At 56.0% G+C, this 115343-nt stretch carries 97 protein-coding genes, 3 tRNA genes, 2 pseudogenes and 1 riboswitch (1 of these 103 cut by a window edge); of the genes and pseudogenes, 55 read left to right on the top strand and 47 right to left on the bottom strand.

Annotation, left to right across the window (positions count from 1 at the left end; translation table 11 throughout):
• Nucleotides 1–58: 58 nt before the first annotated feature.
• Nucleotides 59–949, top strand: a complete 891-nt coding sequence (locus tag PY793_RS06685; protein WP_275177306.1) for a DUF2272 domain-containing protein — start codon at nucleotides 59–61, stop codon at nucleotides 947–949.
• Nucleotides 950–1021: 72 nt separating this feature from the next.
• The gene (locus PY793_RS06680; protein ID WP_275177305.1) at nucleotides 1022–2065 is read left to right on the top strand and encodes a cysteine synthase A; all 1044 of its coding nucleotides are present in this window, start codon (nucleotides 1022–1024) and stop codon (nucleotides 2063–2065) included.
• Nucleotides 2066–2704: 639 nt separating this feature from the next.
• Here the strand turns inward: PY793_RS06680 and guaA are convergent.
• Nucleotides 2705–4303 (bottom strand): glutamine-hydrolyzing GMP synthase, encoded by a 1599-nt coding sequence (guaA, locus tag PY793_RS06675; protein ID WP_275177304.1) that lies wholly within the window; start codon nucleotides 4301–4303, stop codon nucleotides 2705–2707.
• A 227-nt stretch (nucleotides 4304–4530) separates the two neighbouring features.
• Here guaA and PY793_RS06670 point away from each other — a divergent pair, with 227 nt between their 5' ends.
• Nucleotides 4531–4968: a hypothetical protein gene (locus tag PY793_RS06670; protein ID WP_275177303.1), complete on the top strand. Its 438-nt coding sequence runs from the start codon at nucleotides 4531–4533 to the stop codon at nucleotides 4966–4968.
• A 70-nt stretch (nucleotides 4969–5038) separates the two neighbouring features.
• A tRNA-Arg gene (locus tag PY793_RS06665) sits at nucleotides 5039–5115 on the top strand.
• Nucleotides 5116–5349: 234 nt separating this feature from the next.
• On the opposite strand, the gene PY793_RS06660 is transcribed toward PY793_RS06665, so the two are convergent.
• The gene (locus PY793_RS06660) at nucleotides 5350–6534 is read right to left on the bottom strand and encodes an alpha/beta hydrolase (protein WP_275177302.1); all 1185 of its coding nucleotides are present in this window, start codon (nucleotides 6532–6534) and stop codon (nucleotides 5350–5352) included.
• A 150-nt stretch (nucleotides 6535–6684) separates the two neighbouring features.
• Nucleotides 6685–8022 carry a PQQ-dependent sugar dehydrogenase gene (locus tag PY793_RS06655; RefSeq protein ID WP_275177356.1) on the bottom strand — a complete coding sequence of 446 codons (1338 nt, stop codon included), beginning with the start codon at nucleotides 8020–8022 and terminating at the stop codon, nucleotides 6685–6687.
• 221 nt (nucleotides 8023–8243) lie between these two features.
• On the opposite strand from PY793_RS06655, the gene PY793_RS06650 reads away from it, so the two are divergent.
• A complete protein-coding gene (locus PY793_RS06650; RefSeq protein WP_275177301.1) occupies nucleotides 8244–9839 on the top strand; it encodes an L-lactate permease in 1596 nt (531 codons plus the stop codon).
• Between the two features lie 51 nt (nucleotides 9840–9890).
• On the opposite strand, the gene PY793_RS06645 is transcribed toward PY793_RS06650, so the two are convergent.
• Nucleotides 9891–10187 carry a putative quinol monooxygenase gene (locus PY793_RS06645; protein WP_275177300.1) on the bottom strand — a complete coding sequence of 99 codons (297 nt, stop codon included), beginning with the start codon at nucleotides 10185–10187 and terminating at the stop codon, nucleotides 9891–9893.
• Nucleotides 10188–10444: 257 nt separating this feature from the next.
• Between PY793_RS06645 and lgt the strand changes: the two genes are divergently transcribed.
• From lgt to PY793_RS06625, 4 genes are read left to right on the top strand one after another with little or no spacing between them, the layout of a single operon-like run.
• Entirely contained in the window at nucleotides 10445–11293 is an 849-nt protein-coding gene (gene lgt, locus PY793_RS06640) for a prolipoprotein diacylglyceryl transferase (protein ID WP_275177299.1), read from the top strand.
• 8 nt (nucleotides 11294–11301) lie between these two features.
• Entirely contained in the window at nucleotides 11302–12330 is a 1029-nt protein-coding gene (locus PY793_RS06635; protein ID WP_275177298.1) for a class I SAM-dependent methyltransferase, read from the top strand.
• Nucleotides 12327–13130 (top strand): peptidoglycan editing factor PgeF, encoded by an 804-nt coding sequence (gene pgeF, locus PY793_RS06630; RefSeq protein ID WP_275177297.1) that lies wholly within the window; start codon nucleotides 12327–12329, stop codon nucleotides 13128–13130. Before PY793_RS06635 ends, pgeF begins: the two co-directional genes overlap by 4 nt.
• A complete protein-coding gene (locus PY793_RS06625; protein ID WP_275177296.1) occupies nucleotides 13127–14131 on the top strand; it encodes a hypothetical protein in 1005 nt (334 codons plus the stop codon). The genes pgeF and PY793_RS06625 overlap by 4 nt, the downstream gene beginning before the upstream one ends.
• Here the strand turns inward: PY793_RS06625 and PY793_RS06620 are convergent.
• The 5 genes from PY793_RS06620 to PY793_RS06600 form a co-directional block, all read right to left on the bottom strand.
• Complete coding sequence (locus PY793_RS06620; protein WP_408744679.1) at nucleotides 14128–15552, bottom strand: transglycosylase SLT domain-containing protein; 1425 nt, start codon at nucleotides 15550–15552, stop codon at nucleotides 14128–14130. The two genes, PY793_RS06625 and PY793_RS06620, sit on opposite strands and share 4 nt — an antisense overlap.
• A 336-nt stretch (nucleotides 15553–15888) precedes the next feature.
• Nucleotides 15889–16923 carry a transporter gene (locus PY793_RS06615; RefSeq protein ID WP_275177354.1) on the bottom strand — a complete coding sequence of 345 codons (1035 nt, stop codon included), beginning with the start codon at nucleotides 16921–16923 and terminating at the stop codon, nucleotides 15889–15891.
• Nucleotides 16924–17108: 185 nt separating this feature from the next.
• On the bottom strand, nucleotides 17109–17384 hold the full coding sequence (locus tag PY793_RS06610) for a hypothetical protein (protein WP_275177295.1): 276 nt from the start codon (nucleotides 17382–17384) through the stop codon (nucleotides 17109–17111).
• Nucleotides 17385–17545: 161 nt separating this feature from the next.
• A complete protein-coding gene (hisC, locus tag PY793_RS06605) occupies nucleotides 17546–18613 on the bottom strand; it encodes a histidinol-phosphate transaminase (protein WP_275177294.1) in 1068 nt (355 codons plus the stop codon).
• A gap of 118 nt (nucleotides 18614–18731) precedes the next feature.
• Nucleotides 18732–19304 carry an ankyrin repeat domain-containing protein gene (locus PY793_RS06600; protein ID WP_275177293.1) on the bottom strand — a complete coding sequence of 191 codons (573 nt, stop codon included), beginning with the start codon at nucleotides 19302–19304 and terminating at the stop codon, nucleotides 18732–18734.
• A 349-nt stretch (nucleotides 19305–19653) separates the two neighbouring features.
• On the opposite strand from PY793_RS06600, the gene tkt reads away from it, so the two are divergent.
• The 8 genes from tkt (at nucleotide 19654) to PY793_RS06560 (ending at nucleotide 29008) form a co-directional block, all read left to right on the top strand.
• Nucleotides 19654–21756 (top strand): transketolase, encoded by a 2103-nt coding sequence (gene tkt, locus PY793_RS06595; RefSeq protein ID WP_275177292.1) that lies wholly within the window; start codon nucleotides 19654–19656, stop codon nucleotides 21754–21756.
• A gap of 87 nt (nucleotides 21757–21843) precedes the next feature.
• Nucleotides 21844–24702: a bifunctional transaldolase/phosoglucose isomerase gene (locus tag PY793_RS06590; RefSeq protein ID WP_275177291.1), complete on the top strand. Its 2859-nt coding sequence runs from the start codon at nucleotides 21844–21846 to the stop codon at nucleotides 24700–24702.
• Between the two features lie 23 nt (nucleotides 24703–24725).
• Nucleotides 24726–25724, top strand: coding sequence for a phosphogluconate dehydrogenase (NAD(+)-dependent, decarboxylating) (gene gnd, locus PY793_RS06585; RefSeq protein WP_275177290.1), 999 nt, complete (start codon nucleotides 24726–24728; stop codon nucleotides 25722–25724).
• Nucleotides 25725–25780: 56 nt separating this feature from the next.
• Nucleotides 25781–26689: an HAD family hydrolase gene (locus tag PY793_RS06580; RefSeq protein ID WP_275177289.1), complete on the top strand. Its 909-nt coding sequence runs from the start codon at nucleotides 25781–25783 to the stop codon at nucleotides 26687–26689.
• A 16-nt stretch (nucleotides 26690–26705) separates the two neighbouring features.
• Entirely contained in the window at nucleotides 26706–27455 is a 750-nt protein-coding gene (gene pgl / locus PY793_RS06575; RefSeq protein ID WP_275177353.1) for a 6-phosphogluconolactonase, read from the top strand.
• Between the two features lie 17 nt (nucleotides 27456–27472).
• Nucleotides 27473–28198, top strand: a complete 726-nt coding sequence (gene rpiA / locus PY793_RS06570) for a ribose 5-phosphate isomerase A (RefSeq protein WP_275177288.1) — start codon at nucleotides 27473–27475, stop codon at nucleotides 28196–28198.
• The gene (locus tag PY793_RS06565) at nucleotides 28189–28767 is read left to right on the top strand and encodes a gluconokinase (RefSeq protein ID WP_275177287.1); all 579 of its coding nucleotides are present in this window, start codon (nucleotides 28189–28191) and stop codon (nucleotides 28765–28767) included. Before rpiA ends, PY793_RS06565 begins: the two co-directional genes overlap by 10 nt.
• Nucleotides 28768–28780: 13 nt before the next feature.
• On the top strand, nucleotides 28781–29008 hold the full coding sequence (locus PY793_RS06560; protein WP_275177286.1) for a hypothetical protein: 228 nt from the start codon (nucleotides 28781–28783) through the stop codon (nucleotides 29006–29008).
• A gap of 54 nt (nucleotides 29009–29062) precedes the next feature.
• Here the strand turns inward: PY793_RS06560 and PY793_RS06555 are convergent, their stop codons facing one another.
• Complete coding sequence (locus tag PY793_RS06555) at nucleotides 29063–29281, bottom strand: hypothetical protein (protein WP_275177285.1); 219 nt, start codon at nucleotides 29279–29281, stop codon at nucleotides 29063–29065.
• Between the two features lie 109 nt (nucleotides 29282–29390).
• On the opposite strand from PY793_RS06555, the gene PY793_RS06550 reads away from it, so the two are divergent.
• The 8 genes from PY793_RS06550 (at nucleotide 29391) to PY793_RS06515 (ending at nucleotide 38161) form a co-directional block, all read left to right on the top strand.
• Nucleotides 29391–30425: an ABC transporter substrate-binding protein gene (locus PY793_RS06550; RefSeq protein WP_275177284.1), complete on the top strand. Its 1035-nt coding sequence runs from the start codon at nucleotides 29391–29393 to the stop codon at nucleotides 30423–30425.
• 89 nt (nucleotides 30426–30514) lie between these two features.
• Entirely contained in the window at nucleotides 30515–32284 is a 1770-nt protein-coding gene (locus tag PY793_RS06545) for a chloride channel protein (RefSeq protein WP_275177283.1), read from the top strand.
• 123 nt (nucleotides 32285–32407) lie between these two features.
• Complete coding sequence (locus PY793_RS06540; protein WP_275177282.1) at nucleotides 32408–33433, top strand: NAD(P)H-quinone oxidoreductase; 1026 nt, start codon at nucleotides 32408–32410, stop codon at nucleotides 33431–33433.
• Nucleotides 33434–33496: 63 nt separating this feature from the next.
• Nucleotides 33497–34186: a YggS family pyridoxal phosphate-dependent enzyme gene (locus tag PY793_RS06535; RefSeq protein ID WP_275177281.1), complete on the top strand. Its 690-nt coding sequence runs from the start codon at nucleotides 33497–33499 to the stop codon at nucleotides 34184–34186.
• Nucleotides 34187–34306: 120 nt separating this feature from the next.
• Nucleotides 34307–36298, top strand: coding sequence for a potassium transporter Kup (locus PY793_RS06530; protein WP_408744678.1), 1992 nt, complete (start codon nucleotides 34307–34309; stop codon nucleotides 36296–36298).
• A 4-nt stretch (nucleotides 36299–36302) separates the two neighbouring features.
• On the top strand, nucleotides 36303–37457 hold the full coding sequence (hemW, locus tag PY793_RS06525) for a radical SAM family heme chaperone HemW (protein WP_275177280.1): 1155 nt from the start codon (nucleotides 36303–36305) through the stop codon (nucleotides 37455–37457).
• Between the two features lie 48 nt (nucleotides 37458–37505).
• Nucleotides 37506–37937, top strand: a complete 432-nt coding sequence (locus PY793_RS06520; protein WP_275177351.1) for a DUF1489 family protein — start codon at nucleotides 37506–37508, stop codon at nucleotides 37935–37937.
• Nucleotides 37938–38085: 148 nt separating this feature from the next.
• Nucleotides 38086–38161 (top strand) — tRNA-Glu (locus tag PY793_RS06515).
• A gap of 587 nt (nucleotides 38162–38748) precedes the next feature.
• Here the strand turns inward: PY793_RS06515 and PY793_RS06510 are convergent.
• The 4 genes from PY793_RS06510 to PY793_RS06495 all read right to left on the bottom strand — a co-directional run bounded on the left by PY793_RS06510 (nucleotide 38749) and on the right by PY793_RS06495 (nucleotide 44446).
• The gene (locus tag PY793_RS06510; RefSeq protein WP_275177279.1) at nucleotides 38749–41622 is read right to left on the bottom strand and encodes a TonB-dependent receptor domain-containing protein; all 2874 of its coding nucleotides are present in this window, start codon (nucleotides 41620–41622) and stop codon (nucleotides 38749–38751) included.
• 677 nt (nucleotides 41623–42299) lie between these two features.
• A complete protein-coding gene (locus PY793_RS06505) occupies nucleotides 42300–42944 on the bottom strand; it encodes a LysE family translocator (RefSeq protein ID WP_275177278.1) in 645 nt (214 codons plus the stop codon).
• Between the two features lie 151 nt (nucleotides 42945–43095).
• The gene (locus PY793_RS06500; RefSeq protein ID WP_275177277.1) at nucleotides 43096–43536 is read right to left on the bottom strand and encodes a hypothetical protein; all 441 of its coding nucleotides are present in this window, start codon (nucleotides 43534–43536) and stop codon (nucleotides 43096–43098) included.
• A 37-nt stretch (nucleotides 43537–43573) separates the two neighbouring features.
• A riboswitch (cobalamin riboswitch) is annotated at nucleotides 43574–43782 on the bottom strand.
• Between the two features lie 52 nt (nucleotides 43783–43834).
• On the bottom strand, nucleotides 43835–44446 hold the full coding sequence (locus PY793_RS06495; protein ID WP_275177276.1) for a histidine phosphatase family protein: 612 nt from the start codon (nucleotides 44444–44446) through the stop codon (nucleotides 43835–43837).
• 59 nt (nucleotides 44447–44505) lie between these two features.
• Between PY793_RS06495 and PY793_RS06490 the strand changes: the two genes are divergently transcribed.
• The 3 genes from PY793_RS06490 to bfr all read left to right on the top strand — a co-directional run bounded on the left by PY793_RS06490 (nucleotide 44506) and on the right by bfr (nucleotide 48114).
• Nucleotides 44506–46461 carry an esterase/lipase family protein gene (locus PY793_RS06490; protein WP_408744677.1) on the top strand — a complete coding sequence of 652 codons (1956 nt, stop codon included), beginning with the start codon at nucleotides 44506–44508 and terminating at the stop codon, nucleotides 46459–46461.
• 2 nt (nucleotides 46462–46463) lie between these two features.
• Entirely contained in the window at nucleotides 46464–47462 is a 999-nt protein-coding gene (locus PY793_RS06485) for an Lnb N-terminal periplasmic domain-containing protein (protein WP_275177275.1), read from the top strand.
• 166 nt (nucleotides 47463–47628) lie between these two features.
• Nucleotides 47629–48114, top strand: a complete 486-nt coding sequence (gene bfr, locus PY793_RS06480) for a bacterioferritin (RefSeq protein WP_166113213.1) — start codon at nucleotides 47629–47631, stop codon at nucleotides 48112–48114.
• A gap of 62 nt (nucleotides 48115–48176) precedes the next feature.
• Here bfr and PY793_RS06475 read toward each other — a convergent pair whose 3' ends face one another.
• Together PY793_RS06475 and PY793_RS14140 are read right to left on the bottom strand one after the other, a co-directional pair.
• The gene (locus PY793_RS06475; protein ID WP_275177349.1) at nucleotides 48177–48578 is read right to left on the bottom strand and encodes an ArsC family reductase; all 402 of its coding nucleotides are present in this window, start codon (nucleotides 48576–48578) and stop codon (nucleotides 48177–48179) included.
• A pseudogene (locus PY793_RS14140) lies at nucleotides 48552–48995 on the bottom strand (HIT family protein); the annotation flags it as partial. The pseudogene PY793_RS14140 and the gene PY793_RS06475, both read right to left, overlap by 27 nt.
• A 137-nt stretch (nucleotides 48996–49132) precedes the next feature.
• On the opposite strand from PY793_RS14140, the gene PY793_RS06470 reads away from it, so the two are divergent.
• Genes PY793_RS06470 through PY793_RS06455 form a run of 4 tightly spaced genes read left to right on the top strand, consistent with a single transcriptional unit; the run spans nucleotide 49133 to nucleotide 53842 of the window.
• Entirely contained in the window at nucleotides 49133–49405 is a 273-nt protein-coding gene (locus PY793_RS06470) for a YtcA family lipoprotein (protein WP_275177274.1), read from the top strand.
• Nucleotides 49406–49408: 3 nt separating this feature from the next.
• The gene (gene mdtN, locus PY793_RS06465) at nucleotides 49409–50458 is read left to right on the top strand and encodes a multidrug transporter subunit MdtN (RefSeq protein ID WP_275177273.1); all 1050 of its coding nucleotides are present in this window, start codon (nucleotides 49409–49411) and stop codon (nucleotides 50456–50458) included.
• Nucleotides 50439–52235: an FUSC family protein gene (locus PY793_RS06460; RefSeq protein WP_275177272.1), complete on the top strand. Its 1797-nt coding sequence runs from the start codon at nucleotides 50439–50441 to the stop codon at nucleotides 52233–52235. The genes mdtN and PY793_RS06460 overlap by 20 nt, the downstream gene beginning before the upstream one ends.
• Nucleotides 52232–53842: a TolC family protein gene (locus PY793_RS06455; RefSeq protein ID WP_275177271.1), complete on the top strand. Its 1611-nt coding sequence runs from the start codon at nucleotides 52232–52234 to the stop codon at nucleotides 53840–53842. Before PY793_RS06460 ends, PY793_RS06455 begins: the two co-directional genes overlap by 4 nt.
• Here PY793_RS06455 and PY793_RS06450 read toward each other — a convergent pair.
• The 3 genes from PY793_RS06450 to PY793_RS06440 are packed head-to-tail and all read right to left on the bottom strand — an operon-like array spanning nucleotide 53815 to nucleotide 55487.
• Nucleotides 53815–54393 carry a DNA-3-methyladenine glycosylase I gene (locus PY793_RS06450; RefSeq protein WP_275177270.1) on the bottom strand — a complete coding sequence of 193 codons (579 nt, stop codon included), beginning with the start codon at nucleotides 54391–54393 and terminating at the stop codon, nucleotides 53815–53817. The genes PY793_RS06455 and PY793_RS06450 overlap by 28 nt on opposite strands.
• A 12-nt stretch (nucleotides 54394–54405) precedes the next feature.
• Nucleotides 54406–54831, bottom strand: coding sequence for an ArsR/SmtB family transcription factor (locus PY793_RS06445; RefSeq protein ID WP_275177269.1), 426 nt, complete (start codon nucleotides 54829–54831; stop codon nucleotides 54406–54408).
• A complete protein-coding gene (locus tag PY793_RS06440) occupies nucleotides 54828–55487 on the bottom strand; it encodes a peroxiredoxin (RefSeq protein ID WP_275177268.1) in 660 nt (219 codons plus the stop codon). The genes PY793_RS06445 and PY793_RS06440 overlap by 4 nt, the downstream gene beginning before the upstream one ends.
• A gap of 106 nt (nucleotides 55488–55593) precedes the next feature.
• On the opposite strand from PY793_RS06440, the gene PY793_RS06435 reads away from it, so the two are divergent.
• The gene (locus PY793_RS06435) at nucleotides 55594–56520 is read left to right on the top strand and encodes an MBL fold metallo-hydrolase (protein ID WP_275177267.1); all 927 of its coding nucleotides are present in this window, start codon (nucleotides 55594–55596) and stop codon (nucleotides 56518–56520) included.
• A 57-nt stretch (nucleotides 56521–56577) separates the two neighbouring features.
• Complete coding sequence (locus PY793_RS06430) at nucleotides 56578–57345, top strand: sulfite exporter TauE/SafE family protein (protein ID WP_275177348.1); 768 nt, start codon at nucleotides 56578–56580, stop codon at nucleotides 57343–57345.
• A 53-nt stretch (nucleotides 57346–57398) separates the two neighbouring features.
• On the opposite strand, the gene PY793_RS06425 is transcribed toward PY793_RS06430, so the two are convergent.
• Nucleotides 57399–59024 carry a SulP family inorganic anion transporter gene (locus PY793_RS06425; RefSeq protein ID WP_275177347.1) on the bottom strand — a complete coding sequence of 542 codons (1626 nt, stop codon included), beginning with the start codon at nucleotides 59022–59024 and terminating at the stop codon, nucleotides 57399–57401.
• Between the two features lie 164 nt (nucleotides 59025–59188).
• Between PY793_RS06425 and arsC the strand changes: the two genes are divergently transcribed.
• The gene (gene arsC, locus PY793_RS06420) at nucleotides 59189–59539 is read left to right on the top strand and encodes an arsenate reductase (glutaredoxin) (protein WP_275177266.1); all 351 of its coding nucleotides are present in this window, start codon (nucleotides 59189–59191) and stop codon (nucleotides 59537–59539) included.
• A gap of 95 nt (nucleotides 59540–59634) precedes the next feature.
• Here arsC and PY793_RS06415 read toward each other — a convergent pair whose 3' ends face one another.
• A complete protein-coding gene (locus tag PY793_RS06415; protein ID WP_275177265.1) occupies nucleotides 59635–62079 on the bottom strand; it encodes a membrane-bound PQQ-dependent dehydrogenase, glucose/quinate/shikimate family in 2445 nt (814 codons plus the stop codon).
• Nucleotides 62080–62588: 509 nt separating this feature from the next.
• On the opposite strand from PY793_RS06415, the gene PY793_RS06410 reads away from it, so the two are divergent.
• Both PY793_RS06410 and PY793_RS06405 read left to right on the top strand, forming a co-directional pair.
• A complete protein-coding gene (locus PY793_RS06410; RefSeq protein WP_275177264.1) occupies nucleotides 62589–64265 on the top strand; it encodes an alpha-keto acid decarboxylase family protein in 1677 nt (558 codons plus the stop codon).
• 290 nt (nucleotides 64266–64555) lie between these two features.
• Entirely contained in the window at nucleotides 64556–66193 is a 1638-nt protein-coding gene (locus tag PY793_RS06405) for a carbohydrate porin (protein ID WP_275177263.1), read from the top strand.
• Between the two features lie 27 nt (nucleotides 66194–66220).
• Here the strand turns inward: PY793_RS06405 and PY793_RS06400 are convergent, their stop codons facing one another.
• The gene (locus PY793_RS06400; protein ID WP_408744676.1) at nucleotides 66221–66655 is read right to left on the bottom strand and encodes an acyl-CoA thioesterase; all 435 of its coding nucleotides are present in this window, start codon (nucleotides 66653–66655) and stop codon (nucleotides 66221–66223) included.
• Nucleotides 66656–66948: 293 nt separating this feature from the next.
• On the opposite strand from PY793_RS06400, the gene PY793_RS06395 reads away from it, so the two are divergent.
• Nucleotides 66949–67182, top strand: coding sequence for a hypothetical protein (locus tag PY793_RS06395; RefSeq protein WP_275177262.1), 234 nt, complete (start codon nucleotides 66949–66951; stop codon nucleotides 67180–67182).
• A 471-nt stretch (nucleotides 67183–67653) separates the two neighbouring features.
• Here PY793_RS06395 and PY793_RS06390 read toward each other — a convergent pair whose 3' ends face one another.
• Nucleotides 67654–67938, bottom strand: coding sequence for a hypothetical protein (locus PY793_RS06390; RefSeq protein WP_275177261.1), 285 nt, complete (start codon nucleotides 67936–67938; stop codon nucleotides 67654–67656).
• A gap of 216 nt (nucleotides 67939–68154) precedes the next feature.
• Here PY793_RS06390 and PY793_RS06385 point away from each other — a divergent pair, with 216 nt between their 5' ends.
• Complete coding sequence (locus tag PY793_RS06385) at nucleotides 68155–69516, top strand: MFS transporter (RefSeq protein ID WP_275177260.1); 1362 nt, start codon at nucleotides 68155–68157, stop codon at nucleotides 69514–69516.
• A gap of 72 nt (nucleotides 69517–69588) precedes the next feature.
• On the opposite strand, the gene PY793_RS06380 is transcribed toward PY793_RS06385, so the two are convergent.
• Nucleotides 69589–70788: a PepSY-associated TM helix domain-containing protein gene (locus PY793_RS06380; protein WP_275177259.1), complete on the bottom strand. Its 1200-nt coding sequence runs from the start codon at nucleotides 70786–70788 to the stop codon at nucleotides 69589–69591.
• Between the two features lie 217 nt (nucleotides 70789–71005).
• Between PY793_RS06380 and PY793_RS06375 the strand changes: the two genes are divergently transcribed.
• Nucleotides 71006–71785, top strand: coding sequence for an AraC family transcriptional regulator (locus PY793_RS06375; RefSeq protein ID WP_275177258.1), 780 nt, complete (start codon nucleotides 71006–71008; stop codon nucleotides 71783–71785).
• A gap of 281 nt (nucleotides 71786–72066) precedes the next feature.
• A complete protein-coding gene (locus PY793_RS06370) occupies nucleotides 72067–74319 on the top strand; it encodes a TonB-dependent siderophore receptor (RefSeq protein WP_275177257.1) in 2253 nt (750 codons plus the stop codon).
• Between the two features lie 128 nt (nucleotides 74320–74447).
• Here PY793_RS06370 and PY793_RS06365 read toward each other — a convergent pair whose 3' ends face one another.
• Nucleotides 74448–74948, bottom strand: coding sequence for a hypothetical protein (locus PY793_RS06365; protein ID WP_275177256.1), 501 nt, complete (start codon nucleotides 74946–74948; stop codon nucleotides 74448–74450).
• A 372-nt stretch (nucleotides 74949–75320) separates the two neighbouring features.
• On the opposite strand from PY793_RS06365, the gene PY793_RS06360 reads away from it, so the two are divergent.
• The 4 genes from PY793_RS06360 to PY793_RS06345 all read left to right on the top strand — a co-directional run bounded on the left by PY793_RS06360 (nucleotide 75321) and on the right by PY793_RS06345 (nucleotide 78741).
• The gene (locus PY793_RS06360; RefSeq protein WP_173957033.1) at nucleotides 75321–76034 is read left to right on the top strand and encodes a hypothetical protein; all 714 of its coding nucleotides are present in this window, start codon (nucleotides 75321–75323) and stop codon (nucleotides 76032–76034) included.
• 131 nt (nucleotides 76035–76165) lie between these two features.
• Nucleotides 76166–76390 (top strand): type II toxin-antitoxin system VapB family antitoxin, encoded by a 225-nt coding sequence (vapB, locus tag PY793_RS06355; RefSeq protein WP_173957034.1) that lies wholly within the window; start codon nucleotides 76166–76168, stop codon nucleotides 76388–76390.
• Nucleotides 76390–76794, top strand: coding sequence for a type II toxin-antitoxin system tRNA(fMet)-specific endonuclease VapC (vapC, locus tag PY793_RS06350; RefSeq protein WP_275177255.1), 405 nt, complete (start codon nucleotides 76390–76392; stop codon nucleotides 76792–76794). Before vapB ends, vapC begins: the two co-directional genes overlap by 1 nt.
• A gap of 735 nt (nucleotides 76795–77529) precedes the next feature.
• Nucleotides 77530–78741: a phospholipase D family protein gene (locus tag PY793_RS06345; RefSeq protein ID WP_275177254.1), complete on the top strand. Its 1212-nt coding sequence runs from the start codon at nucleotides 77530–77532 to the stop codon at nucleotides 78739–78741.
• A 171-nt stretch (nucleotides 78742–78912) separates the two neighbouring features.
• Here the strand turns inward: PY793_RS06345 and PY793_RS06340 are convergent, their stop codons facing one another.
• From PY793_RS06340 to PY793_RS06325, 4 genes are all read right to left on the bottom strand, one after another.
• Nucleotides 78913–79794: a restriction endonuclease gene (locus tag PY793_RS06340; RefSeq protein ID WP_275177253.1), complete on the bottom strand. Its 882-nt coding sequence runs from the start codon at nucleotides 79792–79794 to the stop codon at nucleotides 78913–78915.
• 357 nt (nucleotides 79795–80151) lie between these two features.
• Complete coding sequence (locus PY793_RS06335) at nucleotides 80152–80535, bottom strand: hypothetical protein (RefSeq protein ID WP_275177252.1); 384 nt, start codon at nucleotides 80533–80535, stop codon at nucleotides 80152–80154.
• Nucleotides 80507–81532, bottom strand: a complete 1026-nt coding sequence (locus tag PY793_RS06330; protein WP_275177251.1) for an RNase A-like domain-containing protein — start codon at nucleotides 81530–81532, stop codon at nucleotides 80507–80509. Before PY793_RS06330 ends, PY793_RS06335 begins: the two co-directional genes overlap by 29 nt.
• Before the next feature lie 341 nt (nucleotides 81533–81873).
• Nucleotides 81874–82425, bottom strand: coding sequence for a hypothetical protein (locus PY793_RS06325; RefSeq protein WP_275177250.1), 552 nt, complete (start codon nucleotides 82423–82425; stop codon nucleotides 81874–81876).
• A gap of 825 nt (nucleotides 82426–83250) precedes the next feature.
• Between PY793_RS06325 and PY793_RS06320 the strand changes: the two genes are divergently transcribed.
• The 3 genes and pseudogenes from PY793_RS06320 (at nucleotide 83251) to PY793_RS06315 (ending at nucleotide 85517) form a co-directional block, all read left to right on the top strand.
• A complete protein-coding gene (locus PY793_RS06320; protein WP_173957039.1) occupies nucleotides 83251–83559 on the top strand; it encodes a HigA family addiction module antitoxin in 309 nt (102 codons plus the stop codon).
• Nucleotides 83560–84183: 624 nt separating this feature from the next.
• A pseudogene (locus PY793_RS14195) lies at nucleotides 84184–84333 on the top strand (helix-turn-helix domain-containing protein); the annotation flags it as partial.
• A 17-nt stretch (nucleotides 84334–84350) separates the two neighbouring features.
• Nucleotides 84351–85517, top strand: a complete 1167-nt coding sequence (locus tag PY793_RS06315) for a tyrosine-type recombinase/integrase (protein ID WP_275177249.1) — start codon at nucleotides 84351–84353, stop codon at nucleotides 85515–85517.
• A 3-nt stretch (nucleotides 85518–85520) separates the two neighbouring features.
• Here the strand turns inward: PY793_RS06315 and PY793_RS06310 are convergent.
• A tRNA-Val gene (locus tag PY793_RS06310) sits at nucleotides 85521–85595 on the bottom strand.
• A gap of 66 nt (nucleotides 85596–85661) precedes the next feature.
• Here PY793_RS06310 and PY793_RS06305 point away from each other — a divergent pair.
• Together PY793_RS06305 and htpG are read left to right on the top strand one after the other, a co-directional pair.
• Nucleotides 85662–86606 carry an N-formylglutamate amidohydrolase gene (locus PY793_RS06305; protein WP_408744675.1) on the top strand — a complete coding sequence of 315 codons (945 nt, stop codon included), beginning with the start codon at nucleotides 85662–85664 and terminating at the stop codon, nucleotides 86604–86606.
• Nucleotides 86607–86744: 138 nt separating this feature from the next.
• On the top strand, nucleotides 86745–88640 hold the full coding sequence (gene htpG, locus PY793_RS06300) for a molecular chaperone HtpG (RefSeq protein WP_275177247.1): 1896 nt from the start codon (nucleotides 86745–86747) through the stop codon (nucleotides 88638–88640).
• A gap of 72 nt (nucleotides 88641–88712) precedes the next feature.
• On the opposite strand, the gene mazG is transcribed toward htpG, so the two are convergent.
• A complete protein-coding gene (gene mazG, locus PY793_RS06295; RefSeq protein ID WP_408744674.1) occupies nucleotides 88713–89696 on the bottom strand; it encodes a nucleoside triphosphate pyrophosphohydrolase in 984 nt (327 codons plus the stop codon).
• Between the two features lie 70 nt (nucleotides 89697–89766).
• Between mazG and argC the strand changes: the two genes are divergently transcribed.
• Both argC and PY793_RS06285 read left to right on the top strand, forming a co-directional pair.
• Nucleotides 89767–90687 carry an N-acetyl-gamma-glutamyl-phosphate reductase gene (gene argC, locus PY793_RS06290; protein WP_275177245.1) on the top strand — a complete coding sequence of 307 codons (921 nt, stop codon included), beginning with the start codon at nucleotides 89767–89769 and terminating at the stop codon, nucleotides 90685–90687.
• Nucleotides 90688–90721: 34 nt separating this feature from the next.
• Entirely contained in the window at nucleotides 90722–91453 is a 732-nt protein-coding gene (locus PY793_RS06285; RefSeq protein WP_275177244.1) for an SDR family NAD(P)-dependent oxidoreductase, read from the top strand.
• Nucleotides 91454–91724: 271 nt separating this feature from the next.
• Here PY793_RS06285 and PY793_RS06280 read toward each other — a convergent pair whose 3' ends face one another.
• From PY793_RS06280 to acuI, 6 genes are all read right to left on the bottom strand, one after another.
• Nucleotides 91725–91922, bottom strand: a complete 198-nt coding sequence (locus tag PY793_RS06280) for a hypothetical protein (protein ID WP_165925530.1) — start codon at nucleotides 91920–91922, stop codon at nucleotides 91725–91727.
• A gap of 14 nt (nucleotides 91923–91936) precedes the next feature.
• Nucleotides 91937–93073: a cytochrome d ubiquinol oxidase subunit II gene (cydB, locus tag PY793_RS06275; RefSeq protein ID WP_275177243.1), complete on the bottom strand. Its 1137-nt coding sequence runs from the start codon at nucleotides 93071–93073 to the stop codon at nucleotides 91937–91939.
• A 15-nt stretch (nucleotides 93074–93088) separates the two neighbouring features.
• Nucleotides 93089–94681 carry a cytochrome ubiquinol oxidase subunit I gene (locus PY793_RS06270; protein ID WP_275177242.1) on the bottom strand — a complete coding sequence of 531 codons (1593 nt, stop codon included), beginning with the start codon at nucleotides 94679–94681 and terminating at the stop codon, nucleotides 93089–93091.
• A 39-nt stretch (nucleotides 94682–94720) separates the two neighbouring features.
• Nucleotides 94721–96442 (bottom strand): thiol reductant ABC exporter subunit CydC, encoded by a 1722-nt coding sequence (gene cydC, locus PY793_RS06265; RefSeq protein WP_275177241.1) that lies wholly within the window; start codon nucleotides 96440–96442, stop codon nucleotides 94721–94723.
• Nucleotides 96439–98136, bottom strand: coding sequence for a thiol reductant ABC exporter subunit CydD (gene cydD / locus PY793_RS06260; protein ID WP_275177240.1), 1698 nt, complete (start codon nucleotides 98134–98136; stop codon nucleotides 96439–96441). The genes cydC and cydD overlap by 4 nt, the downstream gene beginning before the upstream one ends.
• Nucleotides 98137–98543: 407 nt before the next feature.
• The gene (gene acuI, locus PY793_RS06255; RefSeq protein ID WP_275177239.1) at nucleotides 98544–99518 is read right to left on the bottom strand and encodes an acrylyl-CoA reductase (NADPH); all 975 of its coding nucleotides are present in this window, start codon (nucleotides 99516–99518) and stop codon (nucleotides 98544–98546) included.
• A 202-nt stretch (nucleotides 99519–99720) separates the two neighbouring features.
• Here acuI and PY793_RS06250 point away from each other — a divergent pair, with 202 nt between their 5' ends.
• Nucleotides 99721–101043, top strand: coding sequence for a hemolysin family protein (locus PY793_RS06250; protein WP_275177238.1), 1323 nt, complete (start codon nucleotides 99721–99723; stop codon nucleotides 101041–101043).
• A 136-nt stretch (nucleotides 101044–101179) separates the two neighbouring features.
• Complete coding sequence (locus tag PY793_RS06245) at nucleotides 101180–101629, top strand: glycine zipper family protein (RefSeq protein ID WP_275177237.1); 450 nt, start codon at nucleotides 101180–101182, stop codon at nucleotides 101627–101629.
• Nucleotides 101630–101876: 247 nt separating this feature from the next.
• Here PY793_RS06245 and PY793_RS06240 read toward each other — a convergent pair whose 3' ends face one another.
• The 10 genes from PY793_RS06240 to trpB all read right to left on the bottom strand — a co-directional run bounded on the left by PY793_RS06240 (nucleotide 101877) and on the right by trpB (nucleotide 114575).
• Complete coding sequence (locus PY793_RS06240) at nucleotides 101877–103586, bottom strand: OprO/OprP family phosphate-selective porin (RefSeq protein WP_275177236.1); 1710 nt, start codon at nucleotides 103584–103586, stop codon at nucleotides 101877–101879.
• Nucleotides 103587–103742: 156 nt separating this feature from the next.
• Entirely contained in the window at nucleotides 103743–104729 is a 987-nt protein-coding gene (gene pstS, locus PY793_RS06235; RefSeq protein ID WP_275177235.1) for a phosphate ABC transporter substrate-binding protein PstS, read from the bottom strand.
• A 177-nt stretch (nucleotides 104730–104906) separates the two neighbouring features.
• The gene (locus tag PY793_RS06230; protein ID WP_275177234.1) at nucleotides 104907–106070 is read right to left on the bottom strand and encodes a sensor histidine kinase; all 1164 of its coding nucleotides are present in this window, start codon (nucleotides 106068–106070) and stop codon (nucleotides 104907–104909) included.
• A 127-nt stretch (nucleotides 106071–106197) separates the two neighbouring features.
• The gene (gene phoB / locus PY793_RS06225; protein WP_275177233.1) at nucleotides 106198–106893 is read right to left on the bottom strand and encodes a phosphate regulon transcriptional regulator PhoB; all 696 of its coding nucleotides are present in this window, start codon (nucleotides 106891–106893) and stop codon (nucleotides 106198–106200) included.
• Between the two features lie 251 nt (nucleotides 106894–107144).
• Nucleotides 107145–108434 (bottom strand): adenylosuccinate synthase, encoded by a 1290-nt coding sequence (locus PY793_RS06220; RefSeq protein WP_275177232.1) that lies wholly within the window; start codon nucleotides 108432–108434, stop codon nucleotides 107145–107147.
• A gap of 69 nt (nucleotides 108435–108503) precedes the next feature.
• Entirely contained in the window at nucleotides 108504–109688 is a 1185-nt protein-coding gene (locus tag PY793_RS06215) for an ATP phosphoribosyltransferase regulatory subunit (RefSeq protein ID WP_275177345.1), read from the bottom strand.
• A gap of 52 nt (nucleotides 109689–109740) precedes the next feature.
• Nucleotides 109741–111225 carry an ATP-binding protein gene (locus tag PY793_RS06210; RefSeq protein WP_275177344.1) on the bottom strand — a complete coding sequence of 495 codons (1485 nt, stop codon included), beginning with the start codon at nucleotides 111223–111225 and terminating at the stop codon, nucleotides 109741–109743.
• Complete coding sequence (locus PY793_RS06205) at nucleotides 111222–112481, bottom strand: TIGR03862 family flavoprotein (protein WP_275177231.1); 1260 nt, start codon at nucleotides 112479–112481, stop codon at nucleotides 111222–111224. Before PY793_RS06205 ends, PY793_RS06210 begins: the two co-directional genes overlap by 4 nt.
• A 19-nt stretch (nucleotides 112482–112500) precedes the next feature.
• Complete coding sequence (trpA, locus tag PY793_RS06200) at nucleotides 112501–113334, bottom strand: tryptophan synthase subunit alpha (protein WP_275177230.1); 834 nt, start codon at nucleotides 113332–113334, stop codon at nucleotides 112501–112503.
• The gene (gene trpB, locus PY793_RS06195; protein ID WP_275177343.1) at nucleotides 113331–114575 is read right to left on the bottom strand and encodes a tryptophan synthase subunit beta; all 1245 of its coding nucleotides are present in this window, start codon (nucleotides 114573–114575) and stop codon (nucleotides 113331–113333) included. The genes trpA and trpB overlap by 4 nt, the downstream gene beginning before the upstream one ends.
• Before the next feature lie 268 nt (nucleotides 114576–114843).
• Between trpB and PY793_RS06190 the strand changes: the two genes are divergently transcribed.
• Nucleotides 114844–115343, top strand: the beginning of a protein-coding gene (locus tag PY793_RS06190; protein ID WP_408744681.1) for a magnesium transporter CorA family protein. 646 nt of this gene lie beyond the right edge of the window; the window shows 500 of its 1146 coding nt (coding positions 1–500); its start codon is at nucleotides 114844–114846; its stop codon lies off the right edge, out of view.

The raw sequence follows: 115343 nt of genomic DNA, 5'->3' as shown, positions 1-115343 counted from the left end.
CCAGAAAGGACGCCTATTCCTTACAACGCCCAAAGCCCCGTTCTGGTATGGAGACAAGATGCCACGCAAGCTGACTGTGGCCCTTCTGGCACCTTTGTGTCTGGCGGCCTGCACCCCCCAGCCCTCTTCGGGGGGCGGTTCATCCCCCCATGGCGGCAGCGTATCGGGCGGCTATGGCCTGAACAGCCATGTGCCGGACTTTGCCACGCGCAATTTTGAACCTTTCAATCCGCAGGATGTTGTCGCCATTGCCATGCGCGAATGGCGCCTGTTTGGCAGCCCGGTCAATGATGATGACCCCGAACAGCGCCCCGAACCACAGGTGGCCGCAATCAAGCCCGAACGGGCACCCGGCCTGTGGCAGCGCGTAGGCGAATACTGGTGGATCGGCATGGACCCCAACATGACCGAGGCCTCATGGAGCGGCAAACACAATGCTGATGGCCAGTTGACGGACTTTGTGCATGACGGTTTTTTTGCATGGTCGGCTGCTTTCATTTCCTACGTCATGCGCATTGCCGGAGCAAATGACCGCTTCCCCTACTCGCCCAACCATTCCACCTATATCAACGCCGCTGCATCGGGGTTATCCCCCATCCTGCGCGCGCGCGACCCCGCAGCCTATACCCCCAAAGCGGGGGATCTGATCTGCGTGGCCCGTGGACGTGGCAGGCAGAGCATCCGTTTTGCAAGCCTGCCAACCTCCTACGGTTTTCCGGCACATTGCGGCTATGTGGTGGCCACAGGCCAGAATGGACCACCCTTTGGCCGCCAGATCAGCATTATTGGCGGCAATATTGACGATGCCGTGGCCCTGACCCACGTCCCCACGGATGAGCAGGGGCGTCTGGCAAGCCCGACCGGGCAGAGCTACGACCCACGCTATCCTTGGTGTGCAGTTTTAGAGGTGCTATATGATGCGCAAGAAGAACCGGACGCAGGCAGGTAAGCCACAGGAGTTTATCTCCTGCGCAGACCAGCCCCGATCACCCGACCTGACCATAGCAAGCAGGGTATACAGATGACCAAAAGCGCAGCACCCTCCACCACCTATCCTGGCTGGACCTCACTCTCCCCCGACATGCCCGGTGCGGTAGGTGGAACCCCTCTCATTCTTCTGCGCAAGGCTTCTGAGGCAACGGGTTGCCAGATATACGGCAAGGCGGAGTTCATGAACCCCGGCGGCTCCGTAAAGGACCGTGCGGCTCTTGCCATTATTGATGACGCGGAACGCCGTGGTGTGCTCAAACCCGGCGGCACCCTTGTAGAAGGCACAGCGGGCAATACCGGCATTGGCCTGACTCTGGTTGCCAATGCCCGTGGCTATAAATGCGTGATCGTCATGCCCGAAACGCAGAGCCGTGAGAAAATCGGCTTTTTACGCATGATCGGCGCCGACCTGCGCCTTGTGCCAGCCAAGCCTTACCGCGACCCGGGCAACTACGTACATGTCTCCCGCCGTCTGGCGGAAGAAAACGGATGGGTCTGGGCGAACCAGTTTGACAATACCGCCAACCGTGAAGGCCACCGCGCCACTACGGCGCAGGAAATCTGGCAGCAGATGGAGGGGCAGATAGATGCCTTTACCTGCGCATGCGGCACTGGCGGCACACTGGCAGGCATAGCCCTTGGCCTGCATGATGCAGCCCGGCGTGATGGCGTAAAAGCCCCGCAGATCGTACTGGCAGACCCCGAAGGCTCCGGCCTGTATGGCTGGGTCAGGAATAACGACCTGTCCGTAGCGGGGTCTTCCATTACCGAAGGCATTGGCCAGTCCCGCGTGACCGGCAACCTTGAGGGCGCTCCCATTGATGATGCAGAGCGTATTCCCGACCCCGAAGCACTGGACGTCATTTACAGCCTGCTGGGGGAAGAGGGCCTGTCTGTCGGGGGGTCTTCAGGCATTAATGTCGCCGCTGCCATACGCATCGCCCGCAGACTTGGACCGGGCCATAAAATTGTGACCATTCTGGCAGATGGCGGCGCGCGGTATGAATCCAAACTGTTCAATCCGACCTTCCTGCGCGAGAAAAATCTGCCAGTCGCTCCCTGGCTGGATCAGTAAGGTTATGTCCCTGCCCGGAGAAACCCTGTTATGGTCAGTTCTTTGGGCAGGCATTACCAGAACTCCGGGCCATACCTGTTTTATGGACCCTATCAAGGAGCACGCCCCGATTTTTGGCGTGAGGTGTTAATGACAAAACTCGGTCTTCCCGAAAGCTGGCCTGTTGCGGTATTCTGCTGCCTTGTCACCCTGACCATTTCCATTGCCGCATTTTGCATCGGCATTGTTGTCATTCAGGATTTTAATATTTTTCCTGGTCTTCTCTGGCTTTTTATTTCAGCACTGACGCTATGGCTGTCAGATGTCTGCATAGATTGGCATAACCGCCCGCCGTCGAATAACAGATAGATTGTTATGACGCAGCCCACTTCCCCCACGTCATCCCGCACCTTACGGGTGGTGGATATAGGCTGCGCACATGCCAAAGCATCCGTATCTTCAATAGCCGCTTCAATATCACTTATCCCGACATAGATCAGGATGAGACGTTAAATGACATTGTGCGCAAGACCGACCTCACCCCCATTTTTGGGGCAAAAAAACAGGGAGCACTCATCTGAATGCTCCCTGTTTGCAATTTACAAAACCCGACCCCGGTAGCTTACAACAAAGCCACCTTTCACAGTGGTACTGTAACGCTCATTCCCACTCGATCGTGCCCGGGGGCTTGGAGGTAATGTCATATGTCACGCGGTTAATGCCGCGGACCTCGTTCACAATCCGCCCGGCTACTTTGGTCAGGAAGCTCATGTCAAACGGGTAAACATCTGCGGTCATGCCATCCGTGCTGGTAACGGCACGCAGGGCACAGGCCTGATCATACGTACGGCCATCCCCCATAACGCCCACAGTACGCACGGGCAGAAGCACAGCAAAAGCCTGCCAGATGGCATCGTACAGACCAGCCGCACGGATTTCTTCCAGAAAAACGGTATCCACCTTGCGCAGCAGATCCAGCTTTTCACGCGTAATATTCCCAGGAATACGAATGGCAAGCCCCGGACCGGGGAAAGGATGCCGCCCGACAATAACTTCAGGAATACCCAGTTCGCGCCCCAGATCGCGCACTTCGTCCTTGAACAGTTCACGCAGCGGTTCCACCAGTTGCATGTTCATGCGTTCGGGCAGGCCACCAACGTTATGGTGGGACTTGATGGTAACAGACGGCCCCCCCGTAAAGCTCACACTCTCAATCACATCGGGGTAGAGTGTACCCTGAGCAAGGAACTGCGCACCACCGAGTTTGGTGGCCTCTTCCTCAAACACTTCCACAAACAGGCGGCCAATGGTCTTGCGCTTGATTTCCGGGTCTGTCACGCCATCGAGCGCGGTCAGGAAGATGTCAGACGCATCCCGGTGGATAAGCTGGATATTGAACTGGCCCCGGAAGGTTTTGATAACATCATCAGCCTCCCCTGCACGCAGCATGCCGTGATCGACAAAAATACAGGTGAGCTGGTCGCCAATGGCCTCGTGGATCAGCACAGCAGCAACGGAGGAATCCACACCGCCGGACAGGCCGCAGATAACCTTGCCGCTCCCTACCTGAGTGCGAATACGGGCAATTTCCATTTCGCGGAAACCAGCCATGGTCCATGAACCTGAACACCCGGCCACGTTATGCGTAAAGTTTTCCAGCAGGGCCGCACCATGCGGCGTGTGCACGACCTCGGGGTGGAACTGCACCCCATAAAGGCGACGCCCTTCATCCGCGATAACCGCAAACGGTGCCCCCTGACTGACAGCCACCGTGCGGAACCCCGGCGGCAACGCCACCACCCGGTCACCATGACTCATCCAGACCTGTTCACGGCCACCACGCGCCCATGCCCCACGGAACAGGGCGCAGTCTTCTACAATATCCACAAAGGCACGGCCGAATTCGCGGTGTTCCCCGCTTTCCACTTCCCCGCCAAGCTGCCTGCACATGGCCTGCTGACCATAGCAGATACCCAGAACAGGCACAGCCATCTCGAACACCACATCCGGAATTCTGGGAGCGTCTGGCGCGTTCACGCTTGCCGGACCACCAGACAGAATAATACCACGCGGAGCAAAAGAGCGTATTTTTTCAGCGTCTGTCGTAAAAGGCCAGATTTCGCAATACACGCCGCTTTCACGCACGCGGCGGGCAATCAGCTGCGTAACCTGACTACCAAAATCCAGAATCAGAATACGGTCATGGTGCAAGGCTTCATCCAGCACAACAGGTGAAACGGGCTGAGCGGCATCGGACATGGGTCATGGTTCTTTCTGGTCTGCGTCAGGGTTGGCTTTCTTGTGCAGTGGGGACAGACACGCTCAAGGCCTACCACTAAGTAAGTATGACAGCGGATATAAAGCCATGCGGCGGCCCCGTCACCCTATAAAAGCCAGAATAACGAGCAAATCTGTTTTCCACCCGGACTTGCCACAACCTGCTTATCACCCCAGATTCAGGCTGACAGCACAGGAGAGCACCGAACATGAACGCCAGACACTTGCAGTTATGCGGATACGCCATCCTGCTGGGCATGGGGTGGTCAGCCGTTACCCCCGCACAGGCCGCGACCTCCGCCGCCAATGACCCGTATGGAGACTGGACAGGCATGCTGGTGACAGACAAAGGCCGCGACTGCCCGACCGAAGGGCTGTCCTATATGCAGATCCAGCCCACACACATGATCTTTGTGCCCCAGATGGGCAATCTGGTCCTGCGTGGCGTCCCCAACAAGGAGCGTCAGCACTACCATGCCCAGCTCATTCTGACCGATGCCCGCAAGCAGCCTTTGCCCATCGTTTTTGAAGCCCATCCGATAGACGACACATTTGAGGGCATTTACGGAACACCGACCTGCCGCGCGCACATTACGCTGCGCCGCCCCGAGAACCATCCGCTGGATAACTTTTTGAACCGAAATTAAAAAAAAATCAAAAATATCATTTTTAGGGGTTGCCGAGGTCAGGATGCTCGGCTAAACACCCCCTCACGGCGCACCCGTAGCTCAACTGGATAGAGCACCAGACTACGAATCTGGGGGTTAGAGGTTCGAGTCCTCTCGGGTGCACCACATTTTTCCAAAAATAAAAATGCCTGAAACAGCCAACAGTTTTGTTGTTTTATACCTGTTCCAGAGCAGCACAACCAATCTGAACTGGCTCCCTTACCTTCATGGTAGCATGACGGGCTCCAGAACGTAACAGTGTGCAAAGCATATGCGCAGCCTAAAACAGGCACAGCAGTCTGCAAAAAAAAACCGGAACACTGCATAATGCTCCGGTTTTCACCAGTTTTTTACAAAACCTTATTGCGCAACCGGCCTGCACACCGCCTGAACAGGCTGACCATTCATGACTGCTACGGTAAAAGCTGCGGAATCCGCCATGGATGCCAGAACAGCCTGAGAGTGGTCCTGCCCCTTATACAGATGCGCCTGCACAACAGTACCTGCCTTGCAGGCGTCCTTGACCAGCATAAGCTGCCCTTGGGGGGCTACGTCCCTATCTGTCATGCCAATACCGACAAACAGCGGCACATCCAGCTTGAGCGTGGGGAACTGCATGCCTTTGAACGCCGGTGCCATCGCCTGTAACAGAGTAGGTTCAAACGCATTGGCGCGCGTCAGCCCTTCGGTTTTTATGCGCTCCATCAACGGGCGGGCGCATATTTCCGATGCGGCATGGAACGCGGGCATGGCGCGCGGCGTAAAGGCCTGTTCCGGGTTGAACGCGGGGTTAAGCCCGGCCTCGGATGCGCCCATCAGCAGGCCATAAGCCACAAGCGGATCTATGCCGCTTGCACTGTTCTGTGGTTTGGCATGCAGGACGGCCTTGATCACCTCAGGCGACATATAGGGAATACCCGTGGCCACCACCCCACGCACATGCAATGCCGGAGCGTAGACCGGGGCATAAGCTGCGGAAGCAAACGCCGCCCCCGCTCCCTGAGACTGCCCCACGATCATGATGTTGTTGCTCAGATCGGGCAGACCAGCCAGTGCAGCCCTTACCCCATCCAGCACACTGTAGGCTTCTGCCCGGGCGTTCAGATACGGATGTGTGCCATCGCTCCCCAAGCCCTGATAATCGGTAGCGACAATGGCAAACCCACGGCGCAGCCATTCGCCCAGATATGTCTGGTCCCGCGTGGAACGGGGATTAAGAGATGGGGCGCAACTCCTGGCGACCCCCACCGTCCCGTGTGCCCAGGCCACAATCGGCCAGCCGCCCTGTGGGGCTGGTCCTGCAGGGTAAATCACAACTCCTGTAACCGGCACCAACCCAATACCCGACACCCCATTGGTGGACAGATACTTAATGCCAAAAGCCGGACCACTCCCCGCAACCCCAAGCTCGGGTGCAAGCGGCTGGTGCTGCGTCAACGCGCCACAAACCGGCACAGGTGGAGCCGGCACCTGTGGTGCTGGCGTCTGGCACGCCGCCAGTGCCAGCAGGGAAACAGCAGCAACAAGACGTGGTATGGACTTCATGAAATACCCCTTGTACGGGGCTTATGCGCCCCACATTACAAAAAAGCGGCGGAAATACAGACATTCAGCCAGTTTTATGCCCGCAGAGTTTCATCATCCCGCCCCGGATGCAAGGACACAAAAAAACCAACACGTCCGTTACAGACCAGCTCAGGGAGCTTTGGTCACGCGCCAGATGGTATTCCCCACATCATCAGCGACAAGGAGCGCACCATTGCTGTCAATGGTAACGCCCACTGGTCGCCCATGCACATGCTCCTGATCAGGGGTCAGGAAGCCTGTCAGCACCTCCTGTGCCGCGCCATCGGGTTTGCCTGCGTTAAAAGGAATATAAATGACCCTGTAACCACTTTTGGGCCGCCGGTTCCAAGACCCGTGCTGCCCGACCATAACACCCTGACGCATGGCTTCAGGCAACAGCTGCGCGGCATCTGTAAATGTCAGGCCGAGGGATGCGGTATGCGGGCCAAGCGCATAATCGGGCACCAGCGCGGTGGCGACCAGATCGGGGCGTGGCGGGCGCACCCGCACATCCACATGCTGGCCATAATAGCTATAGGGCCAGCCGTAAAACCCTCCCTCCTGCACCGATGTCATGTAATCCGGCACAAGATCACTGCCAATTTCGTCACGTTCATTCACCGCAACCCATAAAGCGCCGGTTTTTGGCTCCCACCCCATTCCATTCGGGTTACGTAAACCTGTTGCATATGGCTCCAGCTTTCCGGTTTTCAGGTCCAGCCTGTCAATCCGTGCGCGACCTTCCTCCACCACCATGCCATGTTCGGCCACGTTACTGTTGGAACCGATGGTCACGTATAAAAACCGCCCGTCCGGACTGGCCAGAATGTTTTTGGTCCAGTGGTGGTTATACCCTGCGGGCAGATCAGCCACTTTTACAGGCTCGGCCGTAATGTGCGTATCCCCCGGATGATAGGGGAATTTTACAATGGCATTGGCATTTGCCACGTAAAGATCATTCCCGACCAGCGCCATGCCAAAAGGGGAGTAAAGCTGGTCCAGCAGAACCGTTTGCAGTGTGGCCGTCCCCTGCCCCTTTTCATCACGCAGCAGCATGATCCTGTTGGAGCTGGCCTCGCCTGCGCCAACAGCCCCCATAACAAAACTGGCAATACGGTTCTTGACTGTTTGTATATCCGTGCCCGGAGAATTGCTCTGGGCGACCAGCACATCCCCATTGGGCAAGACATAGAGCCAGCGTGGGTGGTCCAGCCCCGAGGCAAAAGCCGTAACACCAAGCCCGGGGGCGGGAACGGGGTGTTCTCCATTCCTCCAGCCTATGGGATTGGCAATGTTGACCGTAGGCAGGAGTCGTGGCGCGGGGGCAGGCAGCACAGGGGTTAGTCCCATACCCTGTTCAACAGTAAGCCCTGCGTGCTCCGTACGGGCATACTGAACAACGCCACCAACCACGGCAGCCAACGTAACCAGAGCACTCCCCGCCACCCATATGCTTCGAGACCCCATCAATCCGCCCTCCATACAATGCGCAACACACAGACCATGATACCCCGAACGCAGCATGCGGGCGCGGGTTTGCACGGCAAAAACCGTGGTGGCAGGCGGCTCACAGGAACGGCCTGCATGATATAACACGAAATTTTATTGCATCTTCGCACAGGAGCACGCGTTACTTCAAACGCTCTCTCCATCACGAGAGAGGTACAACGCCTTGTTTGAGAACAATCATGTTCATACAGCCTCTTGCTCCTGTGGGTCACAGCCTGCTGCTTTCCTTTATTGTTGCAGCCTGCCCCATTCTTGTTACCCTGTTCCTTATGGGTGTTTTGCGCCGCCCTGCCTGGCAGTCCTCTCTTGGAGGGCTGACCGTGGGGCTGGTTATTGCCATCGGCCTGTGGGGCCTGCCTCCCGCACTGGCTGTGGCCAGCATAACCAACGGTATGGTTTTTTCGCTCCTGCCCGTCATGTGGATCGCGTTATGCGCTCTGCTGCTGTTCAACGTGGCCGTGCATAACGGACGGTTTGACGCGTTCAGGGGCTGGATCATCCGGCATGTTCCCAATGACCGGCGCATTATCCTGATCGTGCTTGGCTTCTGCTTCAGCGCAGCGCTGGAAGGTGTTGCCGGGTTTGGCACGCCTGTTGCCATTACAAGCGCTTTGCTGATCATGCTGGGCTTTCCCGCACTGGACGCGCTGACCTATGTGCTCATCTTCAATTCCGCACCTGTGGCTTTTGGGGGTTTGGGAATTCCCGTAACCGTGCTGGGCTCCATTACCGGACTGCCGCCAGATGTGCTTGGGGCCACCATTGGCCGCCAGCTGACCCCCTTTGCCTGCCTTATTCCGTTTTATGTTATGGCGCTTTACGGTGGGTGGCGCTCCATACGGCAGACATGGCCCATTCTGCTCGTAGCCGGTGGCAGCTTTGCCGTGACCCTGCTCGTCATTTCTGGCGCGGGGCTGTACAGCCTGAGCAACGTGCTGTCTTCCAGCGTGTCTCTGGTCGCCAGCATTGTGTTCCTGCGCTTCTGGCAGCCTGCGCCGGACCCGGCATACGCCATAGACCTCAGCCAGATCAATGCGGAAAAACCTGCCAGCGCAGCCCCCGTACCACTCTGGCAGGGCTGGATTCCGTGGGTTACGGTTATTGCCGTGGTCATTGCATGGGACGCGCTGCACGTTGCCCGTATTGGCGCGCTGCCCATACACTGGCCGGGGCTGGACAATGCCGTTTTCATATCACTGTACAAATCCGTTTATGCCGCGGTCTGGAAGTTTGAACCCCTTGGCACGGGCACGGCCATTCTGGTTTCCGCCATTCTGAGCGCCCTGTTCACCCGCACCACGCTACACCAGTTTGGCGCGGCCATCGCCACAACCTTACGGCAGGCGTGGCTGGCCGTTGTGACCGTAGCCTTGACCATTGGCCTGGCGTTTTTGATGAACTATTCGGGCATGACCTACACACTGGGGTATGCGGTGTCTTCCACTGGCATGTTCTTCCCGCTTGTGTCGGTCTTTCTGGGCTGGGTGGCCGTTTTCCTGACTGGAAGCGACACATCGGGCAATGCGCTCTTTGGCAACCTTCAGGTTGCTGCCGCACACCAGCTCTCGCTTGATCCTGTTCTATTTGCCTCGGCCAATTCCTCTGGCGGAGTTATGGGCAAGATGATCTCGCCCCAGAACATTACCACCGGCGTATCCGTAACCTCGCTCAAAGGACAAGAGGGTGTTGTGCTGGCCCGCACATTCAAGCACAGCCTGTTCCTGACCTTCTGTATAGGTGTGCTGGTGGTTATCCAGCAGTTTGTCCTGCGCTAGCACCACCACGCCAGCGCATCCCTGCCAAGGGAAGCGCTGGCCCATCCAGCTTCAGGCTACTGGTTGCAGGATATGCACCTGGAAGGGCGCTTCAAGCAGCCCTTCCAGCGCGGCGGCCAGTTGTTTGAAGTGCGGTGTTTCCATATGGTCGGCCAGAGCCTGCCGGCTTGCCCAGCGTTCAATAAAAATCAGTGTCTGCGGATTATCCAGATCACGGTTGGGCACATACTGGCGGTTTGTCGCCTCCGCGCGGGACGCGGGCACACAGGCCGCCATGGCTTTTGCAACCGCATCCTCGCAGCCCATTTTGGTCTTGAGAATGGCAACAACCGTAATTTCATCGCTCATGGGTAAAACCTTATGTCTTCTCAAAAAGGGATAATACCGGGCATGATAGAAAACTGACACCACCCTGACTACCAGCTTATTGCCCTGTTTTTGCACGTTCATGTGCACTGCCGCGCATTTGCTGGCTTGGAGGGAGCAGGTACGCCCTTTATAGTCCTGCCAAGCCCCACCCCATGGTGGGCCGGTTTTCTGCCCTGCTCCACCAGGGCGCAGACCGCCCTGATCTCTGGCCCCTCACGCACCGGATTGACTTTTCCATGCTTCCTGTTCTGATGTTCCCACAGTTCGACCCGGTGCTGGTGCATTTCGGGCCATTGGCCATTCGCTGGTATGCGTTATCCTATATTCTAGGCATTGTGCTGGGCATCATGCTGCTCCGTAAACTGCTGGCCCTACGCCCGCGCGCTGGCACAGCCGAACTGGCGGACGACTTTTTAACATGGGTGACCATTGGCGTGCTTGTGGGGGGGCGGCTTGGTTACGTGTTGTTCTATCAGCCCAGCTATTACCTCAGCCATCCGCTCTCCATACTGGAAGTGTGGCACGGAGGCATGTCCTTTCATGGGGGAGCTCTCGGGGTCATTACCGCCATGGTGCTGTTTACGTGGCGGTATAAACTCAACTTTCTGGCTTTTGCAGACCGCGTGACCGTGGCTGTCCCCATCGGACTGGGGCTGGGGCGTCTGGCCAACTTCATTAACGGAGAACTCTGGGGCCGCGAGGCTCCGGCAAACCTGCCCTGGGCCATGATTTTTCCCACAGGGGGGCCAATTCCACGCCATCCTTCCCAGCTTTATGAATCCCTGACCGAAGGGCTTTTGCTGTTTTTAATCCTGTTTACCGTCTCCCGTCGTCAGTCGGTGCGGGAACATCCTGGTTTTCTGGCTGGCATGTTCTTGACAGGATACGGCTGCGCACGATCTTTTTGCGAGTTTTTTCGCGAGCCGGATTCCTTTCTCGGCTACCTGCCCGGCGGCATTACCATGGGGCAGTTACTCTGCCTGCCCATGCTGGTCACGGGCATCGGCCTGATGCTGTATGCCCGCCGCCAGCCCATTTATGCAGGTCTGCCCGACCCGCACGATCAACCCGCTGAAAAAAACTGAACGGACCTATGGCACCACACATCTACCACGCAGAGCGGCTGGACCACTTTATGGCGCGGGTAAACGCCCAGTATTACGCCGAAACACCGTTCCTGTCGGACTTTATTACCGCACCAGAAATTTCTCAGGTTTTTGGTGAACTGCTCGGTGCGTGGGCCATTACGGTATGGCAGGGCATGGGTAGCCCCGCCAGAATCATTCTGGCCGAGGCAGGTCCGGGGCGGGGCACGCTCATGGCCGATGCGCTGCGTGTCATCATCCGTCAGGCTCCTGCCATGGCGCAGGCGCTCAATGTGCATCTGGTCGAAACATCCCCCCGCCTGCGGCAGGTGCAGGCGGAAATACTGCACCCCTACACGCAGCCTGTGTGGCACAAACATGTTGATGATATACCCGCAAGCCCCATGATCCTGCTGGCCAACGAGTTCCTGGACGCCCTGCCCGTGCGGCAGTTCATCCAGACCAGCACGGGCTGGCATGAGCATTATGTGGCCAACAAAACTCTGGAGCTGATCTCCTGCGCGCCCCCCACCCTGCCAGACAGCCGCGTGCTCGAGCCCAATACGGTTGTGGAAGTATGCGAACAGGCCCAGCATATTGTGCGCGACCTTGCCCACAGATTTACCCATTCCCCCGGTGTGGCGCTGTTTATTGATTATGGGCACGACACAAGTTCAACCGGGGATTCACTCCAGGCCCTGCGCCATGCTCGCCCGACCCACCCGCTTCAGGCGGAGGAAGGTGAGGCAGACCTGACCACCCATGTGGATTTTACAGCCCTGCTTGCCGTAGCCCGCAAAGCCGAGGCCGCCACTTACGGGACCGAAAACCAAGGGGATTTCCTGCAGCATCTGGGTATTATGGAACGCACCGAGCAACTGGCGCGCAACGCAGCGCCGCAGGATGCAGCCATGCTGCGCTCGGCCGCAAACCGGCTGGTCGCACCAGATAAAATGGGGCATCTGTTCAAGGTCATGGCTCTGGCCAGTCCCTCCCTGCCTACTCCTCCTGGCTTTACGAAAGGTCCGGTTGCATGAGCTGCTCCTCCACCGTCCCCACCGGTCTGGCCCCCCTGACCAGCCCCCTGCTGGGGCCGGCCCGGCATGGTTTTTTTACGCGTGAAGGCGGTGTTTCCAGCGGCCCATATGCCAGCCTGAACTGCTCCACCCGCTCGGGAGACAGTGCAGAAAATCTGGCTCATAACCGCCAGCTTGTTGCCAGCCATCTGGGTGTGCAGGCAGGCTGTCTGCTGGGCGTCACTCAGGTACATGGCCCGGTCGTTATAACCGCCACCAGCCCGTGGCCCGCAGGCACCGGCGCTGCGGCAGATGCGCTGGTAACCAGCAACCCCGAACTGGCCATAGGTGTGATTACGGCAGACTGTGCTCCGGTGCTGTTCAGCACCGCGCAGGGCAACGTTGTTGGTGCGGCCCACGCAGGCTGGCGCGGCGCGTTAAGTGGTGTGCTGGAAGCGACAATAGAGGCCATGCTGCCCCTTGGCGCCGTGCGCGAGGATATCCGCGCCGTGGTTGGCCCCTGCATTGCACAGGAAAGCTACGAAACCGCCGAAGACATGCACACCGCCATTACCAGCACCGACAAGCAGGCTGCCCGTTTTTTTGCCCCTGGCAAACAGGCAGGCCATTACCAGTTTGATCTGGCCGGGTGGTGCGTCTTTCGTCTGCAACGCGCAGGACTCAAACATGTCGCCGCTCTGGGAGTGGATACACTGAGTGACGAGACACGTTTTTTCAGCCACCGGCGGCGCACGCTGGCTGGAGGCGGCCCCATTGGACACCAGATTTCTGGTATCGCCACAGGACCCCGCAACGGATGAAACGCCGCCAGCAGCCCTTACGTCTTGCTCTCTCCTGTTCTGCTCTGCTTTTACTGAGCGGCTGCCTTGATGTGCCCCACCCCTTTGCACATTCAGGCAAAAACGGACCAGGACTAGCCGCCAATGCCCCACCTGCACGGCTGGATGTACCCACACCTCCCAATGTTCTGCTCTCAGACGCCAATGCCAGTTTATGGGCCAAGAGTGTCGCTCAGGCACTTCTCCAGCAGACCATTCCCGCCATAGCCCAACCCACACGCAAAGGGGACTGGTGGCTAAGCATGAAGGCCGAACTGCGCAATGGGCAGGTTGTGCCCATTTATACGGTCATGACCCCCAAGAACACGGTCCGGGCCACGCAGGAGGGCCAGCCGATCCCTGTAGAACAATGGTCTGCGGGAGATGGGTCATTCTTCACACTGGTCGCACAGGATGCAGCCAACCGCGTTACCGCAGTCCTGACGGGTATTCAGGCTGATGATATGGACAAAGACCCGCACAGCCTTAAGCACCGCGCGGCACGAGTGTATTTTACAGGTGTCAGCGGCGCTCCGGGCGATGGCAATACATCACTCGCACAAGCCTTTATCGCATCGTTCAGGGATAGTGAGGATACAATCCAGAACTCGGCCAAAAATGCTGACTTTATTGTAACCACGACCGTAAAACTCACGCCCGGTCCGGCTGGCACTACGGGCCACCCTCAGGATCACATCGAAATTGTCTGGCATGTTGTGGACGCAAACGGCAAGGAAGCCGGGGCAGCCACACAACTGCATGACATAGACGCCCATTCGCTCGACCAGTATTGGGGAGATGTAGCCGTAGCGGCAGCGCAGGAAGCCGCTGCGGCGACAAAACAGATTATTGACCGCTATTCCGGCCGGGACAATATCCCTCTTGCCGCGCCCGGCACGCCCAAGCCTGCTACTGCGGTCCCTTCTTCCGCGCCTCCCCCACGCAGACCAGCGCAGGCAGGAAGCCAGCAACCACCAGCCTAGAGGCGGGATTCTGGTGAGATCACGACACATCCGCTCAGTTTGCGGCATGCCCCCACTGCATCAGTATGCGACAGGTTGGTGAGGCGGGCACGGTACAAGCGCCCTGTTTTTGCCTGCACCACAGCAATTTGCACTCGCGCGCCTGAAAGAGACGTATTCTGGTGCTGTGCCCGCCCCGATGCCTGCTGCGCCAGTGCAGCGGAGCCAAAAGCACCAACCTGAATGGCCCAGTTTCTGGCATCCACACTCCGCACCTTCCTACCCAGCAAGGGAGCAGGTTCCGCATGCGCACTGGAGAACAGGCGTAAACTCCCCCCTTTCCGCCCACCCGCCACGGCTACCCGGGCAGGTTCGGAGTCAGACACCCCCGATTCGGTCAGAGGTGCGGGGATATATCCGGCATCATCCGCTTCCGTTTCCTCCGCCTGAGCAACCTGTACCGGTGTGCCAGAGAGGGGCTGCGCGCCTGCTCCCAGCCGTTTGGCCCATATGGCACGCACATCTGACGAGCTTTCAGTCAACCCATCCACCCTTGTTTTACGTGAAACAGGGTGCCAGTCCTGCCCATAGGAAGCCGGGGACGCGCCGGTATTATCGGCAGCATCATCCCCAATGGCGTCCGCCACCTGTACGGGCTGCATACCTCCTTGCTGCCTGCCCGACCACGCGGCCTGCACAGCGCTTATGCCACCTGCATTCCGCCCGGCTCCGCTGCCGATCGCCCTTTGCGTAAACGAATCATGGCTCGCCACCTGCATATCGGCCTGAGAACGATTAACTGGCGAAATGCCGACAATACGCCGCCCGATGGAGGCCACATAATTCCGCGTCTCACGCGGGAGGGTACGGTTACGGGTTATAAAATCTTCCAGACGTCCGGGCCCGGCATTATATGCCGCCAAAAAGCCGGGAGAGCCGTAGACATCGTATAACTGCCGCAAATAGGCAGTCCCTGCCATAATGTTATCGTGCGGTTCGTAAGCATCTCCGCCCAGATTATACGCGGCGCGCATTTCATCATAGGTTGGAGGCATCAGCTGCATCAGGCCCATGGCACCGGGGCCGGATGTAACCAGCTGGCCATCATGGAAGAGCCTGCCGCCGGATTCCTGCTGGATAACGGCGCGCACCCATTCTTCAGGCACATCAAAACGTTTGGAAGCTTCGCGGATATATGGTCCCCACGGATCTTCTGTCGGACCGGGAGGCGCATAGTAGGAGCGTGCATGGGCACGGTAGAACTCGGCCTCCTGCGCGATGGGAACATCCGTATCGCTCCCACCGGGCTGGCCGGCGCATGCCGCCAGCACGGCCAGAAGCCCCAGTGCGAGTACACCCCTGACACCACGCCCAAACCTGCCGGAAGCGCTCCGGACGGCACAACAGTCCTGCATCCTGAAAAGGGGCCGTCTGCCTGTCATGCTGTTTTATCCATCCTTGCCGTGGCACAGGAAATCTGGCCTGCGCCATGCCTATTCCCACATGACCGGACCAGAAAATACGACCATGTGTTTATACGGGCCATACCCCACATGCAAGAAAACGCTCCACCACCACCCAGGCGCCCTGTGGCGACACCGGACTGACTGCAAGCAAACAACACGAACATGCCTATTTTATCCATGGGCTGGCCAGACAATACCAAAATTCCCAGCCGATGACTGTGCCCTTCAACTTGGCTTATTTTATGGCACGCGCTCCCACATGCAACAATTCTGATTATTGTGGCCCCGGCCACCACATGCCACAGGCGGCTTTTACAAAAAGCGGATGAACTTGAGCAGAAACCACGTTCCCATCATGATCAGAAAACACAATCCACCCGCATCCACCGTGCCCCACCGACCATCGGTCAGGAACATGCCGCCCGTATTCATGCCAAAAAAGCCGGTTACCAGCGTTGCAGGGAGCATCAGGATGGTACCCACGGTCAAAATATACAACCGGCGGTTGGTTTCTTCTGCCTGATTGGATGTCAGCTCATCCTGCAGGGAACGGGCCCGGTCCTGAAGGGCCAGAAGGTCATCGAGCGCAGCATGAACCTGCCGGTGCGAGCGGTCCTTCAGATCATCCTCAGCCCATTCGGGCAATTCAAGTTCTTCATCGCGAAAAATCCGGTCAACGGGAGCCAGCACCCGCCGTAATTCCGTAGAGCGGCGGCGCACCATACCCAGCAGGCCGCTCATACGGCCCAGATCCGTATCCCGGTCCAGCATCAGCAGCACATCCTCCGCCCGGTCAAGCTGGTCATCCAGACGGGCAAAGTCACGCCGCAGCGTATCGGCAAATTCCAGCAGGGCACGGTCCACCACCTTGGCGGGGGAGCGTGGCACCAGCCCGCGCTTGAGTTCGTGGAATACAACCCCAAGAGCGGGAATGGGGTGACGACGGGTGGTCAGCAGCAGATCGGGCTCAAGGGTGAACCGCCATGTGCTGACGTTACGATCGTCATCGGTGGACGTATCATCAAACGCGGGGAGTGCGCCAAAAACAATATCCCCCTCGTTTTCCAGCCGGGTGCTGCGTTCCAGATTGGTCAGAACCTGCCGCACTTCCTCGGGCAGGGAGGGAATGGTCTCGATCTGATGGCGTGACATGGTGTGGACAATATCGAAATGAAACCACGCCCATCCTGCGCCCTCGGCAAACTCGGGGGGGAAGTTCCCGGTTGTCAGGCGGTGAACCACCACATCGCGCTCAAGTTCCTGCGGCTCCTGACCGGGGCGGCAGTAAATGGCCCAGACCAGACCATCGCGCAGCAGGGTTCCCCCCTCAGAAAGCAGATCTGTCAGTTGAGACAAGGTGGTTCCAGCCAATTCCGATCTCCCTGCTCTGCCAGTCTGTTATGGGGGTGTTTTTCCAATGCACCGCAATCATCTGATTCTGCGGCAATGAAGGCGCCAAAAAACGCTACAACACGCACAAGCCACACAAAAAGGGGAGAGGTCAACCACCTCTCCCCTGTCTGGCGCGTTATTTAAAGAGAACGTATTGTTGGTCGGCGCGGCACATTCCCCCGCTCCTGCCGGGGCCGGGCGGCACCACTGGGGCGGTTGGACTTAAGAACAGGAGCCGCCGTTAGTTCAGCCTCAAGCTGGGCGATACGCTTGCGGACACTCTCCTTCAGTGCTGGAGAGGTGTGGGACTTCATGGCAGCCAGCGTTTCCTTCAGGTCACGCAGTTGCTTCTGTTTTTCCGGCAGAGAGCGCCGGATTGGCTGGTTATCAGACATCTGGCCGCGAAAAGCGCGCATGAACAGACCCTCCATCAAATCAAGACCGTGCGGCGGGGTGTGCGGCACGGTTTATGTCTTAAAAATTTAATACCTGACCGGCCTTGTCACACCTGCCGCGCACAGTGCACGGCACTGGCCCGACCAGGATCGTAACGGCTGGACAAATGACCAGACAGTTTTTACGAATTACGAAGAACACTGTCGCGCAACACATCAAGCAAGGCCTGACACTGCTCTTGCGTTCCAACCGTAATGCGCAACCACGCCATTGTGCGTTCACCCTTGAGGTGGCGGACAAGAATGGCCCGGGCTCTCAACTGTGCTGCGAGTTCTCCTGCATCACGATCAGGATGGCGAGTGTAAACAAAGTTTGCCATGGAGGGCAAGACTTCAAAACCAAGTTCACGCAGTCCATCGCTCAGCATCGTGCGGCTGCCCATGACCCGCTCCACACTTTTGGCGAACCACTCCTCATCCTCCACAGAGGCCAGAGCACCGGCCTGCGCCAGACGGTCCAGCGGGTAGGAATTAAAGCTGTCCTTGACCCGCACCAGAGCTTCAACCAGATCAGGCTGCCCAAAGGCAAAGCCCACCCGCGCCCCCGCCAGCGCGCGGGATTTGGAGAAAGTCTGCACAACCAGCAGATTAGGATAATCGCGGACCAGTTCCACCGCACTTTGCGCACCAAAATCCACATAGGCTTCATCTACCAGCACCACCCGCTCGGGGTGCATGTCCAGCAGTTGGCGTATGGCATCCAGCCCCAGTGCAATACCCGTTGGCGCATTGGGGTTGGCAATCACCACACCGCTGCACGGGCCTGCGTAGTCCTCCACCGCAATGCCCATATCCGCACGCAATGGCACCATGCGGTAAGGCAGTTTGTACAGCCCGCAGTAAACCTTGTAAAAACTGTAACTGACATCGGGGAAGAGCAGCGGCTCCCCGTGTGCGAACAGGGCCTGGAACGCGTGAGCCAGCACCTCGTCCGAACCATTGCCAACAAACACATGGTCCGCACCCAGCCCCACGCGCTGGCCCAGTGCCGTGCGCAGTGCCAGCGCCTCCGGGTCAGGGTACAGGCGCATGCTGTCATTGGTGGCCACCTTTATGGCCTCCAGCGCACGGGGGGACGGGCCATAGGGTGATTCATTGGTGTTCAACTTGATCAGATTGGCAATTTTTGGCTGCTCACCCGGCACATAAGGCGTCAGGGTGTGAACAAGAGGACTCCAGAAACGGCTCATTCCGATCATTCCATGCACAAAAGTTGAACGGCCTGCGCTGGCAGGCCGTTGCTCAAAAAAAACTCAGTCAAAAAATTCAGGAACGGCACAGCCATGCAGCCATACCCCTGCGTCAGGCTCAGGCGGAAACGCCTATCGCCTTTTTCATATCCTGCAACAATGCGCCATTACCCTGCCGCTGGGCCAGATCCAGAGCGTTCAGCCCCTCCCCATCACGCAGCAGCACATTGGCCTGTGCCTCCAGCAGCACACGGGCCACATCATCCCGCCCGAACATGACTGCAAACATAAGCGGCGTGCGCCCTACGGCATTGGCGGCATCCACCTCTGCACCCGCACCAAGCAGCATGCTCACCAAGGCGACATCCCCTTTAAACGCCACACCAGAAAGGGCGGTTGAGCCTTTTTCATCTTGCAGGTTCGGGTCTGCTCCACGGTCCAGCAGCACACGCACTGCATCCCTGTGCCCATTATAGGCGGCCAGAATAAGGGGGGTGTAGCCCTTTTCCACCCTGAGGTTCGGGTCCATGCCCGCTTCCAGAAAACGGACCAGAAGATCCGCATCTCCTTCTCTGGCTGCATTGATGAACAGGGCTTCCACCTGCTCCCGCGTAAAAGCCTGCCCGCCTTCTCCGGCAGCCGGATTGGCGGGGGCCTGCCCGGACTGCGTCCGTGTAGACTCTTCTGTCATGGCTGACCTCCGGAAAAAACGGTTTATCCTGATCAGGGCAGCATCCTGCCCCGCGCGATCGTACGCCTGATTGCGTGAGCGTTCCATTTTGCCACACTCCCCACCCACCGCAAAGCAACTTGTTGGCATATGGCAGGCAGGGAACATGGCAGAACAACAACTCTTTTGATATAATGGGTTGAACTGGATAACTCCGCAAGGGTTCCGCTCCCGGCAAGCTCATCTCTTGCCGAAAAATGCAGAACCGTGGAATTGTGCAAAAACGTCTTTTAATGGGGTCTCATGCACAGGCCCCGACCCTATATTTGCGGGCTTTGGCACTAAAGCCCAGCTGGAGGACAGGCCCGCTATGCGCGTTTCTTTTTCTACCCCCCTGCGTGCACCTGCCGGGGCAGAAGCCGGTAAAGTGAACAGCCCCGATACGCTGTGCATCAACACCATTCGCACCCTGGTGATGGATGCCGTGCAGAACGCCAACTCCGGACACCCCGGCGCAGCCATGTCCATGGCACCCATTGCCTACACCCTGTGGCAGAACACCCTGAACTACGACCCGACAGCGCCGCTCTGGCCCAACCGTGATCGCTTTGTGCTGTCCATCGGCCATGCCTCCATGCTGCTTTACGCGCTCATCCATGTTGCAGGCATCCGGCAGGTCACAAACGGCAGGGTCACGGACGAACCTGCGCTGAGCGTGGAAGACCTTCGCCAGTTCCGCCAGTTCGGCTCCAGAACACCCGGCCACCCCGAATATGGCCACACAACGGGGGTGGAAACCACAACAGGGCCACTGGGCGCAGGCTGCGGCAACTCCGTAGGCATGGCCATTGCCGAAAAATGGCTGGCCGCACGCTACAACATGCCCGGCTTTACGCTGTTCGACCACCACGTGTACACCCTGTGCGGGGATGGAGACATGATGGAAGGCGTGTCCAGCGAGGCCGCCTCCCTTGCTGCGCATCTGGAGCTGGGCAACCTGACATGGATTTATGATTCCAACCGGATTTCCATCGAAGGCTCGACCGATGTTGCGTTTACCGAAAACGTAGCCGAACGCTTTGCCGCCTACGGCTGGCAGGTGCTTGAGCTCAAGGATGCCAACGACACAGCCGCATTTCTGGAGCTACTGGCCCAGTCCAGAGCGCAGACCAGCAAACCAACCCTGATTATTGCGCACTCGGTTATCGCATGGGGCGCTCCGCACAAGGCTGGCAAGGCATCCGCCCACGGTGAACCGCTGGGCGCGGAAGAAGTGCGCGAAACCAAAAAATTCCTGAACTGGCCCGAAGACAGCAGCTTTGCCGTACCCGACGCCGTTCTGCCGCATATGCGCGCAGGACTTGGCGCACGCGGCCTGGCCGCACGCACGGCATGGGAAAAACTGTTTGCGGACTACCGCAACGCCCACCCGGAAAAAGCGGACGAACTGAACGCCATTTTCAGCGGTACCCTGCCCGAAGGCTGGGATACGGATATTCCGCTTTACCCCGCAGACGCCAAGGGCATTGCTTCGCGCGCCAGTTCGGGCGAGGTCCTGAACGCCGTTGCAGGCCGCCTGCCGTGGCTGCTGGGCGGGTCGGCCGATCTGGCCCCCTCCACTAAAACGCTGCTCAAGGGGCAGGACAGTTTTCAGCCCGCCAGATGGGGTGGCAGCTATGCTGGCCGCAACTTCCATTTTGGTGTGCGTGAACACGCCATGGGCGCCATTGTCAATGGCATGGCCCTGTATGGCCTGCGCCCATATGGGGCAGGGTTCCTGATCTTTTCGGATTACATGAAGGCGCCCATCCGCCTGTCCGCCCTTATGGGGCTGCCAGTGACCTATATTTTCACTCACGATTCCATTGGTGTCGGCGAGGATGGGCCAACCCACCAGCCCATTGAACAACTGGTGCAACTGCGCGCAACCCCCGGCCTGATCACCCTGCGCCCGGCAGATGCCAATGAAGTGGCCGAAGCGTGGCGCTATCTTATTACCAACCGCTCTGGCCCTGCGGCACTGGCCCTGAGCCGCCAGGACCTGCCTACCCTGGACCGCACACGCTATGCTCCGGCTTCTGGTCTGGCAAAAGGCGCCTACGTGCTGGCCAGCAGCGCACAGACCCCAAAGGTCATCCTGATTGCAACAGGCAGCGAACTGTCGCTGGCAGTAGAAGCATATGAAACCCTGAGTGCTCAGGGTGTGCCCGCCCGCGTGGTATCCATGCCAAGCTGGGAGCTGTTTGAAGCGCAGCCACAATCTTACCGCGAAAGCGTTCTACCTTCCGCCGTTACGGGGCGCGTGGTGGTAGAAGCGGGCTCCCCCATTGGCTGGGACCGTTACGCTGGCCCCACCGGCACCATTCTTGCCATGAACGGTTTTGGCGCGTCCGGCCCGGCCAGCCAGCTGCTCAGGCACTTCGGCTTTACGGTGGATGCTGTTGTCAACGCCGCCCGCAAACAGGCAGGCTGAACCAGACAGCCCCTCTGGCGTAACGCTTACAGGACTAAAGCCCGGCGTCTGCCAGACAGCAGCCGGGCAGGATAAGGATATGCACGTATGACCGCCTCTGTGCCAACAGGCAGCAACCCATTACAGGCCCTGGCCACGGTCCATCAGTCCCCTTGGCTGGACTTTATCCGCCGCTCCTTCGTGGAGGACGGCTCACTGGCCAGGCTGGTACACAGTGGCGACATACGCGGCGTAACCTCCAACCCGGCCATCTTCCAGAAAGCCATGGGAGAAGGCACGGAATATGACCCGCAGATATGCGATATTCTGACGCATGAAACACTCTCCCCCGGTGCTCTGTATGAACGGCTTGCCGTGGCCGACATTCAGGCTGCCGCCCATGTTCTGGCCTCCGTTTACGACCAGACCAAAGGCCGGGACGGATTTGTAAGTCTTGAGGTCTCTCCCTATCTGGCGCGGGACGAAGCCGGGACGGCGCATGAGGCAAAACGGCTGTGGGCCGATGTAAACGCCCCCAACCTGATGATCAAAATCCCTGCGACGCCGCAGAGCATTCCGGCCATCCGCCAGAGCATTGCGGCGGGGATTAACGTTAACGTCACGCTCATTTTCTCACTCGCAGCCTATGCGGATGTGGTGGAAGCATGGCTGAGCGGGCTGGAAGACCTCAAGGCCCAGGGGGGCGACCTGTCACGCGTGGCTTCTGTGGCCTCGTTCTTTGTCAGCCGGATTGATGGCAAGATTGATGCCGCCATAGACCAGCGGATCCAGGCAGGGGACAAGGATGCAGGGCACCTCCAAAACCTGCGCGGCAAGGTAGCCATTGCCAACGCCAAAATGGCCTATGCCTACTGGCAGAACATCATGCAGACCCCGCGCTGGAAAGCACTGGAAGAAGCCGGGGCACAGACCCAGCGCCTGCTATGGGCCTCCACCGGCACCAAAGACAAAGCCTATAGCGATGTGCTGTACGTGGACACGCTGATCGGCTCGCAGACAGTCAACACCCTGCCCCCCGCCACCATGGACGCCTTCCGCGATCATGGCACGGTCAGCGAAAGCCTGACACAAGGCGTTGCTGAAGCCCGCAGGGTGATGGAAGAGGCAGAACGCCTCGGCCTTGATCTGGATGGCGTAACCGCCGCGCTGCTCAACGAAGGTGTGAGCGCGTTTGAAGATGCGTTTGATGCTCTCCTTGGTTCCGTTGCCGCCAAACAGATTGCCCTGATGGGTAACAGGCTGAGCACTTCCAGAACCAGCCTGCCAGCCGACCTGCAAACGGCGCTGGACGCAGGGCTGGAGGCATGGCGCCAGAATGGCACCATCCGCCGTCTGTGGCGCAAGGATGCTTCCGTATGGACCGGCAACTCCGAATCCGACTGGCTGAACTGGCTGGATGTGGTGGACGAACGGCTGGCCCATGTGGGCGAGCTGGAGGCGTTTCAGGCCGAGGTCAAGGCGCGCGGCTTCAAACAGGTGCTGCTGATGGGCATGGGCGGCTCCAGCATGGGGCCCGAAGTGCTGGCCATGACCTTTGGCAAGCACGAAGGCTTTGGCCACCTGTATGTGCTGGACAGCACGGACCCGCAGCAGGTTGCAGCCTTTGAGCGCAAGATAGACCCCGAGCACACGCTGTTTATTGTTGCCTCCAAATCTGGCAGCACGCTTGAGCCCAATATCATGCTGGCCTATTTTCAGGACCTGGCCAAACGCGCCCTCAAGGATAAAGCGGGCTCGCATTTTGTAGCCATTACGGACCCCGGCTCCAAGCTGGAGGTACTGGCCCGGCAGGAAGGGTTCTGGAAAGTTTTTGCAGGCGACTCCAGAATTGGCGGACGCTATTCCATTCTCTCCAACTTCGGGCTTGTGCCAGCCGCCGCCGCTGGCGTGCCCATCCGCCTGTTTTTGGAAGATGCGCTGCGTGGCGTACGTCTGTGCGATGCCAGCGTGCCGCCAGCGCTCAACCCCGGTGTACAGCTTGGCACGCTTATGGGAGTTGCCGCGCAGGCACTGGGGCGTGACAAGCTCAGCATTATCGCCACCCCCCAGATCGCAAGTTTTGGCGCATGGCTGGAGCAGTTGGTGGCGGAATCCACGGGCAAGCACGGCAAGGGCATTATTCCGGTTGATAACGAAACTCTGGGTGGCCCCAGCCGCTACGGCCACGACCGCCTGTTCGTCTACCTGCGTCTGGCCCCCGAACACCGGCATGAGCAGGATGAGGCCATTGCAACCCTGATCGAAGCCGGGCAGCCGGTTCTGACCATCACTTTGCACAACAAGCGCCAGATTGCGCAGGAGTTTTTCCGCTGGGAGGTCGCAACTGCTGTTGCTGGCGCTTTTCTGGGCATTGACCCGTTTGACCAGCCCGATGTGGAATCCACAAAAATCGAAACCCGCAAGCTGACCGCAGCGTACGAACAGACCGGCGCGCTGCCTGCACAGGCTCCGTTTGCCGAATTCGGACCTCTTGCCTTTTATACGGACCTCACCAATGCCGCCGCTGTAAAGGCCGAGAGCGCCTCTGGCATTCTCAAAGCGCATTTTAACCGTGTAAAACCGGGTGACTACGTGGCCCTGCTCGCCTTTATCGAGCGCAACCGCGAAACGGCGGAATGGCTCCAGCATATCCGCCTGCATGTACGCGACGCCAAAACAATTGCTACCTCAACAGGTTTTGGGCCACGCTTCCTCCACTCCACAGGGCAGGCCTATAAAGGTGGCCCCAATACAGGTGTATTCCTCCAGATTACGGCGGACAATGCGCGTGACCTGCCCGTGCCGGGCACCAGCTACACGTTTGGCGTGGTCAAAACTGCGCAGGCCCGTGGTGATTTTGACGTGCTGAGCGAGCGTAACCGCCGCGCTCTGCGCGTGCATATCCGTGGCAATCTGAAGGAAGGGCTTGCGACACTGGCCGCCGCCCTGCATGACGCCCTGTCATAAAGACTGAAAGCAGGAGAAAGATCATGCAGATAGGCATTGTTGGTCTGGGCAGGATGGGGGGCAATATTGCCGTCCGCCTGACACGCTTTGGGCACGACGTTATTGTATACGATCAGGACCCCGCAGCGGTGGAAAAAACACTTGCACGGGCAGAACCCGGCCGCGCAGCAGGGGCAGACAGTCTGGCCGATGTTGTTGCACAGTTACACGGCCCCAGAAAAACTGTTTGGTCCATGCTTCCTGCTGGCGACATTACGGAAGAAACCGTTATGTCCCTTGCCGGGTTAATGGGCCGGGGCGACATCGTGATTGATGGCGGCAACACCTACTACAAGGACGACATTCGCCGCGCGAAGGTGCTGGCCGAAAAAGGGATTGATTACCTGGATATCGGCACATCCGGTGGCGTGTGGGGGCTGGATCGGGGCTACTGCATGATGTACGGCGGTGCCAAAGAAGCCGCTGACCATATTGACCCCATTCTGGCAGCCCTTGCTCCGGGCATGGGCGACATTCCCCGCACCCCCGAGCGCGACCGCGATGGGCTGGACCCTCGGGCCGAGCAGGGGTACCTGTATTGCGGTCCGGCGGGTTCTGGCCATTTTGTCAAAATGGTCCATAACGGCATTGAATACGGTATGATGCAGGCTTTTGCAGAAGGCTTTGACGTCATGTACCGCAAAGACTCTCCGCTTCTGGCCGAGGACGAACGCTTTTCACTGAACATGGCCGATATTGCCGAAGTCTGGCGCCGGGGTAGCGTGGTTTCCTCCTGGCTGCTGGACCTGACGGCACAGGCTCTTGCCAATAACGGCGAACTTTCCAGATTCAGTGGAGAAGTCAGCGATTCGGGCGAAGGCCGCTGGACCATTGAAGCCGCTATTGAAGAAGCCGTGCCCGTGCCGGTCATGACAGCAGCACTGTTTACGCGCTTTCGTTCACGCAGTGACAATACATTTGCAGAAAAAATCCTGTCCGCCATGCGCTTCGGCTTTGGCGGCCACGTAGAAAGCAAAGGCTGAACGCCTTATTACCCCCGGCCATTATACGGGCCGGGGCATTGAGAAGGGAAAACACAATGGCAGGCTTTGGGCAGAACAGGCATGGCCCCGAACGCCCCCCTGCCCGCCACATCCGCCTTGTTGTTTCCGACATGGATGGCACACTGCTCACCCCGAACAAGCAGATTACCCCCCAAAGCATAGCCGCAGCGCAGGCATTGCGGCATGCGGGTATTCCCCTCTGCCTTGTCAGCAGTCGCCCTCCGGGTGGGATGGAAATGTATTTTGAGCAGTTAGGAATAAACACGCCCTACGGTGCGCTTGATGGGGGCACCCTGTTCAACCCCGACCGGACCATCCGCTCCAGCCTCTCACTCGCTCCGCAAACCGTGCAGGAAGCCCTTGACCTGCTGGCGGCCCGGCAGGTGGACCCATGGCTGTTCCGTGGGCATGAATGGCTTGTGCGCAATGCGCGGAACCCTCTTGTACTGGCAGAAAGCCGGACCGTGCAGAGCATACCAACACAAGTCGGCGATCTGCACACCTGCGTGCATGATATTGGCAAGGTTACCGGCTCCACCGCAGACCATGCCATGCTGCAGGAGCAGGAAGTCCATATAGGCCGCGAGCTGGCAGGGCGTGCCAGTGTTGCCCTCTCCAGCAAATGGTTTTTGGACATTACCCCCCTGCACGCCAACAAAGGGTATGCCGTGCGCCAACTGGCCGCTGACTACGGCGTAAGCGTGAACGAGGTTGCCTGCATTGGTGATATGAACAACGATATTCCCATGCTGGCCATTGCCGGGCTGGCCATTGCCATGGGCCAGTCCACGCCGGATGTGCAGACCTACGCACATTGCGTAACCAGCCCCAACACGCAGGAGGGCTGGGCCCGTGCCATTACGGACCTTGTGCTGCCCCGTTGCCACACGGCCTCCGTCTTGCACTATGCTCCCACCTCTGTAACCACTGCGCCCCCTCCATAAGCAAGAAAGACCCATGATGCCCGGACAGACCACCGCCACAGGAACCATGCATGTTTTTCCCCAACGGGAGGCACTGATAACCGGACTGGCGGACTGGCTGCTGGAACGCAGTCTTGCCAAAACTGGCAATGCACCTTTCCGGCTGGCGCTCAGCGGGGGAAGCACTCCGCAGCACCTGTACGCCCTTATGGCCAGCGCACCCTATGTTGCGCGCTTTCCTTGGCAAAACATGCAGTTTTTTATCGGGGATGACCGCTTTGTACCCCATGACCATGCAGACAGTAATTTTGGCATGATGCAGCGGCTGCTTTTTTCAAAAGCCCCTATTCCTCCCTCCAACATTTTTCCCATGCCCGACTATGGACAGGCGGAGGATGCCGCCAGAACGTATGAACAAACCCTGAAAAACCTTTACGGCGCAAAGGATTTTTCCCCAGACCGACCTTTTTTTGACGTACAGCTTCTGGGCATAGGCACGGATGGACATACGGCCTCGCTTTTTCCCGGCCTGCCCGTACTCGACAACCGTACGGCATGGGTCGCAAGCTGCGTGCCCCCCGTAGCTCCCCATACCCGCCTGACGCTGACCTACCCTGCCATTCATTCCAGCCAGCATGTGGTTTTTTTGGTGGAAGGAGCCACAAAACGGGATATTCTAGCCCATATTCGTGCACAGGACCCCGCCTGTCCGGCCAGCGCGGTGACGGCGCAAGGCGAACTGCTATGGTTTACAGACCAGGCAGCAGCCTCATCGGACCAAGAATAACAAGGACAAACAGACTGATGACCCTCCCCACCCCCGATCCCGCCGCAGCCTTTAAACAGCAATCCGCCGTAAAAGCAGCATCTTTGGTGCAAAACGGCATGGCCGTGGGCCTTGGCACCGGCTCTACCGCCAAATTTGTAGTGGCCGAACTTGGCCGCCGTATTCGTGAAGAAGGGCTGCGGATTACCGCCATTCCCACATCCATCGTGACCGAAAGACAGGCGCGCGAAGAGGGTATCCCCCTGACCACCTTTGGCCAGCAGCCCGAGCTTGATCTGGCGATAGATGGCGCGGATGAAATCGAACCGGCAACCCTGAACCTGATCAAGGGACTGGGCGGTGCGCTCTTGTGGGAAAAAATTGTGGCTGCCGCAGCAGCCCGGTTTGTAGTGGTGGCTGATGCCAGCAAATACGTGGACCATCTGGGCATGCGCTGCCCCCTCCCTGTAGAGGTCATTCCCTTTGGATGGGAAAATGCCGCACGCAAGCTTGGACTTTTGGGTGCACAGGTTACACCGCGCCGCATGCGCGATGGGTCTTTTTTTCTCACAGATGAAAAAAACCTGATTATGGATTGTGTTTTTCCAGCCATTATGGAGCCTGAAAAACTGAGCCACGCCCTGTATGGCGTTGTTGGCGTAGTAGAGCACGGGTTGTTCCTGCACATGGCTACCCAGACCATTACCGCAGGCCCCGAAGGTATTCAGGTCATAACACCACAAGGGAGCCAGACATGCCTTTGAACAGTTCAGCTTTTCCGCCAGGACACACTCTACCCGCCCAGCCCGCAGCACATGGCATTGGTAAACATCTGATTGTTGTTATGGGAGTTTGCGGGTCTGGCAAAACCACTATTGCCGAAGGCCTGCACAACGAACTGGGCTGGCCATGGCTGGACGCGGACACCATGCATGATGCGGCCAGCATTGCCAAAATGCGCGATGGCATTCCCCTGACCGACACAGACCGCAAAGCATGGCTGGAGCGATGCCACGCATGGCTCAAATCCTGCGCGGAGCATAATACTGGCGGTATTCTGGCCTGCTCGGCACTCAAACGTGTGTATCGCACTATGCTGCACGCGCAGGGATTGGCTGTGCAGTTTGTTTATCTGCATGCAGATGAAGGCACTTTGCACACGCGCTTAAGCGCGCGCACAGGCCATTTTATGCCACCCGGCCAACTGCCCAACCAGTTGGAAACGCTCGAACCTCCACACCCTGACGAGGCCGCATGGTCCCTGCTGACCCTGCACCAGCCAGCAGAAACCATTGCCGAGATCATGGGGCGGCTCAAAGCCAGCAAACACTGAAAGACCACCAGTTATGGGGCATAACTACGCCAAACCACTCACCTCGGGCCAAAAAATGGAACGTCTGCTAGAGCGCATTCCCCCATCGTGGCATGTCGTGGTAGAACGGCTGGCGGGGGAAGCCCAGTGGCGCGCACTGACCCATGCCCCCGGCCAGAATGGCACGTGGAGTGATCCTCACCCCGACCCGGCCGATGCGCTGGAAGATAGCTGGCGCCGTAACCGCACGGTTATGGTCTGATATTAAAACCCATAGACCTCCAATACGCAAAATATAAACCATGAGAATCAGGCTTTATCGTTTTACCATGTGTCTGCCGGTCTGGGGTTTGTTGTAAGGCTTGCCGGTCAGCGGGTTTATGCGTGCCGTGCGGGTACGCCGGGGCATTGGGTCGGGCACAACATAGGCCTGTATGCCCTCCGCCTGCCGGGCACGGGCAAAACGCTGCGCATGCGATAGCTGCGCTGCGTAATACAGAACCCTGCCCCCTACCATAACACTATGTCTGCGCACGATCCGCCGTCTCCTGCTGCTATGGACCGTAGGATTTCTGCCTCTCCTGCCGATGTGGCTTGCAAGCTGTCTGTCCATATTTTAACATATCTGAAATTAGGATAACCGCATGACCTTCCACCGCCCCATATCTTTTAGCCTGTCGCGCATAACGGCAGCCATGGTTGCAACCCTTGCTTTTTATGCTCCCATGTCTGCACAGGCGCGCCTTGTTACAGATATGAGTGGCGCAACTGTCGAGATCAAGGATGGCGCTCCCCCCATTGCGGATCTGTGGTTTGCCCATAACGAAATAAGCGTGATGCTGGGGGCTGCACCACGCATACGGGTTACAGCTGAAAATCCTGGTGATAATCCATGGCTTTTTAAAATTTCCCCCGTGCTGCACATGGCGCATATGGGCGTCAGACCCGATACGGCCAGCGCGGAATACCTGCTGGCCAACAGGATCGGCCTGACATTCGTGCCCACCAAGGCCAAGGCGGAAGAACTCAGGCGCGCAGGCATTGCAGCCCTTGCCGCCGAATACATGACCATGCCGGACCTTCTGAATTCTCTGGACATGAGTGCTGAGGCCATTGGCACGCAGGAGGCCCATAACACCGCCAAGCGCTATCGTCAGGAAATGGAGCGTGTGCTGGAACTGCTCAAGTTCCGCACGGCACAGGTTCCGGCCACCGAGCGCCCGCGCGTGCTCCACATCGCCCGTTTTTCTCCCCTTCAGATTGATGGGCAGAACACCCTGATTGACGCATGGATCCAGGCCGCAGGAGGTACCAATGCCGCAAAAGTTGCAGGCAATCACCGCCCTGTCAGCTTTGAGCAGATAGCCGTCTGGAACCCCGATGTGGTGATTGTGGACCCTTCCGCCGGTGAACTGCCCGAATCCTCCCCCCTGCGTACGCTCAACGCATTCCAGCAGCAAAAATGGTGGACCAACCCCAAAGGGGTTTTTGCATGGGACCGCTACGGCTGCGAAGTGCTGCTACAGGTGCAGTGGGTGGCAAAAAAACTCCATCCCACCTTGTTCGCAGACCTGGATATCCGGACTGCACTGCGCAATTTTTATAATATCTTCTTCCGCTACCATCTGAGCGAGAATGATATTTCGCGCATTCTGGCAGCGCAGCCACCCGCCCCCTAAACCCGTGCATAAGCTGGCTACCCCATAAGGGGTATGACATACATACATCTTATTGGACGCCTTACTCCCATGCTGTTATGCCATGCACCATGACAGCGTTGCTGGAACACCTGCGCTCCCATAAGACGCCAGACCGGTGGTTTGCAGCCCTGCGGGCACTGGTACGCACTGATTCGCTCTGGCTGCTTGTTCTGGCCGCCATAACCGGCGTGCTGGCAGGGCTGGCTGTAAGCCTGATCACCTTTGCCACCCTGCTTGCCCACAATCTGCTGGCCCCCGGTTACAAGCGCCTGTCCGGGCTGGAGCATGTAGCGCCCTGGCGTGCCCTGCTGGTACCGGTTATTGGTGGCCTGTTGCTGGGCCTTTGGCATTACACCCTGCAGCGCCATAACCGCCACAGACCTGTTGACCCGATTGAAGCCAATGCCCTGCATGGGGGACGCATGTCCCTGTGGGACAGCCTGATTGTAACGGGGCAGACCATTCTTTCCAACGGTTGCGGCATTTCCCTTGGATTGGAAGCCGGGTTTACCCAGATTGGTGCGGCTTTTGGCTCCCGCATCGGGCGTAACCTGCGCATGCACCGGGCTGATGTGCGCCTGCTTGTAGGGTGTGGCGCGGCCGGAGCCATTGGCAGCGCCTTTGACGCACCACTAGCGGGAGCGTTTTATGCGTTTGAACTGATCATAGGTTCCTACGCCTTTCCCCTGCTTGCCCCGGTTGCCTGTGCTTCCCTGTGCGCATTGGCAGTTGTGCACCTGACGGGGGAGACCCTACCCGCCATTACCATGACCATTCCGCAGGACATCCCTCCATTGGCCTACCTCTTTCTGGGGGTGCTGGGGGGCGTTTCCGCCTTAATCGGTGTGGCACTCATGAAAAGTTCAGCCTACGCGGAACAGATTTTTGCAGCATGCATCAAACCCCTGTGGCTACGGCCTATGGTCGGCGGGCTTCTGGTAGGCGGGCTGGCCATTATATCCCCCACTGTTCTCTCCTCCGGCCATATTGCCATGCGGGCAGGGCTTATCAGCCCGCCCGTGCTCTGGGCGGCATTGGGGCTTTTGCTGCTCAAGGCGGCGGCATCCACCCTGTCAATCGGGTCGGGGTTCAGGGGGGGGCTGTTTTTTGCATCGCTCTATCTGGGGGTGCTGACCGGGGCCGCTTTTGCCAGTGTGGTCGCCCCTGTTATGGACCTTCCCCTGGAGTTATGTACGGTTGCAGGCATGTGTGCGCTGGCTACCGCCGTTATTGGCGGCCCGCTCACCATGATCCTGCTCACGCTGGAAACCACCCACTGCGCCAACCTGACCGCAGCCGTAGCCCTTGCCGCCCTTGTTGCCTCCTTTACGGTCAAACGCATTTTTGGCTACTCCTTTGCTACATGGCGCTTCCACCTGCGAGGAGAAAACATCCGCTCCGGCGTGGATGTAGGATGGATGCGCACCTTAACCGTGAGCCGCATGATGCGCACGGAACTGGACATGCTGGCCGCAGACACAACCGTTGCCACGGCCCGCACAAGCTTTGCCGGACGCATGCCCCGCTACATCGTGCTGCACAATAGCCAGAACCATTACGCCGGACTGCTGGAGAGCAACCTGATCCAGTCCATTACCATTGCCCCAGACCAGCCGCTTTCTGCCTTGGTGGACCATGATGGGGAAGTACTTTCCCCCGAATTTTCAATCGGTCATGCCGTGGCCGCCTTTGAACGCACGGCCCGCCCGGCACTGGCCGTAACAGACAGGGATGGCCATGTACTGGGAATTCTCAGCGAGCGTTACGTCCTGCGCCGCTACGCAGAAGAACTCGAACGCACCCGCCGCGAACTGGCGGGGGAAAAACACGGCAAATAACCCCGCAGTCACACATCGCCATGCCTCGTAGCACGGACGTGATCACCCGCCCCCTTTTACCACGCATGCCCACGCACCATAATGGACGGAGCCTGAATTTTCATCAAAAACCGGCGGTGTCCCATGCCTGCTGCACCTGTTGTTCCGTCTTCCATGCAAGCAATCTGCTTTACCGAACCCGGTGAGCCAGACGTTTTGCACCTTGAAACCTTGCAGGTTCCCCAACCCGGCCGGGGGGAGGTGCTGGTACGCGTAATGGCCGCAGGCGTGAACCGCCCCGACCTTATGCAGCGCAAGGGACTCTACCCCCCTCCACCCGGAGCCTGCCCCCGGCTTGGGCTGGAAGTAGCGGGGGAAGTAGTGGTCTGTGGTCTACCACAGGATGGCACCCCCATGCCCGCCCCAGGCAGCCGTGTATGCGCCTTAACCAATGGTGGCGGCTACGCGCAGTACTGTCTTGTGCCCGCAGGTCAGTGCCTGCCATGGCCCAAGGGCTACAACGCCGAGCAGGCCGCAGCATTGCCAGAAACCTATTTTACCGTCTGGTCCAACCTGTTCATGCCCATTATGCCCGAACCCGGCGCACGGGTACTGATCCATGGCGGCACCAGCGGTATTGGCACAACAGCCATTCAGCTTGTCAAAGCCTTTGGCGGGCAGGCTTTTGCAACTGCTGGTACAGATGAAAAATGCGCCCTGTGTACAGAGCTTGGGGCCACGGCCATTCATTACCGCACGGAAGATTTTTTAACCCGTATTCGTGAACTGACCCACGATCAGGGCGTCAACATTATTCTGGACATGATCGGCGGTGCTTACTTTAACCGCAATCTCAAATCCCTCACGCTTGATGGCAGGCTGGTCATTATTGCCCTTCAGGGAGGTGCCAAGGCGGAACAGGCCGATCTGGCCCGGATTATGACCCGTCGCCTGACCGTAACAGGCAGCAGCCTGCGCCCCAGAGACAGCGCCAACAAAGCGCGCATTGCCCGCGAACTGCATGAGCAGGTATGGCCCCTTCTGGACAGGGGAAGCATAAAACCGCTTATCCATGCCACCTTCCCACTCGCTCAGGCCAATCAGGCACATAAGGCGCTGGAGGAAGGCAACCACATTGGCAAAATTGTCTTAACTGTCTCCCCGGCCTAAAAGGAAAGATATAAAAGCAGGAGCAACCCTGCCTTTCTGTTTTACAAGTAACTCCGGGGCCCCATGGATACGTCTCTACCCTCCAGCATTGCGGATCGGCTTTGCGCCGTGCGCCGCAGTATGCACGCCGCAGCCCTTGCCGCCGGGCGCGACCCGGCTGAGGTGTCTCTGGTGGCCGTCTCCAAATTCCATCCCCTGCAAAGCGTGCAGGAAGCTCTGGCCGCCGGGCAGTATGTGTTTGGTGAAAACAGAGTGCAGGAAGCCACAGCCAAGTTCCCCCCCCTACGTCCAGCCAGCCCTGATCTGCGCCTGCACCTGATTGGGGGACTACAGACCAACAAGGTGCGGGAAGCAGTCCGCATTGCCGATATGATCGAAAGCCTTGACCGCCCCGCACTGGTAGACGCCATTGCCCGCGCAGCAGATGCACAGGGTCGGCTGCCCGAATTGCTGGTGGAGGTCAACACGGGCGACGAACCCCAGAAATTTGGCGTGCCCAAAGAAGAAGCCGATGCATTTATCCGCCTCTGCCAGAAACGTTTTGGTCCATCCTTGCGGGGGTTGATGTGCATTCCCCCCGCAGAGCAGAATCCAGTGCCGCATTTTCAGCTCCTGCGCAGTATGGCCCAGACCCATGGTCTGCCTGTGCTGTCTATGGGAATGTCGGCCGATTTTGAGCAGGCCATTGCACACGGCGCTACCCTTGTACGGGTTGGTAGCGCCATATTTGGCCCACGCCCGGCACTAGCCTGAACGGCTCATTCTCAATAATGGTAGCCGGTATGCCTTGCCTCTGACACTCTGTGCACTTTATGCAGGGCATCCTAGAATCTTTTTTTCTTCTTCTGCCCCTGACGCGGAGCCAGAAATGCCATGACCGACGCCGACAGTACAACGCCCACAGGTTCCGCCCCAGCTCCGGGCGAGACGCACCAGACCACCGGAGCACCAGAACCACGGCGGATTGCCGAGTTCGACGCGGATCAACCGCAACATGCCATGGCTCCCGTGGGCTTTGCTGCCCTGTTGAGCGTGCTTGGCGTTGTTTATGGTGATATTGGCACAAGTCCGCTTTACGCCTTCCGGTCCACGGTGGAGGTCATTTCCGCCCACCACAAAGTGGAACCGTGGGAAATCATGGGGGTGGCCAGCCTTATCTTCTGGACCCTGATCCTGATCGTGACCGTTAAATATGTGCTGCTCATCATGCGGGCAGACCATAATGGCGAAGGCGGTATTCTGGCGATCATGTCCCTGGCCCAGCGTGTTACCACCAGTGCGCGAACGCGGCTGGTGCTTGGCATGGTCGGTATTATTGGCACCTGCCTGTTTTTTGGGGATGGCATTATTACCCCCGCCATCTCCGTGCTGTCCGCCATCGAAGGGGTGGAGGTCAGTATTCCCGCTGCGCACGAAGTGGTCATTCCAGTAGCCATACTGGTCATTATCAGCCTGTTTAGCGTGCAATGGGTAGGTACGGGCCGGGTGGGCTCCATATTCGGCCCGGTCATGCTGCTCTGGTTTGGCACGCTGGGTACGCTCGGCATTATCGAGATTATCCACCACCCGCATATCCTGCTCTCCCTCTCCCCCTCCTATGCGCTGGAATTCGTGTTTTACCACGGCAAGCTCTCCTTTCTTGCCCTTGGGGCAGTCGTGCTGTGCGTAACCGGGGCAGAGGCGCTCTATGCGGATATGGGGCATTTTGGCCGCGCTCCCATCCGCTACGCATGGCTGTTTTTTGTACTCCCCATGCTGGTGCTGAACTATTTCGGGCAGGCCGCACTGGTTATTGCTGACCCCAAGGCTCTGGCTAACCCGTTCTTCCTGCTTTGCCCGCACTGGATGCAGGGGCCAATGGTGGTGCTGTCCACACTGGCAACGGTTATTGCCAGCCAGGCCGGGATTTCTGGCGGATTCTCGCTCTGCCGCCAACTGATTCAACTCGGTTACATGCCGCGCCTGCGCATTACCCACACCAATGCGGAAGAAGAAGGCCAGATCTACCTGCCCGACTTCAACCGCTTCCTTGCTGTAGGTGCTGTGCTGCTGGTGGTGGCCTTCCGTAGTTCGGATGCTCTGGCCTCGGCTTACGGTATTGCAGTTACAGGCACGTTTATCTGCACCTCCATTCTGGCCATTGCGGTCTTTCGCAAACACTTCAACTGGCCAGCATGGCAGGTGGGTATGGTGTTTGGCGGCTTTTTGCTGCTGGATGGCACCTTCTTTACCGCCAATGCGCTCAAAATCCCCGATGGCGGGTGGGTACCCGTGATGCTCGGCTGTGTGCTGACGCTGATGATGACCACATGGAAAAAAGGCCGCGGCCTTATTATTGCCCGCCAGCGGCAGGACAGCCTGCCCATGGGCTCCTTTATTGCCCGCCTGCCCCAGTCGCGCACCATTATCCGCGTGCCGGGCATGGCCGTGTTCATGACCAGCACACCCGACTTTGTGCCACCCTGCCTGCTGCATAACATGCGCCACAACAAGGTTCTGCATGACCACGTGCTATTTGTAACCGTGCAGAACCTTGACCAGCCAGAAGCCGAGCGCGGCCACCGCGTCACGGTGGAAGAACTGGCACCAGATGTGTACCGGGTCATCTTGCGATACGGCTTTATGGAAATGCCCAACATCCCCCGTGCGCTGGAAGAACTCAAAGCCAATGGTGTGGATTTTGACGCCCTTCAGGCCTCGTATTTCACATCGCGCGAACTGGTGACACGTTCTTCGGTGCCACGCATGTCGCGGTGGCGGATGTCCATCTTCCTATTCATGCTGCGTAACTCGACTTCGAGCATGGAGTTCTTCCGCATTCCGCCAGACCGCGTGGTGGAACTGGGCGTAAAGGTAGCCATCTGAGCGCGTGCAGCACGAACCACTCGCCCTTTACATCCACTGGCCATTCTGTCTGGCCAAATGCCCGTATTGTGACTTCAACTCCCACGTACGCGAGCATATTCCGCAGGCCCGGTTTGCCAAGGCACTCCGGGCCGAACTGGCGTATGATGCCGCACGGCTGGGTCGGCGGAGGCTGACATCCATCTTCTTTGGCGGTGGTACGCCCTCGCTCATGGCGCCAGAAACCGTGGCCGCCCTGATAGAAGATGCCCGGACCCTGTTTGATGCGGCTCCAGACATGGAAATCACGCTGGAGGCCAACCCGACCAGCGTGGAGGCCAAACGCCTGCACCAGTTCCGTCAGGCAGGTGTCAACCGCGTATCTCTTGGTATTCAGGCGCTGGAGGACCGTGCTCTCGCCTTTCTGGGCCGTGAACATTCCGCAGCACAGGCCCGCGCGGCGCTGGAAACGGCACGCGGCCTGTTCCCCCGCCTGACATTTGACCTGATCTATGCCCGGCCAGAGCAAAGCATAACCGCATGGCGGCAGGAACTGGCCACGGCCCTGCAACTGGCAGATGACCACCTCTCCCTTTACCAGCTGACAATCGAGCCGGGCACGCGGTTTGAAGCCCTCTACCGTCAGGGTACATTCACCCTGCCTGATAGCGACACAGCCGCCGCCCTGTACAACACCACGGCTGAACTCACGCAGGCTCACGGTATGGCGGCGTATGAAGTTTCCAACTACGCGCGCCCCGGCAGCGAGAGCCAGCACAACCTGACCTACTGGCGCTATGGCGATTATCTGGGCATCGGGCCGGGAGCGCATGGTCGCCTGAGCTTTGGCAATACGCTCAAGGCCACGCGCCGCCACCGCGCACCCGAACCCTGGATCGAACGGGTGGAACACACAGGCACCGGCCAGACGTCGGCAGAAGACCTGACACCCCATGACCGCGCGCAGGAGATGCTGCTGATGGGCCTGCGTGTGCATGAAGGCATTCATCTAGCCCGTTTTGCAGCACGCACCGGCATGGCGCTGGACAACGCGGTAGATCAGAACATTCTGGCCCAGGCGCTGCACGAAGGCTACCTGATCCGCAACGACCGGACACTCCGCGCCACAGCAGAGGGCAGGCTGCGGCTTGAAGCCCTTCTGGCAGCCCTTGTGCTCTAAATCCGGCAGGATTGATCCCCCATACCTGACCACCACCCTGTGACGAACATGATAAACCTGATCAAACTTGTCGTTGGTGTTTCCTCTGTGGATGAACTGGCTGAACGCCAGCGTTTATCCATCAACCAGCGTCTCCACCCCGGAAGCGGCACAATGCTGCCTGTTGTGCATACACGGACCTTTCCCAAGCAGGCCACAGCACTGCTCCATGGCGGTTCACTTTACCGGGTTATCGCCGGACTTATTCTATGCCGCCAACGCCTTGTAGACATTCAGCCCGAAACACGGGCTGATGGCACAAACGGCACATTACTTTTTATCGACCCAACCATCATCCGGGTAGGAGCCCGCGCCCTGCGCCCTTTTCAGGGCTGGCGGTATCTGAGCCCCGCTGACGCACCACCAGACCTGAGTGGCAACGTGCCACATGACGACCTTCCCCCTGCCTTGCAAAAAGAACTGACCTTGCTGGGGCTGTAAAACAGACCCAAGCAGGGCAGGACGCAGTGCTCCAGCATGAGGAAATTCAGTGCTGTTTGCCCCTCATGTAAAAAAAATGCACAAATATCATTTAGCTGCTTGACGCTCCCTTCTTTCCACTCTAAACAGCGGCTCAACAACGCCTCTTGTCCCGTTCGTCTAGAGGCCTAGGACACTGCCCTTTCACGGCGGCAACACGGGTTCGAATCCCGTACGGGATACCATAAGTTTATAAAGCGTTGATTTTTTAGAAAAATCAAAAACTGCCTTTCCTCACTATGTAACATGTTCGTGTTACATAAGGGATGCCAGTTTTATCTGCCTCCCCCCATACACATCGGCGCTGCCGCACCTGGTATCCGAGAAGGCATGTTCCTGCCGCCTGTCCCCTTGACTGGCTAAACGCTGTCACGCAGGCACGCGCTCTTTGCGTAACTTCCCGCTAAGAGCCGATGCCAGCGCCGGTTGGACCGCAAAGGCCTCTTCATCGGGAACGCAGACCTGCTGCATACGCTCAGAGCTCAATGTTTCCGCCTTTCGGAAGAGACAGGGCGCGGTCGATAAAAGCCTAGCCCCGTTCAGAAACATAGGTAGAAAATGTGTGTAGCTTATTACCAATCAGAACATCAAGAAAGGCATACACAGAAGCCGTAACGTGCTTCTGTGCAAACATGGGAAGAATCCGCTCCCGGGTGCCTGAAGCATTCATGCTCCCAGTTCGCGCCTCTTCAACTGATGCGCTACCAACCATCATATCCTGAATCATGATGGCTGGTAGAGTCAGCACGCACCATAAAATGCGACTAGAGCGCTAGTTATAAACCAACTCGAAATAGATGCTACGGCCATAGCTTTCTTTTGCTTCAAGGCGGTTGAGGTTCTCCCCATAATACATGCGTGTATGTGAGCCTGCCAGATTGTAAACCTCGTATTTAATACGCAGACTATCTGTAATGTCGTGCCACGCACCAATATCCAAACTTGGCTGGGAACCGTAGCCATAGATTTGCGTCGGATCATCATTCAGTCCTTCAAGATATTTGGCTGAATAAGAAAACGATGCTTTTACAGCGCCACGGACTTGTGGGATGTGCCAGGTCACACTTCCATTAAAGATGTATTTGGGCTGCTCGACCAACTGGTGAAGTTTGTAGGACACACCTGAGCCTTGATATGTCATGCGGCCCTGCATCCATGTTCCGCTGGCATTAATATCAAAAGACTGTCTCCATGGGCCTTTAATGTTGCGGTTAACAAAAGAAACCTCAACCCCCATGAGTGTCGAGTTGTTAGCGTTACGTGGCTGCTTAACGTATGTGAGCTGATCATTGATAAGTTCTGTTGCTCTTGTCGTATAAATATCATGTTTGATTATTTTGTTAAAATACGCGACGCTTACAACACCATTCCCACGATTGAAAAACTTATCGATTGACACGTCAAAATTCTGAGCCTGACGAGGCTTTAGATTAGGGTTACCCTGCGTTAGCGAACAATTCACCTGCCCTTGCGTATCATCCGAATTGCCACAGCTAAATTGTGCGGCCTGCGCAAGATCAGTCGGTTGTGGGCGACCGACTGACTGGCTGTAAACAGCATGAAGTATCAGATTTTCTGGGAATTCATGCACAAACGTCAAAGACGGCAGAGGATTAATATACCCGCCATTCTTTTTATTAATATTACCTGTTGGAGCAGTCCCGTTTGTTTCAGGAATAAAGGCATTGAAGTTGACAGAATCCGCACGCACGCCAGCAATAAGCTGTGAATGCCGCCACTTATAATGAAGCGAGGCATATCCATCAAAAAGCTGTTCCTGATACCGGAAGTAAGCCAGTTGGGTGTAACTTCTGGATTTTGCCACGTCTGGCGTTTGCTGATCCCATGGGAAATGCTGCACGTCTACAAAAGGTCCGTTAGGATTCCTCATATCTGGGATAAACATGCTCGAAGTTGCATTGCCGCCAGGTTTATACCAGAGCTGGTCTGACGAATTGGTCGCGTTAAGGCTACGCCATTCAAACCCGCTCGCAAAACCAAAGCCGTGTGAATTAGGATTGAGATTGCGCGTATAATCCAGGCGGACGTTCGTCATGCCTTCATGATCTCGGTCAAATTCCTGCTGTACGTACTGATATTGATAGCCACTATTCAGTAATTTTTTCATGTCGCTAATATCTGTAAGCGTTGCGACATTGTCTTTATCTATATAGTAATCAGCAAAGACTGCGTTACTTCCTTTTTCGCTCGGATAGGCTCTGGCTGTAATATACGGCTCATGGTCATAGTAGTCTTCCCACGTATAACCGGCACGCAATTTAAGAGTGGAAATATCGTCGTGCCATCCCAAATTACCCAGCACGCCATTCGTGTTCATTTTCCAGTTGTCTTTACGCGCAATAGTCCGTGCACGGTAAATATATTCACGACCTGTCGTAGGTGTCTGGTTCCATATCCCTGCATCATCAAGAAGGTATTCATTGTGCTCCATAAAGGAGTTTTCCCACCTTTGGTATGCATACCCCATAACGGAAGCTTCGAGCCCGCTATCTTTGGGATGCCATTCCAGACGGGCAGCACCCCCTAATGTATTCAGATCATTGGAATATGTTCCGCTATCCACATAACGTGGCGCTGTCATGCCATTCCAGCCGGGAGTGGTAGGCGCATTCGGCTTAAGAATTTTTCCAGACTTATCGTAATAGTTGTAACTATCTTCCTGCCAGGTCTTGCTCGTATTACGTGTACGCATCTGGTAACGGAAAGAGGTCATAAAACCAAATTCCTTATCTTTACCAAACCTGTCTGAAAGAACGACTTTAGCTCCACGCCCCAAATGAGGGGACATACCGGGTATTCTGTTCGCGCCAGCGGACCCTTTTTCGGTTCCATAAATACCATAGATATCAATATACCTATACAATCCTTTATGGTCGAAAGCACTACGTGGGTTCATATCAATAACCGCACCAATGGCCCCGCCATCCTGCTCTGCAGTGAAGGTCTTATAGATACTGTCTTCTCCGGTCATTTCAGCCGGTATGTTCTGTAGATTGACGCGGCGTCTGATGCTGCCACCATCGCTGATACTTGCAAGCGTTATGCCATCAAGCGTTGTCTGGTTAAGGTCTGAGGACACACCACGCACACTGATGTAACGGGGTTCATCACCGTTACGGATACCGGTCACGCCGGGCAACTGTGTCAGCAACTGCGCGATGGACGTTGCGCCGCCAAGGTTGGAAAGATCGTTATACGTTACGGTGTCCACAACACCTGCAAAATTACGTTTAGTCCGGAGTTCGTGCCTATGCCCCTGTACGGTCAGGTTATCCTCTCTGTTTGTTTCTAAATTATGCTTTTGTTTGGAGGCTTTTGTACGAAGTGTAATGACACCCGGGTTTGACGCGTCAATTTTAAAAGCAGGGTTGCCAATAAGCTTATGGAGCGCCTTCAAGTTATCCATTTTGCCATAAAGCGGAACAGAACGCAGATTATCCGCGACCTTACCATCAAATGCGATGTGCAGCCCGGTCTGGCGGCTGAATGCCATTAAAGCAGATGTCAGCTTTTGTGCCGGAATTGCAAAAACACTCTGTGGATCCTGAGCAACAGCAACTGCTGGAGCAAAGCATACGACGGAGGACGACAGGGCGAACAGGCGAGATCGGCTTAGGAAAGACATTCTTGCAACCTTGATTGAGACAGACCATCTACCTTCAAAGAGTCCTGCACACGCGTTTTTCCGCCGTCTTTTTTTGTGACGATTTTAAGACGAAGGCTGCCCCGGAATATCCGGAGAACAACACATCTATTGAAACCCACAATGGCTGAGTCCTCTGGATGGGGAGGATATCCGTCGTTTTTCAGGCAAACAGAATGCGCATGAGCGGCAGGAAACATGATGGCCGCCAACTGGCGCAGAAACCCGCATCATTCAGAATTACGCCTGATTTTCAGGCTGGTAGCTGGGCTATAGCAACCTGAGATAAGGACAGGTTTCATGAGCAGGACGGAAAGTTCTAAAAAACTCTCCATCTTATTTTTACCTGAAGTTTTTGAGAAAAAAACAACGATATAGTGTATAAAAATTATGATGAATTATTTTATCAATAGATAATATCTAAAAACATCGTAATATTTTTGAGTTTTAATGACAGTTTGATTTAACAACAAAAAACAGCACGGATGCTCCCTTCAGAACCCAGAGCGTAAAAGAGGCGAGTTCCCCGTCGACGATAGGCCTGCATCTCCGCAGGCCATACATCCATAGCCCGGCATCGAGGCAGTCAAACCCTGCCGATCAAGATCGGCAAGCGGAAGATACAGCTGTGGACCACCTGATTTTTCTGGCATCGTTACTCAGGACGGAATACCGCTCATAACCAGCCTGAACGCAAAAAAGAGGAACACTCCCCCCGTAAGCATATCCAGCACACGCACCACTCTGGGGCTAGACAGGACACGGCCGAGCGAAAACGCCAGACAGGCCAGAACCGTATACCAGGCAACAGCCATAACCACCTGCACCCCTGCCAGCAGAAGGGAATAGCTGACCCGGTGCACACCTGCAGGAATAAACTGGGCAAAGGCAGTCAGATCAAACACACCAACCAATGGGTTAAGGCATGTGGTCAACAATCCACGCTGGAAACCAGCCCCCATACCACCAACAGAGCGCGCCTGAGCTTCCGCCTGCGCCTGATCGTGCTCTCCAGCAGATGGCATCAGCAGGCGGACACCCAGATATGCCAGATAAAATGCCCCAGCCCATTCAAGCGCCAAATATAATGTGGGAGAAGCTGCAATCAGCGCGCTCACGCCAAACGCCGTACCCATTCCCCATATGGCAAGCCCCGTACCGGTGCCCAGCGCGCCCCCCAGAGCTGCCTTGCGGCTCACATTCATGCCCAGACGAATAACAAGGGCGGTTTCTGTTCCTGGTGTCAGCACCAGAACTCCCCATGCGGCGGCAAAAGTCAGTAAAGGCAAAAAAACATGAGTCATGGCCAGGTCCTGAGTATAGTACATCGAGCAACATGCACCGCCACAGGAGCCAGGTCAGCCCATAAGGTGGCGCACGCTGGACGCTAAAAAGAACAAAAATCAGAAAAAGTCCAAGCCAACGGGCAAAAAAATACCTGTGATCACTCCAACGCTATCTGTCGTTATACAAATCCATGGCCATACGGCGTGCACCAACAACCTGCTGTACGGCAACATAGGCCACAAGCATGGCATGGGCTGCGGGTTTTCCGGCCTCTTCTTCCTGCCCCAGTGCGCAACGGGCGTTTATGGCCAGACTTAACGCATGCTCCAGCATCCTGCGAAAGAGTGCCTCAAGCCTCTGCCCTCTTGCACGATAAGGTAAAGGCTGGTCTGGCATAAACATCCCGAGCATCTGCCCTCCTGCCTGCTGCAAGGCGGCCTCTTCGGCCAGTTGCGGAACCTCTCCGAACAGGGCCAGAACCTCGGCCCTGTCTGGCGCAACACGCAGCAGATGCCGTAGCAGAGGATGCAGACCTTCCACCTCACCCGTAATATGGGCGGAGCATGTGGAAACATACGGGGAAGACCCCGGCAGAAAATAGCGTGGCATCAGATATCTCAGCCCCCGGTCAGTCCCGCCCGGTGGCATGGTTTGCAAGACGAAGGCAGGTCTCCTGACTTGCAGATACGCCCCACATCCTGCCTTCCCGGTTATGCACCAGTGACCACCCCTGCCGGGGCAACGGATGTAAGCTACTGCCTACAGTTGCGGGCGCAGTCTCCGACTGACTTCTGACGAAGCTGACGGAGTTCCCTTTTCATCCACTCGCGCGGAACCTTCGACTAACAGGGGCAGGCTATAGCGGCATGCGTTCCCTACCGCGAGCAAAAAAACAGAGGCATCCCCCCTATGCCGGAGCCCCCAGCATACCCAGGCGCCATTTGCCCGCATGGTAGCTGATCAGGCTGTAACTCAGGGGGGGCACGTCCAGCCGCGCGGCATGGGCCAGACCCACGACGTTCTCCTCTTGGTACAAGACCTTCAACAACAGGTTGCGCACCACAGCAGGCCGCGCCAGCACGACTGCTGCGGGCAGGTGCTGGCTTATGCCATCCAGCCAAAGAGCCGCTCTGTGGTAAGCTGCGGCAAAGCTCTCCCCCTCTGGCGGGGCAAAAGTCGTATCCGTTAAAAAGGCGTGTTGCAGCGCTGGGTCCAGAGCTTGCAGGCCTGCGCCCGCCCACGCACCGTAATCCCTGTCCCGCAGGAGGTTCTGTGGCCGCAGGGTATGCTCCGGCCCATCCGGCACGGCCACATCCGGGGCACAAAATACCGTCAACTGACGCATGAAAGGCATGTACTCTGCGGCTTTTGGGACAGTATAGCCATGCGTAACCGGCTCGGCCCCATCGGGCAGAACGCCCCTGCGTACAGCAAGGGGCAATGCAGACGCACAGCAAAGCAGCTTCAACCCACCAACCTTTCCCGCATTGGGCCATAGCTGTACAGGATTTGCCAGCATGGCGCAGACACCCTACACCATCGGACATTATTTTACCGCGATTTAAAACCGAGAATCGGATGCCCGCTTTTTCCAGTACTTTAACCAGCGCTCTGTGTTCCCGTTTTTCGTGGATGGCGGTCTGTCTGACCGTTTCAGGCTGCGCCGCCCCCGTGACCGTGCAGCGCCTGAGCCTGACGGATAGCTACAAGGAACGCAGCCAGAGCACGCTTAGCGGGCAGAAATTAAGCAACACCACCCGCATTGTGCTTGAACGCCAGAACCTTTTGGCCAAATGGAAAAAAAATCCGATACAGGCGCTTGCTATCCTGCGCGCCAGCACACAGGCGCAGTTTTACACACCCGATCTACAGGACCAGCTTTTTGCCCTTGCGGAGCTGAACTATCTGCTGGCCCGCCAGAACACGGACCGTGCGACCTTTATGGCCACCGCCCTGTACGCCTACGCCTACCTGAACCCTAATGGACCAGATAACGCCAAACCCAGCCCGTATGACGTGCATTTCCGTCAGGCATGTGACCTTTACATGTTTAGCCTGACCGAAGCTCTGGGCAGCCCTGTTGAGGTCACACCGCAACGCTGGACGCTGCCCTTTGGCACACTGGACCTGTCCACCACTCCCGCGCAGAAGGAATGGTATGGCTATACACTGACCGACTTCCGCCCCACAGCGCGCCTCTCGGTCCGCGGGATAAAAAATATCTATCGCAGGGCAGGACTGGGAATGCCTCTGGCAGCGGTACCCCTCCCTCCAGCCGATAGCCAGATTTCTTTTTCCATTACCGACAAGCTACGTATTCCTGTTAATCTTCTTCTGGAAATTCCCAACCCACGCCAGCAGATTTTTACAGACCATATTGCCGCACGCCTGACACTGGCAACCATTGACACAACAGGCAACCTGCCAACCACAAACGGCGTTATTCCCCTGCAATATGACCAGACCGCCTCCCGCGCGATCAGCCTGAGCAATGCAGTTGACTGGTCAGTGGAATACAAGGGTTTTCTGGATGGCAATCTCTTTAACAAACGCGCGCAGCTTATTGCCATAGAACCCCACCAGTATGGCCATATGCCGGTTGTTCTGGTGCATGGTACGGCCTCCAGCCCCGGACGATGGGCAGATATGGTCAATGATCTGCTCGAAGACCCGCAGATACGCGCCCATTATGAATTCTGGTTTTTCTCCTACGCCACGGGCAACCCCATTCCCTATTCCGCCCTGCAACTCCGCGATGCGCTGAACCGCACCAGCCACGACCTTGGAGGCACGCAGGCAGACCCCGCACTGGGCCAGATTACCCTGATCGGGCACAGCCAGGGCGGACTTTTGGCAAAAATGCTGGCCATTGACCCACATGATGTCCTGTGGAACGGCTTGACCCACCGGGCGCTCTCCAGCCTTCACCTTTCATCCGATGTCCGGCAGTTTCTGGAACAGGCTCTTTTTCCCACCCCCATGCCCGAAGTCAGAAGTGTTGTGTTTATTTCCACCCCACAACATGGCAGTTATCTGGCGGACTTTTCGGTTGCCCACCTTATCGGGCGCATGGTCACCTTTCCCGCAACCATTACAGAGGTGACCCAGCAGGTTCTGAAGGGGAATGCCGGCGCGCTCAAGGTGGATATGAGCCCAAGCCGCTTTGGCAGTGTTTATGGCATGTCCCCCCGTAGTGCGTTCATACAGGCTCTGGCCACTGTTCCTGTTGCCCCTGATGTACAGAGCCACTCCATTATTCCCGTTCTGGGGGATGGCCCACTGGATCATGCGGATGATGGTGTGGTGGCTTACGCCAGCGCGCATGACCCACGCGTGCAGAGCGAACTCGTTGTGCGCAATTCGGGCCACTCCACACAGGCCAACCCTATTACCATTGCCGAAGTGCGCCGTATTCTGCTGCAACAATTAGCTGCCACAATACCTGATCTGCACGTTAAGGGAGATATGAACCACATCAACATCATGCGTATTGGCGGGGATTATGTCATCCCCACCACATGGGCAGAACCATGATCATGCACAAACACTGCAGCCGCAACAAAAGACAATGGAAACTAACCGCCATAACCCTGCTTTTTTCGGTTTACGCCTGCGCTGCCTTTTACTATTCCACGCTTGAGCCTGATCTGCTGCGCCTTGGAGCAACCGTTTTTTGTGGCCTGCTTTTTGCCGCCACGTCCTGCATCCGCCCGCCCCTGCGCCGCATTGCAGCCCTATGCGGGCTTTGTGCGTGTTTTACCATATGGTTCTGCACCAACCACCCCAGCAATAACCGTGACTGGGCCGGAGAATATGCCTTACTGGCTGATGCCATACAGGATGGCCGCGTAGTCCATGTGCGTAACATCCGCGATTTTACCTATAAAACCGAAACCACTTATACTGCGCACTATTACAACGCGGATTTTGATCTGGACCATCTTGCCACCATAGACATGATCACATCTTACTGGGCGGGGGACAGTATTGCCCATGTGTTCCTGTCCTTCGGATTTGATGATGGCCGACACCTTGCTGTTTCCATTGAAACACGCCGCCAGAAAAAATTTTCCTATTCCACCATCGCCGGCTTTTTCCATCACTATGAACTGACTTACGTTACCGCCGACGAACGCGACCTGATCGGCGTACGCACGGATATACGCAAGGAGCGTGTGTATCTTTACCGGCTGGAACTCTCTGCCCAGACCCGGGAAACCGTTTTTAAAAACTACCTGACGGAAATCCACACACTCACCACCACCCCCCGATGGTACAACACGCTTATGGACAACTGCACGACCGAAATTCTGGCCCGTGCCAACGCCCGCACCCGTTACAGACTGGACTGGCGGGTGCTGCTGAGTGGGTACACAGCTTCCCTCGCCTACGATCTAGGACTGCTGAACACACATTATGATTTTGCAACCCTCCATAAACTCAGCCGAATAAAGCGCCCAGAAAATTCCACGCCAGATGCGAATTACTCTAATGAAATAAGGGAATCTCTCCCACTCGCACTTGAGAATAAATAAAAACAACTTCAATACATGCATATCACTCGCATTTAGAGGTGAGTTTATTGCAAGTGATAATTATTTTTTTTAAAACCACTTGATTTTTCACATTTTCTTGTTTGCGAACAATCGTGTTTTATATTACACTCGCTTCAGTTCCTTTTGTAATCGAGAGTAAGCCACCATGGTTAAAGACCCCAAAGTTATTGAACACCTGAACATCCAGCTCACCAACGAGCTGACCGCCATCAACCAGTATTTTCTGCACGCCCGCACCCTGCGCCACTGGGGCGTAACCCTGCTGGGCAAAAAAGAATACGAAGAATCCATTGAGGAAATGCGTCACGCCGACTGGCTGATCGAGCGCATTCTGTACCTGGGCGGGCTGCCCAACGTGCAGCGCCTGAACACGATTCTGATCGGTCAGGACGTCAAGGAAATCCTTGAATGCGACATGAAGCTGGAAGAAAAAGCCATGAGCGATCTGCGCGAAGGCATTGCATACTGCGAAAGCGTGCGTGACTTCGTATCACGCGATCTGCTGCTGAAGATCCTGTCCAATGAAGAAGAACACGAAGACTTCATTGACCGTCAGTTCGACCTGATCAAGCAGATCGGTATTGAGCGTTACATCCAGCTCAACTCCGCCTCCGCTCCTGAGCAGGAATAAAACATATTCTGCCGTCTTGCCCATGATGGGCGGGACGGCAGCGTATTAAAATTGTACCCAGTTTAGTTTTTACCCAGTGCCGCAGCATAAAGTTCCGGCTTAAAACCCACCAGCAAACCCTGCGGCATTTGAAGCACCGGGCGTCTGATGAGTGTGGGGTGTGCGACCATAAGGGCTATAGCCCGTTTTTCCGTCAGGTCAGCCTTATCCGCGTCTGGCAGCTTTCTAAACGTTGTACCTGTCTTGTTCAGAAGTTTTTCCCACCCTACCTGAACAGCCCATGCCTCCAGCTGCTGCGTGCTCACACCAGCCAGCTTGTAGTCATGGAAGACATACGCAACATCATGCTCTTCCAGCCAGTCGCGAGCCTTGCGCACTGTATCGCAATTTTTAATGCCATATACTGTCAATCCGCCAGATTCTGCGTTCTCCTCTACAGGAGCAATCCCCAGAATGGTGCGCATTTTTTGCATGAATACCCCATCTGCCGCCAGATCGAACGCCCGCGCCTGTGCAATGTCATACGCCACACATATCGGTAGCAACCGCTGGGCCTGCGGTTCCGTTGCATAACGCGGCACAATATGCGTGTGCAGCGATGGTGCCTGATTACACCATGTTTCGTAATTGATCCGCGCAGCCCCCGTAACCTCAAGCAACGCATCGCCCACCCGCACAACATCCAGCAGATAGTCCAACCGCTGCTGGCCGTGCAGGTCATTCATACTCGGCACGGCTGGGTCTGCCAGCAAAATGCAGTATCCTGCCACCGGTTGTGTGTCAGCCACCACAAGCCAGCCCGATGCCATACGACCAATAACCTTGGGGTAGGCTCCCTTGCGTGCAAGTTCCACACGCTGCTGTATGACATTCTGCGTCATTACTTTACCTCTACGGCGTTGGGGTGAGTTAGTGTAATGTTAACATTTATATCTTGGCCGAAAAATGGCACATAAATACCGATAATAACTGCATTTTCTTGACAGTAAAAGCATGTTCGCGTCCTAATGCCACAATCATGCGCTACCGTTCCCTTCAGCGCGCCATACCTGTTCTGCTTCTGCCTCTGGCAGGATGCAAGATTGCGGGCGCCCCGTCTTTCCCACTGGCTGGAGCCTACTTCCCCAGCTGGATGCTCTGCGGCCTGCTGGGCGTTCTTGTGGCGGTGGGGCTGCGCGTGCTGTTCCTTGCCACGGCTATTGACGCCCTGCTCCGCCTGCGGCTGTTCACCTATGTCTCGCTTGGCACCATAACGGGCTTACTGTTCTGGCTTTTGGCATTTGGGCCGTAACGCATGAAAAAAATATCCCTTTCCAACCGCAACCCCATTGGCCTTGCCGTAGCTGTACTCTGTATTGCTGGAGCCACGGCACTTGGCTACTACGTTCTGGGGCAGGATGAATCCTACCCCTCCTCCGATAGCGGAACAGTTGATGCCGAACTGGTGCATATTGCCTCCACAGTAGGCGGGCGGTTGCAGGCTTTGAATGTGCACGTCAACCAGTCGGTCAAAAAGGGGGATATACTTTATCAACTCGACCCCGAACCCTATAATCTGGCTGTGCAGCAGGCCACAGCGGGGCTGGCGCTAACGCAGGCAGGGGTAGAGCAGCAGCAGCGTCTGGTTGCGGTGGAAGCCGCCAATGCCGATATTGCCAAAAATCAGGCAGTCCGGGCCAAGACCAACCACGACCTTGCAGCCCGTACTGTCGAGCGCCTGCGCCCACTTGCCAGCAAATCCTATATTCCGTGGCAGCAGTATGATCAGGCTCAGGTTGCCCTGCATGATTCTGGCATCACACTGGACCAGAGCCACCTGCAGGCTACAGCGGCACAGGTTGCTGTGGGGAACCTGAACAGCTCCATTGCAGCCCGGCAAGTGGCCGAAGCCACTCTGGCGCAGGCCCGTTACGCCCTCCGCCAGACCACCGTTACGGCCCCCGCAGATGGTTATGTGACCAGCCTGCGGGTTATTCCGGGGGAAGTTCTTATACCCTCACAAGTTCTGTTTACGCTCATCGCCAATGACGGCTGGTTTGTTACCGCCAACATGCGCGAAGGCACGCTCCATGCCATTCATCCGGGCGACTGCGCCACGGTTTACTCCATGATTAACAGGAGCACCCCCATCCGTGGTCATGTGGAAAGCATTGGCTGGGGCGTGTTTTCCGCTGATTCCGCCGGTTTGAGCCGCACTCTGCCTTTTGTCCCGCGGGAGATGGACTGGGTGCATGTGGCCCAGCGCTTTCCTGTCCGGATCAGGCTGGAACAGGCCAACCCGCAACTGCTGCGGCTCGGGGCCACAGCTACAGTAGAAATACGCCATGGCGCAGCCTGCGACTGACACAGGCAAAAGCACTCTGGCCCGGATATGGTGGCTGATCCGCGCGCCCCTGCCGGGCCGCGGGGGCCACAGTCTGCGCATGGCCGCTGCCTGCACCATGGTTGTACTGATCGGTGAGATATGGCAGGTCCCCGATGTAGCCGTACCCGCCCTGTGCACCATGGCTGTCTGGCAAAGAGACCGCACAACCAACATGTTGGCAGGTATTGCGATCAACCTCCTGATCGTAGCCATTCTGGCGCTGCTTTTTGTGCTGATCCACCTGACACTGGACCACCCGTTCGGTCAGGTCGTGGCGATCATGCTGCTGTCATTCTGCTTCTTTTTTCTGGGCTCGGCGAGCAAGCTCAAGCCTGTTGCCTATCTTCTGGGGCTGATTGTCGTGTTTGCCCTGGTCATTGCCGATCAGGTGCCGATTGGTGAAATCGCAACCCGCGCCCTGCTGTATGCAGACCTGTTTATTCTGGTGCCCGGTGCGGTGATGATTGTGTGCGGCCCGCTGATCTGCCCTTCCCCCGCAACGCTGATGATGCGCGAGATTGCCGCACGCCTGCGCCTGTGCGCCATATTGCTCGAACAGCCCGACCGCGACCAGCTGGACTACGCCTGTACCACATTGCGCGCAGGGGCTGGCGACATGCTCAAATTTCTGAAAATGGCAAAGCTGGAAAAGATTCTGCACAAAAAACCTCTTGCCCATCTGGCGCAGTCTGCCTACTCCAGCGTTGCGGCCCTCGCACTGGCCCATACGGCCTTCAGAGATGGAGAAAAGCAACCTGAAAATCTTGAATTTTCACAAACCCTGCGCAATATGGCGGAAATTTTTTCGCATAATGGTTACCCGCAGGATATTCCCCGTCTGAGCGCGCCAGACCATGCGCCCGCTCTGGCCCAACTAGCCAATGTGCTGCATGGCTTTACCGACCCGCCGACCCCCTCCGCGCAGACTGTACCGCCCTCCAAGCCAAAATCGGGCTTTTTTACCCCAGATGCCTTCAGCAACCCCGAACATGTACGCTTTGCGGTCAAGGGTACAGCAGCTGTGATGATCAGCTATTTTATCTTTACCATCCTCAACTGGCCGGGCATTCACACCTGTATCATTACCTGTTTTATTGTCGCCCTGCCAACAGTGGGAGAAATGACAACAAAGCTGCGGCTCCGTATTAGCGGAGCACTGGCAGGAGGAGCCGTTGGCATTGCCTCCATTATTTTTGTCATGCCCCATCTTTACAATATTGCGGCTTTTTTACTCCTGATTTTTATTGTATCTCTTTTTGCTTCGTGGATCAAAAATGGAGATGAGCGCATAGCCTATGCAGGCTTCCAGATTGGCCTTGCCTTTTTTCTGAGCGACCTTAAAGGTTATGGCCCCACAACAGACATGACCACCGCCCGCGACCGTATTATTGGTATTCTGCTTGGCAATTTTATAACCTATGCCGTTTTTGTCACCTTCTGGCCTTCCAGCGCATATGGCCCCATTGCCCAGCATGTTCGCAATTTTCTTGATGTTTTAAAAAAACAGATCAGCACAACCGATCGCGCCGAACATATCCGGCTGACCGCCACAGTTCAGGAAGACCTGTCGAATGTGGAGCGTGCTCTGGAACTGGCCGAAGCCGAGCCTCAGCACATGCGCGCGCATATGCCGCTCCTGCCCACTTATGCCATTTTAACACGGCAAGCCGCCATTTTGGCCGAAGACGGGCTCCTCCCCTCCCGGCGACAGGCCGTTCAGCAACACATCCAGGACATGGAACAGGCCCTGACATGACACACCACGCCACGCCCCCGGTCCTGCTTGGTCTGCCCTGCCTTCTGCTTGGCCTTGCAGGCTGCGCCACGCAAGCCCTTGAGAGCGCCCCCGCCCGGCCAGATATGCCCTGGCAGCCCAATATCGCCGCCAATGGCGAACTCCTGCCCGGCAAGGCTGGCCACCGTGGGCTTATGCTGCCCCCCGGCTATGTACTCCCCGCAAACCACGCCCTTGCACCCCGGCCTGCAGATAGCAGTATCAACACCACACACATCTATACGCTGCCCGAACTCATTGATATTGCCCAATCCAACAACCCCAGCACGCGCCGGGCATGGAATGCCGCGCGGGACGCAGCTCTGGCAGTGGGTATTGCCCGCACCACCTATGTGCCACACCTTACGGCCTCCATTGTTGGCGGGTATGGCACCCGGCACAACGACAATTCCTTTAATCTGGAAAATAGTGGATTTGCAGGCAACATTGTCAATAACACCAATGCTCCCCGCAGCCAGAGTAACGGACATGGCGAGGTGCAGACGCTGAACATGGAATGGCTTCTGTTTGACTTTGGCAAGCGCGAAGCCATGATTGACGCAGCATCCCAACTGCAACTCGCCAGCAATGTGCTGTTTACCGCAGCACACCAGAAGGTCATTTATGGTGTTACGCTGGCTTTTTACACACATGCCGCAGCCGTAGACCGTACAAGACTGGTGGAGCAGGCACTCTACAATGCCCGCAGCGTGCAGGCCGCGGCAGAAGCACGCCTGCGTCAGAGTCAGGGGACCATTGTGGATGTCGCCCAGACCCAGCAGATGACCGCACAGGCCGAACTCCGTCTGGTTCAGGCCCAGAACGGGATTGAAAACACGTATCTGGAACTCATGACATCCATGGGCATTGCCCCCTCCACCCAACTCCGCACGCAGGAGGTGGCGGGGAGAGCACTCAACATTGACGACATGCGCATGACGGATGACATGATCCGCACCGCCGTTTCCCAGCGTCCGGATGTGCTGGCGGCCTACGCGGCAGCCAAAGCCGCGCGCAGCAACGTAACAGCGGCAAAAGCCGAATTCCTGCCAAAAGTTTTTGTTACCGGCAACGTGGCCTATACAACCGGGCATCTGGCACTTTCTTCCGTGCCGGGTGCTGGGGCGGATTCATCACCAACCCTTAACCTGTCGTCCAATAACTTCAGCAGTCTTGTACTGGGAGGTATTTCGGTCCCCATTTTTGATGGCGGGATGCGGGCTGCCGTAATGAAGCAGGCCCAGAACCGGGCAGACAGCACACAGGTTACCCTGGAGCAGACTCTGGACGACTCTGCCAAACAGATTGTCGCGGCACAAAATGGCCTGCACACCGCGCTGAGCGCTTACCGGGCCGCCACCAAGCTGGAAGCCGCAGCCCAGACCAGTTTTAGTGCAGCGTTTGCGGCCTACCGCAATGGCGTTGGGTCCATAACACCCGCAACCCTTGCCCAGAGCGGATTGCTGGATGCTCAGTTAGCCCAGTCGGATGCGTATTATGCCGCCCTTATTGCGGCTGCCAGCCTTGGCTTTGCAACCGGGGCCATAGGCAACGTGCCAGATCAGAAGGCGGGTGAACCTGCCCGGTAACAAAAACACGCGGCCTCATGCCCATCCAGCATACCAACCGCCTGCATCCACGCCTGCGCTGTTGTGGGACCAACAAAACGGAACCCCTTGTGTTTAAGGGTTTCTGCTACTGTTACAGACAAAGGAGAGCGCGGTTCCAGCCCGCTCCCCCGCTCATGGGCCTGCGCCATGCGCACCATGCTCCATGCAAACGTGGCAAAATCTTCCCCTCGTTCATGCATGGCAAGCCAGGCCCGCGCATTGGCCAGAGCAGCGGCAATTTTGGCACGGGAGCGAATAATGCCCGCGTCTTCCATAAGCCGGACCTGATCATCCTGTGTAAACGCGGCGACCGTGCACGGGTCAAACCCACAAAAAGCCTGCCGGAAATTCTCACGTTTTTGTAAAACAGTATTCCACGACAACCCGGCCTGAAAGGTTTCCAGCACCAGCGCCTCCCATAAGGCGCGGCTATCTGTTACGGGGCGTCCCCACTCCTGATCATGATAGGCGCGGAGCAGAGCGTTGGATTCAGCCCACTGACACCGCACCAGCGCGCCAGAATTGCTCACACCCAACCCATTTTACGAACGCGGAACATCTGTTGGGCGGATCATGGCAAACTGCGCCCCTCCTTCCGCCTCCCGCTGGGCTGTGGTGCGGTGGCTTGCGGCATACCGTTCGGATACGGCCCGCAAAGCAGGCAGAGCAGCGCGGTCGCCACGCAGCAGCCCTATCAGGGCACGCACACGCAGGGATTCCTCCTCACTGGCGAGGCTGTAATGGATTGTGCGGGATTCGCGCCTTGGCACCACAATTTCAGCCCGTCGTAAGGCTCCAAGCTGCTGACTGAGCGTGGGCTGACCTATGCCAGTGCAGGATTCCAGCTCCCCTACGGCAAGGGAGCTATGTTCAAGCAGCGCATCCAGAATCATCAGCCGTTGCGGCTGGGCAAACAGCTTCATGCGCTCCACAAGCTGCCGCGCTTCTTCTACACCCAGCACGCTCATGCCTCGGCATCCTTACTCATGTTCATAAACCAGTCAGGCCCTGCCTCCATGACATCCTCGTGCGTCTGACCTGTGGGGAGCACCACATCCGCCCCCGGCGTCCAGCCTTCGGGGGTCATGACATTCCCCCGTTCAACCCGTTGCAGGGCACGCAGTACACGCAGCATTTCAGCCACGGAGCGACCAACCGTTGCGGGGTACCAGGTGATCACGCGCACAATGCCGTGTGGATCAATAAAATACGCTGCCCGCACGGTCGCACTATTGCGCGCATCCAGATCAAGCATACCATAGGCCCGGGCAATGGCCAGCGAAGGGTCTTCGATAACAGGGAAGGTGACCGTAACACCAAAACGCATCCGTATGGCTTCCAGCCATGCCAGATGGGCAGGCAGACTATCCACTGACAGGCCAACCAGCGCGCAGTCCATCTCTTCAAACTGGGGGACAGCCTGCGCCATGGCAATAAATTCGCTGGTGCAGACCGGCGTAAAGTCCGCAGGATGCGAAAACAGAATAACCCATCGCCCGCGCAAGCTGCTGAGCGTAAAATCACCCTGCGTGGTCCGGGCCGTAAAATCAGGTGCTTCGTCTCCGATCTTCAGGGACGATGAGAAAGGCACCAAAGGGCAGATATCTGTTATGCGATCGTTCATGACAGTTTCCTTTACGCGAACTCCTGACCTTGACGCAAGATGGTTTCATATTTAGTGAAACAAAACATACAATGTTACAGTAAGTTATAAATAATTGGAGTCTCCCATGTCGGATACCGCCATCACAACAGCTACGGCCCAGATTCTGATAACACTCCGTCATCCTCAGACCCGCCCCGTGGTGCAGAGTTTTTTTGATCCGGCAACCTTTACCGCAAGCCATGTTGTACATGACCCCGCCACAAAAGAAGCTGCGGTCATTGACAGCGTTCTGAATTATGATGCTGCATCCGGCCGCACCAATTATACCTTCGCCCAGCAGATTGTAGATTACGTCCGGACGCAGGGACTGCATGTGATCTGGCAGCTTGAGACACACGCCCATGCTGACCACCTTTCCGCCGCGCCCTGGTTGCAGGAGCAACTTGGCGGCAAACTGGGCATTGGGGCTGATATCGTGCAGGTGCAGGAGGTATTTGGCAAAATATTCAATGCCGGAACAGAATTTGCGCGTGATGGCTCCCAGTTCAATCACCTATTCAAAGACGGTGAACACTTTAAACTGGGCAATCTGGACTGCATTGCCCTGCATGTTCCCGGCCACACGCCTGCGGACATGGCCTTTGTCATCGGAGATGCCGCCTTTATTGGGGACACGCTGTTCATGCCGGATTACGGCACCGCACGGGCCGACTTCCCCGGTGGGGATGCCCGCATGCTGTACCGCTCCATCCGCCGCCTGCTTACCCTACCCTCCCAGACGCGCCTGTTTTTGTGCCATGATTACAAAGCACCCGGACGCGATACATTCGCATGGGAAACAACCGTAGGGGCCGAACGCGAACACAACATTCATGTGCATGACGGCGTGGACGAGGAAACCTTTGTGGCCATGCGCACCACGCGGGACGCAACTCTGGACCTGCCCAACCTGATCATGCCCTCCGTGCAGGTCAACATCCGTGGAGGACATATGCCCGAGCCGGAAGATAACGGGGTCAGCTATATAAAAATCCCCGTAAACCGCCTGTAAGCACCCTAACTCCCTGATCACGCATACTCTGGAGACCCCATGTTAGCACCCCACCTTATGCATATCGCGCTGGAAATTGCTTCTGGCGCAACCGTGGGGTTCACCCTTGGGCTGATCGGGGGGGGCGGCTCCATTCTGGCTGTACCGCTTATGGTCTATCTGGTTGGGGTGCCCAGTGTGCATGTAGCCATAGGCACCAGCGCCCTGTCTGTTTCCATCAACGCGCTGGTTGGACTGGCCCATCATGCACGCAACAAAACCGTAAAATGGCGGTGCGCTGGCATTTTTGCCCTCTGCGGCGTAGGGGGGGCTTTTCTGGGCGCATCCCTTGGCAAGGCGGTGGATGGCAAGCACCTGCTGTTCCTGTTTGCCCTGCTCATGATCGGGGTTGGCGTGCTCATGATCCGCGGCCGTCACAATACCGGCTGCCCGGGTGCCAGTTGCAACAGAGAAAATGCCTCCAAGGTTATGACCTTCGGGTTTGGCACAGGTATGCTTTCCGGTTTTTTTGGCATCGGTGGCGGCTTTTTGATTGTGCCGGGCCTTATGGCCTCCACCAGCATGCCTATTCTTAACGCAGTTGGCACATCACTTGTGGCTGTCGCAGCATTCGGGTTCAGCACCACCATCAGTTACATGCTCTCCGGCTACGTGGACTGGCAGCTGGCGGGTCTGTTTATTCTGGGTGGTGCCATCGGAAGCAGCATTGGCACCAAGATGTCACACGCACTGGCAGGCTCTACAGGCAGGCTGACCACGGTTTTTGCCTGCCTGATTTTTATTGTTGCGGCCTATATGATCTGGCAGAGCACCCGGCAGGTCTAGGGCTGAATGCCCCCTCATCTCCCACGGCCCATGCGTTGCCAGCCTGATTACAGTTATGCTGGAGACTGGAGTGGCAGCGCCACCGTTTGCTGCGCGCTGGCCATGGCCTGATGAAGCTGGGCATAAACATTGCCTTCCCCCAGTGCGCTCACAATATGGTGTCGCTCCATGTCGACCAGTGCATAGGAGGCAACCCGACCAAAAATAACCCGCACACCCCGCAGATGCAGACGGAACAGCACATCGCGCACAACACTGGCCGCAGAATAGTCAATATCTGTAATGGCGCTGCAATCAACCACAATACACCGTACAGGCGTAGGCGCACCGGCGAGAAGCAGTTCAATATCCTCCGCGAACAGTGAACAGTTCGCGTAGAACAGATCAGCGCAAAACCGATAAACCACAAGCCCCGGTGCGGTCTGCTCTCCTGCACGAACAGGAACTGCTTCAAGCATCTGCGTTGCTGGGTCTGGCTTGAGCACCATCGTGTGGGGCCGGTAGCTGTGCCGCACATGCCGGAACAGAGAGAGGGCAATAGCAATAAAAATGCCCTGTTCCACACCAATGCTGACCACTGTCACCATTGTCACCAGTGCCAGCCTGAACTCTCCGGGACTTTCCTGCCGAATATGGTTCAGGGCTTTGGTGTCAATCATGCCTACGGCAACACAGAACACAACCGAACCCAGAATACAGCGGGGCAGATACTGGAGTGGTCCGGTAAAAAACAGCAGCACACATAGCGTAACGGCGGCAAACACAAGCTGTGCCTTCTGGCTTGTGCCCCCGGCCTGCACAGCCATGGCGGTCTGGGTCGGGCTGCCATTGACCGTAAAGGTGCCACTTAGCCCCGCTGCGGCATTGGCTGCACACAGACCCACAATATCCGCATTGGCATCAACAGTTTCATGCAGCCTATAAGCAAAAGCATGGGATGTTGCGGCACTTTGCGCAATAATGACAAAGACGCATGACGCTGAAACCGGCAGCAGCGCCAAAAACTGATGCCAGGAAACCACTGGTACAGCAAAATGCGGCAAACCACCCTGCATGGGCCCCAGAACCGTTACGCCATACTGCGCCAGCCCGCACAACCAGCTAAACCCCAGCGCGCCCAGCACCACCCCCAATGCCACTGGCCGACCTGGGAAAAAGCGCGCGCCACACAGCAAAATCGCACAGGCCATACCGGAAATACCGACCGAAAGCAGGTGCATATGCGCGCCAGCCTGCACAAACCCCACAAACTGGACCACAGTATTATGCGATCTGGCATCCAGCCCCACCATGTCATACAGCATGCTCATGCTGACCTGCACCCCCACGCCAGCCAAAAAACCAACCAAGACGGTGCGGGACAGAAAATCCGCCAGAAAACCCAGTCGACACAGGCGGGCCACCAGCAAAAACCCTGCGTTCAGCAATGCAATGGCACTGACCAGATGGATATAGGCCGCGCTGCCTACTGGCTCCATTTCCGACAGGGCGCTGGAAAAAATAGCTGCTGTGGCGGAATCTGCCGCGACCACCATATGGCGGGATGAACCAAACAGCGCAAAAGCCACCAGCGGGAACAGCACCGTGTACAGCCCGGTAACCGTAGGCATACCCGCAATACGCGCATACCCCAGCACCTGCGGAATGTTCATGGATGCCAGAGACAGCCCGGCCCACACATTTTTACTGACAGAGAACGGTTTTTGCCACCAGCCGATCAATGTACGCAGCCCCCCAACCCTATCCAATCCTGCACCCTTGCTGGCCTGTTCCGGGCTGGATCGGCTCTTGCCAGCCTTGCAGAACATGCAACAATCGCACCTTTATAAATGAGGCATGTAACATGACTGTAACAGTTTACCACAATCCGTCCTGCGGTACGTCCCGCTCCGTGCTGGAGCTTGTGCGCAATGCGAACATAGAGCCCGAAGTAGTGCTTTACCTTAAAACACCCCTCAGCCGTAAACAGCTTGAGGACATTGCACGCCAGGATACGCTTGGCGCGCGTGATCTTTTACGCACCAAGGAAAAACTGTGCGCAGAGCTTGGCCTGGACAAACCAGAAACCACAGAGACCCAGATACTGGACGCCATTGCCCAGCACCCCTGCCTGCTCAACCGCCCTGTTGTGGTCACACCCAAAGGAGCAAAAGCCTGCCGCCCGGCCAGCATGGTGCTGGAGCTTCTGCCATAACCACACCCCCGCCCAGGCATGGTGGGAGCATAAAAAAAGGGGCATGTCCGGCTTATGGTAAACCGGACATGCCCCGTACTGCCTAACCCATAGAGTTAGTGCGTAGTAGCACCGGCACCTTCTGGCAGGTCATAGGCGATAATATAGTCCCCCACATCAGGCGAGTGGCTGGCCCCACCTGCGGAAATAACCACATATTCCCGCCCTGTTTTAGGGGAGCGGTAAATAAGGGGAGCAGCAACAGCCCCCACGGGCAAACGCTGCTTCCACACTTCCTGCCCGGTCCGGGAGTTAAGTGCGCGCAGGTAATAGTCCTGTGTCCCTGCAAAAAAGACCAGACCGGACGCCGTGGATGTAGGGCCACCCAGCGTAGGCATGCCAATTGGCACTGGCAGATGGGTTTTAACACCCAGCGGTCCCAGATCTTCCACCGTACCCATAGGCACCTGCCAGACAATTTTTTTGGTGTGCAGGTCAATGGCTGTCATGGTGCCAAAAGGAGGCGTGTTGCACGGTACAGCCAGCGGGGATTGCAGGACATCAATTTTAACCCCGCCATATGGCCCGGCCAGTTGAGGGCGGATAGTGCCCATAAACCCCGGAACCTCATCCGTGGAAACCTTGAACTTGCGGGCGTTCTCCCGCGTGACCAGAGACATCCGCAGTGGCATGCGCATGTCATTGACAAACATGAGCCCGCTATTTTCATCCACCGAGATACCGCCCCAGTTCATGCCACCGAGCAGGCTGGGCCATTCAATGTATGGTTTTTCGCCCGGTGGGGTAAACGGCCCGGTATAAACCGAACTTTTAAACATGATCCGGCAATAAAGCTGGTCAAACGTGCTAACCCCCCACATGGCGCTCTCGCTCAACGGGTCCGCGCCGATGGTGGGCATCCCAACAGAAAACGGCTGGGTAAGGGAAAGATGCTCGCCCTGCGCCGCAGGGGTTGTGGCAACCGGCGTTTCCACCACTTCGGTTACGGGCTTGCCTGTGCGCCGGTCGAGCACAAAAATATGCCCGGTCTTGGTGGTCTGGATCAGGGAAGGGATTTTTTCACCCTGCGCATTGGTCACATCATACAGCACTGGCTGTGAAGGCAGGTCATAATCCCATACATCATGATGAATCAGCTGCGAAACCCAGCGGGTCTGGCCTGTGGCTGCATCCACCGCCACAACAGCCGCCCCGAAGCGACCATTAGCCGTGCTGCGGTCCCCACCCCAGTAATCAGGCGGACCGTTGCCGGTGGGCAGGTAAACGAGATTGAGCTCCTTGTCATAGGTCGGCACCGTCCAGACATTGGGGGTGGACAGTGTGTAGGTCTGATCGGGTGCAGGGGCATGCGTGTTATCGGGGTTGCCTACATCCCACGCCCAGGCCAGGGAGCCATCACGCACATCAAACGCCCGCACAACACCTGATGGCTCACCAGGCATGATGTCACGCACCCAGCCCCCGACAACCACCAGATGCCCCATAACCACGGGAGCGGCGGTAGGGTGGTAGCGCCTGCTGTTTTCGGTTGGCCCCATCTGCTTTTTAAGATCCACAAACCCCGCATTGCCAAAGCCCGCGCACACCGCGCCACTATGGGCGTCCAGCGCGAACAGGCGCGCATCAACGGAGGAAACCAGAATGCGCTGGCGGCAGTCTGGCGCGGTGTTGCTGGCCTTCTGCGCCTGCGTCAGGCTGGTATCCGCATCCATGTCATAATACCCAACACCACGGCAGCTTACATGTTCGGCCGTGACTGCATTGGGGTTGAACTTCCAGATTTTCTGCCCTGTATCGGCATCTATGGCAGTGATCAGGTTTTCTGGTGTGCAGGAGTACAGAACATTCCCGATCTGCTGGGGGGTGTTCTCATCCGTGCCAAAACCACTCCCGCTTATACGGCGGCCGGTACGGTAAACCCACGCAACCTTAAGCTGGCCTACATTGGCAGGGGTAATCTGGCTATACGGCGCAAAACGTGTGCCGCTGGCACTCCGGCCATAGAACTCCCAGTCCTGCGGAGCGTCTGGCGTACCAGCCTGTGCCACTCTGGCAGCATCACTCAGCGCGTCAGGGTTGTTAATTGTCCCATGCGGGAAAAACGCCAGCACCAGCGTGCCCACCAAAGCGGCCATAACGGTCAGGCCCCCCCAGGCACTCCACCGCCGCACATTCGCATGAATGGTGGGGAAGAGAGCCGCCAGCCACAGACCAAGGGTCAGCACAATGGCGGGCACAACCAGACGGGGCAGCAATTCCCAGTAGCCAATCCGCGGTGCATCATAAAAAGCCCACAGGCAGGTTGCAACAAACACGGCCACGGATGCAGGCAGCGCACTACGCCTGCGCAGGAAAAAAAGGGCTGCCAGCCCCACATAGGCCAGCCCTGCCAGCAGGTAGTACGCCGAACCACCAAGGACCAGCAACCGCCCGCCGCCATACGCCAGAACAAGCCCCACCCCTGCACTCAGCAGTGCAAAGAGAACCCGGTACACATTGGCCCCTGTTATCCGGCGACCAGTTTTGAATGGTTCGTCCATTCCTTATTCCCCCAATTCCCTCAGTTCTCAAAGACCGCACGGCAGCAGCCCCGGTACAACCACCTTGACCAGCCCGCACCCTGCCATTCCTGAACAAAGACGGTGGTCTGTGTTCCATGACCTTGGATGCTGTCAATAATAATTCGGTATTTTACAAATCACGGACTGCCGTACACAAGAATATGACCCGGCTTTTCAGACCCATGATGCTGTATAAATCTACTCTGTATCACGTTGAGGTGAGACACAAAACACCCCGCACCGTGCGTAAAGCCTGTTCAGTCCCATGATCTGCGCTGGTGCAATCCCCCCATTTTTTGCAAGCCATTGAATTATCAGACTTACTTTCAGATTTTCACGTTAAAATGCCCCCATAATACCTTCAGGGCATATTATAAAAATATGGGTTATGGCAGCTTCATATATTGGACATCCCCCCGGCATCGCGCGTTTAACTGATGCAATGCCCCTGCGCGCAGGACCCTATTTTTAAGGAATTCGCCTCTACCATGACCTATACAGTTGGAATGTATCTGGCCGACCGTCTGGCACAGATCGGTCTGAAACATCATTTTGCGGTCGCCGGGGATTACAATCTGGTCCTGCTCGACCAGCTCCTTCTCAACAAGGACATGCAGCAGATCTACTGCTGCAACGAACTGAACTGCGGCTTTAGTGCAGAAGGCTACGCCCGCGCTCATGGGGCTGCCGCAGCCGTTGTCACCTTTAGCGTTGGCGCCATTTCCGCCATGAACGCCATTGGCGGCGCCTATGCGGAAAACCTCCCCGTTATCCTTATTTCCGGCTCCCCCAACAGCAATGACTACGGCAGCGGCCATGTGCTGCACCACACGCTGGGCAACACGGATTACGGCTACCAGCTTGAGATGGTACGCCACGTAACCTGTGCAGCCGAAAGCATTACGGACGCAGCCTCTGCTCCGGCCAAGATCGACCATGTTATCCGCACCGCCCTGCGTGAGCGCAAACCGGCGTATCTGGAAATTGCCTGCAACGTCTCCTCCGCTGAATGCGCGCGCCCTGGCCCGGTTACGTCCCTGCTGGCAGAACTGACCCCCGATACCACAAGCCTGAATGCCGCAGTGGATGCTGCCGTCGCCCTGCTGGAAAAATCCGAGCGCGCCGTTATGCTGGTTGGCACCAAGGCCCGCTCTGCCCATGCGCTGGGCGAAACAGAAGCACTGGCAGACCGCATTGGCTGCGCCGTAACCATTATGGCGGCCGCCAAAGGGCTGTTCCCCGAAGACCATGCCAGTTTCCGTGGCCTGTACTGGGGCGAAGTTTCCGCCCCCGGCACGCAGGACCTGGTGGAAAAAGCCGATGCCGTGCTGTGCATTGCCCCTGTATTCAATGACTATTCCACCGTTGGCTGGACTGCATGGCCCAAAGGCGAGAACGTGCTGGTTGCCGACCCCAACCGCGTGACCGTTGGCGGGCAGACCTTTGAAGGTTTTACCCTGCGTGAATTCCTGACCGCTCTGGCCAAAAAAGCGCCCCACCGCCCGGCAAGCGCGCGGGATTCCAAGTACACGCCTACCAAAATTGCGCCCGCAGCCCCGGATGCACGCCTGACAAATGACGAGATGACCCGTCAGATCAACGGCATGCTCACCTCCAAAACCACCCTTGTGGCGGAAACGGGGGATTCCTGGTTCAACGCCATGCGCATGCACCTGCCACGCCACGCCCGCGTGGAAACAGAAATGCAGTGGGGCCATATTGGCTGGTCCGTGCCGTCCTCCTTTGGCAATGCCATGGGCTCGCAGGAACGCGAACACATTGTTATGGTAGGGGATGGCTCCTTCCAGCTAACCGCGCAGGAAGTCGCCCAGATGGTGCGCTACGAACTGCCCGTTATTATTTTCCTTGTGAACAACCGTGGCTACGTCATTGAAATCGCCATTCATGATGGCCCTTACAACTACATCAAGAACTGGGATTACGCCGGTCTGATGAACGTGTTCAACGCAGGCGAAGGTCATGGCCTTGGCATGACGGTTACAACCGGCGCGGAACTGGCAGAGGCCATTAAAAAGGCACAGGCCAACCACCGTGGCCCAACCATTATTGAATGCCAGATCGAACGCACTGACTGCACGGATATGCTGGTCCAGTGGGGCAAGCGCGTTGCCTCCGCAAATGCCCGCAAGCCGCACGTTTCATAACAGATTTTCTGGTTTTTCCGTTCAAAAAACGCCCCGGATACATATCCGGGGCGTTTTTTTATACCCCAGGCGCGCACACTCACCGATACGTTATTAAAATCACGTTATCTTATAATAAGTTTTCAAAAAAAACATGTTACGCGAAGTCCAGTTTCACCAGACCTTAAAAGGATAACTGGACGCGGCACGCTCCGCACCACGCAACTGGAAAATTTAAATGGAAAAACATGTTATTATAAATATGTTTTTCTAAAAAATATTTCCATGAAAACATGTTAGAAAAACGTTATATGACTATAAAATCATCAGGTTTTCTGGCTCTGCTCACATGGGGTTGTGCAGCCTTCTGCCACGCCACACCCATACAGGCACAGGCACCTCTATCCACCTCCGCCAGAACCACAGAACGGGTTGAGCACACCATACGCCAAAGCGAGGAACAACCCCTCCTGCCCGACCCCCATGTGCTGCAACGCCCGGTCAACTCCCCACTGCCCCCCAGTGGTGTGCCGGTGGCACCCTGGCCGGGCCTTGCAACAATGGACATTCCCAGCGTGAATGATTACGGCGCAAAAAAGCCGCACCATATCATGACCCTTGACCCCCTCAGCCTGCACGAAGGGCCATCGTGGCTTCTGCCTTCCACAATGGATGCCCAGCGCCACACGGATATGGAAGATCCCTACTACGTACCCACTGCGGGTAGCAGCCATCTTGTGCCTCAGATCATGCCTTTCCGTACCCGCTTGCAGCAAAAAGGATTTGCCTTTTCCTTTACCTACAAGGGAGAGGCGATGGGCAACATCAATGGCGGCATCAAACGTGGCATGGATTACGTGCACGAACTGACATTGCAGATGAATTTTGATCTGGGCAAAATGGCCGGACTGGATGGCTGGTCAGTGCATACGCTGCTCATGAACCGCGCAGGCCGCGAAGTCTCGCACGATATGGTGGGTGAATATTATGTCAATCTGATGGAAGTGTACGGTCTGTCCGGGCACGTTGCGGCCCATCTGGTTGATCTGTACGCAGAAAAACAGTTCCTCAACAACCGTATGGATATTACCTTTGGCCGCATGTCGCTCACGCATGTTTTTGCGACATCTCCACTACTCTGCTCGTTCATGCTCACCTGCTCGGCCCCTGTGGCGCTCAAGCTGAACACCGGTTTTTCCGTTTACCCCAAGGCCACATGGGGTGCGCGTGTGCGCTTTCGCCCCACGCGGGACACCATGGTGCAGCTTGGGGCGTATCAGGTCTCCCCTCTCAACGGTAATCCCAGCGGATGGTCCTGGGGAAGTGAGAAGACAACAGGGATAATGCTGCCCATAGAATTGACCTGGCAGCCTTTCCTGACCCGCAACCGCCTGCCCGGCCACTATGTTTTTGGCTATGCGCACGATACATCACGCTACGCTGATCAACTGAGAAGCAGGCCCACCACCCTGTCAAGCCAACCCGGGCTCGAACACAGCGCACCCATGGATATTTTCTGGTTTGAAGGAGACCAGATGATTTACCGTCTGGGAGGTCGCAACCAGTTGGCAGGCGGCTATCTGATAGCCGGGTATATCCACAATACCCCCCATGTCTCGACCATTTCGGACGAGGCCTATGGAGGATTTTCCTTTAACGGACTTATTCCTGCCCGCCTGACGGACAGGCTGGGCATCCTGTATTCATGGTACCATGTAAGCGACCGCAAGCGACTTGGACAGATGTACGCGCAGGATGCGGGTCTGTCGCTTGGCGCGCAGGTCCGGGGGCCCCAAACGGACTCCCATGTTATCGAAGCGTACTACGCCATTGACGCCATACCCGGCGTGACCGTCCAGCCTGAGTTTGAATACATGATCCGACCGGGAGAAACATCGCACATTCCCGATGCGGCTCTGGTGGGCCTTAAAGTGATTGCCAACCTGTAAGCATGAACCCATGTGGGAGAGGGGCTGTCAGTTTTCCGGGGGCACCTTCTGGCCCGCCAAAGGCCGTTCCTTGTCCAATGTCTGCGGTCGCCCGTCTTCATCCACGGCAACAAACACAAAGTTTCCTGATGTGACCTTCTGCCGGATATTTGTCCGCCGGATGCGCCTTACGGATTCTGCGCAGATGGTAATGGACGTGCGGCCCACCTTAACGATGCGTGTGTAAACATTCAGTTCATCCCCCACCGCCATGGGATGATGAAACACCATACCGTTAATGGCTACGGTGACGCATTTACACCCTGCAAACCCTTCCGCCGCAGTGCTGGCGGCAAGATCCATCTGTGAAGCAACCCAGCCGCCAAAAATATCGCCTGCGGCATTTGTATCCCTGCGCATGGCCACAACCCGCACAGCAAGATGCGCATCCGTTGCCCAGTCACTTGGTTCCGTATTCCCCACGATCACCCCTTTTGCCTAACGCATGGTTCTTGGCTTGAATGTTGGGACCATGTTTCTCCATTCCGGGCAAAACATACAGTGGAATCTGTGCGCGCCACCCATGCCTGTAGCAAACGTGAAAATCCAGACGGCAATGCAGGCAGAAGAGCATAGGCCGCAGGATTACCCCCCGACCCGCATCATTCACGCATTTGTTATATTGACCATCGTAATATCATAGTCACAGAGAGAAAATTATTTTACATGAATCTATAGATTCGTTCATAGTTAAGTAGAAAGAGGGAGGCCCGACAATGTACAGATATGCAGTTTCCTTTACGGACCAAACACATATCAATATCCTGGACATCATACGGCAAGCAAAAGATAACAATACCAACAACACTATTCAGACCACAACAAACGGCTCTGGCGAAGTTTATGCAAGCGACCTGAAAGGGGCCCGTGTGAACGCCAATGAAAAATTCGTGGATAAAACCATTGAATCTATCATGAAAGAGAACAATTCTGGATATTTTTACGCATAACCTGCTTTATGGAACTGGTTGAAAACTCATATTTACGATTTTTTTATTATAATTTCTTAAAAATATCATTACTTGATCGGGACATTCTGGCACTATGCCGCAGACTGCGGTCATAAATGCTGCTTTGTATCCTTATGCCTTCCTCTTCACGCAGCTTCTGGCCAAAGGCCCCAAACCACTCATTACGCCACTGGCCTTCCACAATAACATTGCCCCCTCCTGTCGCCACCACCACTTCGCACGGTGAAGAACAGACCCCCGTGAAAAAACCCCGAAACTCATGAGCCATGTTCCCGGCCGCACAACTGGCCAGTTCTTTACCCCAGAGAGATGGAAAGCCTTGCTCCTATTTCCTGCCATACGGCAGGTATGAAAACTGACATGACACAGAATAATTACATATAATCCAACAATCACTTTATATATTACATATGAATATTTTATAAAATAGAATAATAATTTATAGTATTACTAGAATTCATAAGATTTTAATTTCTGTATTATTATTTTATTATGGAAATATTTTTTTCCAAAATACTTCTGCTTTTCATAGATTCTCAAACAAGACCTGTCCATTTCATAAGACAGTTCATTTTTTCTTTTCTGAGGAAGACTGTCATCCCATTCTCCCGCCAGATACTGACAAACATCCGCATCATGGAAAAAGGCAATCACATCATCTGGAAAATTATCTTTAGTTTTTGCAATGGCTGGTGAGAAATTCACGCAATATAAAAATACCAAAATATATTTCATCTGGGGTCTGGCTCCATATCTTTGAGATAGACGATAAAACCTGCCGTGTTATGACTATAGAAACGCCACAAGAGCAAAGCAGGACCTCCATCGACTGGAACTCTCCCAAGTCGATGACTTACACTCCAAAGAAAGGAAGACGGGTCAGGCAGGCTACTTTAAACAGTCTGAAGATACAAAATAGTCTTTATTAACGATCAGGATACCGAGTTTTTTATGACCTCACCGCCTATTTCCGATACACAGCGCCGTCTGGTCATGCTTTGTGCCGTGCTTGGCATTGTTCTGGGGGGGCTGGATGGAGCGATTGCCAATATCGCACTCCCCACCATCGCCCACGATCTCCACTGTAGCGAGACCCTGACAGTCTGGGTCGTCAATGTCTATCATCTGGCGGTTGCGGTTAGCCTGCTGCCTGCTGCGGCTCTGGCGGACACACTGGGCCTGAAGCGGGTTTACGGGTTCGGGATCTTACTTTTTACAGTCGCCTCCCTTGCCTGCGCCCTTGCAGGTTCACTGGGGGTTCTTATCGCAGCGCGCGTCGTACAGGGGCTGGGGACAGCCTGCATGGCCGCGCTGAGCGGTGCGCTTGTGCGCAGCGTGTATCCCAGAACCCTGCTGCATCAGGCTTTTGCCATTATTGCATTAGCCGTTGCCATTTCCGCCGCAGTGGGGCCTACGCTGGCGGCCATGGTGCTGGCTGTTGCTCCCTGGCCATGGCTGTTTCTGATCAACGTGCCGATTGGCCTGATGACGGTTGCTCTTTTTCTGCGGGCAGCTCCGGCCAGCCCCCGCACTCCAACCTCATTCGACTGGATGGGCACACTACTGAATATAGGCGCTCTGGGGCTTGGTATTCTAAGCGTCGATGCACTGGGGCAACAGAAAACCGGGCTGGCAACGCTTGAGGTCGGGGCAGGTCTGCTTTGCGCCATTATGCTGTATCGCCAGCAGAAGAGCCTGGCTACGCCTATGCTGCCCTTGGATCTTCTGGCTATTCCGCTGTTCTCGCTTTCAATCCTGACATCTATCTGCGCTTATACCGCACAGATTCTGGCTTATGTCGCGCTACCGTTTTTGTTCCAGACGGTCATGCACCTCTCCGCCGTAACAACGGGCCTGCTTGTCACGCCCTGGCCCGTACTCGTTGCCATTGCGGCTCCTTTTGCAGGCCGACTGGCTACACGGCATCCGGCTTCGGTTTTGAGTAGCGTGGGGCTGGCGCTTCTGGCAGCCGGACTGGCAACCCTGAGTCTTATGCCCGCACAGCCTGCCTTTTGGGACATATGCTGGCGGATGGCGCTCTGTGGCATTGGATTTGGCTTTTACCAGACCCCCAACAATCTGACAGTCATGACCTCTGGCCCGGCAACCCGCAGCGGTGCGGCAAGCGGTATGATGGCCGTTGCGCGTACACTGGGCTGGGCTCTGGGTTCTGCTCTGGTCGCTCTGGTCTTTGGTTTTTCCCAAGGCAGTGGTGGGGCGGTGCATTGCCTTGAACTGGCTACAGGGTTTGCTCTTCTTGGTGCCGGGCTGAGTGTCTCGCGCCGTGTTATTCGCCGGGAGGAAAAGCGGTAAAGGGCTGAAATGGCGGGAGGGACGCACACTGGCAAATAACAGGCGCCTTCAGCGACTCTCAGATATTTTGCACTATCTGCGACGTGCTGCGGGAAGGTGCTTTCGCCGTGCCTGATCTTTACGCCACCAGATCATAACGCCAGTTACCGAAAGTAGACAGACGCCCAGACCCGAAAGCGCAATCATGATCCGCCCGGTTAAACCCGCTATCCGGCCACTATGCCAGGGAGACTGGAGTTGAAGGATCAGATTGCCAATGCGACCCCTGCCCGGAAACTCGTCCGCAGTCACGTCACCGGATTTCAGATCAACAGTAACAACGGGACTGCCCAGACCAGCGGGTTCGCTCCCATTATCGCTGAACAGAAAAAATGTCGCGCTCTCACCGGAAGGCGCAAACAAAACCGCGGCAGGGCGGGCGGTCTCACCCCGTGCCCGCGCAAAGGAGACTGCGATTGTTTCGGCTTCGTCGACCGATACGCCGGAGACCGAAGAAGTCCGCTGCCGCACTATCAGCGGTGGATCGGTTGGAAAAATCGCTTTTACAACGGGCTGAAAAATTTCTTCATCAAGTGTAAGGGACACCCCACTGACGGCAACCCCCAGCAGGATGACCCAAAGCCAGAGCGAGACGGCTCGGTGCAGATCAAATACAAGCCGTGCCTGGGACCGGCCGAAGGAGATCGTCCAGGCCTTGACCCATCGTCCCCAGTAGGAACGCTCCGCTGTCAAAGAGAGCGGGAAAGTCAGAAACAGCCCGACGACGCAATCAATCGACCAGAGAATGGCGGAAAGACCAAGAATCCACATCCCGCTTTTTCCCAGATCGAGCGAATAATGGAGGCGATAGACAAACGACATAATGGCCCGCCGGTTCAGGCAACATCCTTCACTGGGCCTTTCTCCCTGAATATGACCGTCCATCGGATCAACAAAGATGTCTCTTTCAGAATCGCCATTGCGGTCTTGCAAGGTATCGGTCGAGAAAGCCTCGATTGTCCGGTTCTCTGGCGGTCGATAAATCAGACCCGTAATTTTCTGGGTCGGATGCTGCTCGGACAGAGCATTCAGCAACGTGGAGAGCGCAAGACCATGCGCAGGATGCACCGCCTTGAAAAAATCCGGGTTAAGAGCGGCATCGATTTCATTGCGGAACACGACGATGCTGCCCGTCAATCCCGAGATACACAGGATAGCGGCAAGGAACAGTCCGCTATAGCGGTGCGATCGTACCAAAGTCGGCCGAACAATCTTCAGGAGTGCTATGGGCATGCGCGATCGCTTGCCACAGCTTGACGTAAGCCGCAAGGTTAGATAACAATAATCATTCGCATTTAACCCGGTTTGAAGTCTAACCGGCGGTTTTTGGTCCCTCCTCTGGTTTCGACGTTGAGCCCGATCTGGTTTTTTGGTTTCACGCGCTGCCAGAAAAGAGAATTTTTATTTTGCGAACCGTTTCTGTGGTCTGGAAAAACAAGAGCCTTAGTGCATGAAGCGTACAGTTGACCTTCCATGCCATCCGCCACCCGTTGTAGGTTTCGCCGACCGCTATGCAGGCGGATTCGTGGATGGATTTCACACCCATGATCGCGCCCAACTGTCTCTGTTCCTCGCCGGGACCGTGGCCGTCAGCACAAAAAGCGAGAGTTTTACACTCCGTCCGGGTCAGGCATTATGGCTTCCGGCTGGCACGTTCCATCAGGCAAACTGCCGCACCGACCTGACATTTCAGGTCATATATGTCGATCCGGATTTGTCCGGCGCTAACCTTCCATGCCGTGTCTTCGAAGCATCCACCCTTCTGCGTGGCCTTGTCGAGGAGATTATCAGCATGCGCTTCGACTTCACCATGGACGAGCGTATGCGTTCCATCACCCATCTGCTGCTCCACGAAATAGCGCGTGCGCCGCAGATTGCCGGCCGTCTGCTCTTCCCGTCCGATCGCCGTCTTCTGCGTGTCTGTGAGGCGATTGCAGCCAAGCCGGGCGATCGACGCGACATCGAACATTGGGCACGAGAAGCCGGCATGGCGCGGCGCAGCTTCACCCGTCTGTTCCAGATAGAAATGGGTATGGGATTCTCCGCATGGCGCAGGCGGGTACGGGCGATCGAAGCCGCATCACGCATTGCAGCAGGTCAGTCGGTTGCTGAGGTCGCGTTCGATCTTGGCTATGACAGTGCGGGAAGTTTCAGCTCCATGTTTCATAAAACCTTTGGAATGGCTCCCAGCAGCCTGCGGTCGATGCGACCTTCAGCGTTACGGTTGTAGAGAGAGGCGCGGCGTACTTCATGACCATTCTGGTGACCGCAACCGGATCGCACGTCGTCTATCGGGCATAATTCATGGGAACTCAGGCCAAAAACAGGCACCTCGCTTGTTCGGCAAGACCAGCGTGATTAATACATGCAAATAAGAACAGGTCGCAAATTGATCGAACAACGGGTCTCCATAAGGGTGTCTCCGACTTCCGACACATGCGGATAAGTCCTGAAAGTATAACATATTATCAGCATACAAGCGGCACCATCCGCTCATGCGAGGGGTAAAGTATGCAGCGCAGAACCGTTTCTTATGCGGCTCTTCTAGTCTTTTTCATAAGCAGCGAAGCTTTTGCAGCCGACGGACAGGAAAGAACGGATATTTCTGATAACCCGGGAGCAAGCCAACAGGTTCGGCCTGTACGACCGGGCAAAGCTTCCACACAAGCCTCCCCTGCGCATAAAGCCCAGGACGCAATGGCGCTAGAAGAGTCGATTGAAGTGCGGGCCCGACGCTCTTCAACAACAGCCTCCTCAGCGACCAAGAGCGATACGCCGCTCGTCGAGACAGCCCAATCCGTCACCGTGATCACACGGAACGAGATGGACGTGCGTGGTGTGCTCAATCTCAATCAGGCTGTCCGTTACGCGGCAGGTATCACCGCTGATACGCGTGGCGGGGAAGGGACACGTTACGACCTGTTCGATCTGCGCGGCTTTACTGTTCCGACATTCCTTGATGGGCTGAAGGTTCAGGGAAGTCCCAACGGCTTTGCCGTACCCCAGACCGATACCTCTCGCCTCGAACGTGTCGAACTTCTCAAAGGGCCAGCATCTTCGCTGTACGGTCAGTCCAGCCCCGGGGGGCTGACTGCATTGTTCAGCAAGCTCCCTACCAGCCGACAGTTTTATGGCGACATTAATACGACTGGCGGCATGTTCGACCTCTATCGCGTGGATGCCGATGTCGGCGGCTTCGCCTCAAAGGACGGTAACGTCCGCTACCGTCTCTACGGCACAGTAAACGGTCAGCACAGCCAACTCGCCCGGACGGGGAGCAGACGCTTTTCCATCAGCCCCGCCTTCACCTTCGGTGGAGAGGGGCCAACAACGCTGACTTTGCTGGGCAATTATCAATATGACCCCGAAAACGGCTCCTACGGCGCAGTTCCGCTCTACGGCTCGCTCAGGCGAGCCACGTACGGCTATCTTCCACGGAATTTCTATGACGGCGATGTACCGTCCGAGAAATATAATCGCCGTCAGGGCTCGATCACCTATATTCTCAACCACCGCTTCAACGAGGATTGGAGCTTTTCAACACGTGGTCGTTACGACGACATCATGACCAACTACCGCAGCGTCTATACCAACGGAGATTATGATAGCGACGATGGCCGAAGTGGCGAAATGCTCGCCCGTAATGCCTATGGCGCACGCGAACATAGCCACAACCTCGCCTTCGACAGTCAGTTCAAGGGGCATGTCAGCACCGGGCCGTTCCACCATGCACTGATGTTCGGGGTCGACTACATGCAACAGCACGCACACGACCAGGAAGCCTCGGGCAATGCCCCCGACCTGGATGTTCTACACCCGAATTACCACCTCGGAATCCTTGGTCCACTCACCCCGTCACAGGACAACGTTGCCCGCTGGAATCAGGTCGGCACTTATGGTCAGGATGAGATACGCTGGAAGCGCCTGATCCTGACCGGAAGCCTGCGTAACGACTGGTATCACTCCCGCCAGCTTGAATATCTGTCCCAGTCCGACACACGCCAGAGCGCGCGGCAGATCACCTGGCGCGCATCGGGCCTTTATCATTTCGATTTCGGGCTTGCACCCTATATCAGCTACTCGACTTCCTTTCAGCCACAGGTCGGCGCTGTATCCACTAACGGCGGATTGACACAGCGCCAGGCCAATCCCTCCACAGGCAAGCAACTCGAAGGCGGCATGAAGTATCAGCTTCCCGGCACTCCCGTTCTGTTAAGCGCAGCAGGCTTCCATATCGAGCAGAGCCATGTTCTTGTTGCCGTTCCCAATACCGGATACAGTCTGGAAAGCGGATTGGTTCATTCGGATGGCTTCGAATTTGAAGCTCATGTGGATGTTTATCGTAATCTTATGATGACGGCCGCCGTCGGCTTTCAGAACGTACACGATGATTCGACCGGTAAGCCTCTGGTTCAGTCCAGCAAGGGGAATGCTTCACTGTTCGCTTTCTATACGCTGCCTTCTGGAGCGCTCAAAGGGCTCGGGTTTGGTGGCGGCATGCGGTATTCGTCGAAAATCTATGGGGGAGAGTCCGCACAAGGCAGCGTATGGCTTCCGCAATATGCTCTTTTCGACGGGTCGGTGAGCTACGACCTCTCCAACCTGTCCCGTTCACTACAGGGTTGGAAAGCATCGGCCAGCGTACGCAATATTTTCGACAGGCATTACATCGCCAATTGTTTTGCTGGCACATCCGGCGGTGAAGGATCATGCTATTTTGGCGAGCGGCGCAATGCCCAGGCGAGCATCGGATATAGCTGGTAAGCTTTGCTTCGGCTCACTCGTGCCTTACTTAAGGCCTGCCAGAAATTGTCGAGGAATACCGCCCGGATACCGTATCCATTATTCAACGTGTGGAGAGAACACCCGGAGTATCCATCGGGGATTCCGCCTTAAAACGAACCCCATCCTCCACACACAACGGACAGAAGAAAGGATACAACAGGCGTGAGGCTTAATGATATCCACACAGCCTTCAGCCAACGCCTGTCTTTCTCAATCATTTTTGTGTTTTCGGCTGTGATATAGGACGCGGTGTAGGCCATCCATAAAGTGGCATGCGTCTCATCGCGTTCAGGCACGTCCGATAGAATGGTGTCCACCATGTCAGGACCAACGTTTTTGGATAGAAGAGTGGTGGCGTAAAGGCCCATAGCGCATAGGCAACTTGTAATTCCAAAGCCTAGCGCCATAAACGCGCAGACCATGGAATATTCCCGTTGGGAAAATGCCCCGGCCAAAGATGCCGTAGTCAGGGTCACTGATAACGGAAGAACAGTTCCAAGTCTTCCCTTAATCCTATCGAAGGAGAGCGCTGCCTCCTGGTACCCTGCGTCAGCAAGCGCTCTTTTTTCTTTTGCCAGCCACAGAGCAAAATTTTTATCGTCGGTCATTCCAGCCCTCTCCGTGCGGCGATATATGCCAGTTATTGGCAAGACGCGATAGCTGTTATGCTCCTCGTCTAAAATTCACGCTAAAGCGACTTACCGGGATGAAATGCGCACATGGTGAGGCTTGTAAAGCGGCACGGATACATCTTCCAAATAATGGAAACCGACACCGGTAGTTGCCGTTTGAGAAGAATAAATTTTCAGCGGGAGACATGGTTAAAACCGCAGAATACTGCGGCTCAGGAATGGTGGGCGCAACAGGGATTGAACCTGTGACCCCTACCATGTCAAGACTGGCGGACTCCAAAGAAATCAAAGGCTTAGAGAGTCAAACACGCTCAAATACGGCACGCACGATTAAGGAAAAATCGTGCTATGCGTGCGAGCAACGTACCAGAAACAGACTTTGTTGTCACGGATCATCTCTTACCTCAGACCAATACGCGAGCTCATAACGATCAAGCTGATGCACGTGAATTAATCGACGGTTGTTCGGAAGCTGATCTTCAACACGCAAAACAAATGAACCGTGGGAGATTATCTACGGCTGATGCTGGTCGCCTAGCCCGACAGGTTGCGCGCTGGCATCAAGCAGGCAGAATCACGGCAAAAGCGGTAACGTTAGCAGACGCCATGATCTGGACACTTCGACGTGCCGGGGCACGCTATATCAAAGTCAGCTTGTCGAAGTTGGCGGAAAAATCAGGTGTAGGGCGGGCTAGTGTAGCCCGCTTGCTACCGGTTCTTGAACGGCTCGGCCTGTTTCGGAAGATTAAGGTCAGGTTACTCCTACCGTGGCGGGGCGGCCTAGCATCAAGGCAGGGGTCTAACGTCTATGAACTGGCTAAACCCGCAGAAATCTGCGCTCCAGATACAGAGTCTCACCGTAAGACGGTTAATATAAAACCACGATATTTATCTATCTTACTACCAAAGAACTGGCGCAAATCAGAACGCGACAAACCCATTTTGAGCAATTCAAGCCCGAAAGTGCCAACTGCTGCTGAACTGCAAGACGCGTTTACACTCGAATGGCAACAAACCCGACGACAGAAAGCCATTTACAACCTCAATACGAAGCTCGAGTAAGCGCAGCCATGCAGGTTAATTAGCCATTGAGATAGATTTGAAAGACTTACCAACCTCAGATGAGATGAATTGTGTTGGCTGAATCGCATCGATTTGTATATACTATGGATATATCCCTCATGGAGTGCACGATGTTCACCCGTACAACTCTCTTCCTTTCGAACCGCTCTCAAGCCGTCCGCCTGCCTAAAGCTGTCGCCTTCGATGGCAACCTTAAGGAAGTTGTGATTATTCCAGACGGTGCACGCCGTATCATTGCACCCGCTGATGCTGCGTGGGATGATTTTTTTGCTGCACCGGGTATCAATCTGCCTCAGCGTAACCAGCCCGCTCTGCAGATGCGAGAAAGCTTCTGATGCTTCGCTATCTTCTGGATACGAATTTTTGCATCCGAGTGCTGCGCGATCGTCCACAAGGCTTACGGGAACGTTTTAACGAAACTGCGGAAGCACTCTGCATCTCAGATGTTGTGCTTTACGAACTTTTATATGGTGCGGAAAAGTCCCAGAATCCGGCAAAAATCCGACGTGAAGTGGAACATTTTGCGGCCCGTCTCTCAGTTTTGCCTTTTGATGACGATGCTGCAGCTCATACAGCAGAAATTAGGGCTGATCTGGAGCATCGTGGGGGCGTGATCGGTCCCTATGATCTGATGATTGCTGGACATGCACGAAGCAGAGGTCTTGTTGTAGTAACCGGAAACCTTCGTGAGTTTACCCGGGTAAATGGTCTACGTTCCGAGGATTGGATGGCTGATTAAGCCAAGCACAAAAATCGACTATCCAGCCCGCCAATGCACACTGCCAATCTTGTCTTTGCAAACAGCAAAAAACTTATACCAAATTCCACAACTATTGCAGTCATGACCAGCAAATAAAATGCCTCCATCATTGAGGACATCAGTGTGTTTATCTGGCAGGATAATCTCCCCGTTTTATTTCCGTAAGAAGAAGCGACAACGGTAAAGAAAGATTATATCATTCTGTCTGCCGATCCAGCGGAGTCCGAAGACCGTTCTGTATCCATCGAAGGCATGGAACGCGGGCAAAGGGCGCAGTTGATCCGTAAAACCCGTAACGATCTCGGTTTGTCTCAAGTCGAATTAGCCAGTTGTCTCCGCGTTCCTGTCAACATGTTACGAGAATGGGAACGGGCACGGGCGATGGCCCCTGACTTCGCTGTAGCCTACATTCGGGTCATTGCACGACACCCCGATGATGGCTGATGAGGTCAGATATCTGGCCCTTCAATGCACAAACTATAGGCAAACTGGCGTATGGCACACTGCGGTATTGGCCTTTATCCCGTGTTGTCCGACGTGAAGAGGAGCGGTGTGTGGCTGGAATGGGGGGCAAGCGGAAGGTCGGTTTTGGGGTGATCACAATTGAACATCGCCATCCATGGCGGTTTCGGTTAAATTTCTATGAAATTCTATGTGCACTGCAACGCAGTTGCTAAATCTAATTCTGAGTAAGATTAAAAGAAAAGTATAGGCATGAAAATATCTCTGGTAAACGCGGAATCAACGGCACGTAAACTTTCAGTGCTCATTCGCAAGCACGATAGTATTTCAATCGCAGTTGCTTGGGGAGGCATCACGGAAGTCGCTGAGACACTCCTCGCCCATAGCCAGAAGTTTGAGTCTGTTCTCCTTGGTGTTGACTTCTCTGCAACCGAGGCCGCTCTTGTCGAGCGCCTTGTTGATGTACCCAACGCGTATGTAGCAAAAAACCGTCCAGGCTGCTTTCATCCGAAGATTTTTTACTTCGAGACTGCTGACAAAGCAGAGGCGATCATCGGCAGCGCCAACTTCACCAAAGGCGGCCTTGGCCCCAATTTCGAGGCGGGCGTTCATGTGATAGGGAAGACCAACGACCCTTTCTTCGAACAGGTCCGCGACCAGATAAAAGCCTACGCGCAACTCCGCCTCGCAATCACATCCGAGTTAGCTGAGAGCTACAAGCGCCAGACTAAGGCTGTTGCGAGCAAGTCGAGGCAGAAGAGCCCGATCTTACCGAATGATCGCAAGGGGTGGGCACGGATGAATTCGCCGCTCGCCAAAATGGAGTGGCCGCAATTCGTCAAGCTCGTCCGTCGCGATGAATATCATGACTTCAAAAAACGCATGAAACTCGTGCAGGCTATACAGCAAATTTTCTCGCGTAATCCCTCGTTCGCAAACCTCTCATTGGCCGAGGCTAAAGGTATTGCCGGTATGCTGGGCAAGAATGATGCGGAGGCCGCGGGGCTGACTAATTTCGAGTGGGGCTGGTTCGGGTCAATGGGTGCTGCTGGCACCTTTTCTGAACTAATCGGGCTCGAAGACGACGCGCTTGCTGCCGCGGTCGATATGATTCCATCCCGTGGGGACGTGACGGAAGCCCAGTTTAACAACTATGTCTTAGCTTTTACTGCTACCTTTTCAAAATCCGTTCGCGTAGCCCGGTTGGCACCCGCCACCCGGCTACTCGCTATGAAGCGCCCGGATGTCTTCGTCTGTGTGAACAGAGGTAACATCAATGCCCTCGCGGAGGCGCTCTCTTTCGCGCCAACGACCACTAAGCTTGAAAACTATTGGGCGCGTGTGATTGAACCCATTAGGCAGGCGCCTTGGTACACGGTCGAACGGCCCCGCGGGCGCGATGCAGCACTATGGGACGCTCGAGCAGCCATGCTTGACGCAATCTATTATCGGCCGACTATCTAATAAGCGTTCCCGAAGCCGCAGTTGCCTCACTGTCACGACTTCGGGAATGACGATATATACCGCTAATGTGTCATAAGCTGTCATTTTAGAAGACAGAAAACAACAGAATGTCTTTTGTTTGGTGACTTTACTAACGAAGCAGTTGTTTCAAAAATACGACCTCTACCACTACTATCGCGTCTGTCCGTCTTTGGTCAGAAAGATTGTTTTGCCGCTTTCGACATCTTTTATGATGGCTTTAACAAATTCATCAGCAGACATTTTGATAGGGTCACATTTTGTTACCTTAACAGAATAATCTATTGTGACTGCATTAATATCAATGCTTTCTGTCGCGGTCTTCAAAATATGGTTTGGAAAATCAAATCTGTGAGTCGCAAACTCGATATCTTCATTACTGTGAGGTAGTTTTTTACGAAGACTCTCAAAAGTTTCGATGGGATTGTCTTGAGAATCAAAAATCAGGGGATCATGATTCAGAAACTGAACGGCGATTTCCTGCCCCGGTTGGTAGTGAGTGAGTGCAGTAGATGACAGGTCCGGTCGAAAGGCCAAAATGTTGGGTTCGACGATATTTATTTGTAAATGTAATGTTCGTAATCGCCCATTCCAGTCTGCATCGACAGGCGTCTTCCTGATTTCTTTAATATTTATACCATAATGACTTGCATATTTTATGGCTCCAGATTGATAACCTACTGTTGTTGCAAAAATTCCCTGTAAATTAGGGATATCAACAAGCACGCCGTAAAAGTCTCGTATGCGACCGATTGAAACACTGGTATCATAGCTTTTACACTCAATAGCTATTTTATGAAGACAACCAACCAGCCTGAACTCCCAATATACGTCGATTTGGTGCTTACAGCCAGATTTTCCTGTGAGTTTGGTATTGTGCTCTACTGTCACATTTTCCACACCCTCGACCGCAAGTAGTGCCTCATACACTGCTTTGACGAAGAGTTCGTAATCTGTACCTTTCGTCACTGAATTCTGTTCAACTTCTTCATTTGCCGTTGTGGTGTATTCGTCAGGTAATTCGTTTTCAGTCATCTCAAATCCTCTTCTCAAGGGCGTGTTTGAAAACGCGAACAGGCAACGATAACAATCCGTCTTGCATTTTGGCACTCAAAAAACACAGGATGACCGCAATATTTGTAGGCGGTCTGGCTTACCAACTCGTATTTTTAAACAGGCTCTATGAAAGATCAAATTTAGCCGATTTGTATGTCTGCTATGTGGGAATTATTTTGAGACAATGTATGACCGACATGAGGCGTCTGCCGCCTGTCTGCTCCCACAATGTAGAACAGACAGGCAGGTCAGGGAGGGGAGTAGAAAGTCTGCTTCTAAGACATCAGCACATGAAAGCAGACATTTCTGTATTTGGTGTTGGCGAACGACAGGCCTCTACGTATTTGGGTCAATCTCTCTTCCAGCCTGCACTTCGGGGTCTTTTTCAAAAGCGTGCAAGACGGCTGACCAGAACGCCCGCAGGCTTGGAAAGCTGCCCCAGTTTGGTGGTTCTTCAACATCCGCCGTAGGACTTATGCTGATCAAAACTAAAGTCGCGCGGTCGATTTCTGCATCATTGCAAGCTAATAACGTCTTTAATTCTTTGATCGTTTGTAGCTTAAATGGCAGACGACGCCCTTGCGGTGCATCTTCAATAACCTCTGCCAAAGTGTCGCCAAAGAGATCCGTATCCTCTCCAAATGAACTGGCACCAAGATTTTTTATACGCGGGAATACGTCAAGGATATCATCATTGGTAAAGTTTAACAGTTTGAACATAGTAAGCCATCCCGTTGTGTTCTTTTTTGGTAATTGAAACTTCGATGCGTCGCGCCGCTTTGCGCTGCCGATTGGCGCTCTCGATTACGACACCTCCCTTTCCAGATGTATATCCGTCAATGGAAAGTCTTTCTCCATCTCTGGCATTCCTGAGCCAAGTATCAATCTTGTGGGAGTTATCTCTAAGTGCTTTGTGAATAGCATGTTCGGCTTCTTCTTTTGATGTAAAGAATGAAACAACAGACTGCTTTTCTTTCGTGAACCGGCGTTCGATATATTCGTCGGTTGGATTGACGTGCTTTCGTAGCACATGTCCGCCTGCCTTGCGATTATGTGGGGGGGCCTCATGGTGGTCGAGATTAAGCCGCTTCTGTCGATGTGGTAATAAAAGCTTATGGGAGGCCTCATGGTAGTCGAGATTGAGTTGATTATGCCGATATGATAACGAAATATTCTGGTTGGTGGGTGTCCTCGTCGGTTGGGGTGTGTATGGTGAAGCCCGGTGGAAGTGCTCCGTTGTGATGTCAGCACGCCTGAAGGTCAGCCGGTTCGCATCCGCAGATACCACACGAATAGCCCGGGTTGCAGCGAAAGACCCCGCTGCGTGCAGCAGTGCCCCGGGGATCAGGGCGTCTGCTGCCGAACCTGCCAGACCTGCAATGGCGGGAGACGCATGCGCCATTAGTGCTGCGTTGCGGACCGCGCGTTCAGTCCGGGTTTGGGGTGGTGTGCCTGTATTCCATGCACGTCGTCCTGCGGCCATCATGTCAACGCCGTGAGCGGCAAGGGCAATACCGGCCATTTTACTGATTACCGGCTCAGGCGCGCCCAGAAGGCCAGTGGCCCCGGCCATTTCCGCAGCCCCGAAGCCTATCGTGGCCAGTCCTTCGGCCCGGTTGATTGTTTGTTGGCTCGGCAGATAACGCCTGACAATGCTGACGAGTTGATGTTCGCTCATGACAAATGTCAGAGCGGGATGCTGGTTGGTATTCGGCATGGCGTGTCCTGAGAACGCAGACACAAAAAAGCCCGCCGGTGAAGGCAGGCTTTGCGTGTCGCAGGGGTGATCCCCGCCGTGACCTATGGCATGGCGCTTTTTCGGAAGGATCATGATTTTGTAGGAAAGTACTGGATCAGTGAATATCACTATCCGAACTATAGCTTGTATGTAACAAAAACTGCGCGCAGATACCAGATGGAAAACAGGGTGGCCCGAACTTCACCAATGTCCGGTATGCAGAATGTTATCCAGCCAATTACATGTCTGACATGAGGCGATACCCGCCCGTCTCCTTCCCATGAACCTCACTAGAAGACGTTGCGCCGTGTTACTTTCCCTTATAATGGAAGCGCGCATTCCGACGCCAGAGCCGATGCCTCCCAAGCCTGCTGTTCCTCAAGTTCAAGAAGCCAGTTTTGAGCGTTATCCAAAGTAACAAATGCCATGTTTTTTGCCGCGACTAGGCTTTCTTGCCAACGTGGCCATTCCGGGCTGTACCCGCTCGAATGAGTTAAATTTACTAGCCATCGTCCTTTACTCTTGGGAGCTAAGGTAATGATGAAATCTTCGATCCGTGCTGTGTGCGAGCCATCGCCCAGTTCAGTCCAAACAACGTCACCGTAGTTGTTCAGCAGTCGACGCTTAAAGCGCACCATCTGATGCACCAAGGCAAGCAATTCACCCGACACCTTTACCTCGCCATCTAAGGCTCTGTTGATACCTCTAAGGATTGTCTTCCGCGACCGGTAATCACCAAGAGAAACCATCCGGTCAGCCAGATCTACCGGCGTCCACTGTAGGTTAGCTAGAGCACGCCGCATGTCCGCGGCTAGATCTTCCGCTGTGCGTTCATTACCAAATACCAACTCGTCTTCGTCAAGCACGGTCATTGTGGATCCCCCCTCTCATACGAGTGACATATTGTCACCCATATGGCGACAGTCAAGAGGACCATACATTCTCTCGCGAAAAATGGAGGTTCGGCTACCTCGATTTGGGATTAGACGCCTATGGGGTCGGTTGGCTGCGTTGCCATAGGTGAGAGTAGCGAGAGGGGGGATTGGCGAGCATGTCCGCTTCTTAGTGCCCGTCCCGCGAAATGAGGAGTTCCGCTTTTCTCTCACTTACACCGGTCGGCTCAACGGAAACAGAACGGACTGGCATCAGTCGCCCTCTTCTCGGACACTGGGTAAGACTTTGTCCTTTCGTAAAGCGGACATTCATTCGGTGGCCCCCACCTAAAGGTAGCTATTATAGAATTTTTCGACTTCATTAGATTTGTGGCTTACCGTTATGCGCAGATTTTGACCGATAATCGCGGCTTTTGCCGATTTTTTTGCGCAAATTTCGAATAAACACGGGTTTTTATCGGTTTTGCCGGTGTCCGAGATCACTAATTGGCTCTAATATCAGCCGTTAGGCTGGGCAAGACAGGTGGTGTGGACCCACGGCAAGCCGAGGGTCCACACCACACCCTTATTCGCGCAAACGCTCAACGGGGTCTTGTCCTGCGGAGCAACGGCTACCGCCGTAAAACGCTAGAAAAGATTTAGCCGCTAAAACTGAGACACTAAATCTCGCCCCACTAAGGGCAAAGAATAGTCAATGAGCCGTCATGATCTTCAGTGTATGCGGATAGAATCACACATCACTTTTGATCTTAATCACAAGATGCTTTTATTATAGACATCCAACAAACAATACAGGAGCACTCGATGAGGCCCGCCCCTAACCGCTGCCCCACACATCCGGGCGAAATACTGCGGGATGACGTTCTTCCGGCTCTTGGCAAATCGAAAATCAAAATTGCCGCGTTGCTCGGTATTTCCCGCCAACACCTTCATGATATTTTGTCAGAGAACAAGCCAATCAGTCCGGTTGTTGCTGTTCGTATTGGCAAGCTCTGCGGTAATGGCCCCACCCTTTGGAACAGAATGCAATCGGCTTATGATGAATGGCAGGCTGTTAAAACTGTCGATGTGAGTGAAATTCCTACTCTACATGCGGTAGAAATGACACCATGATGAAAGGCCCGGTTCAGGATAATCTGAGCGGGCCTTTTTTGGTTTACTAGACAGGCCACTTCCCAAGATCGGGAACTACAGCAAAAATTTAGCCGCTAAATCTTTGCCTCTCATTATATCAAGAACTGTGCCGTATAGTTCCGCATGTTCTGATTATGGGAAGAACATTCTATCCGGAAATATAAGCACTTTCATACAAAATAAATGCTTCATAAATTATGGATTGAATTGGTTCTTCATTAGCGGTTGAGGTAACCCTATAATTAAAAATCCAAATCATATAAATATATTATTTCTTTTTTTAAAATAATACCTTGATTGAAACAAAAAAGGCCGTCATAAACATGACGACCTTTTCCGTTGGAGTTCAGTGTTAGACGCACTTAACCCCGACGAACCGCTGACAACTACTCAAGCGATCCGACATCTTGGTTAGTATAGTACCTAGGTTAAGCTGGTATTTCAACCATGGAACGGGCTGTTTGATACGGAGAAAATAAAATGTCATTAGAAAATTTAAGCCGCAATAAGAATTTTATTTTTGATAGCAGCTCCAGATTTCTTTTCTAATCTACCATCTTTTTCGATGTATATATCTTTTTTCTTACTAGTAAGGCTTACTAGATGAAGATGTTTTATTTCACTGAAAGAGATGCCGCTGCACATCTTGGCATTTCCGTCTCCACTTTACGACGAGAAAGATTAGATGGTCGCATTGGCTATCTAAAAATTCGTTTTCGTGTGCGCTACACACAAACTCATATTTCTGATTATCTACTAAGAAATGAACAATGCCCGACCATATCTTCAGAATTGGGAAACACTTTCTTGGAAAACGCCCCAACTCGGATGCATGGTGCGCGTGCTGGTATGAACCACATACCAGACAAACAAAGCGAGCATCTCTTGGCACAACAGTTTTTCAGGAAGCCCAAATAAAGCTGGCTGCATTTGTTACTCAGAATGCCCATCGACGCAATGAACCCGCAATCGACACGACAATTGCATCCGTTTTTATGCGGTATTACTCTCAGCACTCACAAAGCACACGCAGCTCTGGCTCGAACCGACGCGCTCTAGAATTAGTGCTTGAAGCCCTAACACCTGGTCTTTGTGTTTCTGATTACACGCTAACAGAACAGAAGCGTATAGCGGGGCATCTGCAAAAAAACGGCTTATCTACTGGTTATACCCGTCGAGTGATGGGTATTGCAGCCGCAGCTCTAAACTGGTCATGGAAAAATGGTGAGATAGACAAACAAATGCCAATCACCTTGCCCTCTGAGGGGGAAGGGAGACAACGCATCATGACGATACAGGAGATGGTGCAACTATGGGATGCCGACATGCCCCCACACATGCGGGTATTTGTCGCCTTATTGATTGGCACAGTCTCTCGACCAGAAGCGCTCTTACAGCTTACACGCGAGCAATGCGACCTGACTCATGGGATTATTGATCTCAATCCCCCCGGTCGAGAACGGACCAAAAAGCGACGTCCACGCGTACCAATGGCACATTTCCTTCGCCCAATCATTGAAGCTGCTGGACCTGGTTCCCTTATCACCTATCATGGCAAACCAATTGCCAAGATCAATAAGACTTGGCGGGCCGTGCGCCGTAATGCGGGGCTACCAGAAGAAATTGTTCCCTACACAATTCGTCACACAATGGCGACAGAGCTTATAACCCGGGGAGTGCCTGACATAGAGGTTGCAACCTTTATGGGCCACGCCATGCCCAATCTCCGCACGACTGGGCGCTATGTCCATGTCCGACCGGACTATCTTAGCAACGCCAGAAAGGTTATTGACGAAATCGCAAGCACCATCGACCGGGCTGCAACCCAGTCGATGGTAAATCTCAATATGCGTGCTATTCGCGTGCTAGACGATCATGCAGAAGGTAAGGAGCCAACTGCTGATGCCCCAGAAAACCTTGGTTTTCTGCCACTCTAGGAATGGTGGGCGCAACAGGGATTGAACCTGTGACCCCTACCATGTCAAGGTAGTGCTCTACCGCTGAGCTATGCGCCCATTCCTGATGTGTGTGGCCCTTTTATCCTCCTTGCCTTGCAAGCGCAAGCCCACAATAGTGGGAATATGAAAAATTTTGCGTCTTCTTTATTTCCACCCAGCCTGAAGCGGTTGTTTCAGCATCAGCAGGACACGCAGGAAGAAAGCACAGCCATCATGCAGGCCGCACCCAACCCGGTACTGGTCTGTGGCGCACCTGCAACCGGCCCCGTGGTGCTTGCCTCACCCCATTCGGGGCATTTTTACCCTGAAGCGTTTATACGTATTGCCCGTCAGCCCCTCGACATTCTGCGCAGTGGTGAAGACAGTTTTGTAGATGCACTGGCCCTTGGTGCCCATAATCTGGGGCCACCGCTACTGAGCGCCACCTTCCCCCGGGTGTTTTGCGATGTAAACCGCGCGGCATGGGACCTGGACAGCCGGATGTTCCATGGCGCCATTCCTTCTTTTGTCGCACCATCCGACCGGGGGCTGGCTGGCTTGGGTTCCATACCCCGCATTGTCGCAGACCGCCGTCCCCTTTACAGGCAACGCCTCCCTTTTATGGAGGCCGCCTTGCGCATCCGCCATTACTGGATGCCCTACCACGCAGCCCTGGCGGATCTGCTGCAAGCAGCGCACGCGCGGCATGGTTTTTGCCTGCTGCTGGACCTGCACTCCATGCCCGATGCCCCGCAGGCAGGCTCGCCCGACTTTGTGCTGGGCGACCGTTACGGCACATCCTGCGTGCAACGCCTGACAGACCTGGCGGAACAGACCCTGCGGGGGCTGGGTTTTAAAACCGCCCGGAACGCACCATATGCCGGTGGGTATATTACACGCCATTACGGCCGCCCCGCCCAAAACATGCACGCACTGCAAATAGAAATGCGGCGCGGCCTGTATATGGATGAAGCCACATACACCCCGCATGAAGGATTTGCCGCCCTGTCCGATGCCCTGACCATTCTGGTCGGCCAGATACTGGCGCATTTTCCCGCGCAGGAAAAACCGGAACACAATTCTGGCTGACAAGCCCTAGCCAGATATTGAAAACAGGCCCGCTCCACCACATCTGTGCAACCAGAACAGGCAGGGATGCACGACCACATCAGGTATGGCATACACTGCCCGTGTGCAGAGTTTATAAAAAGCAACAGGGCCAGTAGCATGACAGAAACAGCCACCAACGCCACAACACATAAGGGAAGTGAAACACGCGAGTTCAGCGCCGAAGTGGGGCGGCTGCTCGATCTGGTTGTGCACTCACTGTATTCCGAACGCGAAATCTTCCTGCGTGAACTGGTCGCCAATTCAGCGGACGCTACCGATCGCCGCCGTTTTGAAGCCCTGACCGATGCCGCACAGGCCCTGCCCGAAAACGCCAGGATCAGCATCAACCCCGACAAGGACGCCCGCCTGCTGACAATCAGTGATGACGGGTCGGGCATGAGCCGGGATGAACTGGTCGCCAACCTTGGTACCATTGCCCGTTCTGGCACCCGCGCTTTTGGCCAGAAGCTTGAAACTGCCAGCCCCGAAGACCGCCCAAGCCTGATTGGCCAGTTTGGCGTTGGTTTTTACGCGGCCTTCATGGTGGCGGACAAGGTGGATGTTGTCTCCCGCCGGGCCGGGTCGGATGAAGCATGGCGCTGGTCCTCCGATGGTAAGGGAGCCTACACGCTTGAACCCGCAACACGGGAAAAAGCAGGCACGGACATTACGCTCCATATCAAATCCGATGCGGATGAATTTCTGGACCCGTGGCGGTTGCAAAGCATTATTCGCAAATGGTCAGACCATATTGCATGGCCTGTCACCATTATGCGTGATGGCAAGGAAGAAGCCGCCAACGAAGGTACAGCCCTGTGGCGCAAGTCCCGCAATGACGTAACGGAAGAACAGCTGGAAGAGTTCTACCGCCATATTTCCCACAACTTTGACAAACCGTGGGATACACTGCACTGGCGCGCAGAAGGAACGATGGAATTTTCAGCCCTGCTGTTCATCCCCTCTTCCCGCCCGTTCGAGTTTGGCGAGCAGATGCGCGAGAGCAAGGTGCGCCTGCATGTGCGCCGGATGTTCATTACCGATGATGCAGAAATCCTGCCCCCATGGCTGCGCTTTGTGCAAGGTGTGGTGGATACGGAGGATCTGCCGCTCAATGTCTCGCGCGAGATGTTGCAGGCAACACCCGTTCTGGCCCGTATCCGCAAGGCGGTGACCACCAAGGTTGTAAACGAGCTGAAAACCCGCGCCAAGGATGCAGAAGCCTACACAACTTTCTGGAACAACTTTGGCCCCGTGCTCAAGGAAGGCATGTGGGACGACCCCACCTACAAAACCGATGTTGCGGCCCTCAGCCGCTTCCGTTCCAGTGCAGTAGAGGGCCTGACATCACTGGACGATTACGTAAGCCGCATGAAGCCCGAACAGGATGCCATTTACTACGTAACAGGCGACAATGCAGACGTACTGAACGCCTCCCCGCAGATAGAAGGCTTCAAGGCCCGTGGGGTGGAAGTACTGCTGCTGTCCGACCCGGTGGATTCCTTCTGGCCAGAACGGCTGGGTACGTATGAAGGCAAAAACCTGCGCAATGTGGCACAGGGCCTGAATGACCTTGAAAAATTTGGCGTGCCAGAAGCCAGCACCGCCGAAAAAGCGGATATGAGCATACTGCTGCCAGCCCTGAAAACCGCTCTGGGGGATACTGTATCCGACATTCGGGCAACCGACCGTCTGGTGTCCAGCGCCATGGTGCTGAGCGCACCGGAAGGAGGGCCGGACCTGCAACTGCGCAAACTCATGCAGCGAAGCGGGCAGGATATTCCGGACGTAACCCCTGTGCTGGAACTTAACCCCGCACACCCCATTATCCACACTCTGGCGCAAAAAGTGCAGGCCGGGAACACGATTGATACACTGGCCCGTATCCTGCTTGATGTCGCCAGCATCCAGAATGGCGAAACACCAAAGGATGTTAACGCATTTTCCCGCCGGATCATGGATTATCTGGCCGGTAGCATGCAAGGCGCCAATACACAACAAGGTCAGGCAGACTGACCGTAAGGGAGCCCACTCCCTTACACCCGCAGGGCAGAACGGCTGGGGCAGAAGCTCCAGCCGTTCTGCCTTTCAAGGCTTTTCAGCCTGCTTGACCGCATTCCATACGGCATCCAGTTTCTCCACGTTCTGGTCCTGCATGCTCAGACCTTCCTGCGCCAGACGGGTTTCCACTGCTTCGAAGCGACGGGTAAACTTGTCACAGGCCTGACGCAGACAGGTCTCCGGGTCCAGTTTCAGGCGGCGCGCAAGACTGGCAATAGAAAACAGGACATCGCCCAGTTCATCCTGCATTTTTTCCCGGTCGTTCTTCTGCATCTCTACTGAAAATTCGCTTATTTCTTCATACACCTTATCCAGAACACCGGAAATGTCGGGCCAGTCAAACCCGACACGGGCCGCGCGGGATGCCAGTTTGGAGGCACGGAGCAGAGCTGGCAGAGCTGGCGGCACACCTGTCAGTGCGCCAGAATGCTGCATCGCCTTCCCACCAGATTGCGCCAGATGTTTGCGCTCCTGCTCCTTGATCGCCTCCCACTGCCCTGGCATGGCTCGTGCCGACAGTTCAGCCTCTGCGGGTTGAGGTTGAGCGGCACCCCCCAGCACGTCCGTGCCAAAGGTTACGTGCGGATGCCGACGGATCATTTTTTCCGTAACAATTTCCGCCACATCGGCAAAAGCGAATCTCCCCTGCTCTTCCGCCAGTTGAGCCTGATAGACAACCTGTAACAGAAGGTCTCCCAACTCATCGGGGAAAGCCTGCCAGTCCTGCCGCTGAATGGCATCAAGTACCTCGTACGCCTCTTCAATGGCGTAGGGCGCTATGGTCTGGTGTGTCTGTTCGCGGTCCCACGGACAGCCTTCCTCCGGGTCCCGCAACCGTGCCATAAGAGCAAGCAGCCGCTCAATATTCTGTGCCGCCTTGTGCCGGTTCTGCACCGCATCGACAAGGGAGATTGCGGGGGGATGTACTCTGCTGGTCATGGTCTCTGCCTGTTCTGGAGGTCTGCCGCACGGGCAACGGGGGGCTGTATGTGTTAATAAACATTGTGCCATAATCCTGTGCTGCGTCTATGCGCCTGCAGGCAGAAAGCCTAACCTACCCCAAAAATCAGAAGAGGAAGGCATGACACAGAAACCCGTTATCTTCATTGATGGCGAAGCAGGCACAACAGGGCTGGAAATACGCGAGCGCCTTTCTGCCCTGCCTGTTACGCTGTTTTCAATCGATCCCGCCCGGCGCAAAGACCCGGTCGCCCGCAAGGACGCCATGGCCGCAGCCGATCTGGTTGTTCTGTGCCTGCCAGACGACGCCTCACGCGAGGCGGTACATATGGCGGCAACACTGGGCGATGCAGCCCCCCGCCTGCTGGACGCCAGCACAGCTTACCGCACGGACCCCGCCTGGGTTTACGGCTTTCCCGAACTGGCCAAAGGTCAGGACCGGGCCATTGCCAGCGCACCACGCGTATCCAACCCCGGCTGTTACCCCACGGGGGCCATTGCCCTGCTTCGCCCACTGGTAGATGCCGGTGTGCTGGATGCACACTACCCTATGTGCATTAACGCCGTCAGCGGGTACTCCGGTGGCGGGCGCAGCATGATTGAGGCGCACGAACATAAAGGTGGCCCGGCATTTGAACTGTATGGGCTCAGTCTGGAACATAAGCATGTGCCCGAGATCCACCAGCACGCCAACCTTACGCGGCGTCCGGTTTTTGTGCCATCGGTCGGGCATTTTGCGCGTGGGATGATTGTCTCCATTCCCCTGCATCTGGATGACCTGAAAGGCCATGTCACCGGGGATGATCTGCACGCCCTTCTGCACGAACATTATGCCGGGCAGGCCCATGTGAGGGTTATGTCGCCTGAACCCAGTCTCTCCGCCGAGGCTCTGGCCGGACGTGACAACATGGAACTGCGCGTGCATGCCAGTACACAGAACAGGCAGGCCCTGCTGAGCGCACGTCTGGATAATCTGGGCAAGGGCGCGTCTGGGGCTGCATTGCAGAACATCAGCCTGATGTTGGGTTTGAACAACGGCTGAAAACCATCTTAAATTTTGAAAGGTTTTAAAAATCATGAGCAATCGAGTTGCTATTGTAACCGGCGGGAGCCGGGGTATTGGGGCCGCCATTGCAGAAGCTCTGGCAAAAGACGGGTATGATATTGCCATTTCCTATTCCAGCAGTTCGGGTGCTGCTGAAAAAGTTGCAGAAAAAATCCGCGCTCTGGGCCGCAAGGCGCTGACCATCAAAGCCAATGGCACCAGAATTGAAGGCAACCGTGAAGTCATTGCTGAAACCATTATTGCTTTTGGCCGTATTGACGCACTTGTTTGCAATGCTGGCACGTATCCCTACGGCCCGATTGATGAAATGACGGTGGCACAGATTGAAAACATTCTGAACCTGAATGTGCGTGCCGTCATGGTGGAAACCATGGAAGCCGTAAAACACATGAAGGAGGGCGGGCGGATTATTTACATCGGTTCCGCTTTTGGTGCACGCGCACCTTTCCCCGGCATTTCGCTTTATGCAGCCACAAAGGCGGCTCTTCGTGGTTTTGCCAAGGGCGTAGCGCGGGATATGGGAAGCCGCGGCATTACAGCCAATGTAATCGAACCCGGCCCGATCCACACCGACATGAACCCCGAAGATGGGGAAGGTGCTGCCCTTATCAGCAGCTTTGTTGCAACTGGCACTTACGGCAAGGTGGATGATATTGCCGCCATGGCTGCTTTTCTGGCCAGCCCCAAAGCCTCCTACATCACAGGGGCTGCCCTGCCTGTCGATGGCGGTCTGGAGGCTTAAAGATACCAGTAACTTTTTAAAATTCCATAATAAATAATAACTTTTACAACCCGTTCTTATAATCCCATTGTAAGAACGGGTTTTTTATGTACTACAAAACAAAATAGCCTGCATACCATAGGTATGCAGGCTATCCCTTTGTGAGGCTTCCCTGATGCTAGAATCGCAGGCTAGGGAAACATTTTCTTTATAACAGAAAATGCTATGATATAAAACGACAAATACAAAAATGGCACAAAAAATATAATGGCCTCCAGATCTCCCATCATATTCAGAACTCCCCTTCCGACACAGACGCATCCGCCTGTGCATCAAACAGGACACCACCTGCGGCTGCGACCAGAATAATCATGACCGTACCAACCGCCCATGCAAAATACCAAGGCCCCTGGTCACCCACAAAAACGGCGAACAGAAGAGCCACTACCAGAGCCAGACCCAGCCCCGCAAAACGCAGCAATGTGATCATGCGCCCTCTCCTTTTCAGTAACTATGCGTATCTTTGATGATATCCGCCGTGTGGACTTTCCCGCGCATCACGTAATAACACCAGGATGTGTAACACAGGATAAGCGGCACAAAGATCAGGGCCACAACCAGCATGCAGGTCAGACCGTACTGGCTGGCCGAGCTGTTCCAGATTGTCAGGCTCTGGTCAGGACGTGTGGTGGACGGCATGAAGAACGGGAACATGGCGGCCGCAACCGTACCAATTGTACCTACCCAGGAACCAAGGCCCATCCACCAGGCCATATGAGACCGGTTAGCCTGCACAAGCGCCACACCTGCCAGCATGCTGAACACGCCAATCACAGGCACCAGCCACAAAATGGGGTGTGCTGCATAGTTATGCAACCACGCACCCACCTGCACGCTCACATGCTGCCCCTGCATGGGGTTTGCCGCCATGCCAGGATCGCCCTGCTCAAGCACAAAACCCGACATGTTGCGGATCCATACGCCACCGGCAAGGAACAGAACAACCGCAGCAATCCCCGCACGGCTGGCATAGCGCCGTGCCCGGTCATGAATGGGATTTTCCGAACGGATCATCAGCATGATGCCACCTTGCATGACGCTCAGGCAGACAGCCATAAGACCACACAGAATGGCAAAGGGGTTAAGCAGATAGCTCAGGAAGGAGCCGTCCTGAAAATACTGCCCGGTCCAGTTAAAATGATAACCCACACCTTGCAGAATATTGCCAAAGGCTGCGCCGTAGACAAACATGGGCAGAAAGCCGGAAATCAGAAAAACCCAATCCCAGCTTGCGCGCCACAGGCGGGCTTCCACCTTGGAGCGGTATTCAAAGGCTACGGGGCGCAGGATCATGCTGAACAGCAGCAGGATCATCACCACATAGAACACCGAAAAAGACGTGGCATACAGCGTGGGAAACGCTGCAAAAATAGCGCCACCACCCAGAATGAACCAGACCTGGTTACCATCCCAGTGCGGACCAATGATGTTGAGCGCGGTGCGGCGCTCCCCATCCGTACGCCCCACAAAGCGCAGCAGGGTGCCTACCCCCATGTCCATGCCCACCATCAGGCCAAGCCCGATCAGCAGCACACATAAAAGGCCAGCCCATATAAGTTTTAAAACAACATAAACATCCATGATGCAGGACCTTCCTTAATGCGCCACAACGGACAGATGTGCGGGATCTGCATCTTCATGCGGACCATGCGCTTCTGGCCCCAGCCGGGCGAACTTGAACATCAGGTAAAGCTCAACCGCGATAAATATGCTGTAAAGCACAGTAAACCCGGCCAATGAGAACAGCATGTAGGGCACGCTGTGTGTGGAAGCGGACATAAAGGTTGGCAGACGGTCAAACACGGTCCAGGGCTGCCGACCGGCTTCAGCCGTAATCCAGCCAAACTCGGTAGCCAGAATCGGCAGGGGAATGGACCACATGCACAGTTTGAGGAACAGCGGATTGCGCTCAAGCTGATTTTTGAGGCTCAGGTAAGACGCCATGGCAAACAGCACGAAAAAGAACACACCCAAAAACACCATCAGGCGGAACGACCAGAAGGTTACAAAAACATTGGGCAGAATATCGGGCTTTGTCTGTTCAATAACGCTCTGGAGCTGTTCAGGCGCAATGGCAGTTACGTCCTGACCCGGCGCATGGCGGGTGGCAAGCAGACCATACCCCATGTCGTTCTGGTGGGCATGGAATTCCTCCAGATCAGCTGCCTGATGGTTTTCTTCATACCGGCGCAGGGCACTTACGGCTGTAATGCCAGACGCAATGTGTGGAGCAGCAGCATCTTCCAGTTCGATCATACCTGTAATGGGCATGCTGAAGCTGTGCGTGATCAGGGGCGTCAGTACAAAAGGTACCCCGATCTCAAACGAGCTTTCCTGCTTTGCATCATTGGGCAGGGCTGCAATAATCCAGGGTTCATAGGGAGGCTTGCTGGTATGCCACAGCCCTTCCATCGCCGCGATCTTGGTAGGCTGGTGTTCGTAATCCAGACGCCCCAGCACATCACCCAGCGTAATGACTGCAACGGTGGAAAAAATACCAAACAGAGCCGCCATACGAAAAGAACGCGCGGCAAAATCACGGTGCTGCTTGCGCAACAGATAGAACGCACTAATCCCCATGACAAACAGGGATGCCGCTACATAACCCGCAACCGAAGTATGTACGAACTTGGCCTGTGCATCGGGGTTGAAGACAACATCAACAAAGCTGTCGAATGTCATCCGCAGGGTTTCGGGGTCAAAATGCGCGCCATTGGGCATATTCATGCTGGCATTGGCAACCAGAATCCACAAAGCAGACAGGTTGGAACCCAGCGCCACCAGATAGGTAATAGCCAGATGCGCAGGCTTGCTCAGACGGTCCCAGCCAAAAAACATCAGCCCGACAAACGTGGATTCCATAAAGAAGGCCATAAGCCCTTCAATAGCCAGTGGCGTTCCAAACATGTCGCCAAAAAAGCGGGAATACATGGACCAGTTGGTGCCGAACTCAAACTCCATGGTCAGGCCGGTTGCCACACCCAAAGCAAAGTTGATGCCAAACAGCTTGCCCCAGAACAGGGTCATATCCTTGTACACCTGCTTGCCAGTCACGACGTACACCGTCTCCATGGCAGCCAGCATAAAGGTCAGTCCCAATGTCAGAGGGACAAACATGAAGTGATAAAGGGCCGTTAACGCAAACTGAAAACGCGAAAGGTCAACGACCGTAGGATTAATTAAGTCCATTTTTTTAACCTTATTACAGAATAAAAGCGTTTTTCACTTTCAGCTCTTCATGTCGCTCCCTCCTCCGGGGCGAAAACACGCGTCCTCCACCCTGATAACCCTGTGCATGAACGGAAGCACCGCCTGCCGGTGGGTCATGCATACAATGGTTGTCTGCTCACACCGCTGCACCAACGCTGCCATAAGGGCCTGTTCAAGAGGGGTATCAAGCCCCTCGGTTGGTTCGTCCAGAACAAGCCATGGTGTGGCGCGCAACAGGGCCTGAGCCACCGCCACCCTGCGCGCTTGCCCACCAGACAGGCGCAGGCCATCATTACCAACCCAGGTTTGCAAACCCTGTGGTAAAGACTGGATGAATTGTGTAAGCTGTGCTGTCTCCAGCACCTCCACAAGCTCCTGCTCTGTTGCATGGGGGGCTGCAAGCAGAAGATTGTCTCTCAGTGTGCCTGCAAACAGGTGGAAGTCCTGTGCGGCCACACTTACAAAAGCCGCCATATCTTCTGCACGCAGTGTACGCACATCCACCCCGCCAAAGCTTATGCTGCCACTATCGGGCGCGTAAAAGCCAAAAAGCAGGTTGATCAGGCTGCTTTTGCCAATACCGGATGGTCCGATCAGCCCCACATGCTCACCCTGACGGATGATCAGGTTAGCATTCTGCAAAACAGGGCTGACCGTTTTCGGGTATGCAAAGCTCAGGTCACGCACCACCAGATCATACGGTGCGTGCGGAAGGTCTGCCCCCTGCACCACTGGCCGTGGCGCACTGGAGGGGCAGGCCACATCCAGCCGCATGGTGGCAAGCTTTGCCTGCGCTGCGGCCTGACGCGCCAGAGGCAGGGGGGCGGCCACATCAAAAGCTGCCAGAACCCCTAGCACCAGCATGGGAACTTCCGCAATACTCAACTGCCCTGCCCGGCAGGCGCCAACCGCCAGAACCAGAACCCCCAGCGCCGTAGCAAAGGTGATAAGGGTTATCAGGCCACGCGCGGCACTTTCCAGCACATCCAGCTTCCAGCATGCCTTATCCATTCCGGCCTGTAGCGCCTGCCACTGCCTAACCCGGCTATTGGCGGCATCCAAAAGCAGATATTCCCCCATATTCTGGAGTGTTTGCGCCAGTTCCGCCTGAATGTGGCTCTGCTTTTCAGCCTCTACCCGCACCAGCCGGTCCATTGCAGGACCCGCCAGCAAAGGCACCAGAACACCACCAAGCAACAGCCCCGCAGCCAGAAGCGCTGCCGCAGGGAGTGTAAAGCAGGCGAATACGCCTACAAACACAACACCACACAGCAATGCCCGCAGAAAGGGGAGTGCTACATCTGTGTAATATGCCGCCACTTTGTCGGTATCGGAGACAAAGCGCCCCAGCAGGTCACCGCCCTGCTGGTCCATCAGCCCGGCGGGAGCAAGCGGAGCAAGGCGGGCATAAACCCATGCACGCAAATGCCCACCCAGACGAAGTGCGCCATCATGCGCTACAACCCGCTCCAGATAGCGGGCTATAATGCGAACCATGGCGAAAAACCGCACACCCGTTGCTGGCAGCACGATATTGAAGGCCCGCGCCATGGCTTGCCCGCCCAGCCCGGCAACCGCAGCCCCCGCCAGTAGCCAGCCTGACAGAAAAAGCAGCCCGAAACTGGCCAGCGCCGCAGCACAGGCAAACCCTACGCCAAGAGCAAGACGCCAGCGCAACCCTACCGAAAGACGGAAAAAACCGTGCGCGCCACCGGCCAGAGAGTCTTGTGCCATGCTCATGCAACAGTCTCCTTCTGCACAGGAACACCCTCTACCGTGCCATCAACCACATGCAGCAGCACATCTGCCCGGTCAGCCAGCGCCTGCCTGTGCGTTGCAACCACCACAATACGCCCGGCTACACACCGGCGCAGGGCACTAGCCACATGCAGGGCACTCACCGTATCCAGCCCTGCCGTAGGTTCGTCCAGCACCAGAACATCCGGGTTTTGCAGTAATGCCCGCGCCAGAGCCAGACGGCGGACCTGCCCGCCGGACAGGCGACTCCCCCGTTCACCTATATGCGTTTCAAACCCGTCGGGCAGCGCTTCTATAAAACCCAGCGCATCTGCCAAGGCTGCGGCCTGCCGCAACTGCTGCATATCCACCCCCGGTGTACCCAGACGCAGATTGTCAGCCACAGTGCCAAAAACCATAAGCGGATGCTGCGGCACCCATGCCATGCGCACACCATTCAGCGGCACGGGCAGACCGGATGTATCGTAAGCTTCCACACATCCGGCAGCAGGCTGTAAAAAACCCAGCAGGGTATTGAGTAGCGTGGTTTTACCCGCACCACTCGCCCCCGTTAAAACAGTCAACCGGTTACGGGCAAAATGGCAGGTAACGTGCCGCAAAACGGGTGTACCGTCAGGGGTCTGCACCTCAAGCCCGGTGCATGCCAAGGCACTGATACCCCCAACCGGTTGTGATATTTGCATACCGTAACGCTCCGCCTGCGCAGGCAGGGCAAACAGTTTGCCCATATGCTCCATGGCGGCCTGGGCATTCTGGCGTGCATGATAACTGGCAGAAAATGTACGCAGAGGCATAAAATACTCTGGGGCCAGCAGAAGAACCAGAAAAGCAGACCGAAAATCGGCCGTGCCAGCCAGCAGACGCGTACCAAAAACAACGGCAACCAGTGCGATGGAAAGGCTGGAGAAAAACTCCAGCGCTGCCGATGTCAGGAACGCCACCTTCATGACAGACAGGGTGGTGCGTCCATGCGCATCCGCCAGATGGGCAATACGGTCCAGACTATCCTGCGTACGGCCAAACAGACGCAGGGTTTTCAACCCCCGCAATGCATCGAGAAAACTCCCCCCGAGCAGGGACAGCTCCCGCCACCGCCGATCCATGATGGTTTGCGCGCCATAGCCCACAAACACCATAAAAACCGGCACAAGCGGGCCGGTGCAGGCAAGCACAAAAAAACTCCACCCGTCCACTCCCGCCACTACCGCCAGAATAAGGAGTGGCAGAACCACCATCATGGCGGCAGAAGGCACATAGCGGGCAAAATAGGGAACCAGCGCGCGCGCGCCCTCTGTAAAGGTGGTCACGACCTCCCCCGCAGGCACACCAGCGCAGACCATAGGCCCCGCCGCCAACAGGTGCGTCAGCAACCGCCCCCGAACATGGCCTGCAACCCGCAACCCCGCCTGTGTTCCCATGATATCAGACACAAAACGCGCACCCACCTGCCCCACAAGGCAGGTCAGGATAAGCCCGAACACAGAAATTTCCGTCTTCAGGCCGCGGCCATGGAACGCCAGATCATCCACAAGATGGGCCAGAAGGATAAACTGGCACACCAGCAGAACAGCTGACACACCACCCCCCACAACAGAACCCAGCAACCAGCCACGCACCTGACGGGCCAGTCCCTTTGTCATATCTGCGCCGTGTGATCGGGCGGGTGTGGCGTCCATGGCTCAATACTTACATAATTCACTTAACAATTTTGTTAGTTACATTTATCTGTAACTTTAGTCAAGAGCGATCCGTAGTTGAGAAAATTCTCAACTACACGAAAGAGCTACTCCGTCCTCTTACTCTGGAGTATATTTTGAATAATTTTCATGATAGCATTTAAATATCATTAATGCTCCCCACGAAGAAAAATAATTATACGCGTACATTCATATTAAATGAGAATTTTGTTTTATCATTACAAACAAATAAATTTTTTATTGGTTTTTATGTCATTTTACAGAAACTTAATCTTTCCAATTTTCATACATTCACACAAAATAAAAAATAGTTACATTACCCAATAAATTATCATTCACTTAAAAAGATACTCATAACCGTCAGTTTCAGCCAAAAACAGCGCGACTCACGGCACCTCAACCACAAGACGACCTTTTATTCTGCCGTCCAGCAGGTCCGTGGCCGCAGCGATGGCGTCTGACAAAGAGATAACCCGAGTCATTTCCGCCAGCAGGTCTTTGTCCACCAATAGCGCCAGGCGATCCCACATGTTCTGCCGGACCTCTTTGGTGCACATCACACTATCTATGCCCACCAGCGTTACGCCCCGCAGAATAAAGGGAGCGACAGTCGCAGGGAACTCCATACCCCCCGCCAGACCACAAGCCGTTACCACGCCCTGCGGTTTCATGGATGCACAGACGGAGGCCAGAACCTGCCCGCCCACCACATCCACCGCCCCTGCCCAACGGGCTTTTTCCAATGGGCGGGAAGGCATTTCAAAATGTGAGCGCGCAAGCACCTCGGAAGCCCCGAGCCTTAATAGATAGGGTTGTTCCTTCAGGCGACCGGTGATCGCTACAACCTCATACCCCAGCCGAGCCAGAAGCATGACCGCCACACTCCCAACCCCGCCCGTAGCCCCACTCACCAGAACCGGGCCAGACCTGGGTTCCACGCCTTCACGCACCAGCGCCTGCACACACAGCATGGCCGTAAAGCCCGCCGTGCCCAGCGCCAGAACCTGCTGCGCGTTCAAACCCTGCGGCAAAGGCTGCAACCACGCCCCCCGAACGCTGGCTTTTTGCGCAAGGCCGCCCCAGTGCTTTTCGCCCACACCCCAGCCATTCAGCATTACCCGCTGCCCAACCGTAAAATCAGGGTTCGAGGAGCGCTCAACCACACCTGCAAAATCAATCCCCGGCACCATTGGCCATGCCCGCACCACAGGGCCGCGCCCGGTAATGGCCAGCGCATCCTTGTAATTCAGGCCCGACCAGTGAACACGGACTGTCACCTCCTCGTCAGGCAAGGCATTTTCGGGTAGTTTTCGCAAAGTGACCGTCTGGCCTGCCTGTTCAAGGTAGAGCGCATCAAACATCAGTTTTTATCCGGCAAAATGAAACACCATAGCACACACGCCCTTCACGAACGCAGGCAGAGCCTCCGGGTCGCGCGCTGACAGAATTTTGAAGTCTTTCGCATGTCATACGTGACATAAAAAATACAATTTGGAATCACGCTGGTCAGCGACTCACTTTTTGTTCATACTATGACATTCTAACCGTATAGCGGACGTTCTCTTGCTCCTGTTCATAATGGGTCTGTTGACCCTTGTTCTGCTTATCGCGATCAGTATCCTGATCGCGCTTTCCGAAATCTCCTTTGCAGCCGCCCGGGAAGTCAGGCTCCGCAGCCGCGCAGAAGCAGGAGACCCGCGTGCCCAGGCTTTTCTGGCACTCCGCCGCAATAGCGGGCAGGTTATCACCGTTATCCAGATATGCCTGAACGGCGTGGGGATTATGGGCGGTATTGTCAGCTCCGAAATGCTGTCCCCTCCTCTGGCCGATTTTTTCACCCAGTGGAACCTCTCCGACTGGTGGGCTCAGAATCTGGCTTCCACCTTCAGCTTTATTTTTGTCACCGGCATGTTCGTACTGTTCGCTGACCTGTTGCCCAAACGGGTCGCCATGAACAACCCGGACAAGGTAGCTCTTGCCGTGGGCTGGTTCCCACGGCTGGCACTGCGGATTCTCTACCCGGTTGTCTGGATTTTTTCCAAAATTTCCGATGTGGTGCTCAAAGCACTCAAAATCCCGGCTGCCTCCGCAGTAGAACCCGTAACACCTGAAGACCTGCACGCCATTCTGGCAGCGGGCACCGCATCTGGCGCCCTGCTCCAGCAGGAACACCAGATGATCGAAAACGTGCTGGGGCTTCAGGACCGGTCCGTTACATCAGCCATGACCCCACGGGACGAGATTATTTTTCTCGATATTCAGGACACCCCTGAGCACAACCATGAAAAAGTGCGCATGGAGCCCTATTCGCGCTACCCGCTGTGCAATGGCGGGCTGGATAAGGTTATTGGCTCCATTCGTGCCGAAGATGTTCTGGCTTCGGTCGTGGACCCGTCCACAGCACCATCTGGCCGCCCACACTCCAACCCCATTGCCCGTATGCGGCGTGACGTACCCTCCGTACCGGAAACGCTGAACCTGTGGGATACACTAGCCCAGTTCGACACATCGGGTGTTGGTTTTGCGCTGGTGGTCAACGAATACGGACTGGTTGTGGGGCTGATCACCTTCAAGGACATCATGGGCGTCCTCATGGACGGACTGGCCAGCCCGTTTGAGGAGCAGGCCATTGTCCAGCGTGATGCCAATTCCTGGCTGGTGGATGGCGCAGCCCCCATTGGAGAAGTCATGCGTGAGCTGGATATTACAAACCTGCCCGACCATGAGCAGTTTGACACAATCAGCGGCTTTATCATGCACCGCCTGCGCCGTATGGCCCGCAAGACCGATAGGGTTGACGCCTCAGGCTTCCGTTTTGAGGTCGTAGACGTGGAAGGTTTCCGCATCAACCAGCTTCTGGTGACACGGCTAAACATTACACCATAAAGAGCACGATAGAAAAAAGGAGCAAGGCTTGTCGGTAGTGGTAGCCTTGCCCCTTTTTTCTATTATTCCTCTATTAACTAAAAAATGACATACTTCTCTCAGCTTAACAGCATCCAATATATTTGGAGAGAGACAGATGAAGTTTATAGCGATTCCTGTTGCCTTTTTGCCCGTTCTTTTACTGGCAGGCTGTGCCGAAACCCCCATGGGGCCAACCACGCAGATTCTCCCCGGTCCGGGCAAAAACTATGGTCAGTTCCTCCAGGAGCAGAATTTCTGCCGTTCTCAGGCTGCTGCAGCCGTGCAGGGGCAGGCCGAACGGCAGAACCATAAGGCTATTTATGGTGGGCTGGCTGCAACTGCGCTGGGCGCAGGGCTCGGTGCGGCTGCTGGTGGCGGCGCTGGTGCAGGCATTGGGGCTGCCGCTGGTGCCATGGGTGGTGGTCTGGGGGGGAGCCTCTATTCCAACAACCAGCAGGGTGGCATTCAAACGCAGTATAACAATGCATATGTAGCGTGCATGATCTCTTACAAAAATGTCCTGCCCGCCCCGCAGCCCGCTTACGGATATGGGTACTCACGCTAACCTTAGGCCCGGATATCCACCATAAGATCTGGGCCATACAGGTCATGCAAGCAAGCTGTGCGGCGGCGGCCACTGCTCATGACAAGCGTCCCTACAGCTGCCCACGAGTGCTGATTCAAATAAAAAACCATGCCAGAAGGCATGGTTTTTTATTCTCCTGTTTTTACAGTTTGACAAAAAAAAGGGCCATTCTTGCGAATGACCCTTTCCCATACTGATCTCTGACCAAAGCCAGCGACAGACTGCTTCAGAACGCAGCCTGCACACGGGCGGCAAGAGAGTTCCCGTTACGACCAGCACTGTTCCACGCAGAGCCATTCTGGGAAACAATGAAGTGATTAAAGTCAAGCATGAAGCGAAAGTGACGGTTAGGATACCAGTTAAGACCACCGGACCATACGGTCTGACGTCCACCATTCACATTGGCCGAAACATCGCTGAAGTCGGTTACGCTGTAACGACCCGTAACTTCCAGCGCACCCCAGTAGCCACGTGAGGGGTCAAATTCGTGTTCAACACTTGGAGTGCTGAACGCACCTTCTTTGATGTTATATTGGCGGCCTTTACCAAACAGGGTGTAGTTGGCAGCGCCATAATAACCCTGAAGATGAACAGTTTTCTGTGCTGCAGCAGTGGTTGCCTGATTACCACGCTCGACACCAATGTTATAGTATTCGCCTTTAAGTAACAACTTTTTCCAACGGAAACCAAGTTCCGGCCCTGCGGACCAGATTGATGATGCGTTGCTGATTGCCGCGCTAACCAGATTAGTGCTGGTCAAGTTAACTTCCGGCGACTGGCCGAATCTAGCAGTACGACTGCAATTATTGGCAGTGTTCTGAAAGTTATTGCAGTATTCCGCGACCTTGAAGGCACTAATGGCAGAAATACCCACATGCACGTCAATATCTTTTGACACATATGGACGACCAGCAGCACGGAACGTAGCACCCGTCTGGCTATTCATATTGTACTGGTTGGTTGCGCTCGCAGTGCCGGAGTTACCCTTACGGTCGCCGTAGGTCTGCCCTGTAAAGTAAGAAGCAATCCACCAGCGTTTTTCGTAATGCAGGCCACCGAAGCTGAAGCGGGCGTCCCCTGCGGCAATTTTACGTACGGCATCGGTAATGGCAGGACGTTCCATCATTTCGAAGTCGTTCGAGCTTTCGGAGTCTTCTTCCGTCACGCGTGGCTGGAAGTAACCAACCGTCAGGATCGTGTTGTGCAGACCTGTATAGTTCAGATTAGCTTCATACAAACCCTGATCCGTAGAGTTACCATCAGGACCGCCAGCACCAAAATCAGGTGTTACGTTAGCAACCCAGTCTTTATACCGGAAGGTGAAAGGAATACGGAGACGACGGGCATTTTCGGTAAAGCCATTGAAATCGCCATGAGCTTCGTTGCCACGCGGACCAGCATCAAGGAAGCCACCAAAGTCTTCATGAAATGCCAGACCGACCGAGAAGCCGTAAACACCGTCTTCGGAGGAGACCGTAAAGCGACCTTTGGGGAAACCAACAATCATGCCGCCAATGCGGACTTCTTCATCAGACGCCGTAGCAGCCTTAAAGTCCTTCCAGGACATGGTGTCACCACGGTCAGACGGGGGAGTGCCCACGCCAGACAGCGGAGCAATCTTTTTCATGGGTTCCTGCTCGCCGAACTGCACGTTCGGATCGTAGTTCCCATCAGCAACATGCATGGTGTGGCGACCGTGGCCACCAGCCTGCCCCATGCGGCCTTTGGTTGTGGTTGCATCGCTTTTAGCCAGCTGATGCTTGAGGCTGACAATCTGCTGCTGCATATCCCGACGCATCTGGGACATTTCCGCACGCAGCAAACGAATTTCGGAATCCTCAGTGGAAGCGGCCTCGGCCACAGGAGCGATTCCAGCCAACATAAAAGACGTTAGAGCAACAGAAGAAAAAAGCGAGTTACAGCGCATTGTGGCCATTCCATGATAAGAACGATGAGCAGTGAATAACCCGCCATAACTTTTTTGTGCGTGATGCTTCGGTGATGGTTTCATTACGGTATTATGAAAAAAAGCGACCCGTTACCGGGTCGCTTTCCGATAAACTCAAATCCGCAGTGAAAATATAAATGCTGATTATTTTCCGCTTTTCCAGGCAGACATAATGCTGTCCTTAACGGTTTTGGGCAGCGGAACGTAATCCAGCTTGGTAGCAATGCCATCACCGTTATTGAAGCTCCAGTTAAAGAACTTCTGCACAGCCTGATCACGCTCAGCATTACGGGCGGGAACCGGAACCAGCACGTAGGTTGCAGACATGATCGGCCAAGCCTGCTGACCATCCGTATCCAGCAGGTTAACGGCAAAGTGGGAAGCATGGCCCCAGTCTGCTGCCTGCGCGGCGTGGGAGAAGCTGGTCATGCCTGCAGCAACGCTGGCACCTGCATGGTTACGCAGACGGACAGTGGTCAGGTGGTTACGGCTTGCATAGGCATATTCCACATAACCAATGCCACCTTCGGTGTTCTGCACGGTTGCTGCAACGCCGTCATTCCCACGAGCACCCAGGCCACCGGGCCAGCTGATGGATGTGCTCGCCCCGTAGCTTTCCTTCCAGGAAGCGGAAGAACCGGCAAGGTAGGACGTGAAGACAAAGGTCGTGCCCGAACCATCCGCACGATGAACCGGCGCAATGGCAACTTCTGGCAGTTTGATGCCCGGGTTCAGCGCAACAATCTTGGGGTCGTTCCAGGAAGTAATGGTGCCTGCGTAGATTGCAGCCAGCACATCACCGCTCAGCGTGATCGTATCGGGCTTGATCCCGCCGGGGATGTTCACAACCGGAACAATGCCACCCATAACCGTGGGGAACTGGAAGAGATGGTTGGTTTCAAGCTTCTGGGCATCCATCGGAGCATCAGATGCGCCAAAATCAACCGTACCAGCCACGATCTGGTTCTGGCCTGCGCTGGAGCCTACGCTCTGATAGTTAACAGTCACACCAGTGGCGGATTTTGCAACCGCGCCCCATGCTTCATAAATCGGAGCGGCAAAGCTGGAGCCTGCACCGGTCACGCTCTCGGCCCGAGATGCTGCTGGAAGTGCCGTAAGGAAGGTGGTCATGACGGCCAGACACATTCCAGACCTGACTGAAAAACGCATGTTGTTTTTTTCCCTGAGCCAATTGCAAAAGCTTACGGACACAAAAACGCGCCGCGCTGTTCCGGGTTAAAGTAAATCAGAACATAATGGTATTATGCTTTCAGGACAATTACATGACGGTTTTATGACACTAAAGACCTAGCTGAGCAGCGGCAGCCATATCCGGCAGGCCGTTCCTTCACCTACAGTGCTTTCCACCACAAAACGTCCATCATGGCGGGCCAGAATCTGCTGCACAATAGCCAGCCCCAGTCCACTGCCCTGCACGCTGGCGGCCGTTTTGGCCACGCGGTAGAAGCGCTCGGTCAAACGGTTAAGATGCCGCGCAGGAATACCCGGACCCGTATCCGTAACGCTCAGCACCAGCCCCGCCTCGGTAGGCCAGCCAACATTTTTTGCAGCCCGCGCACAGGAAACCGTAATGCCCAACGGGTCTCCATTGCGTTTACCCCGATCAAACAGACCGTATTTGAGTGCGTTTTCCACAAGATTCATCAACACCTGCAAAAGCTGGGCTTCATCCCCCTGTACGCAGAGTTCCTGCGCGTCATCCGCCTGCACCTGAAAACGGACGGGCTTGCCAGCAATCAACCCCGCTGCCTCATCCGACAAGCGCCTGAGCAGCTCGGCAATGCCGATTGTTTCCTTTGGTCTATGATGCTCCTGCATCTGCACGCGGGACAGGTAGAGCAGCCCGTCAAGCAAGCGCTGCATGCGCTTGGCCTGCTCGGACATAATACCCAGAAACTCTTTTTGAATAACCGGATCATCTGCCGCAGGACCTTGCAGGGTTTCTATGAACCCCAGCAGGGAGGCCAGCGGCGTGCGCAGCTCATGGCTGGCAAAAGCCACAAAATCCGTATGCTGCCGCTCGGCCAGAACGGCCTCTGTCTCGTCATGCAAAGCAACAAAGACCAACGTTATTCTGGACGAAAACGCCCCCCCGCTCTTACGGTACCCCTCGGGCAGAAAAGCAACAGGCACGGTTTTCTTCTGCATCCATGCCCGCACAACACGGTAATGGGGAATATCCAGCACAACCAGCGCTTCAGCCGGTTGCTGATCTTCTTTTTTCTGTGCAAGGAGCCTGTCCACCGAGCTTTGAAAAGCCGGGTGGCGGATAATGCTGCCAAGACTGTTTGTGAACTGCCGCTTGGCCTCGGGCGAAATCACACATGGCAGGCGTGTGTCGTTCAGCACCAGCGTTGCCGCTGGCAGGCTGGCCATAACCTCGTCCAGCGTAACTATGGAGGCGGTATCACGCCCTATCCGGCTTTTCTGCCGTTCAGAATCGTCAGGCATTGGTTCAAAATGGCCTGAGCGAGCGATAAACAGCGGCACAGCCGCCAACACGCCGCCCCCTGCCATACCGCAGAGCCCCGCCAGCCAAGCATGCATGATCCGCCGCCCCTTTTTGCGGTGTTATCGCCTAGTCCGGGTCCTGCGCTTTATCCAGCGCATAGCCACGGGCCCGCACGGTGCGGATCAGATCCACCCCACCCCCTTCATTCAGGGTCTGTCGCAGGCGGCGGATATGCACATCCACTGTGCGCAGCTCTACAAAGGAACTGCGCTCCCATGCGTGTTTAAGCAACTCCTCGCGCGAGAAAACCTGAGCCGGATGCAGCATGAGGAATTCCAGAAGCCGGTATTCCGTTGGCCCCAGAGATAGCTGACGACCATCGCGCTCGACCTTGTGGCTCACCCGGTCCATGACCAACGTATCAAACCGCAGAGTCTTATCCGCAGGGGGAGCCCGGCGCAAAATGGCTTTAACCCGGGCAAACAGCGCATCCATACTAAAGGGCTTGACCAGATAATCATCCGCCCCCGTATCCAGACCACGAATGGTGTCTGCTTCCTCGCCACGGGCACTGAACATGATAATGGGCAAGGCGGCTGTTCTGGCCTGCTCGCGCAAACGACGGCAAACCTCCAGCCCGGAAATGCCCGGCAGCATCCAGTCCAGCAGAATCAGGTCCGGCCGACGTTGCCGAACATACTCCAGGGCCACCTCTCCGTCCGCGGCATGGCGAACCATGTAACCCTGTTTTTCCAGATTGTAGCTAACAAGCCGGGCGAGAGCCGGGTCATCTTCAACAACCAGAAGATCTGCCTTATGCATACCAGAATGCCTTTTAAAAACCTGCCTCTAGGATATGACGCACAGATGACAAAAAACAACCGCCTGTCTGCCCCAAACCCCGTACAGGCTACTTTATGGCCTTCTGCAGTCCCTTAAAAGCCGCCATTCACACAGCAAAAACCGCTTTGTGAATATTTTATGACCCTCTTGCAAAAGCTGCGGGGCACTCACAAAAAAGCCCCGGCACAAAGACCGGGGCTTGAAAAGGTTCGTCATGGAACCGTCATAAATCAATCTTCAAACGGGTCACGCACCAGAATGGTGTCATCCCGGTCCGGACTGGTGGACAGCAGGGTTACAGGAGCCCCCACCAGTTCTTCCACCCGGCGTACATACTTGATGGCCTGCGCGGGCAGGTCAGCCCAGCGACGGGCGCCCTGCGTTGTTTCTTTCCAGCCCTCGATCGTTTCATACACCGGGCGCACACGCTGCTGCGCGGCAGAACCGGAAGGGAAGCGTTCTATCTTCTGGCCATCAAGCTCATAACCGATGCAGATGTTGATCTTGTCCAGACCATCCAGCACGTCCAGCTTGGTCAGGGCCAGCCCGTTAATACCGCCAACCCGCACAGCGTGGCGGACCAGAACCGCATCAAACCAGCCACAACGGCGCGGACGCCCAGTAACCGTACCGAATTCATGCCCACGCTCACCAAGGCGGCGGCCAATATCATCATGCAGTTCGGTCGGGAACGGCCCCTCACCCACACGGGTGCAGTAGGCCTTGGCAATACCCAGCACAAACCCTGCAGCCGATGGCCCCATGCCGGACCCGGTGCCCGCATTGGAAGCAACAGTGTTGGAACTGGTCACAAACGGATAAGTCCCGTGGTCCACATCCAGCATAACGGCCTGCGCACCTTCGAACAGGATACGGCGGCCATTACGGCGGGCATCGTCCAGAATATCCCATGTTGCAGCCATGTATGGCAGCACCTTGGGAGCAACATCACGCAGGAATGCCAGCAGTTCGTCCTTGGAGAAAGTCTGCGCGCCAAGGCCTGCCAGCAACGTGTTATGGTGCAGGAGCAGTTCGTCCAGCTTCCAGTCCAGCGTTTCTGGCTCCGCCAGATCGCACAGACGGATGGCGCGACGGGCTACCTTGTCTTCATACGCAGGGCCAATGCCACGGCCTGTGGTACCGATCTTGCGGTCGCCTCTGGCTGCCTCACGCGCGCGGTCAAGAGCACCATGCACAGGCAGGATCAGGGGCACGTTTTCAGCAATTTTCAGGGTTTCGGGCGTAACCTTCAGCCCCTGCTCGCCAATGCGGGCAATTTCAGCCAGCAAGGCCTGCGGGTCCACCACAACACCATTGCCGATAATACCGAGCTTACCGCTGACAACGCCTGAAGGCAGGAGTGACAGCTTGTAAACCTGATTGCCCACCACCAGCGTATGGCCGGCATTGTGACCGCCCTGAAAACGCACCACCACGTCGGCCCGGCTGGCGAGCCAGTCAACAATTTTGCCTTTGCCTTCATCGCCCCACTGGGCACCGATCACGGTTACGTTGGACATAGACGGTCTGCTCCTGAAAAAAACTGCCTGCTGGTCAAAAAGAAAAAATCGTACCCTAAGGACAAGCCCTCAGGTCAGAACCACCTGCCGGGTGCCTGAAAGAAGAATGCCACACCCCAGATGCCGCGCCTCGGCCTCGGCCTCCGCGCCGCAAACACAGCCACGCACCGTGGCGTAGCCCTGCATCCGCAGGGCCGCAGCGTCCTGCCTGCTGGCATCTGCCGCCAGATACACGCGCGCACGGGCTGGTGTGGGGGGGATCATGCGGAACAGCACATCGGGTCGCAGGGTCAGCCCACAGGCCGGTTCGTTATCGTTGCAAAGATAACGTCCACCACGCCCCAGTTCTTCCGAGCGGCCAACGGCAAACAGGGTTACGCATACGCCGGTATGGTACTTCCAGCCCCGAAACTCCACCGGGTCCACGGTCATGCGCAGGTCCGGGCAGATTTCACGCACGGCAGCAACCGTATCAATCAGCCGGTCCAGAACAAGGCGGGCCTTGGGTGGCAGGGTCAGTTCCGCCAGTTGCGCCACCGTATGTTCGGCAGCTCCGGTGGCATCCAGCAGAGCGATAAGCGTAGCGGCCAATGCGCCCCCATGCTGGGCCACGGCGGCGGCATCCTTGCGGTCAAGTGCACGCATAAGGGCCGGACGCTGGGCGGCGGGCACACCGGCCTCTTCCAGCAGGGCGGGAATGAAGGGCGGCATGGTCAGGTCGAAGGACACATCCTTCACACCCAGGCGCATGAGCGCTTCGGCGCCGATGGACATGACCTCGGCATCTGCTTCGGGGGAATCCGGGCCGATCAGCTCTATGCCGGTCTGCATGATCTGGCGGCTGCTTTCCTCCGCCGCCACGGGGGCTACCACAACACACGGCCCGGCATAAGAAACACGGAGCGGGCGTGGCAACCCGGCAACACGAGTCGCGGCCATACGGGCAATCTGGGGTGTAATGTCGGGGCGCAGCACCATCATACGCCGCGTATCGGGGTCCATGACCCGGAAGCACTGCTCCGCCAGAGCCACCCCTGCACCGGCAAGGTAGGTCTCCTCAAACTCCATAAGAGGCGGGCGGACGCTGTCGTAGCCGTGGGAGGCAAACACATCCATAAGAGTAGCCACACCCCGCGCTTCCGTTCGGGCATCGGGGGTGAGCAGATCTACAAAGCCAGCAGGCAGCAGGGCCGGGCTAAAGGGCGGGTCATCCGTCATGCCTCGGGCTATAGCACTCCCCGCTCCGCCCGTCATGCCCGCGGGTGTGTTCTTTTGCGCCTTTTCCCACACAAAACGGGCGGACTGGTCAGCTATCGGCCACACCGGGCAGTGTTTCCCACTCCGTGCCTATAAAGGTCAGCACCCGCCGCCCCATGCCATCAGCCCGCAATACGAGCAGATTCTGGTCCTCCAGCCATGCCAGCAGGCGGCGTGCACGCCCTGTGGAGACCGTCCCATACACTCTGGCTATCTGGGCATCGGACGGGCAGGGTGTGCGCTCAATGGCCGCACGGGCCAGAAACAGAAAGACCGCCTGCAAATCCTCTGGCAGAGATGATACGCGGCGCTCGGCCTCCTGCCATTGCGTGGAGGATGAGGTATCTTCGCTTACACCGCTGCGGGCTGTAGCCAGTGCGCGGTTGAAGCGCCGCAGATCCAGCGCATTACGCCCCAGCCCGGCAATGCGGCAACGCACCAGAAAATCCTGATACAGAACGGGTATGGGCCTGAAGGACGAATCTTCATCCTCCATCATGTCACGCAGGATAGCAGTCATACGCGCTTCGCGCTCGGCCCGGGTTTCTGGCGTGTCTTCCACCTGCTCCTGCTCGGCCTGCACACTGGCCTGTGCCTCTCCATGGGCAGCGAGCTGCGTCAGCAGGTCCGGGGCGGAAGGAGCCGGAGCCGCCTTGCGCTGGCGGGCGGGCAGGTCATGCACCGGCACAGGGGCCAGAATAAGCTCATGCACCGGAGCGGTTGGCGGCTCGAAAGGGGCAAGCACAGGCCCGGCCGACCGGCTTTCGGTTTCCACCGCGCCAATACGGACCGAAAGCGGCCTGCGGCTGAGTGCGGGACCAAGGGCGACAAATGTGCCACGTGCGAGGTCCCGGAACGCTTCGGCCTGCCTGCGCTCCATGCCCAGCAGGTCAGCAGCGCGCGCCATGTCGATATCCAGAAACGTGCGACCCATCAGAAAGTTGGAGGCTTCCGCCGCGACATTTTTGGCCAGTTTGGCCAGACGCTGCGTGGCAATAATACCGGCAAGGCCACGTTTGCGCCCACGGCACATCAGGTTGGTCATGGCGCCAAGGGAGGCCCGGCGGGCTTCGTCCGAGACTTCGCCTGCCGCGGCTGGCGCAAAAAGCTGGGCTTCGTCCACCACCACCAGAACAGGATACCAGTGCTGGCGCGGCACCTCGAACATACCGCCCAGAAAAGCCGCGGCCCAGCGCATCTGCTGCTCCGCATCCAGCCCTTCCAGATTCAGCACAACAGAGGCGCGGTGCATACGCATGCGCTCACCTGCGGCGTGCAGAGCCATTTCTGAATGATCGGCACCCTCTATGACCAGATGACCGAATTTTTCAGCCAGACTGACAAAATCACCCTCGGGGTCAATAATGGCCTGCTGCACCATACGCGCGGACTGCTCCAGCAAGCGCCGCAGAAGGTGCGACTTGCCCGATCCGGAGTTCCCCTGAACCAGCAGACGCGTAGCCAGAAGTTCGCCAAGGTCCATCTGTGCCGGGCTACCCCCCGGCACCTCCCCCATTGTAATCATGCTGTTCATGGCTGAAGGGGATACCGCCTTGCCCCACCCCTGCGCAACCATGCCTCCGCACCCTTTGCCGCAGCCCGGCCGGTAGCAAGGCAGGCATGAAGCAGGTAGCCCCCGGTCGGAGCCTCCCAATCCAGCATCTCGCCCGCAACAAACACACCGGGCCGCGCCCTGAGCATAAAGGATTCGTCACACGCGTCCCGCGTAATCCCTCCGGCGGTGGAAATGGCGCGGGCCAGCGGCTCTGGCGCGTAAAAAGTCAGCGGCACAGCCTTGATCAGGGTGGCCAGAGCGCGCGGGTCTGCTGGCAGCGTATCCGTTGCCTCCCGTAGCAATGCAATGGCTGCGGGGGCCAGCTTTATGGCCTTGCGCAAACGGTTGCTCTGGCTCTCCCGCATACGGGTGGCACGTAGCCTGTCCAGCAGGTCCTGCTCGCTCAGATCGGGGCGCAGGTCACACAGCACGCTTGCCTGCCCCTGCGCCATGATGGCCTGCCGCACGGTGCGGGAAAGGGCATAAAGCGCCCCCCCTTCCACACCTGTGCGGGTCACCACAATTTCACCACGCACACGCCTGCCTTCAAATGTCAGCGCCACAGGCTTAAGGGGCGTTCCGGCAAAACGCTCAGCAAAAAAGGCAGACCATTGCGTGCAAAATCCGCAATTGGCAGGTTCCAGAGGGGCCACCTCCACTCCACGCTGTTGCAGCAGGGGCACCCAGCCACCAGAACTGCCCAGCCGTGGCCAGCTTGCCCCGCCAAGGGCCAGCACGACGGCATCCGCCGCCAGTTCGGCCTTATGGAGCGCTCCATCCGTGGTTTGCTGCACACTAAACACAAGCAGCTCGTGCGCCCCCCAACCCTGCCAGTCCGCACGGGTCTGGAAGGCCACGCCAGCCGCATTCAGCCGGGCCAGCCATGCCCGCAGCAGGGGGGATGCCTTCATCCCCACGGGAAAGACCCGACCAGAAGAGCCAACAAAGCTCTCCTGCCCCAGCCCTGCCATCCAGTCCCGGATGTTCTGCGTGGTCCATGCCTCCAGCGCGGGCCGTAGCCATGAACTGGCGGGACCATACCGTTCCAGCACCGCCCCAGGCGCTTCAGAATGAGCAATATTCAGCCCTCCCCGCCCGGCCATAAGAAACTTGCGGCCAAGGCTTGGCATACGCTCCATGACCCGTACGCCAAACCCGGCTGCCGAGAGGTATTCGGCTGCGGCAAGCCCTGCCGGACCACCGCCCACAACAACAATACGCTGCTTATCTGTCATGGACAGTCACGGCCGCATGTCATTCCGGCTGCTGGCCCGCAGCACGGACTGCCTGTGCCAGACCGCGTATCTGCTCAAGCACGCGCGGCAGGGTCTGGGGGGTGGCACGCCCCTGCTCATCCAGCGTTTGCGCCAGTGTAGCCAGCAGGGCCGAAGCCACAACGGCACCATCGGCAATGCTGGCCGCCTGCGCGGCCTGTTCGGGCGTGCGAACACCAAAGCCAATGGCTATGGGCAGGTCTGTGGCGGCACGTATGCGGGGAATGGCGCCAGCAAGGTCATGCGCACTGGCGGAGCGGGTTCCCGTAATGCCCACAATGCTCACATAGTACACAAAGCCCGATGCATGCCCCAGTACGTATTCCAGACGTGCATTCGGCGTGGTGGGCGCAACCAGACGAATAATATCCAGCCCCGCAGCCTGCGCGGGAGCGGCAATAACCGCCCCTTCCTCGGGTGGAAGATCGACCAGAATAAGGCCATCCACCCCTGCGGCGGCGGCATCTTTGCAGAATCGTTCGTAACCATAGGATTCAACCGGGTTGACGTACCCCATCAGAATCACTGGTGTTTCCTCATCCCCCTTGCGGAACTCGGCTACCATATCCAGCACACCAACCAGCGTAGCACCGGCCTTGAGCCCGCGCAGGGCAGCGGCCTGAATAACCGGACCATCGGCCGACGGATCGGAAAAAGGCATACCAACCTCAATCAGGTCGGCACCAGCGGCTGGCATGGCGCGGAACAGCTCCAGAGAGGTTTCCCTGTCCGGATCATATGCCTCCAGATAAGGGATGAGCGCACCACGGCCTTGGGCAGCAAGGGCTTTAAAACGGGCAGCAATACGGCTCACAGCGTGACTCCCAGATGTTCGGCAACAGTAAAGATATCCTTATCCCCACGGCCGGACAGGTTCACAACCAGCAGTGTGTCTTTGGATAAAGTGGGGGCGATCCTGGCCGCATAGGCAATGGCATGCGCCGATTCGAGAGCGGGAATAATCCCTTCCAGCTTCGTGCACAGCTGGAAGGCTTCCAGCGCCTCGGTATCGGTCGCCCCCACATATTCCGCACGCCCGATATCGTTCAGCCAGGAATGTTCGGGGCCAACACCGGGGTAGTCCAGCCCGGCACTGATGGAATGGGCCTCATCAATCTGGCCATCCGCGTTTTGCAGCAGGTAAGTACGGTTGCCATGCAGCACACCAGGGCGACCGCGCTCGATGGAGGCTGCGGTTTTACCGCTATCCAGCCCATGACCTGCGGCTTCCACTCCAATCAGGCGCACGGACACATCATCCAGAAACGGATAAAAAATCCCCATGGCATTGGAACCACCCCCAATGGCGGCGACCACCACATCGGGCAGGCGGCCTTCGGCAGCCTGCATCTGCACCCTTGTTTCCTCCCCGATCACGCTCTGGAAATCACGCACCATGGCGGGGTACGGGTGCGGACCAGCTACGGTGCCGATCAGCATATAGGTGTCGGCCACATTGGCCACCCAGTCCCGCATGGCTTCGTTCATGGCGTCCTTGAGCGTGCCCGCACCGGCAGTTACCGGCACAACCTCCGCCCCCAGCAGGCGCATGCGGAACACGTTGGGCTTTTGCCGCTCCACATCGGTAGCACCCATGTAGATCACGCATTTCATGCCAAACAGGGCGCATACGGTTGCGGTAGCCACACCATGCTGGCCAGCCCCGGTCTCTGCCACAATACGGGTGCGGCCCATACGACGGGCAAGCAGAATCTGCCCCATAACATTGTTGAGCTTATGCGAACCGGTGTGGTTCAGTTCCTCACGCTTGAGGTAGATTTTGGCACCCCCGAACGCTTCTGTCATACGACGGGCGAACCATAACGGGCTGGGCCGACCGATATAATCGGTCTGGTAATACGCCAGTTCCTTATGAAAGGCGGGATCAGCTTTTGCGACCTCATACGCCGCATTCAGTTCCAGAATAAGCGGCATGAGCGTTTCGGCCACAAAGCGGCCACCATAACGGCCACCAAAATGACCGTGCTCGTCAGGCTGCTGCCTGAAGGAGTTGCTCTGCGCCGCTGCGCCGCCGTGTTCGATCGGGTTCGCCATCACTCGTTCTGCCGCTCCTTGTAACCCTATGCCGCGCCCTGCCGGGGCAGCGCGTGTTCTGCTCTTTTCAACTGGCAAAATGGCTTACCAGATGCGCCGCCGCATTGCACGGTCCCGCGTGGTCATCTTGCCATAAACCCGACAAAGGCGTCATACTTGGGCATACGCATGCTCCGGACAGGCAGCCGCCAGCACCGGACAATACAGATAGACAGGCCCACAGGGCACAGACTGGGAGAATCACATGTTTCTGGCCCACAGGCCCGGTATGCCTGCTCGCGCCGTTGAAACGGAAGACGATGCCAGAAATGCTGTCTGGCTGGATCTCCTCAACCCCACTCCCCATGAACTGGCTCTGGCGGAAAAACTCTGTGGCCAGCCCATTCCCTCACTGGAAGACCTGAGCGCGATCGAAAGTTCATCACGTATCAGTGTCCGCAATGGCGCGGCTTTTCTGTCTTCCCCCCTGCTACGCAAGAGCGGGTCGGATTTCCAGACCATGCCAGTGGGTTTTATCCTGACCGAAAAACAGCTTTTCACCATCCGTTTCCAGTTCTATCTGGCGTTCGAGAGCGTGGCCCAGCTTGTAGCGGGCTGCATGACCTCCGCCATGCCCCCGCCACACACCGCACCTGAACGCCCAAGCGCGCCCCCACCACCAACCGAGATCCCGCCCCAGCACGACGCCCTGCTCCATTCGGGCGAGATACTGGTGGCTCTGATCGAAGCCATTGTGGACCGGCTGGCCGATATTCTGGAAAGCATGGG

The organism is Acetobacter fabarum (assembly GCF_029069195.1).
In the GTDB taxonomy this organism is placed as follows: domain Bacteria; phylum Pseudomonadota; class Alphaproteobacteria; order Acetobacterales; family Acetobacteraceae; genus Acetobacter; species Acetobacter fabarum_A.
Note: the sequence above shows the minus strand (reverse complement) of the source record. Positions and strands in the feature narration are given on the sequence as shown.

Bases quoted from the DNA above. Each gene is read 5' to 3' on its own strand.
- vapB (WP_173957034.1), top strand. From the start codon at position 76,166: ATGTTCACCCGTACAACTCTCTTCCTTTCGAACCGCTCTCAAGCCGTC.
- PY793_RS06550 (WP_275177284.1), top strand. From the start codon at position 29,391: ATGACCTTCCACCGCCCCATATCTTTTAGCCTGTCGCGCATAACGGCA.
- acuI (WP_275177239.1), bottom strand. From the start codon at position 99,518: ATGTTTGATGCGCTCTACCTTGAACAGGCAGGCCAGACGGTCACTTTG.
- guaA (WP_275177304.1), bottom strand. From the start codon at position 4,303: ATGTCCGATGCCGCTCAGCCCGTTTCACCTGTTGTGCTGGATGAAGCC.
- PY793_RS06375 (WP_275177258.1), top strand. From the start codon at position 71,006: ATGAAGCGTACAGTTGACCTTCCATGCCATCCGCCACCCGTTGTAGGT.
- PY793_RS06460 (WP_275177272.1), top strand. From the start codon at position 50,439: ATGGCGCAGCCTGCGACTGACACAGGCAAAAGCACTCTGGCCCGGATA.
- PY793_RS06490 (WP_408744677.1), top strand. From the start codon at position 44,506: ATGCCCGCTTTTTCCAGTACTTTAACCAGCGCTCTGTGTTCCCGTTTT.
- PY793_RS06230 (WP_275177234.1), bottom strand. From the start codon at position 106,070: ATGCCTGACGATTCTGAACGGCAGAAAAGCCGGATAGGGCGTGATACC.
- PY793_RS06520 (WP_275177351.1), top strand. From the start codon at position 37,506: ATGATAAACCTGATCAAACTTGTCGTTGGTGTTTCCTCTGTGGATGAA.
- PY793_RS06330 (WP_275177251.1), bottom strand. From the start codon at position 81,532: ATGCCGAATACCAACCAGCATCCCGCTCTGACATTTGTCATGAGCGAA.
- PY793_RS06410 (WP_275177264.1), top strand. From the start codon at position 62,589: ATGACCTATACAGTTGGAATGTATCTGGCCGACCGTCTGGCACAGATC.
- PY793_RS06660 (WP_275177302.1), bottom strand. From the start codon at position 6,534: ATGAAGTCCATACCACGTCTTGTTGCTGCTGTTTCCCTGCTGGCACTG.
- PY793_RS06645 (WP_275177300.1), bottom strand. From the start codon at position 10,187: ATGAGCGATGAAATTACGGTTGTTGCCATTCTCAAGACCAAAATGGGC.
- PY793_RS06470 (WP_275177274.1), top strand. From the start codon at position 49,133: ATGCGCTACCGTTCCCTTCAGCGCGCCATACCTGTTCTGCTTCTGCCT.
- PY793_RS06655 (WP_275177356.1), bottom strand. From the start codon at position 8,022: ATGGGGTCTCGAAGCATATGGGTGGCGGGGAGTGCTCTGGTTACGTTG.
- PY793_RS06455 (WP_275177271.1), top strand. From the start codon at position 52,232: ATGACACACCACGCCACGCCCCCGGTCCTGCTTGGTCTGCCCTGCCTT.
- pgl (WP_275177353.1), top strand. From the start codon at position 26,706: ATGCCCGGACAGACCACCGCCACAGGAACCATGCATGTTTTTCCCCAA.
- PY793_RS06215 (WP_275177345.1), bottom strand. From the start codon at position 109,688: ATGACGGGCGGAGCGGGGAGTGCTATAGCCCGAGGCATGACGGATGAC.
- PY793_RS06530 (WP_408744678.1), top strand. From the start codon at position 34,307: ATGACCGACGCCGACAGTACAACGCCCACAGGTTCCGCCCCAGCTCCG.
- PY793_RS06240 (WP_275177236.1), bottom strand. From the start codon at position 103,586: ATGGCCACAATGCGCTGTAACTCGCTTTTTTCTTCTGTTGCTCTAACG.
- PY793_RS06500 (WP_275177277.1), bottom strand. From the start codon at position 43,536: ATGCCACGCTATTTTCTGCCGGGGTCTTCCCCGTATGTTTCCACATGC.
- PY793_RS06305 (WP_408744675.1), top strand. From the start codon at position 85,662: ATGAAAAATTTTGCGTCTTCTTTATTTCCACCCAGCCTGAAGCGGTTG.
- bfr (WP_166113213.1), top strand. From the start codon at position 47,629: ATGGTTAAAGACCCCAAAGTTATTGAACACCTGAACATCCAGCTCACC.
- PY793_RS06435 (WP_275177267.1), top strand. From the start codon at position 55,594: ATGTCGGATACCGCCATCACAACAGCTACGGCCCAGATTCTGATAACA.
- PY793_RS06335 (WP_275177252.1), bottom strand. From the start codon at position 80,535: ATGTTCAAACTGTTAAACTTTACCAATGATGATATCCTTGACGTATTC.
- PY793_RS06270 (WP_275177242.1), bottom strand. From the start codon at position 94,681: ATGGACTTAATTAATCCTACGGTCGTTGACCTTTCGCGTTTTCAGTTT.
- PY793_RS06285 (WP_275177244.1), top strand. From the start codon at position 90,722: ATGAGCAATCGAGTTGCTATTGTAACCGGCGGGAGCCGGGGTATTGGG.
- PY793_RS06620 (WP_408744679.1), bottom strand. From the start codon at position 15,552: ATGACAGGCAGACGGCCCCTTTTCAGGATGCAGGACTGTTGTGCCGTC.
- PY793_RS06545 (WP_275177283.1), top strand. From the start codon at position 30,515: ATGACAGCGTTGCTGGAACACCTGCGCTCCCATAAGACGCCAGACCGG.
- PY793_RS06325 (WP_275177250.1), bottom strand. From the start codon at position 82,425: ATGACCGTGCTTGACGAAGACGAGTTGGTATTTGGTAATGAACGCACA.
- PY793_RS06415 (WP_275177265.1), bottom strand. From the start codon at position 62,079: ATGGACGAACCATTCAAAACTGGTCGCCGGATAACAGGGGCCAATGTG.
- arsC (WP_275177266.1), top strand. From the start codon at position 59,189: ATGACTGTAACAGTTTACCACAATCCGTCCTGCGGTACGTCCCGCTCC.
- PY793_RS06685 (WP_275177306.1), top strand. From the start codon at position 59: ATGCCACGCAAGCTGACTGTGGCCCTTCTGGCACCTTTGTGTCTGGCG.
- gnd (WP_275177290.1), top strand. From the start codon at position 24,726: ATGCAGATAGGCATTGTTGGTCTGGGCAGGATGGGGGGCAATATTGCC.
- hisC (WP_275177294.1), bottom strand. From the start codon at position 18,613: ATGAGCCGTTTCTGGAGTCCTCTTGTTCACACCCTGACGCCTTATGTG.
- PY793_RS06380 (WP_275177259.1), bottom strand. From the start codon at position 70,788: ATGCCCATAGCACTCCTGAAGATTGTTCGGCCGACTTTGGTACGATCG.
- PY793_RS06510 (WP_275177279.1), bottom strand. From the start codon at position 41,622: ATGTCTTTCCTAAGCCGATCTCGCCTGTTCGCCCTGTCGTCCTCCGTC.
- PY793_RS06370 (WP_275177257.1), top strand. From the start codon at position 72,067: ATGCAGCGCAGAACCGTTTCTTATGCGGCTCTTCTAGTCTTTTTCATA.
- pgeF (WP_275177297.1), top strand. From the start codon at position 12,327: ATGAGCTGCTCCTCCACCGTCCCCACCGGTCTGGCCCCCCTGACCAGC.
- PY793_RS06560 (WP_275177286.1), top strand. From the start codon at position 28,781: ATGGGGCATAACTACGCCAAACCACTCACCTCGGGCCAAAAAATGGAA.
- PY793_RS06445 (WP_275177269.1), bottom strand. From the start codon at position 54,831: ATGAGCGTGCTGGGTGTAGAAGAAGCGCGGCAGCTTGTGGAGCGCATG.
- PY793_RS06600 (WP_275177293.1), bottom strand. From the start codon at position 19,304: ATGACAGAAGAGTCTACACGGACGCAGTCCGGGCAGGCCCCCGCCAAT.
- argC (WP_275177245.1), top strand. From the start codon at position 89,767: ATGACACAGAAACCCGTTATCTTCATTGATGGCGAAGCAGGCACAACA.
- PY793_RS06280 (WP_165925530.1), bottom strand. From the start codon at position 91,922: ATGATCACATTGCTGCGTTTTGCGGGGCTGGGTCTGGCTCTGGTAGTG.
- mdtN (WP_275177273.1), top strand. From the start codon at position 49,409: ATGAAAAAAATATCCCTTTCCAACCGCAACCCCATTGGCCTTGCCGTA.
- PY793_RS06540 (WP_275177282.1), top strand. From the start codon at position 32,408: ATGCCTGCTGCACCTGTTGTTCCGTCTTCCATGCAAGCAATCTGCTTT.
- PY793_RS06670 (WP_275177303.1), top strand. From the start codon at position 4,531: ATGAACGCCAGACACTTGCAGTTATGCGGATACGCCATCCTGCTGGGC.
- PY793_RS06205 (WP_275177231.1), bottom strand. From the start codon at position 112,481: ATGACAGATAAGCAGCGTATTGTTGTTGTGGGCGGTGGTCCGGCAGGG.
- PY793_RS06505 (WP_275177278.1), bottom strand. From the start codon at position 42,944: ATGACTCATGTTTTTTTGCCTTTACTGACTTTTGCCGCCGCATGGGGA.
- PY793_RS06320 (WP_173957039.1), top strand. From the start codon at position 83,251: ATGAGGCCCGCCCCTAACCGCTGCCCCACACATCCGGGCGAAATACTG.
- PY793_RS06345 (WP_275177254.1), top strand. From the start codon at position 77,530: ATGAAAATATCTCTGGTAAACGCGGAATCAACGGCACGTAAACTTTCA.
- cydC (WP_275177241.1), bottom strand. From the start codon at position 96,442: ATGAGCATGGCACAAGACTCTCTGGCCGGTGGCGCGCACGGTTTTTTC.
- trpB (WP_275177343.1), bottom strand. From the start codon at position 114,575: ATGGCGAACCCGATCGAACACGGCGGCGCAGCGGCGCAGAGCAACTCC.
- PY793_RS06405 (WP_275177263.1), top strand. From the start codon at position 64,556: ATGACTATAAAATCATCAGGTTTTCTGGCTCTGCTCACATGGGGTTGT.
- htpG (WP_275177247.1), top strand. From the start codon at position 86,745: ATGACAGAAACAGCCACCAACGCCACAACACATAAGGGAAGTGAAACA.
- PY793_RS06430 (WP_275177348.1), top strand. From the start codon at position 56,578: ATGCATATCGCGCTGGAAATTGCTTCTGGCGCAACCGTGGGGTTCACC.
- pstS (WP_275177235.1), bottom strand. From the start codon at position 104,729: ATGACCACCTTCCTTACGGCACTTCCAGCAGCATCTCGGGCCGAGAGC.
- tkt (WP_275177292.1), top strand. From the start codon at position 19,654: ATGCGCGTTTCTTTTTCTACCCCCCTGCGTGCACCTGCCGGGGCAGAA.
- PY793_RS06495 (WP_275177276.1), bottom strand. From the start codon at position 44,446: ATGCTGGCAAATCCTGTACAGCTATGGCCCAATGCGGGAAAGGTTGGT.
- PY793_RS06315 (WP_275177249.1), top strand. From the start codon at position 84,351: ATGCCCGACCATATCTTCAGAATTGGGAAACACTTTCTTGGAAAACGC.
- phoB (WP_275177233.1), bottom strand. From the start codon at position 106,893: ATGCATAAGGCAGATCTTCTGGTTGTTGAAGATGACCCGGCTCTCGCC.
- PY793_RS06625 (WP_275177296.1), top strand. From the start codon at position 13,127: ATGAAACGCCGCCAGCAGCCCTTACGTCTTGCTCTCTCCTGTTCTGCT.
- PY793_RS06440 (WP_275177268.1), bottom strand. From the start codon at position 55,487: ATGAACGATCGCATAACAGATATCTGCCCTTTGGTGCCTTTCTCATCG.
- PY793_RS06360 (WP_173957033.1), top strand. From the start codon at position 75,321: ATGCGTGCGAGCAACGTACCAGAAACAGACTTTGTTGTCACGGATCAT.
- PY793_RS06610 (WP_275177295.1), bottom strand. From the start codon at position 17,384: ATGCGCGCTTTTCGCGGCCAGATGTCTGATAACCAGCCAATCCGGCGC.
- cydD (WP_275177240.1), bottom strand. From the start codon at position 98,136: ATGGACGCCACACCCGCCCGATCACACGGCGCAGATATGACAAAGGGA.
- PY793_RS06210 (WP_275177344.1), bottom strand. From the start codon at position 111,225: ATGAACAGCATGATTACAATGGGGGAGGTGCCGGGGGGTAGCCCGGCA.
- PY793_RS06680 (WP_275177305.1), top strand. From the start codon at position 1,022: ATGACCAAAAGCGCAGCACCCTCCACCACCTATCCTGGCTGGACCTCA.
- PY793_RS06650 (WP_275177301.1), top strand. From the start codon at position 8,244: ATGTTCATACAGCCTCTTGCTCCTGTGGGTCACAGCCTGCTGCTTTCC.
- PY793_RS06385 (WP_275177260.1), top strand. From the start codon at position 68,155: ATGACCTCACCGCCTATTTCCGATACACAGCGCCGTCTGGTCATGCTT.
- PY793_RS06245 (WP_275177237.1), top strand. From the start codon at position 101,180: ATGAAGTTTATAGCGATTCCTGTTGCCTTTTTGCCCGTTCTTTTACTG.
- PY793_RS06535 (WP_275177281.1), top strand. From the start codon at position 33,497: ATGGATACGTCTCTACCCTCCAGCATTGCGGATCGGCTTTGCGCCGTG.
- PY793_RS06580 (WP_275177289.1), top strand. From the start codon at position 25,781: ATGGCAGGCTTTGGGCAGAACAGGCATGGCCCCGAACGCCCCCCTGCC.
- mazG (WP_408744674.1), bottom strand. From the start codon at position 89,696: ATGGCACAATGTTTATTAACACATACAGCCCCCCGTTGCCCGTGCGGC.
- PY793_RS06390 (WP_275177261.1), bottom strand. From the start codon at position 67,938: ATGAAATATATTTTGGTATTTTTATATTGCGTGAATTTCTCACCAGCC.
- PY793_RS06220 (WP_275177232.1), bottom strand. From the start codon at position 108,434: ATGTCCAACGTAACCGTGATCGGTGCCCAGTGGGGCGATGAAGGCAAA.
- cydB (WP_275177243.1), bottom strand. From the start codon at position 93,073: ATGGATGTTTATGTTGTTTTAAAACTTATATGGGCTGGCCTTTTATGT.
- PY793_RS06590 (WP_275177291.1), top strand. From the start codon at position 21,844: ATGACCGCCTCTGTGCCAACAGGCAGCAACCCATTACAGGCCCTGGCC.
- lgt (WP_275177299.1), top strand. From the start codon at position 10,445: ATGCTTCCTGTTCTGATGTTCCCACAGTTCGACCCGGTGCTGGTGCAT.
- rpiA (WP_275177288.1), top strand. From the start codon at position 27,473: ATGACCCTCCCCACCCCCGATCCCGCCGCAGCCTTTAAACAGCAATCC.
- PY793_RS06395 (WP_275177262.1), top strand. From the start codon at position 66,949: ATGTACAGATATGCAGTTTCCTTTACGGACCAAACACATATCAATATC.
- vapC (WP_275177255.1), top strand. From the start codon at position 76,390: ATGCTTCGCTATCTTCTGGATACGAATTTTTGCATCCGAGTGCTGCGC.
- PY793_RS06365 (WP_275177256.1), bottom strand. From the start codon at position 74,948: ATGACCGACGATAAAAATTTTGCTCTGTGGCTGGCAAAAGAAAAAAGA.
- PY793_RS06485 (WP_275177275.1), top strand. From the start codon at position 46,464: ATGCACAAACACTGCAGCCGCAACAAAAGACAATGGAAACTAACCGCC.
- PY793_RS06340 (WP_275177253.1), bottom strand. From the start codon at position 79,794: ATGACTGAAAACGAATTACCTGACGAATACACCACAACGGCAAATGAA.
- PY793_RS06565 (WP_275177287.1), top strand. From the start codon at position 28,189: ATGCCTTTGAACAGTTCAGCTTTTCCGCCAGGACACACTCTACCCGCC.
- PY793_RS06635 (WP_275177298.1), top strand. From the start codon at position 11,302: ATGGCACCACACATCTACCACGCAGAGCGGCTGGACCACTTTATGGCG.
- PY793_RS06475 (WP_275177349.1), bottom strand. From the start codon at position 48,578: ATGCGCACCATTCTGGGGATTGCTCCTGTAGAGGAGAACGCAGAATCT.